The sequence below is a fragment of the Neochlamydia sp. EPS4 genome (assembly GCF_000813665.1).
GTDB lineage: Bacteria > Chlamydiota > Chlamydiia > Chlamydiales > Parachlamydiaceae > Neochlamydia.
In genome coordinates, this window is sequence record NZ_JSDQ01000048.1 from 1 (window position 1) to 115,343 (window position 115,343).

The following is a 115,343-nucleotide window of genomic DNA, read 5'->3' on the forward strand; positions in this document are numbered from 1 at the left end:
TTATTCCTTCAGCCATCGGGCAGCTTTCTCGGCTACTCTGCCTTGGTTTACAAAACAACCAGCTGAACGCTCTTCCTGCAGAGATAGGGCAGTTATCCCAACTGCGAGGGCTTAGCTTAAGTAACAACCAGTTAACTGCGGTGCCGGTAGAGATATTCCAGCTTGCTAAGCTGCAAAAGCTTTGGTTAAGCGATAATCAGCTAACAACTCTTTCTGCTCAGATAGGGAAGCTTTCTCAGCTGCAAGAGTTTGGCTTAAGCTATAACCAGCTAGCCGCTCTTCCTGCACAGCTAGGGCAGCTTTCTCAGCTGAGAAAGCTTTTCCTACATAACAACCATCTAACCGCTCTGCCTACAGAGATATGGCAGCTATCGCAGCTGGAAACTCTTGACTTAAGTAATAATCAGCTAGCGGCTATTCCTGCAGAGATAAGGCAGCTTTCTCAGCTACATTTGCTTGGCTTAAGGAACAACCATTTAACCGTTATTCCTCACCTTCCAGGGGTAATTCTTACTATTGAGGGCAATCCTCTTTAGACGGTATTATGAAGAAAGGATTATCTTTCGTGCAGTTCTTTGCTGTGGTAAAGAAACGAGGAACTATCTTCCCTAGCCTTTAAGCTAAGTTTGCAGATTAAGCTTTAGTATGTTATGCGGGCTATAAAATGAAAGATTCGTTAGCAAAAAACTTGAGAAGCTAGCCAAAGAGGTGAAAGAAAATTGGTAAAATAATGAATTTAATTTCAAGAGAGTAAAACTTTTATGCTTTTTCTAGTTTTCAAATTTGAAGAGTGGTAATCATCACGCTTTTGATTTCTAGTAAAGTCGCTTCATTGACTGTAATAACGAAGGGCTCGATATAAATCGATTCTCCCTCTTCAGGCATGTGCCCTAACTTAGAAAGGACTAGTTCTGATAGCTTTAATTTTTTCTCATCAGCTAGCTTTACATCAAATTGTTTATAAAACTCTTCAATCGTCATATCACCTGGCAGAGTTCTATCGATGATTAATTGATTAGGTAAAGCGTCTTGCTTGTGGATAGGGTGAGGGTGAGAGCCGAAGATGGCTTGCATAATGCAGTCAAGGCTAAGGATGCCGGAGGCTTGTCCATTGACATCTAAGACAACGGCTACACTCTGATTATTGCTCTTAAATTGTTTGAGGATCTGCATGATGTTAGTATTTTGGGTGATAAACCAAGGAGGAAGGCAATAGTCACGTAGCCGTTTATTATCGGCAGCGCGAATCAATAGCCGCGGGAAAGCTATTCCTATAATATGATGCATTTCCCCAAGGTGAACGGTTAAGAAACGCTCTTTTGTTTTAGCCATTAAACGTTTAGCATCTAAGATCGTAGCAGTAGCACCTATGGTAGGAATTTGGCCAATAGGGATCATGAGCTGGCGCGCTTCCTTATTGTTCATCTTAAAGATATTGGCAGTAATCGTTTCAAATTCCTTGTTTTCAGAGCTGTGGAGTTTAATGTCATCTTGCTCTTCTAAAAGCTTCTGAAGCTCTTTTTGACTAAGATAGAAGTTGGCATTAGATTCTCGTCCTCCAATTAAATAATTGGCTAGTTTTGAAAGTCCGCTAATCACCCATAAAATGGGAGCCATCAATTTGGCAGTAAAATAAACAATCGGTACTCCCATCATAGCAATATGCTCAGGATAGCGCCTAGCTGCCAAGATAGGAGCTAACTCGCCAAAAATTACGACTAGGATAACCTGCGATAAAGGGGCAAGATCAGGATCAAGGCCTATACTTTGATGGAAAACTCGAGCACATTCCGATCCAATTACCATGGCTAAATTAACGATAATTAAGGTAGTCCCAAATAATCGTGAAGGGTTATGAAGAAGATCATTAAGCCAAATTGCTCGTGTATGACCTTTGCTATAGTAATACTGCAGTCTTATCTTATTAAAAGAGACACAAGCCATTTCTGCCATAGAGAAAAAAGCTAAAACGAAAATAGAAAAAATATTAAAAAATAGCCACCAGCCTGCCGAAAGATTCATTTAATGCTACCTACTTTTAAGCCTTCGAACGTATATTCTTCTTATCCTGTTTGGATCAGCCGATAAAACTTGAAAGAGAAAGGTGTGGTTTTCAAATTTAGTGCCACTTTTAGGGATATCTCCCAGCTGTTCTGTTAGCCATCCCCCTAAGGTAACCATACTTTCACTTTGTAAATTCGTATCAAAGTAATTATTAAATTCATCCAATTCCATTTTCCCACTTGCAATAATCTCGTCTTTTCCTGCTTGGGTAAAAATAACTTTTTGATCGCGTAAATCTTTAATTTTACCTACGACTACTTCGACGATATCTTCATAGGTAACTAAGCCAGAAATAGAGCCATATTCATCTACCACCAGAGCTATTTCTTGGCCACTTTCCTCAAATCGCCTTAATAAGGTACGCGAAGGGGTGGTCTCTGGAATGTAATAGGGGCGCCATAAGAAGTTTTTTAAATCTTGGGAGGTATGGATGGCTTGCCGATGGAGAAAATATTGTTTAGCATCAATGATCCCCAAAACATTTTCAATGCCATTTTCACAGACGGGGAGACGAGTGCATTGCTTATCCACGAAAAGATGAATTAATTTTGTTAAAGGATCTTCTTTATTATAAAATAGAATTTCTTGGCGCGGACGCATGATTTCTCTTACATTTGTATCCTGCAGATTTAAATATCCTCCAATTAATTCTCGTTCCTCATGGTTAAGAATCCCCGCTTCCTCAGATTTTTTTAGCACGTGATGAAGTTCTTCGCGCGATATAACGGCATCTTTTTTTAGAAAGAAAAAAAATACACGCGAAATGGGAGAGAGAATGTAGATGATAAATGTTTTGATCGGGTATAGCAGGCGTTGTAGAGAAGCCAAAGCAGGTGCGGTATGCTTAGAAAGTTTAACATTGTTTTGTATCCCCAGGTACTTAGGTACAATCTCGCCAAAAACTAATAAAAGTACAAAAGGTAAGCCTACGGCCATTAGCCACCCACCAGCGTTTGTAAAAGCATGTGAGATAACGTTTTGCAGGAGAATATTGACGATCGTATTAAGAAGAAAAACGGTAATTAGCAACTCACGCGGCTGCGCAAGCAGCCTAGAGATCAGGCGTTCGCGTGAATCTTCACTGTTTTTAAAGCTTTTAATTCTTGTAGAAGAAAGAGAAAAAAGCGCTGCTTCTGAAGCAGAGCACCAACCAGAAGCAAGTGTGAGCAATAAGATAACTACAATTAAAATTAAACTACTTATCATGGCTTGCTTGCCATTGATTTATCAAAAAAGACTTTAATTTGTCCCTCGGGCACAAGACCTAAACCTTTCATAAGAACTTGCTCGACCCATGCCGGATCGCTTTGGCTATTAATTTCAATTAAAAGCTTTTCTTGCAAAGCATACGCTTCTTTCTTTTGTTTTTCTAGCTCTTGGTAATGCTCTTGAAGGGTAGCATACTCTTTATCCCGTACTTTCATACCCTGTTCCAATAGCATATAGATAAAAAGGCCAAACAGAATGACCCACCAAGCTTGAAAAAAAAACTGTTCTACGTATCGATTAATTTTAAGAAGAAAGAGCTGCATACATCAAATTTATATTCTTTTACTGTTTTTCTATCCAGCGTTTTAACACAAGTTAACCATCTAGCAGCTTATCAATCTGAGGGAGCATGAAAAATATCTAGATAGATGGACGAACACCTGTTTCTTATTTGATAAGAAAAAGCACAAGAACGATTTTTTATTGGATTTTTCAAGGGCACAATCTTAGATGAAAGTCTTCTTTGTTTTTTAGAATCTATTTGGCTTAAGCTAAGCCTAACTCTTTCAGATTAAAATTCAACCCTTAGGCCATTTTCTGCCTAATCGCAGAGCTTTTATAACTCATTCTAAGTAGCAAATATATTTACTAAAACTTTTTTAAAGGCCCTTTAATTTTTTTCTATAGAGGAGAGCCTAGCTTTCATTTCTAAGAAAAAATGCTTAAAAATAAAAGTGGTAAATCTTAAAAAAGATCTAAATAAATAAATCGCTATTTAAGTGGAAGCAGGATAGGCTTTTACTGCCGCCCTGCAGCCAGCTTTTTTGTCTATAGATAAGGTTTTTTACCTCTTTCTATTTTCTTTATTTATTACAGAAATTAGGCTTTAGACATGCCCCTTAAGCTTTATAATTTTTTTATCGTTAACAAGGCAAATGCTATATTTTTCTAGCATTTTCTATGCTATTTAAGTAAGCAAGCACTTGTCAAATATTTTTAGATAAGATAAAAGCCTATCCTGCTTATTACTTTGCTAAAACCCATAAATTTTTCTTAAGTTTTCGTTTAACACAACAACACTTAAGGGATGATTAAAAAAAGGAGAATCGATGAAAAAAACTATTCTGATCCAGGGGATAATAGCCTTATTCTGTCATACAGGATCTTTAATGGCACACTGCCAAATGCCTTGTGGAATTTATCATGATGAGCTGGTGTTCAATCAGGTCGATCAATATATCGAAACTATGTATAAAGGGATCACTGAGCTTAATAATAGTAAGTTTTCTACTCCCTTTGAACGCAATAACTTCATCCGATGGGTAAAGCTTAAAGATACAGCTTCAGATGAAATTGCCAATCTTATTACGGAATACTTTCTACAGCAGAAGATAAAGCCGGCCGAAGCTGACACTCCTAAACGTTTAATAAGTGCTCATAAAATGTTATTTGAGCTTACGGCCATTAAGCAGAACGTAAATATAAAGATGATAGAAGCCTTTGCTGACGAGTGGGAAAATTTTAAACAGATGTTTCACGTGATTAATTATGAATGCCAGATTGACCTCATTAAGCGCAGAAAACGAGAGAGAGATTTTCAACTTAAAGATCAGCGGAAACTAAATGATAAGCCTTCCTCTGCAGGAAATCCTCCTTCGGATGAGCAGCATGAGCATTCTTCAGCTGATCATGATCATGAGCATACTCATTAAGTATAAGAGCTTATTTTTTAGAGTTTGGTTTAGGCAGATATAAAGAAAGTGGATGAGTTTGGAAATAATGAATATGAATGTTCTAAACTTCCAACCCTAGAAAAATTTAAATCTGCCTTTCTGCCCTTTTTAAGTTTCTTATCCTTTAGTAAAGTGCCACACCTTTTCTTAAAGGATAAGGAAAATAAGGGGGGCGCTTTTTATTTACTCTTCCGGGTTCTGCTTAAATTTTTTTCTCGAGAGTTTTTATTGAGGAGGATTATTTAAAAGGTACGCAAAAAGGATGGTTAGGCTTAAAAGCAGATTTTATGCAGCTTATTCCTTGTTTTTCATCAAAGTCATTAAAAAGCGTAAAACCCATGTGGGATGCTTAAAAAAATATTTTATTAGATTTATATAGGTTACATGATTTAATGATCGATAAATAACGTGAGGATCGTTTCTAAGTGCATCTTGAAGCCATTCTTTATGTAAGAAAAAAAAGTGGCTAGGGAGTTGCTGAAGGGGAAAAAAATCGATCTCTCTTGTTTCGGCGCCTTTTTGTAGTTCTCCCTTTAAAGGGGAACATTCATATATTTCAGTAAAGCGCGAGAGTTTATTGATAGGAGTATATTCGGCTACTTTCCTTAGGACTTTTACGGTGAGACCCGTTTCTTCTAGCACTTCTCTAATAACAGCTTGACAAGAGTTTTCATTCTCTTCAACGCCCCCACCAGGTAGGACCCAAAGAGGAATATCTTGACGTTTGACTAGCAAAACCTGAGATTTATTGGAGTTAAAAATCACACCTATAGCAGCATTTTTTCTCATATAAATAGAGGTCCCAGAGGCAGTTAAACGAATAGTGTAAAGCATAGAATCATAAGAAGCAAATGAAGTATTTTTAACAGTTATAACTAGCTTATTCTTTATATTTTGCTGCCATTATTGTTAATTGACATAGAATAGCGTTTTCTATATAATTAGTCTGCTAAGCTCTCTTTGAGGCTTGATATTGAACAGATAATTAATTAGCTAAAGTTTTTTTTAAGCATTCTTTGTAGGAACTCTTAAAGGAATGCTTGAAGAAAAAAACAAGGAAGGGAGTGTCGTTCACTATTTTTCTCTTTAACTCATCAATTTTTTCTTTTTTAGTTCATCTTATCCTTTTGAATCTCTAAGGCTCTTAGCGCACACGCCTTTTGAAAAAGTTTATTGCCTTTTTGAAGAGTTTAATTGTATTATTTGTAGCTTTGCTTATTATTTGAATGGAGAAAAATATGTCTCTTAAAAAGTCATCCAGTGTAATGGCAGCAGGGTTAGCATTATTTTCCATGTTTTTCGGTGCCGGAGATCTCATTTGGCCCTTAATCTTAGGAGGAAACGCTGGCGATAAAAACTTTTTTGCTATGCTGGGCTTACTAGTAACAGGTGTAAGCCTACCTTTACTAGGCTTGATAGCGATGATGATGTTTCGAGGCGACTATCGACAATTTTTTGGCCAAACAGGTAAATGGCCAGGTCTTATTCTAGTATTTATCATACAGGCAATTTTGGGCCCCATTGGCTCTATTCCGCGCTTAATTACACTTTCCTTTGCTACTTTAAAGCCTTATATGCCTGGAAATGTGACTCTTTTTACCTTTAGCATTTTATCCTCTCTACTCGTTTTGGGCTTTACTCTAAGAAAAAATAAAGTGATTAATTTTTTGGGATTAGTTTTGACTCCTCTTCTATTACTTTGTCTAGGATGTATTCTTGTTGTAGGTTTTATTAATCCACCTGAAGCCCATCTAGTTTCCTGGGCACCCGTAGAAGCATTCAATCAGGGCTTACATGTGGGTTATAATACTTTAGATTTAATTGCAGCTTTCATTTTTGCCCCTTTAGTTTTAAGCCATTTTATGACTGATCAAGAAGAGGCTAGCAGCGGGGAGAAACGACATGAGATTTTTAATAAAATGCTTAAAGCAAGCCTTTTAGCTGCAGGCCTGCTCTCTGCAATGTATATTGGCCTGACCTCGGTGGCTTCCTTTTATACTCATGTATTGCCTGCCAACCATTTACCTGAGGAGCGCTTGTCAGCTATTGCGATGCATTTATTAGGCCCTCAAGGCGCTTTTGTGGCATGTCTAGCGGTAGCCATGGCTTGCTTGACCACAGCAATTCCGCTGGTAAGTATCTGCGCCGATTACATCCAGAATGACCTTTTGCCTGTCGACAAAGGTCCTTTATTACCTTTGGGCATTACATTAGGTATCTCATTAGGAATTGCTAATTTAGGCTTTAGTGGAATTGCAAGCATGCTTGCCCCTTTGCTTAATATCTTATGTCCTAGCCTAATCGTGTTAAGCATTTCAAATATCATCAATAAGCTATACGAGATTAGAACACGAAAAGCACCTATTTTCATTACTTTTGCTTTGTCTACTATGAATTATTTTATTTAAAAAGATAAGGTTTGCCTCATCCTCTGCATTCTAAAAACTTTTTGGAAAAGAACGTTTGATCACCTTTAGAAAAAGACATTAAGTTTTTTGGAAGCCATTAAAATAAATAGTCTTTCTTCAAGCATTTCTATGCTGATTTTGTAAGAAAGCTAGTTTGGATTTTCCTAGATAGAAGCAGATATGTTTTTAAGAAAGGCAAAGTAAAACTGCCGTGTTTTTTCTATCCGCGCAACTATTGCGCCCTAACATAAATCACTTCTTGTTTTAAGCTTGAAGAGACTCTCTGAGGGGATTAGTGGCTTTCTGGATAGCTAAACGAAAAGGAATTAATAATACAAAATCAAAAAGTATTTTAATACTTAAGTCACTAAGAGCCCAATTCATCAGCGGAACAGGCTCTCCCCAAAACGCTAGACTCCAAAAGATGCAAGTATCTACAAAAGATGCTCCTATTGAAGCAAATAAAGGGGCAAACCACCATGTCCTTTTTCGCATAGAAGCAAAAATGCTGATATCTAATAGCTGAGAGATCAAAAAAGCTAGCCCTGAAGCACAAGCTATCTTAGGTGTAGACAACCAAATAGATAATAAAAATGCCAGCATAAAACCTACATAGACGACGCGTTTAGCAACTCTAGGGCCATGCAGGCAATTATTAACTTCAGTGACCAAAAATGATAGTGGATAAGTAAAAGATCCCCATGTAAGCCAATCATTAATAGGAAATTGAACCAAAAAATTGCAGCTGGTGACGATAGCAATCATGGCAAGGTAAGCGAATTGAATACTGAACATACAACCCTCTGATTAAAAGCGTTATCTTACATAAAATGAGAATTATATGCCTACATTTTGTGTGTTTTCTTTGCTGATAAATATTTCTTTTTTTCTCTTAATAGAATCTCTTTATGTTTAAATTTAATCTATAAGCTTAAGCAAGTTTTGCTTGATTATTACAAACCTCTTCTCGAAGTTGCTCAATTGAGCCAGTAAATAGGAAAAGACGCCGCCGGACAAAGAAGCTCTATCCTGGTTTTCAGAAAATTTTTACTGGTTATTATTTTGAAATTTTTCCTAGAGCTCATGGATAGGCTTTATAGCCATCCTCTCTTTATGATTGATCTTTATTCTCGCGTATGCGAATAAATAATTTTACTGTTTTTTTGCTTGCTTACTAGAAAAATTTGGTACTTATTTTGTTTTTAAGGGTTTTTAATCTTAAAGAAATTGGGGAAGATATGTCAGAAGAGTTAAAGATTATCTGGATTTTAGCTATAGGGTTTGGGCTAGCGTGCCTTTTGGGATATTCGGCTCATCGCATGAAATTATCGCCTATCCTAGGGTATGTAATTGCTGGATATTTGATTGGACCTAATTTTCCCGGTTTTGTTGCCGATCCTCGTTTATCAGAACAATTAGCTAACATCGGGGTAACTCTGCTGATGTTCGCCGTAGGCCTTAATTTTAAGTGGAATGATTTGGCAGCTGTAAAGAAGATTGTTTTGCCCGGGGCCCTGATTCTTTCCCTCCTCTCTATTGGAGCTGGCATATTTTTAAGCGTTTATCTGGGTCAAACCATGCAAGCTGGATTTGTGATTGGCTTGGCCATTTGTGTCTCTAGTACAGTAGTTATTGTACGGGGCCTAGTGGATCAAAATTTACTTCAGACCCCTCAAGGTCACACAGTATTAGGATGGACGATCGTAGAAGATATCATTTCCGTCTTAGGACTTATTTTATTGCCTACGTTGGTGCAATCTAATTTAGGTGGCGAAAATTCTGGTGTAGAATTTATGTATTCACTAGGAACTTTAATTTTAAAAATCATCGCCTTAGGGGTCATCATTTATTATGTAGGAGAAAAGCTGGTCAAAGAAGTTTTAACTGTTGTCGCTCGGACCCGCTCGCATGAATTGTTTACTTTAGCAATTTTGTCTTGCGTCTTTTTTATTGCTATTGGTAGTGCTTATCTATTCGGAGTGTCTTTAGCATTGGGCGCTTTTATTGCCGGAACTGTCGTAGGAAAAACAGAAGTGAGCCATCAAGCTGCTGCTAATGCCTTACCTATGCGCGATGCTTTTGCCGTTATTTTCTTTCTATCCGTAGGAATGCTCTTTAATCCTACGGTAGTTAAAAATAATTTGCCTCTTTTTTTCGGCTTGCTTTTTATCATTCTGGCTTTAAGACCGATGATGGCATTTTTAATCATTAAGTTAGCCAAGTATCCGCAAAGTATAGCGATTTCAGTAGCAGTGGCCATCAGCCAAATAGGTGAATATTCCTTTATCTTAGCCGAAGAGGGAAACCAGCTGAAGATATTGTCAGACAACGCCTATGATATTTTAGTAGCCTGCGCCTTTATTAGTATTATGTTAAATCCTCTTTTATTTCAGCTATTTAGACCTTTAGCTTCCCAGAAAACAAAAAAACTTTTTCCTGAAAATAAGGAGGCTGATCAATCCTTAGAAGCCTTATATAAAAATGTGGATCTTCAACAATCTTTTCTGCCCCGAGCTTTAGTCATCGGCTATGGTCCTGTCGGCCGGGCCGTCACCCATTATCTTAAGGAAAGCAACTTCCATCCTCTCGTGATAGATCGGAATATCGATACTGTAGCTGCCATGAAAGAAAAGGGGATTGAAGCCATATTTGGTGATGCCACCCAGTTTCAGATCATGGAAAAAGCTGATCTTACTAACCTTCAGCTAATGGTAGTCACTACACCCGATTTGCATATAACCCAATCAATTATTCAAGTGGCCTATCATATTAACCCCTATATTAAAATTATTGCACGCTCCCACTATAAAGTAGATCATCAATTTCTTAAATTTGCAGAAGTACCCATGGTGTGGGATGAGGAAGCTGCTGCCGAAAAGATGGTTTCTCTTCTTCGCACTCAATTAGCTTAAGTTTCCCCTAACATTTGAACGATAAAAAATTGAAGGGGGATGTGTTTAACAAAATTAAGTAAGTAAAACTTAGAATTAATTTTGAATCACGCAGAAGATGTCTAAAGTAGTGTGAGCTGATTTATAGCACTTTTTCTTGCTAACGGAAGATTGTAAGGATGGAACTTATTAAGATTGCTATATTTCTGGGGAGCAGCTTATTACTCTGTCATGATAGGGATGCAAACAAGCTTGGGCTTGATACGAGCACCCTCAAAGCAAACATTTCCCTTAGACTATCCCAAGACTGTTAATGAAGCTTATAATACCTCTTGAAGAAACTTTATTTGTATGGCTAAAAAGAGAATTAACCCTTTAAGTTGGCTTTCTCCTTAAAAACACAGTTTTATTAAGCATAGGCTTGCATAAAGAGCTGCTCAAAAGTGCATAACATAGAAAAGCAAACGCCTAGATTTTTTGAAGGTATGGTTAATGATAGCAATGCCAGTTCTTTAATTGCGCTTTAAGTCAGGTTTATAAGGATTCAGCGTACCCTCGTTCCAGAAAATCTTTAACAATCTGAATGGCGTTGGCTTGTTGCTTTTTTGGGTCCCACCCATCGCCTCTATCACGCCGTTTAGCAATATTTGCTTCTTTAGTCCAGCCTTCCCATTTAAATTGGCCGTTTTTTATTCTTTCAAAAATCTTTAAAATATGATCTTTTAAATGGATGGTTGCTTCAAAAGGGGCTAGTGCTCCTTCTACCACTTGGCTTAGTAAATTGAGAGCCAGTGTTCTTCCTTCTACTTCTTCTTCGGCATCTATTTCGTTAATCACTTCATCCACTATGTCCTCCGTTGAGGATAAATATTAGACGGTTGCGAAGGATGCATCTGTGTATGCCAAGGAGGAAAAAGAGGTGGTAGACAGGAAGGGAGGGGTAATATACCTTGAGAGTAATAGTGAGGTTGTGGAGGAGGAGGTAAGGGTAAAGTAGAAAAGACGGCAGCAGATTCTTCGTTTTGCTGATTTTGTAACTCTTGGGAAAGCGTGTGTCTGATTTTCTTTGCACGATTGATTTCTTCCAACCTTACAGCTTGTATTTTTTCTGCATGAGAAGCATGTGGGAAAAGGGAAGCCTGGCTTGATTCTTCGCTCGAAGGGGCTGGCGCTTCTCTTTTTCTTTTCTTGAGTTTTTTTTGAAGATATGAAGTATTAGAGCTAGGACGTGGAGGTGGTATCGGGCTAGATATATATTTTCCAAATAAAATATTATAATAAATAAAATAAATGATAAGGTTGATTATGTTTATAAATGATTCAGATATAAGTAATAATTATAGTCCTCCCTTAGTTAAGGGGCAAGAAGTAAAAAAACACGAGATTAGTTTTGAACTTTCTAGTCTCCTTGAAAAAATTGAGTGGTGCAGTAATAAACGTTTTGTAGAACTTGCGGACGAAAATTCTAAAAAAAATTTAGATTACATTTTAGCAGCAGTGGTAGATGAAAACAATCAGACTACATTTTATGATGGGTGCCAATTTACCCGCTTCATTCAAGAAGTTGATGGAATATATAGCCCATCCACACAAGCAAAAATTAAGGATATTTATTATTATTTTCTCAATCCCAATAAACAAGAGCTGCAGCCTTTGTTTACCAAAAAAGATTTAGAATCTCCTCTTTATTGGAATTACTTATTTGCTAATGATTCTCTTTTAGAAGAAAGTGCTAGGGCAGAATGTTTATTTCAGTTAGGAAATTGTTATTATCAGGGAAGCGGTGTAGAAGTAAATATGAAATACGCTTTAGAATATTACAGACGAGCTATAAATCTAGCGAACCATGCAAAAGCGGTATTGATGTTGGCTTACTGCTATGAAAATGGAGAAGGAATAGAAAAAAATGAAGAATCAGCTCGCCATTGGTATAGCCAGGCAGTATCTCATTCTTCTGATCCAGTTTTAAAGCAATTGGCAAGTCAAAAGCTTACTTACATTGAAAAAGAAGTTTAGCTTAAAAAATCATACTTTACAGAAAAAAAAGCTAAGTAAGAGATTTTATATATGTTTGACGTAGAAGGAATAGTTATTAAAAAACTAACTGTACAGGTTCTTTTATCTACTTAAGAATTTTGCGATCTTAAAAATACTTTAAGGCTAAAAAAAAATCAATTGCAATTAGAGGGGGTGTTTTTTTACACCCGCTCCTTCAAGAAGTTTAAACGTATATTCAGCTTCTTGAGAGGCAGATAGAGTTACTGATAAGTCCAATTCAAGAGCTGCTGGCAACAACTCAGGAACTTAAGTTCCACTTAAAACGCTTTCTTGTGATGAGAATGTGATCGAGCTTTTCAAACGATTTAAAATCATAGCAGATCGCTTCAGAAATAGACGTAAAAGATTTACACTTGGCTTCAACTTAATCGCAAAATCTATAACTTGGAATTAAATATGTAGGCCTTGCAAGAGGCCTACTCTGTTTTAAGGTAACTGGGTTTTTTATACTACACTATATCGATATTCGATATAATGGAATAAAAATGAGATAAAAAGCTTAATTCAATTGTTTGCTGAAGCCCACCTCAGACATTTTGCACGAGATGAACTCTAAGCGTGCAAGGAAAAGATTAGATTCCTCATTATTATACTCAATTGCTTGTAGAAAGTTAGATATGTTAAATGCCTCGATTAATTGGATGGATTTTAAAAGACAGCCAGCAAATAGGCTGGAGGTTTTAAAAGGAAGCTTTAAAGGTAAGTACAGCATTCGTATTAATGATCAATATCCGGTTGTATTCACTTGGGATATCCGAGGGCCAGAGCAAGTTGAAATTATAGATGATCATTAGGCAAGAAAAGAGGAAATCATGCTTTCAAAAAATAGATCACCCATACATCCTGGAGAGGTATTGCTAGAAGAATTTCTTAAACCTCTTAAAATTTCGCAAGCGCAATTTGCTAGTTACCTGGGAGGGACTTGGACTCAACCTAAAATTAGTGAAATCATCAGCAAAAAACGAGGCGTAACGGAGGCAATAGCTCTAGATTTTGCGGATGCCTTAAGGGCCTCGCCTGAGTTTTGGCTTAATCTTCAAAATGGATATGACCTTTGGTTTGCAAGGCAAAACCATCAGCCGATTCCTCGAATACCTGCACTAAAAGCCGTAGGTTTTTAATTTTAATGCTCCTTTGATATTCAATCGAATAACCGTCAGCGATTTAAAGCTCTCTTCTCTTTAATGCAAGGATGACTTCTTAGGATCATGGGTGTAAGAAGTACACGCTAGGCTCTTATTGCCGATGCCTATGAGCCAACAGATTAGTAGGCTTGTAAATGTATTTAATTAAAAAATTTCAGGAAACCGACAGCAAAGCATTCGTTTGTTTCCTTAACGAACAGTTTGAAGATAATGGATGGAAGAAAGAGAAGGAGGATAAGCTGAGAAAAAGAGTTCTCTCTTGTTTATAAGCCATGAAAGACTACTTTTAGATCTAAAAAAGGTAGAAAGCAACAGCTTAAAAAAAGATTGAAAAGCCAGTCCAACGTCGTTTAAAAGAAGCAGAATTTCTGTGTGAGGAATTGAAAGAGAAAGGAAGACAGTTATGAAAAAAGTGATCAAGTACGAAGAAAGTTCAGGGAATGTATTTGCTGATCTAGGCATTGAAAATCCTGAGGAAGCTTTAGCTAAAGCTGAGCTTGCTCGTCAGATTGCTAAACTTATTAAAAAGAAAAAACTCAAACAAAAGCAAGCTGCCGAAATTTTAGGAATAGACCAACCAAAAATCTCTGCTTTAATTCGCGGAAGATTGCGTAGCTTTTCACTTGAACGACTTATCTGCTTCCTCAATGAATTAGGCCAAGATGTTACCATTATGATTAGTCCTGCCAAATCCGCATCACGCGGTCACACCTGGATGAGTGAATCCCATTCGAATACACCTATTGTTGTCTTAGAAAAATAAGAGGAATGGCTTAAACCATAGATGATTTACAAATTAAAGATATGAATTCTGAGGATATTGCAGTGGTTTCTCGGACCTATGCTGAAGCTTTTCCTAGATAAGCTCTTTTCTGAGCCATGTATCACATGTAACATTAATGCTTACCCTCGAATTAGGCTCTTTGTGGCCGAAATCGAGAATAAAATTGTGGGATATATCCAATACGCTGTCATTTAAAGTGCTCGGGTTGCGGTCGAAACTTCACCGAAAGCCAGTCTTCCGGACACGACAGCAAATAGGTTTGTTATCCACTATCCCAGAGGATGTAGAAGGGAAGTGAGTGCTTTAGAGATTAATGATAAGCTCGATATTTATTTGAAAGGCCTTTGTCCTAATCCAGAAGATGTAGAGCTATATTTAGTCATGATGGAAGCTACCTTTAAAGCTAAAGAAGGTGATAGAGAGCTGCAGCTCAGCAAATTCAAGAGCCAGCTAACTAACCATGAAGCTAGCGTACCTAAATTTGATTAACAAGGATTTATAACAGGCGAGCTGGAAGCTGACTCTTATAACCGTCTCAAACTTCATAATCGGAGTCAAATGGAGAAATTAAAGCTTGATAGGGAAGCACTAAAGGTTTAATGATACAGCCTTTGAAATATAGAGCAGGTATATGGCATTAATCTTTTGACACATATGGATGCCTACTTCCAAATGGTGCCTTGGGATGTGAAACGGAAAATGCTTGTTTTTATGTAGGTGGAAAATTAGTTTTTCAATAGGGAAATTATCGAGCCGAGGGAATGAACCTAAACCTATCTCTTATCTTGCAGAAAAACAACGAGCTACAAAATGAAAAAACCGGAGACATTGTCATTTCTGAAAATTTCTCCGGCAATGTGCCCAAGATAGGACTCGAACCTACACACCTTACGGCACCAGAACCTAAATCTGGCGTGTCTACCAATTTCACCACTTGGGCTCAAATATTACAAATATGCGGCTAGGTTAAGCAATTTCCACCCTTCTTGTCAATGTGTATTACTTAAATCGGCAAAAGGAGAAAAAGTTTCTTTAATATTTCTTAACAATCCCTTGTTATACTCCGAAATAATATTTAATTTTTTAAAAAATAACGATTCATGCTTGGTAAAATTTATCTTTCTTTTCTCTACATCTTGCCTTTCTTTTCTCTTGAGGGCTTAGAAAACGCTAAATCTTTATCTTTCGATGCCGAGAATCTTGTCCAAGAGGTAGTGTTTGATGGAAAGGAAGCTTCTACTCTTCCTATAAGTGAATGGCGCTTGAAGAATGGTATGAAAGTCATATTGAAGCAAACAAATGATGAGGAAAATGAAATCTCTGTGCGTTTGGTGGCCTTAGGGGGTTATGGATCTGTGGAACCTGAAGATCGTGCTTCAGCTGAATTGGCAGCAAGCGTAGCTATGGAATCCGGAATAGGGGAATGGTGCCCTGACAAGTTAGCGGCGCTCTTATATGATCAATCCATAGAATTGAATATTAAAATAGAACCTTTCGTTCGATCCATTGACGCTTCTTTCCCCCCTGAAAGTCTGGAAATATTTTTTACGTTAGTTAAGAAGATTTTTCAACAGCCCAGATGCACTCCTGAAGCTTTCAATCAGGTGTTAAAAAGTAAAAAGGATGAATTGACACGAAGAGGCAGAGAAGTAGATAGCGATAGGCTTTTAAAGGTTATTGCGGTGCAGGAGCAGCATGCTTTGAACCCTTTAAGTTTTACAGATCTTAAAAAAGCTAGGGTGAGTCAGTCTGAAAGTTTTTTTCGTGCAGCTTTTTCTAATCCTGCAGACTTTGTTTGCATTATTGTAGGTAAGATTAATGCCGAAAAAATAAAAAAACTTTGTAGTGACAGTTTTTCTACTTTGAGTGTCCAAAAGATAGACCAGGAATTTATCCTTCCTCATTATAAGAAAGCTCCTAAAGTTAGGATGACTAAAATTCACCATCTTCCCCATAGCCAAGAAAGTCTAGTTTATTTGTCTTTGCCTCTTCATCTCTGTTTGGATCCTATCCGCTTAGAACATTTGGAGCTTGCTTGCCAGATCATAGAAACTCGCTTAAGAAATCATATAAAAAACCATTCTTCGGAGAGTAGGGGAATGGATGTAAGGTATGAGCTGCCCTTATACCCTTCTTTAGAATATCCATGGATAACCGTTCAATTTCATGTGGATGATAAACAGATTAATTCTACTTTAGACTTAGCTCTACAGCAGATAAAAACTATATGTAGAGAAGGTTTTTCTTTAGATGAAGTTACAGCGGCCTCCCAACTTAAGCAAAAAAGGGCAAAGCTGTGGGAGTGTAGTCACGATTATTGGATTATTCTTTTGTCTAATCATTATCTATGGAAATGGAATTCTAAAAAAATTGTAGAAAGATTTCAAATGCCTCAAGTGATAGATCCTAAAGAAATTCATTTTACTCTTTGTCATTCTTTATTAATTGATGAATACACCCCTTTATATTTAGAAGACTAGTATTTTTCTTGTCCATTTTGCTTCAATTTTGATAAATTGGAAAACTTAACAAAGGATTTACATCTTGGGTGAATTTTCTAATATATTAATAATAAATATTGCTACTATTAATAACATTTTTTATACTTGATTTTTAAATTAACATTTAATAAAAGAGGATATATGGAATTAATCGATCAAATTCAGTTTTATAGTACTCGGCTAATCAATGGAGACTGCCTTAACAATTTTCGTTTTAATAACACCTCAGAGATTCGAGAAATATTGATAGCAAAGATAGCTTCTGTGGCACTTATAGCGGGTATAATAACAGCCTTTTTTACTATTACTTGGGCTCCTATGGTATTTATTGTTGCAGGAGTAGCAGCTTTTGCTTACTACACAGCCGAAGGATTAGAGCCGCCTTCTAAGGAGTATGTAACAAACGTCATCGAAAAGATAAGAACAACTTGATAAAATGTTTAGTCAAGAGTTTCTTTTCCCTTCTTTTTGCTTACTTAAAAGGATAGACCTTCTTGAGAATTTTTAAGAGGAAAGTTAAAAAATAAGGGGTTGCTAATAAAACAATTTCTATCCAATTAAATAATTGCTTGTTTGGGGAATAAAAGTTAATCCTAAAAATATTAACGTGAAAGCTTTTGAACCCCCTTCTTTTGATAATTTTTGAGTAGTTCTTAGCGTTGAGGGGTAAGAAATAATTATCTTCTCCCACGTAAAAACTCTCTACCTCTACTTCACTTTCGCGCGACATGCTCCTACCTCTATAATGTGTGAAGAGGTCTAAAGGAAATAATTTCATAAAATTGAGTTTTAAGCTAATGATTTTGACTATATTTAGTTCGACATAATTTAAAGCATTTTCTCCCTGAGACAAGATTTTAGGAGCGTTTTTCTCAAAAAATGCTATATTTTTTTTACAAGTAAATCATTACCAAACCCCCTAATTTCTTGCAAAGTTTACTATGAAACCAAACAAGTCAAATAACCAACAAGGCCGCCTTTTTAAATCCCGCTTTAGCAATGGAATTAACTAGAATCATCCTCTTGTCCAGCTATCCAAGTTGATTGAATGGAAGCAGCTGGAAGAAGAGTTTGATAAGCTATTTGTAGAAAATGTAGGCCAACCAGCTAAGCCTGTAAGGCTAGTTGTAGAGCTTTTTATCTTGCAACACATGTATGGACTTTCGGATGAAAATGTGGTGTATCGATGGGTAGAAAATCCTTATCGGCAATGTTTTTGTGGATATCATCATTTCCAGCATGAACTGCCTATCCACCCTACTTTTTTAATTAAATGGAGGTCTAGGTTAGGAGAAGCTAGATTTAGCAAGATTTTACAAGGAACGATAGCAGCAGCTGTTTTGACAGGCACAGTGAAAAAAAAAGCCTTAAAAAAGTCATTGCCGATACAACAATGATGCCTAAAGCTATCGCTTTTCCTACCGATGCCAAGCTTTACTTTAAGTCTATTCAGGCACTTGTAAAAATGGCTGATAATTACCAAATCACTCTGCGACAAACTCACGAGAAGCTAGCTAAAACAGCTTTGTGCATGCGTGCTGGCTATGCATATGCTCGCCAAATGAAAAGAGCTAAAAGAGAAGAAAAAAGGCTGAATGGCTATTTAGGAAGGTTAATACGCGATTTTGAAAGAAAGACAGAAGAGCAAGCCTTTGAGCCAGAAAGCTCTTTTTTTAGAAACCATCAAACGTATTTTTAACCATAAAAGAAACGATTCATCTAAAGTGTATAGCCTGCATGAGCCCCATGTGGAATGTATTGCTAAAGGTAAAGTTGAGAAAAAATATGAATTTGGCTGCAAAGCTTCGCGAGTGATTACTCATCAAGAAGGGTTAGCGTTAGATATCAGATTCATCCATGGCAATCCGTACGATGGGCACATGCTTGAAGAAGCCATTAAGAAAGCTTTAGCATAATAGCGGCAAGAACATCGAAATAGCTTTTGTAGATAAAGGTTATCGAGGTCATACGGTAGAAGGCAAAACTATATTTATTTCTGGGCAAAGAAAAGGCTTAAATTATTGAATCAAAACTCAAATCAAAAGACGCCAAGCGATAGAACCTCATATCGGCCACATGAAAAATGATGGCAAACTTGGACGCAATTATCTTAAAAGCCGATTGGGAGATTGTTTTAACGCCATTTTATGTGGAATTGGCCATAATATACGTTTAATTTACAACTGGCTAGTCGCTCAAAATTTTCCCAAGCGTCTTTATTCAGGCTACAAAAGTTCATTTTCTCTTTTAATTGCATTAAAACCCTATCTTGAAGGCTACCCCCTGCTCTAAAACTCTTAATTTTTAGTCAATATTCATCTTCAGCAACAAAATTTCTTGAATTTTTGTTTTTTTAGATCAGCACTAACAAATAGTTCGCAATTTTTCTTTCTAAAATGGATACAATAAGGAAGTCTTTTTGCCATGGGTTCGATAGATTTTTTTTTCTCCATCTAATATTAGTCCTGAAATGTATAATCTGCACCAGTGGACTCTTTCTGATCTTCCTAAGTAGACTTTAAAACGTTGATCCATTCATTAAGTTGCTCGCGAATGGAATTTAATTGATCTAGATCCATTGCCCCCTCCTTAATTAACAAAACTTACTTACATTAATATTAGAAACCTACTTAACGAGGTAGTACTATATAATAGGAGATAGTGCTCTTTAGACGCCAGCTACCTTACAAGTCTTTAAAAGAGAACAAAGCTTATTTATCACGCGTGTGCCTATGCAAATCAAAGAGGCTAAAGAACTCATAGGAGTGTAGAGCCACTTGCTGACAGCCAAAACTTTATTGAAACGATTCGCCAAGGATTTAGAGAGATTAACAATCTTTATGCGAACGACAATCCGACATATTCTCTTGGCAACCCCTTAATCACGACTTTGGGTGCAATCCTTGCAGGAGCCAAAACGCTAGTTGAGATCCACGCCTAGCAGAGATTAAATAAAAAATGTTTAAGCGTTTGTGAGGGATAGATAAAGAACCAAGCTATTAGATCCATACCATATCGAGAAGTATTTTGTAAAATGGATGCTATCCTTACCAGAAGATGGAAAAAAGCAAACTGATTACCATTGATGGTAAACATTTTAAAGGATCTGCAAGAAGCAAAAAAATATCCTTAGTTTCTGCTTAGAATAGTCGGCGTAGTTTATTGCTGAGGCTGATAAAAGTAGATGAAAAATCAAATGAGATTATGGCGATCCCTGAATTGCTTGAGGTTATGGATATTAATGTTACGATCACTATGAGAGGGGTAGGGAGGGCTGCGGTAAATTGCTTTATAAGGTAATCAAGAAAAGTTACTGTCTAAAAGCTGAAAGTTTTTTTGAGCAAGTAAGAACAATCGGCTATAAAGAAGCAGAGTACAAAACAGTATTCAATGGCGAGAAAAGGCATGGAAGAATAAAAGAACGTGGAGCGTAGCTACTAATGACTTTGCATGGTTAGATTGCAAAAAAGATTGGAAGGACCTATAGCTTCCTAATAGAAGTGACCTCTACGCTAACAATCTAAGGAAAAACAACGGAAGCAAAAGCTATTATATCTGTAAATATTGTGCTTACGTCAAAAGAGGCAGGAAAGAATGCTAAGAGCTAGTGGACCGTAAAAAATTATTTGCATGGAAATAGTGATGAGAATTTTAAAGAAGATAGTAGCTTGCCAGCCATAGATCCTGCAGCGGAAAATCTAGTCATTCTTAGAAGATTAGCAAGCACCCTGATTAGAATAGGCTTTGGGAGGTATGCGTGGAACTGCCAAGCGAAGAAGACAGGCTGTTCGGGATGATTCTTGGACCCTAAGGTTTTTGTCAATAATAGTTAGGGTGATCTGTAAAAAAATTTAATTAAAATGCCCTGCTACCCACTCAGTTCCAAATATTTACAATTTGCTTGCGAAAAAATAAAGCTTGTATAAAAATTATATCAATTTAATTAGTGCTATTTTGTAAATAATAAAGTTTGCCTATCATATTTTCTAGGCAAAAATTAATAAAAAATTTAGCCGGGGAGTAAACCTTATGGAGCCTATAGTAAACCATTTTTTAAATAAATTTTTTTATGAAAAAGATCAACCTGAAGCATGCAAGAATCGCATGTCTTTTGTCGAAAAAAGGCAAGATAGAAGACCATACGAGAATCTATTCTTAGTCGAGCTTGGCCCCAGGCACTTATGTCAGACAGGCATTGAGGAGAAAAATAGGATTTCTAAAATTCAAATTTTTGCCGATAAAAAAATTCTTCTTATAAAATCAGAAGGCGAGCAAGTAGAACTTTCCTCCTATTTTAGTAATATACCTTCTTTAATGGCAACAAACGGGGCTAAATCGTATGTAGAAAATCATTTTTTCAAACTTCATCAATTAAGTAGCGGAGATTACAAATTGGAATCTTATGCAAGGGGCTTGGGGGGAGGGAAAGCAAGGGCTATCCATAAAGCAGTCAAAAAGGGAAATGTAAAGCAGCTAAAGAAAATTATTGAAATTGAAATTAAAAAAAGAATCGTTATTCCATTGATGTAGTAGATGAAAAAAATAATACCGCTCTAGTCTTAGCCTGTGCTAGCAAAAAAACTAATCTAGAAATAATAAAAATTTTAATTGCAGCAGGGTCTGAATTAGATTTTAGCGGAAGCCATACTCCCTTAACTGCAGCCTGCAGCGTGGGCGATCTTAGCCTTGTTAACTATTTGATAGAGCAAGGGGCGAATGTAAATACAGTAGATCAATCTAATCAATCCCCCCTTTATCATGCCTGTAATGAAGCACAAATTCATTTTGACATCATTCACAGCCTTATAAGTGCAGGGGCTAATCTTCATCAAACTACCGACGATAACCAAACATGCTTGCATACTGCCTCCGAAAAAGGTAATGTGGAAGTTGTAAACCTTCTAATCCAGCAGGGAATAGATGTACATGTTTTGGATAAAACGGGTCGATCTGCACTTCATTACGCCTGCTGCGTTAATGGTAATCAGAGCCTAAAGATTATCGAGTATTTAGTTAACGCTGGTGCTGACCCCAATCAGAAAGATAACGCTAACAAGACTCCTCTAATGTTTGCTTACAAACATTCTAATTTTGCAGCCGTTCATTATCTTATTCCCATAACAAAAGATCTTGATACATATGATGAAGAAGGCTACTCAATCCTGCATAAGGCTTGTATATTGAGGCAGGAATCAATTGTTAGGCTTCTACTTGAATATGGAGCTGATGTAAATCTTGTGGCTTTGAATGAAGGAGGCTCGACTCCCTTAATGGAAGCTTGCTTTTTACATAAGACTGAGAGGAATGCTAATATTGTAGATTTATTGATAGACGCAGGTGCTGATATTAATATAGAAAATGAGGTAAATTCTGACACTGCGCTTATTTTTGCATGTCGAGGTCGAGGAAATGTTGATATGAAAATTGTGCATAGATTAGTTGAAGCAGGCGCCAACCTCAATCATGTTAATCGTGAAGGTGTTACAGCATTAGGAGTAGCTAGGTCATGTAAGGTTTCAGCTTGCGTTGCTTATTTAAGTTCAAATCCTCAACCGGTTCACATGAGCCATAATCGCCCCGCTTTTGTACGTAAAGCCTATAATGAAGCAACTAAAGAATGTGCTGCTCAAGTAGCAAGTAGATCAGTTAGAATGCTTATAACGACGGGCAAAAATATACCAAGCCAAGAACGTAAGGAAATTTTTAACATTATTATTGATCAGTTAGGTTCTAGTGACTTTTTTGCTTCGTTAGTGGGGGATGACTATGAAAAAACTAATTCTAGAAATAAGCTTGCTGAGGAGATTAAGAAAGAATTGGATTTATTATTTAGCAGTGGGTTTGAACTCAGTGAAGTCAAGCAAAGTATAAAATATGCCATCGCTCAATGGAAAGCATTGCAAGCGCCACGTCCATCTGCTTACCTCCCCCAGGAGGGGCCGACCACGACAACACAAGCCACTGACAGTCAATGTAACTTGAGCGACACGGCATCAATAATAAGTGGTGCAGCACAAATTGCTGGTACTGTATTTAGTGTGCTCTAAGCGATAGAATTCTGTTTGCCCTAATCACAACAAATGGATAGCTTTAATTACGATTGCAGATTGAAACGGGCAAACAGTCTAACCCTACTTCTGAATATAAGAGAAAAAATTCCTTTAAATAATCCATTTTCCTATAAGCCCACTTTATGGTGGGAGTAGAGACTTAGCTTACAAGTCGGAGGTGGATGTTGATTTGTCAAGCGAAGAAGGTGAGCGGCTTGGGATAATTCTTAGACCTTAATGGTTTTGCTAGGGATAGGTGTGGGCGAATTATAAAGAATTTTTAGGTAAAAGGCCTTGGCTTTACAGCCTGGAAAATAATCCAAAATGTTTTGATATTGGATTAACTGCCCTCACTTTTGTGGAATAAAAAGGCTTCGCCAGGCAAAGTACTTGATGCTTATTTGATTATAAAGGGAAGAGCAAAAGCATGGATGGGATAAACATTGTTAAGGAATTTGTAGGAAACTAACTTAGCAAGTACTCAATTATAGGCTTAGCCGCTAACCAGCCGAGGCTTGACGAATATAGAATATAACAGCTGCCGTAAGCTTTTAATAGATAAAGATAACCTCTACAATGCTAGGGCAAGCTTAGTTTTAATGGGAGTGGATTTTTTTAGCTCATGGCAATAGGGTAAATATTTACTTTAACTATTCCACAGGATGAGCCATCGTAAGTTTCTTAAAAAATATTTTAAAGTGCTAGTTTAATATTTTAGATCTTCATTCTTTAGGACTTATTATTAAAGGGATATCAAGGTCTAGCGTGCTTGTTCTAACAGTCTTGGTAATAGGACTAGCTTTAAATAATAAAAAGCATTATGCCTAAAGATAGGCCGATTAATCTTTGGGTAAGTAGTATATTTCTCATAAGCCTATTGACGGTTATGCAGCGAGAATGAGTAAGTAGTGAAACTTTTTTTGTTTTCACCTTGATGAATCTGTTTTTAGAAGTAAAATAATCTGTATTATGGGTGACACAAGAGCCGAGTAAAAATCTCTGTATGAATAAAGGCGAACAATTGAAAATTATAAATGATTTTAACGATTATTTGACATTTCTTTTAGTTTTATGTGCTTGATAATAAGCTAAATTTATTGATAAGCTAACAACTTTTTGAAGGGACGATAAGCAGCGAGGGCTGTATACAAAAAAGTTGAGGTAGACATAATAAAGGATCTTGTATATCAATAAGATGGGCCTAAAGAAGGCCCATCTAGGTAAAGATTGTAAATTATCTTAAAAAAGTATAACATTTTATGAATAATAAGATGGTCGTTTATGGATAATGACATTTCAATTTCTAAAAAGCTGCAAGAAATTATAGAAAAAGAAGCTTTCGATTTATTAGATAGCTTCACCGCTTCCTATAACCTTCATTCTTTAGGGAATGAGGAAAAAATTCTTTTAGCTAAATTATTCATTAAAAAAGGTGAGTTAGAACTTAAAAGAGGAAGTGTAAATTTCCACGAGAGTTTTGCCTTGGCTGAAAGCCTCGCCCCTTCTAATGCTACTATTTATTTCCTTAAAGGAAAGGTTTTTGCTTCTCAAAAAGAAAATGCTCGCTGTCTTGCTGCAGCCATAGAAGCTTTTGCCCAAGCTATTGCTAGGGATGCTAACTTTTTCGAAGCCTACTTAATGAGGGCGGAAACTCTAATCTTAAGTGGTTTATTTCATCAAAATCCTTATTATTTTCAAAAAGCTCAGTATAAGTTTCAGGCAGGGTATGCCCTGTTAGAAAACCAGCCCGTAGAAGTTAAATCACATTTTTTTTGGAAATGGGGATTAAGTTGCTACCTTATGGGCCTTTCTTCTGAAGAGCCTATAGACTTTCATCAAGCTATCCAAAGATATCGACAAGCCCAGCAATTAGGCCACCAATGTGCAGATTTTTGGCAGGATATGGCAGAAGCCTTAGTGGAACTCAGCGAGCTTATCAAACAGCATAAATATTGCGAAGAGGCGGTGGAGTACTATCATTTAGCTGTTTGTGAAGAGCCTGAAAGCTCCGATCGATGGCTTAAGCTTGCTCTTTGTTATGAGAAGCTCTACGAACTTAAGGGTGATTTGCAGCATTTTGAGCTCGCTCAAACTGCTTTTGAGGAGGCTTCCAAGGGGCAGGAAGCTAACTTTTTCTTATGGCTGCGTTGGGGGAAACTCTATTTAAATGCTTGTAAGCTACAAAAAAACCCTACTTATAATGTTGCTTGCATTGAGAAATTTACTAAAGCTGCCGAAATTGACCCCGATCATCCCTTACTTCTTGCTTTCGGAGGTGAGGCTGAAATGATTTTCGGCATACATACTGAGTCTCTTGCTCTTTTGCATTCAGCAGAGCACAAGATTACGCGTAGCCTTAAATTAATTCCTAAAAATCCACACATTTGGGCCTTATACGGTGCTTGCTTAAATGAGCTCGGGCGCTACTTTAGTGAGGAAAGCTATTATGTGCAAGCGGTAGATAAATTCCAGCATGGGCTTACTCTTCAGAAGCAAGATCCTGCGTTATGGTATGGCCTGGCCACCTCGTATTTTTATATTGGTGAATATTGGAATGATTCTCAGCAAGTGGAAAATGCTGTTAACTGCTTTCAAAAAGCTTGCGATTTAGGAGGACAATCTTCTTTTCAGTTTTGGAATGATTGGGGCTTAGCTTTAATGAAGCTTTCAGAGCTTACAAATGACAAAAATTATTTGGAAGCAGCCATCCAAAAATTTGAGAAGGTGATTAATCTACAGGAAGAAGTTTTTTATCATCGACATTATGAACCTGAATGGCTTTATAATTATGGCTGTGCACTTGATTTTTTAGGGGATTTTTCAGAAGAGGTTTCTCATTATGAAAAAGCTATCACTGTTTTAAATAAAGCTTTAGAAATGGATCCCAATTTTACGAATGCTCGCTATAATTTAGCCGTAACTTTATCTCATCTAGGGGAAGCGACCTCAGATGTAGATATTTTGCACAGCGCTATTGAACATTTTCGAGTGGTCTTGAATATAGACATCGAAGATGAAATGGCTTGGAATGATTGCGGATTAGCTTTTTTAAATATAGCAGAATTAGTGCATGAAGAAATTCGCCCAGAGCGCAGTAAAACTTATTATCAGGAAGCAGAACAAAAATTTATGCATGCCTTGGCGCTAGGCTGTGCCCACACGTTTTATAATTTAGCTTGTATGCATTCTTTATTACAGAACTATCCTTCGGCTATGCATTATTTAGAGCGAGCCGAGCAGGCGGGAACGCTGCCAGCCTTAGAAGATATGCTTAATGATGAATGGTTAGAAAACCTAATTGACACACCTGCCTTTAGGCAATTTATCTCTCACATTGCCTCTAAACAAAACCATCTAGAAGATTGAGGTACTCAAGGGATAAAGAAACTAAATAAGCTGCAAGATGAATAAAGGTAGGATGCTAGCTAGCCAAAGAGCTGCCTAATTTAGAATTTTTACTTAAGTAAATTCTAAATATTCTCCTTTGCTTGGATACTTAGCTTAACTATTGGCCCATTTAAGGAGAGAAAAAGATAGCTTTAGCAAGGGATTTGCGGTTGGTTAATTCATTTAATTCTTGTTAAGGATCGTGGGTTAGATAAGAAAGCCGTAGATGCCAGCAAAGAAGCTTTTGCACGTTAAATTTATTTACTGGCAAAGGTCTAAATGAAAATTCCCTTAGAAGTGAGACGGGAGGGATTATATTGTTGCCCTGGGCAATTTTATATTGATGCATGGAAGCCCGTGCCCTTATCTATCATTACCCATGCCCATGGAGACCACGCGTATCGCGGCCATCAACATTATATCGCTTCAAAAGATTCTAAAGATTTACTGCTACATAGATTAGGAAGTCATATTTCGTTACAGGTGCTTTCCTATGGTGAAAAGATAAAAATAAAAGATTGTTGGGTATCGCTTCATCCGGCAGGTCATATTCTAGGCTCTTCGCAAATACGTATAGAAACAAGTAGCACCGTTACCGTTATCTCCGGCGATTATAAAAGAGCTTTAGATCCCACTTGTCAGCCCTTTGAAACATTAGAATGCGATATATTTGTCACTGAATCTACCTTTGGCTTGCCTATCTATCGCTGGCAAGATAGTTTGGGAATAGCTAAGGAGATGTTTGAGTGGTGGGAACAAAACAAAGCCAACAATCACCCTTCCATTATTTATTCCTATTCATTAGGAAAAGCCCAACGTATCCTCTCTTTATTAAAGTCTTTTACAGACCAACCCGCCTATTTGCATGGAGCTATGATACCATTGACGAAAATCTATGCAGAAAAGAGGATTGAGATGCTGCCCTTTATCGCCTGTAGTGAACAACCAAAAGGCTATACATTCTCAAAAGATCTGATTTTAGCGCCTCCTTCTGCCGCAGGCTCACCTTGGTTAAAACGTTTTCCTCACTTTCGTGCAGCAGCAGCTTCTGGATGGATGCTGGTAAGGGGAGCCCGTAAAAGGAAAGGCATGGACCAAGGATTTGTGCTATCCGATCATGCGGATTGGGAAGGATTAATACAAACGATTAAGCAGAGCCAAGCTAAAGTTGTGTTAACTACCCATGGGAACACCGATGTATTAGCAAAATATTTGCGTGAGCAGCTGCATGTGGATGCTAGGGAATTAAGAGGATTAGATGTGTTAGAGGAAGAGATCGATTGAAAAATTTTACGGAATTGTTTGATCTGATTGATCAAACTTCATCAACTAATGAAAAGCTACGCTATATGGAAGAATACTTTAAAAAAGTTCCTTCCGAAGATGGCGCCTGGGCATTATTTTTCTTAAGTGGACATAGGTTAAAAAGGTTAATAGGCTCTAAGACTTTGCTCACCTGGTGTGGAGAAATTACCCAGTTGCCAGCCTGGCTGATTGAAGAATCCTATGCTTCAGTAGGGGATACTGCCGAAACAATATCTTTATTATTAGAGCAATCTTACACTAAAAATCATTTGATTGATTTGCCTTTGTCTGCCTGGATGGAAAACCTTATTCTACCTTTAAAGTCCAAGAAAGAGGAAGAACAAAAAAGTGCGGTTGTAGAAATTTGGAAGAGCCTCAGTAAAAAAGAAATTTTTATCTTTAATAAAATTCTTACAGGCGGCTTTCGCATCGGTGTTTCCCAGCTATCGGCTATTAAAGCTGTAAGCCAAGCTCTTCAGGTACCGAAAGAAGTGCTAAGTCAACGCGTCATGGGTCATTGGCAGCCTACTGCCAATTTTTTTGATAACTTAAGGGTTGTTGAAGAAAAAAATAACTATTTAAACCCTTACCCTTTTTACCTAGCTTCGCCTTTGGAAGGTAACTTGGAAGCTTTGGTCCATCCCCATGAATGGCAGGCAGAATGGAAATGGGATGGTATCCGCGCGCAAGTTGTTTTTAGAGAAAAAGCAGCAGCCATTTGGTCGCGTGGTAATGAGCTTATCTCCGATCAATTTCCTGAGATCCTAGAAGGAATCCAAAAATTCCCCCACGGAACAGTGCTAGATGGCGAAATCCTTGCTTATGAGAATGAAAACCCTTTATCCTTCGGGGTATTACAAAAAAGGCTAGGAAGAAAAGCACCTTCCAAAGCTATTCAAAAAGAAGCTCCTGTCGTATTTATGATTTATGATCTTTTAGAATACAACGGTGTAGACCTTCGAAAAGAAGCTTTAATCAATCGGCGTAAGATTTTAGAAGGATTAGCAGAAATTCATCCGAAATTTCTAATCTCTCCTCTCATTGCTTTTAACGCATGGGAACAGATCCATGAAAAACGCTTAATGGCTAAGCATACTTTAACCGAAGGGATTATGCTTAAGCGCTTAAACTCTCCCTATGGTACAGGGAGGCAAAGAGGAAATTGGTGGAAATATAAAATAGATCCTATGACCATCGATGCCGTCCTTCTTTATGCTCAAGCGGGTACGGGTAGAAGAGCAAATTTATATACAGATTATACTTTTGGCGTGTGGCATCAGCAGGAACTGATTCCTATCACTAAAGCCTATTCGGGATTATCTCAGCAAGAAATTGATAAGCTCGATCGATGGATTAGGCGTAACACCGAAGAAAAATTTGGTCCTGTGCGTAAAGTGAAAGCTGAACAAGTTTTTGAAATAGCTTTTGAAGGCATCCAAAGTTCTAAAAGGCATAAATCGGGGATTGCTCTACGTTTCCCTCGCATTGCTCGCTGGAGAAATGATAAACCTTTTACCGAATGCGACACCCTGCAACAAATTAAGCTAGAATTTTTGAATGAGCAATAAAGAATTAGCTTTCATTCTGGATTGGTTAAAAATAAAAGAATGGAGCCCTCTTGCCTTTCAGCAAGAAGCTTGGAAAGCCTTTTTTGAAGCAAAGGATGGGTTAATTTCGGTCCCTACGGGGGCAGGTAAGACCTATGCCGCTTACCTTGCCGCTTTATCCCACCTGCATCATCATCGAGCTAAAGGTGTGCAAATTCTCTATATTACCCCTTTAAGAGCCTTGGCTAGTGACATTCAACTAGCGCTTCAACAACCTATCCTTGATCTTAAGCTTCCCTATCGAGTAGAAAAAAGAACAGGAGACACCACGACAAGCCGAAGAGTTAAACAAGCTAAAAATCCTCCGGAGATTTTGCTGATTACCCCTGAAAGTTTGGCGCTAGTGATAAGCAACGCAGAGGCCAAGCAGCAGTTTGCCCACTTACAGGCCATTATTATCGATGAGTGGCATGAACTTTTGGGAACAAAACGTGGTGTCTTACTAGAACTTTGTATAGCGCATTTAAAAAGCTGGAGCGAAAGTGTAAGGATATGGGGGCTGACAGCGACGCTTGGCAATCTGGAGCAAGCCGCTCAGGTTTGTGTAGGCATAGATCGTAAAGCTTCTTTGATTGTGACTAAGATGCCAAGAGAAGTTATCCTAGATACTTTATTACCGAGTAGCGTAGAAAAGCTGCCGTGGGCAGGAAAGTCGGGTCTAGGCATGCTTCCCTATGTCCTTGCTAAGCTGTCTCCTCACCAATCAACCTTGATATTTACCAATACTCGCTCGCAAGCTGAGCGCTGGTATCAAGCAATAGAGGAGGCTAAACCCGAGTGGAAAAATTTAATAGGCCTGCATCACAGCTCTATCGATAAAAAAGAAAGAGAACTCATTGAACAACGTCTGAAAGAGGGGATCTTGAAATGCGTAGTGTGTACTTCTTCTTTGGATTTAGGAATTGATTTTTCTCCTGTCGAGCAAGTGATTCAAGTTGGATCGCCCAAAAGTATTGCCCGTTTATTGCAAAGAGCAGGTCGTTCCTCCCACCGTCCTCTTACTCCTTGCCGCTTGTTGATTGTTCCTACCCATGCTTTAGAGATTGCTGAATTGAAAAGTTATCGTAAAGCCTTACAGCACCAACTGATTGAAAATCGTCTACCCTTGACGCATACATTTGATGTTCTTATCCAGCACTTAGTGACTTGTGCGATTGGTGGAGGATTTAATAAAAATGAAATGTTTAAAGAGATTAAAACGACCTATGCTTTTAAAGATCTAACCGTAGAAGAGTTCGATAGCTGCCTAGAGTTTTTAATTCATGGAGGGAAAGCTCTAACGGCCTATCCTGAATACAAAAAGCTTATTATAGAAAAAGATCTTTATAAAGTTGTCGATAAAAAAATCATTCAGTTCCATCGTCTAAATATCGGTACGATCACCTCTGAACCTCATATTCCTGTGAAGATGGCTAATGGAAAATCCTTAGGGATCATTGAAGAAAATTTTTTATCCAGCTTGAAAAAAGGCGATCGTTTTTTATTCGGGGGACGTCTTTTAGAACTTATTCAATTTCGTGACCTAACAGCTTATGTACGCCTCAGTAAAGGGGTGCCTAAAACTGCTGCCGTATGGCGCGGTGGCAGGCTTCCCTTTTCAGCTCCTTTAGGAAAAATGCTAAGGGAATCATTAAACCCCTCTCAAGAGATCTATCCGGAAAATGCTTTTTTAGAGCAAATTCTTGCCATACAAAAAAAGCTCTCCTCCATTCCCAACGAAAATGAGATGCTTATCGAGAGTTTAAAATCACGAGAGGGCTGGCATCTTTTTTTTTATCCTTTTGAAGGCAAAGCTGTCCATCAGGGGCTTGCTTATATTATTGCTTCCCGCTTATCTAAAAGTAACCCCGGTACGTTTACCTTAAGTTCTAACGATTACGGCCTTGAAATTCTTAGCTGCGCGCCTTTCCACGAAGAAAGTTTAAATAATGCTTTATTTGCTTTTGATAAGCTTGAAGAAGAGATTACCTCGCTTATCAATCTTCATGAGTTAGCGCGCTCTTCTTTTCGAGACATCGCCCGCATTTCAGGGCTTATTTTTCAAGGGTATCCAGGTAAACATAAAACCCATCGTCAAGTGCAGGTGAGTAGTAGCTTGCTCTATGAAGTTTTTAGTAAATATGACCCCTCGAATTTGTTGATACAACAGGCAAAAAGTGAGGTAATCCATCAGCAATTTGAGTTAAATAGAATTTTGCAAGTGTTGAAAAGATTGTCCGCCTCCCTTATCATTCTTACGCACCCCCCAAAATTAAGCCCCTTTGCTCTGCCTCTCTATATTGAGAGAGTGAGTGGTCATCTTACCAATGAAACTTTAGAAGAGCGTATTGAGAAAATTAAAAGTAGCTGGAAAAGATAATGATAGCGATCAAAATCCGCGAGCAGACTATTCAATTGTTACCACAAAGAGCTGCTTATTGGGAGGAGAATAAAGCTTTGATAGTCGCTGATATTCACCTTGGAAAAGCAGCCACCATGCAAAGAGCAGGAGTTGCTGTACCTGAAGGGGCTATGGATCAAGATTTAATCAACCTTAAAAATATAATCGAGCATACAGGCGCTCAACGCTGTATCGTAGTAGGCGATCTTATTCACGCCCAAAATGGCCTTTCTGAAGGTGTGCAATCAAAATTTGGCGAGTGGCTTTCTACCATCAATTGCTCGGTAGATCTTATCTTGGGCAACCACGATCAAGCGTTAAAGAATTATATGCCGGCAAACTGGAAATTACAGGTCCATCAAGAATACTTGGCGATCAAACCTTTTTACTTTAACCATTTTCCTATAACCCTAGAAAATCACTTTGTTTGGTCAGGACACCTTCACCCCCAGATTTTACTCAAAAGTAGGCACGATCAGCTAAATTTGCGTTGCTTCCAAATTTCTGATTCTCTAGCTGTTTTGCCAGCCTTTAGCGATTTTGTAGGGGGCTCTACTGTCACTAAGAATGCAGACAATCGCATCTTTGCGCTTGCTGGTAAAAAGGTGGTCGAAATATAAGGTATGCAAGCTCATACTCGCATGCTGTCTTAGCATAGTACCTTATCTTTTTTTTGAGCTTCGCGTTAGATTTTTATCTGAGCGGGCAGTTGTCCTAGACAGCACTTGACCTGACAGACATGAGTTACCTGGCAGGTACTATTTCTGTCAGTTGTAACTTATCTAACATCTTTTCTTGCGCAAGATGGTTGGCATCTAAGAATGTTTGTAAAGGCGTCTTGCCAAAACAATACTTTCCTGTATGTGTTCTCTCGTTATTATACTCATTCATCCATTTATCCACATCCTCTTGTAATTCTTCAACATTTTTAAACACTTTCTTCCTAAAAGCTGTGGCATAAAATTCGTTCTGGATGGTCTGATGAAACCTTTCGCAGATTCCATTGGTTTGAGGATGCCTGGCTTTAGTGCGAGAATGGTCAATGTCTTCAATGGCCAGATAAAGTTCATACTCATGATGCTCTCTTGCTCCGCAGTACTCTGTAACACGATCGGTCAATATTCTTAAAACACGAATATCTTGCTCTTCAAACCAGGGAATGACTTGGTCATTCAGCATATCCGCTGCTACCAATGCATTTTTTCTATCGTATAGTTTGACAAAAGCTACCTTAGAATAGGTATCGATCACTGTCTGTTGATAAATGCGTCCCACACCTTTAATAGTGCCTACATAATAGGTATCTTGAGATAATAAATAGCCTGGATGTTCAGTTTCAATTTCGCCATGTGCTTCTTTTTCTTCATTGGCTTTTTCAAGGGCTTTTAGTACTACCTCGTTAAGTGCCTTTCTGATATTAATGTAGGTAAGGTTTATTAATTGAGGAGGGACAATGGATCTAGAGCAACTAAATTCCATTCGCGAGCAACTTAATGAATGGATCAACGTTTTTAAAGCCAACTTAGGAAGATCGGAAAGAGTCCACTGGTGCAGATTATACATTTCAGGACTAATATTAGATGGAGAAAGAAAATCTATCGAACCTATGGCAAAAAGACTTCCTGGAGGAAATGAACAAGCCATTCAACAATTTGTCAATCAAAGCCCTTGGGACCATGCAGCGATGCAACAACAACTGGCACAGCATATGGCTCAAAGCATGGGGGGTAAAAAAGGAGTACTTGTTTTAGACGACACTTCTCTACCCAAAAAGGGAAAATTCTCAGTAGGGGTAGCCAGGCAGTATTGTGGAGCTTTAGGAAAAATTGCCAATTGTCAATCAATCGTCACATGGCATTACTGTGAAAAAGGTAAAGAGCATTTTCCTATCCTAGGTGAATTATTCCTTCCCCAATCTTGGACAAAAAGTAAAAAAAGAATGCAGGTAGCCAAAGTTCCTAAGGCAAGATACAAGTTTTTAAAGAAATGGCAGCTTGCTTTACAACTTTTAGATGATATTCTTAAGAAAGATTTTCCCTATGAAGCGCTTGCTTTTGATGCCGGTTATGGAGAAAAACGAGAGTTATTGGGAGAATTAGATAAAAGACAGCTAACCTTTGTGGCTCAAATTCCTGAAAATCATAGCTTTTGGCCTATCGATATTCCTTTAAATCCTACCAAGAATATTAAAGGTAGGCCAAGAAAATATCCAGAAGTAGCCGATAGAAACTTTAAGCCCCTTTCTGCCAAGAAATGGTTAAAAAAATTGATACTGCAAGGAGGTAAGTGGCAAAAGGTAAAACTTACCCTTCAATCGAAGAAATATAGTGAAGTAATGGCTATACGTGTTAAAGAAACGATCACCAAGGCATTTTATAGACCAGGGGTTGAAAGATGGTTAATCATGGAAAAGTTAGGAAACGATCAATATAAATACTATGTCTCCAATGCCTCAAAAGATACTTCCCTCTCATGTATGGTAGAATGGATTCATGAGAGATGGAAAATCGAGCAAGGCTATCAGCAGATGAAAGAAGAGCTAGGATTAGATCACTTTGAGGGGCGGTCATGGCTAGGACTCCATCATCATCTGACGTTATGTTTTATGGCTTATAACTTCTTAACCTTACTGAAATACCAGGCAAAAGATAAAAAGAAATCTCAATGACTCTGCCTCAAGTAAGAAGATTATTAGTAGGAGTACAAATTAGTTGACACTTACTACCTTTAAAACTATATTTAAAGCATATGAAATATTCAGATGCTCGTTTATTACCACCAGTCATTCAGCAACAGCTTCGGCATAAAGCTGTAGAGTTGTTTTTAAATGGTAAAAATCCTACTGAGATCTCCAAACATTTGGGAGTAAGCCGTCAAGCCGTCTATAACTGGATAAAAAAGCATTCTGAATCAGGTAAACAAGGGTTAATAATTCATAAGCGAGGGCGTCCAAAAGGTACTAAGCTGCAACCATGGCAAAGTGCTCAAATAATGAATTTTATTAAGAATTCTTGCCCAGATCAATTGTCGCTGCCTTTTTTCTTATGGACCCGTGAATCTGTTGGGCTTCTAATATGGAATAAATTTAACATTAAGCTTTCCAAGTGGACTGTGGGAAGATATTTAGCAACTTGGGGGTTTTCCCCTCAAAAGCCTGCACGCCGTGCGATTGAACAGAACCCCAAAGCTATTGAAGACTGGTTTAAAATTGAATATCCATCGATCCAAAAGCTATCTAAAAAAGAAAAGGCAACAATCTATTGGGGTGATGAGATGGATTTAAGATCGGACCACAACGTGGGAAGCACATATGGTTTGAAGGGAAAAACTCCAGTTGTGAAGCGAACAGGAAATCGATTTTCTTGCAATATGATATCCGCTCTTACTAATTTAGGAAAATTAAATTTTATGGTGTTTCACGAGAATTTTACATCTGAAATTTCTCTTAAATTTCTCAAAAGGATAATTCGACAATGTGACAGGAAAGTGTTTTTGATTGTTGACCAGCATCGTGCTCACAAATCAAAAATAGTTAAGGATTGGCTCACAAAAAACAAGGAGCATATTCGCTTGTACTATTTGCCACGTTATTGCCCAGAACTAAATCCCGATGAATTTTTAAATCAAGTTGTAAAATCCCACATTGGGAAGCAATGCCTTCATACTAAAGCACAGATGGTAAGACTGCTAAATAGACACCTTAAAATGAGGCAAAAACGGCCTTATATCATCCAAAACTTTGTCAAGGGCTGCTATCCTAGATATGTTGCTTGAAAAAGTGTAAACTATTAGTGCTTCCCGTAATAATTAACAGCTTATTTTGCATTACTATTTGCCCTTTTTGCCAAGCTATTCATGACTCATCTAAAAGGCTATTTTTTGATACCTCTTAAACCTAACGAAGTAGTACTATTCGTGTTCCTCCATAAGCAAATAAAGCGAAAACATAAAAGATGAAAAAGTATTGTAGCGAGGACTTTCCCCTCGTAGGATTGTTTTTACACTATGCAATGAAATAGAGATAAGGGAATATGATAAATTAATTAATCCATCATAATTCAAAAGCTATTATGACTACTGGATGATTGGTTAACTATTTAATGAGTAGGAACTTATGTTTTGACTCAAGCCTCATTTCAGAAATTATAGGTCAATGGAAATTAACCTGCGGAATGTGGGTTTTAAGGTGCTTTGCCCTTTTTTGACTTCTCGCATCAATTTTAATGAGCCCCCCTTCATTGAGGTGAGGGGGCTCAATTAAAATTGACACTCACAATCTTAAGAGGCAAAAATATTGTTTATCTTTCTTGTTCTCACTATCTCATCTTTAAGTATACTTTATCACTCATCCAATCCTCATGGATTTCCTGAAGCATTACTGTAACCAATCTTTCGCATGATTCTTCATTTGGAAGCACTCTTACTACTCTTGTGCGTCTCTTAATCTCCTGATTTAATCTCTCCATTATATTAGAAGTTCGAATTTCTACGTGATGATGGAAAGAAAATTGAAAAAATGTCAGCCCCTTTTCTACATTGTTTTCAAGCCACTCTACGAACTTAGGAGCCGTTTTTTCATACTTTTCTACTGCCATCCTTAAACAAAAGCTTATTAATCGCGGTTTAGAGCTATTGACAAGCCTATGATCGAATATGAAGCAGAAGTTAATGTCTTTACAAGACAAAATTTTGCTAAGAAAAAGATCCATAATCGAAGCTGTAAACGATCAATTAAAAAATATCTCTCAAATTGAACATACTCGTCATAGAAGCATAGGAGATGCTCTAGCCAATATATTGGCAGGAATAGCAGCTTATTGTTAGTGCCACCATCCAAAAAAGCCTTCTTTGAGATTTTCTGGCCAAGAAAGGAGTTCTTGATTGCAGCTTAAAAAAACTCAAAACTCTGATCATTAAATATCTTTTACCGCGTAAAACTTTGAAGAACATCTTTTCACAGAATCTCTTAAAAGACTAATCACATTTGTTGCAGATTGGCATGTATTAATTTTACAAGTGGATGATGGATGCCATACAACTTGATGGCAATTCTAAGTGCTTCTCGCGTATATTTGACCGCCGATCTTATATCTCTTTTTTGTTGATAGATTGCTCCTAAAGTGTTGTAATTTATTGCAACGGCGTGATGATTTTCACCAAAAAGCTCAAGATTAACAGCGAGGGCTTTCTTGGCATACTTAATTGCCTGTTTTAGATCTCTATGACTTAAATAAATTACTCCCAAGTTATTGTAATCTCTTGCCACATCGGGATGATTTGCACCAAAAAGCTTAAAGTCAATGGCGAGGGCTTTCTTAGCATATTCAGTCGCCTGCTCTAAATTGCCTTGATTTTGATAAATTTGCCCCAGGTTGTTATAATCTTTTGCCACGGCTGGATGATTTTCACCAAAAAGCTTTAGATTGATAGCGAAGGCTTTCTTAGCATATTCAGCGGCCTGCTCTAAATTGCCTTGTTCTTTGTGAATCATTCCCAAGTTGTTATAATCCCTTGCCATAGCTGGATGATTTTCACCAAAAAGCTTTAGATCGATAACGAGGGCTTTCTTGGCATATTCAGCCGCCTGCTCTAAATTGCCTTGATTTTGATAAATTTGCCCCAAGTTGTTATAATCTTTTGCCACCCTGGGATGATTTTCACCATAAAGATTAAGGTCAATGACGAGGGCTTTCTTAGCATATTCAGCCGCCTGCTTTAAATCGCTTTGTTCTTTGTAAATCACTCCCAAGTTGTTATAAGCCCCTGCCATAGCTGGATGATTTTCACCAAAAAGCTTTAGATTGATAGCGAGAGCTTTCCTAGCATATTCAACCGCCTGCTCTAAATTGCCTTGATTTTGATAAATCATTCCTAGATTAGCGTAGCGGATTGCCATTGTGGGATGATTTTCACCAAAAAGCTCAAAGTCAATGGCGAGGGCTTTCTTAGCATATTCAGCCGCCTGCTTTAAATCGCCTTGTTCTTTGTAAATCATTCCCAGGTTGTTATAATCTTTTGCCACGGCTGGATGATTTTCACCAAAAAGCTCAAAGTCAATGGCGAGAGCTTTCCTAGCATATTCAGCCGCCTGCTTTAAATCGCCTTGATTTTGATAAATCATTCCTAGGTTAGCGTAGCGGATTGCCATTGTGGGATGATTTTCACCAAAAAGCTCAAAGTCAATGGCGAGGGCTTTCTTAGCATATTCAGCCGCCTGCTCTAAATTGCCTTGGTCTTGATAAATTATTCCTAGATTAGCGTAGCGGATTGCCACCGTGGGATGATTTTCACCAAAAAGCTTAAAGTCAATGGTGAGGGCTTTCTTAGCATATTCAGCCGCCTGCTCTAAATTGCCTTGTTCTTTGTAAATCATTCCCAAGTTGTTATAATCTTTTGCCACATCGGGATGATTTTCCCCAAAAAGCTTAAGATCGATAGCGAGGGCTTTCTTAGCATATTCAGCCGCCTGCTCTAAATCGCCTTGATTTTGATAAATTATTCCTAGATTAGCGTAGCGGATTGCCACCCTGGGATGATTTTCCCCAAAAAGCTTAAGATCGATAGCGAGGGCTTTCTTAGCATATTCAGCCGCCTGCTCTAAATCGCCTTGATCTTGATAAATTATTCCTAGATTAGCGTAGCGGATTGCCACCGTGGGATGATTTTTCCCAAAAAGCTTAAGATCAATGGTAAGTGCTTTATTGACGTACTCAGCTGCCTTTCCTAAATTGCCTTGTTCTGTATAAATTGTTCCCAAGTTGTTATAATCCCTTGCCACATCGGGATGATTTTCACCAAAAAGCTTTAGATTGATAGCGAGCGCTTTCTTAGCATATTCAGCCGCCTGCTCTGAATTGCCTTGATTTTGATAAATCATTCCCAGATAGTGGTAGTCTCTTGCTACAGAGGAATGATTTTCCCCAATAAGCTTAAGGTCAATGGCAAGCGCTTTATTGCTATACTCTGCCGCCTTTCCTAACTTCCCTTGCCCAAGGTAAATGATTCCAAGAGCATTTAAAACCTCTGAATCTTGTGGATTTGCTTCTATTGCTCGCAGATACCATTTTTCTGCTTTTCTATTTTGAAAAATCCTTCGGAATATATCTCCTCGCGTTTTTGGTGAATTATCCTCCAAATCAGAAGATCTAAGTTGCTCTTCATTGCCTGCTAAAAATTCTTGGAAAGATTGATAAAAAGGAATAAAGATGCGATAGATTTTTTTTATTTTTTTTAAGGCTTGATGATCTAAAGCAAACTGCTTTTCAATAAGATCTGGATCCTCAAATCCAAAGGGCTTAAGGAGAGGATTCATCATCTCCTGTTGCGCCTGATAATGAGAATAAGTTTTAAGACGCATGAATAATGCTAGGCTCATCCATTCCCTTAACCTTTCAGTGGCTCCTTTTGTTATGATCTCTAACTCACTTAGCTTATCAATCCTAGTAAAAGTATCGGAAGCTGAAATTTTTTTGAGAAGAGCTAGCCGGCTCAAAGCAAGATGAGGAAAGCGATAAAAGTCATTTTTTACTTTAAAAAGCATGCCATGCTTGTCTATATCGCCCATTCCTGGGTTAAAAGCTTTCATATCATCTAGCATAAGGTGTTGCTTAGCTAAGTACTGACGAAGATTAGTACCTTTTTTATAAGGAGTGTTAAGTTTTTCTTGAACTTTTTGTTTATACTTCTGAGTTAGTTCATCATTTCCTAGCAAATGAGTAAAGTTTAAAAGTTCCAACGGAAGGTAAGGTTCTTTCTCATGCCACCACTTCCCTTCCTCAGCTTTACCAATATATTGAGCCATTTTTTCAGGAGTTTGAATCAGCTCAAATGTCTGTCGATTGCCAAAAGGAGTTTTGCATGCTTTTCCCATTCCCTCATTATCAAAAGCAAAGCCACGGGGTGTAATACGATCAAAAAAATCTATGGCTTTTAAGCAAGGAATATTTAAAGCAGGAAGGATGGTTTCTCCTAAATTGATAACCCTCAAATGAATTAAAGTAGTCAGACGCTTAAAGTACTTTCTGTTTTTGGCAGTATCTTCGTGTATAAGAATGCCAAATTCTAGATCAGAATAAGGGGTCATTTCATCTCTAGCTAACGAACCGAAGCCTAGCATAGCGTACTCACACGGCGCAGGGCCTAGCACTTCTTGTGCTTGATCTACAAGAGAATTAAAAAAAATTTTTATCTGTTGGGTGATTTCCTTGTAAAGCTCTCTTACTTGTTGAGATAAAGGAGTTTCTGGTAAGGCTTGAATTTTCTCTTCTATCTTTTCTCTAAATTTTTTTAAAGCTCCACGATTGCTTTCAAATTGCTTTATCATTTGTTCAATGCATAAAGGCTTTCCTTCACATAGTTCAGTAAGTAGGGTTTGAACATTGAAAAGTTTTTTCTTAATTGCTTCCTGTTTGCTTTCCGGGCATAGAAGTAGGACATAATTGTAAAGTCCTACAGATAGTAGAAGCGTGTCAGTTGTCTTTTCATCCACATAAATATCACCTAATTTTTCTATATAAAGGGCTTCTCGGATAGAATCTTTTTTTTGAATAGCTAGTTTTAAAGCTAGAGCATAAGCTTTTTCTGATAAAGGATTACTTTCAATAAGTTGCTTCCATTCTTTACAGACTAGTCTGATTTGGCATAGATCTTTTAGCCCTAATTCTTTAAATATTCTTAAACTAATCTCTTTATAGGCACTTCTTGTAGGATACCTAGCATGTTCCTCTTCATTCTCAAAGGCAGGAAATATATAAGAATAAATACACGGATTAATGCTGATCATGTGCTTACCACCTTGTTATCTAAATTTAGCTTTACTTCTTTTTACAATCTACATGCAATGTTAGATTTTGTACTTCCTGCTCTCTAGTTTTTTATAGGGTATATAAAAAAGAGAAATATTATTATTTTATAAGGCCTTGTTGCGTAAATGACCTAATAGTTGGTCTGTTTAAAAGCTTATCAAGTTAGTACCCATTGTCCTTGGGGCATTCCAAGTTCTGTCATCTTGTTCATCACCAAAGATTTAGCATATAATTCTGCTCGCTGATAGTCTAGCTTCCTAGAGCGAAAATCTCCTCCAAAGCTTCTTTTAAAGCGATACATCGCCGTTTCGGCAAGCGATCTTCTATGATTGCCACTAAGCTTTTTCCGAAGCTGCCTAGCCTCATCATCTCCTCCCAAACCTTGAATGACTTTTAAGTTATCATTTCTTTTTTTCATCCAAGGTTTGTCCGTCTCTTGGCTTAGCGTTCCTCTTCTTCTTGGAGGCACTACAGGATCTATCCCCCGAACATAAGACGATCGATAGAAAGCTTGTCTATCATAAGCACCATCTCCATAAGTGGTCTTTACGCTCTTTGGCAGCTTGGGGATCATTTGGCTCGCCACTAAATCATCGGCCTTATTGCTATGTGTTAATTCACTCAAGATAATCTCATGCGAGTCTGGGCAAACGCTTAAGTGAATCTTTCTCCAAGTCCTCCGTTTTGCTTTGCCATGCTGGCGTACTTTCCATTCTCCTTCGCCATAAACTTTCACTCCAGTGGAATCAAAGGCTATGTCTGTCGGACGCTTACGGCTTAGCTTTGTAAGATCTTGCCCAAGCTCTTTAGCACGCCTACAAATGCGGGTATAACAAGGAACAGGCAATCCCAAATCCAGCAAAGTAATCAGCGATGACACAAACCCTCGCACAGCACGGAGGGGTAAATGATAAACCGCTCTAATCATCAACACGCATAGGATAGCGTCAGCAGAGTAAATTCTTGGACGGCCCTTCTTCCCCGTGCTTTTATTTTCCCTCCATCCTTTAATGGTTTCATCCGAAAACCATAAAGTTATGCTTCCTCTTTGTTCTAAAGCTTTGTTATAATCGGACCAGCTACGTATGCGGTAGTTAAGCTTTTTTTCCATAGCCTGCCTATATTTTTGTTTAAGCAAACTAGATTTTATAGCTCTTATGTGCTAAAGGGCAATCTTATCGCATACACTTCTTAGCATTTACGCAACAACGCCATTTTATAACACGATTTATAGGAAAAATTGTATGAAGATTTCATTTATTATTTAGCATTATCATTATATATTCTCGATACCATACAGTTTTTGCTCTCTTATTCTTGATTCTTAGCTTTTGTTTTTGTATCAGCTTTTAGCAGATCCATTGTATGTCTTTTCAAATAGATAGATTGTTGGGACCGTATTCTTTACGGACTTTGCTCTTGTGTTTCCCATAGGAAACATCTAATTGCCAAGACGTCTTATTCTCTATAGGCCAATACGAACGTGTTCTATGCCCAGTCTTTTCTGCGCTAGCCTTTTCACTACTAATATAGTATCTAACCTCTAGTGATGTTTTATTTTTAATAAGCCTGGTGCTGTCCATACAGATCAACGTGTGCAGATCCATCCATTCTTTTTAGGCAGCCAGTCTAACTCGTAAGTACACTAAACCTCTCGCTTTTCAAAACAATCTCTATTTTTTCTTTATTCAAAAAATTACCTCCACTCGCTTCTTTAAGGTATTACTTTTATGGCTTGTATAAAAAATTTTTTAGTTTGTGGATGTAATCCCTTGATTACCCTTTAGTGCCAGTGGATAATGCCCTTTTTCCTTGATTGCAAATTTGTTTAAGCTTATCCTTTTGAAATTCTGCTGCATTTATGGTAATGGTAGCTCCTTTGATATCAAGTATATCCAACAGCAAAAGGATGGCGATTATTTCGTTTGGCTTTTTATCCGTAGCAAGTCGACTAAGTATTAACTGATTCTCTGTTGCAAATGCATTGGCTACGTGAATAGCTTTTCCTTCACTAGCTGCGCCTTGAGAGCCTCTTAACGTTTTGCCATCTATAGCAATCACTCCTTTAATGGATCCAGCAATATTGTGTGGCCATTACACAAAAACATTTTTCAAAATCAGAAGCAGAAACATAGCGGAAAAATCTTTCTAACGTATCTAGCGATAACACGTTTGCTAGGCAAGCTCTATGCCTCTACAGCTAAGGTAGGTTAAAAAATGCCCCTAAATGGATTGTTGCTCAATCAGCTACCCCGTATAGAATCGCTAAGACAATGATGATAGTAATATCAAGCAAATTATAAATTTGATTTCTTTGATTTCTCACATCCTTTAATAGAGCAAAAACACTATTTGGCTTATGATTATCCATCCATCCCTCCTTTGTAGGGGCTAGATAGGGATAATTGTACTTCGTGCTATGTCACCTTAAATTTTCATGCAATTTTCCTGAATAAGCAATGGTTTTGGGGAGGGAGTTAATAGCAAAATTAAGCTTATTAAAAGAAAAGCGTATGGTTTTGTAAATTTTGAAAACATTAGGATAAAAATAATAGATTCTTTTTCTTAAAATAAGCTTTTACCACGCAAAACCCCGAAGAACCAGCAATTTAAAGCTTCGATAATCCATACTAAACTCTATTACCAAATATTATTAGCTACTGCAACTAAAGGTAGATGATCTGAAGGAAATTTATCGCGAAGGCTTTCGCCCGTATGATGATCATATAAAGCTTCTTTTTCTGAGGATACTTCATTTTCCCTATCCTCAAAATATTTTTTAGGATTTACATAGTAGTCAAAGTTAATTTTATTGACAAGCGGAGTAGGAAAGTGTTTATAAAGAATATGATCTAATTGAGCCCCAAAAGTATTAGGTTCAGGTGGGGGATATGGATCATTTGAGAAGCCAATAAATGTGCCTGATACCCTAACCTTCTTCTCTACAGCTTCTTCTGTAGTTTTTAAGTATAGCTCGCTTGAAACTTCTTCATACCCCTGATCCGTAAAATACTTTAGCTCGTCGCTTCCTCCATGTCCATTATCATCCTTATTATCCGGGAAATTATTATAATCTCCGCACACAAATACATGTCCTTTAATTTCTTCTTCTTTTTTTCCACCTTTAACTTCTTGTTTAATCCGCTCTACTGTGTTCTTATTAGCCTGGCATCTTTTTTCAAGCTCTAGGCAATTATGTAGATTAACCACGTAGAGCGGCTCCTTGTTGAAGTTAGGCCACATTACTTTCTTATTTTTTACTTCTTGATAAGTTAAAGGATAAAACTTGGCCATTAAGGTCACTCGGCCCCATCCATCTCCCCAATCATCAGAAAGTTGGTATGGAGTTTTCTCTGATGGCCACCACCTAAATACCTTATCAAGAGACAACACTGACATTTTATAAGCAATAACATTGATAAACGAAGCAGGGGTAGGATTATTTCTAAAAGAGATAATATCATACTCCTTATTACCAAGATTATTCCATAAGTCTGCCATCACGCAAATATTGTCTGCATTGCGAATTTCTTGAAAGCATATAATGTCGGGAGACTCCTCTAAAATTAGCTTAAATATGCGGCCTTTTCTGCTCTCCCAGCAAAGACTGGAGTCTTTTGCAACTTTATCAGAATTACAAACGTTATAAGACATAATTTTAATACTTAAATTTTTTACTTCTTCCTTTCTCTCTTCAGTGCCTTGCTTATCGAAACTAGTAGAATTAACATGATTTTTTGAAGGACTGTTGTTAGTTATGGGTGGATTCATATAAAATTACCTTTCATGATAGTGTACAAATATTACAGGAAAATCTATACCATATCTATAGTTTATTAAATTTTAAAAGGTTTTTTTCACGATTTTTTATTAACTCTGTGATGGGGACTATGTAGTTTTACACGATTTAAGGAGTCTTTCTCACTTAGGCAAGATTTTAAGAGCATCTTTTCTCCAAATTTTATATTCAAGCGCAGAATAGACTAAAAGGCATAGAGTCATTACCATTAAAAGAGCTTCAATTCTTTCTGGCTTTTTTAAAAAGAAAGAAGAGACTAGGAAATCCGAGCTTTTCAAGAATCTAAATCCTCTTTCTACACTTTGCTGTGCTTTATATGTTTTCAACACTTCCTAAGCAGGAAAAGCGGTTACGTCCATATCATTAGTTGCTAAGACGAAAAACCCTTTGCTCCTCTCTAACTCTGCTTTGTTAAGCAAAGAGCAAGCTACTGTACCTTCTAGGCGATAGCTAAGTAGTTCGACCTGAATTAACCTTAAAAATTTCTTCATTGCATCCATTTTAGAAAGAAAAATTATGAATTTTCTTTTAGCCCCAAGTTAAAAAACTGCAAATCCAAGAATTTTTGTTGATGAGTATGAAAATTGGCTAAAAATTAAGAGTTTTAGAGCAGGAGGTAGCCTTCAAGATAGAACGTCCAAGCAATTTAAAGAAGAAAACGAGTTTTTTTAGCCTGAATAAAGATGTTTGGGAGAATTTTGAGCGACTAGCCAGTTGTAAATTAAACGCATGTTATGGCCAATTCCACATAAAATGGCGTTAAAACAATCTCCCAAACGGCCCTTAAGGTAATTGCGTCCCAGTTTGCCATCATTCTTCATGTGGTCGATATGGGGTTCTATCGCTTGGCGTCTTTTGAGTTGAGTTTTAATCCAGTGAGTTAGGCCTTTTCTTTGCCCAGAAATAAATATGCTTTTACCTTCTACCGTATGACCTCGATAACCTTTATCTACAAAAGCTACTTCTATGTTCTTGCCGCTATTATGTTGAGCTTTCTTAATAGCTTCTTCAAGCGTATGCCCATCGTACGGATTGCCATGAATGGCTCTAACATCTAAAGCTAATCCTTCTTGATGGGTAATCACTAGTGAAGCCTTGCAGCCAAATTCATATCTTTTCTCAATTTTACCTTTAGCAATACATTCCACATGGGGCTCATGCAAGCTATACACCCTAGGCGAATCGTTTCTTTTTTGGTTAAAAATACGTTTAATAGTATCTAAAAGAAAGGAGCCTTCTTGATCTAACTTTTGTCCTTCTATCTTTCTTTTAAAATCGCGTATTACTCTTCCCAAGTAAGTATGCAGCCTTTTCTCTTCTCTTTTAGCTCTTTCCATTTGACGAGCATATGCATAACGAGCACGCATGCACAAAGCTGTTTTAGCTAGATTCTTGTAAGTTTGTCGCAAAGTAATTTGGTAATTATCAGCCATTTTTGTAAGCGCCTGAATAGACTTAAAGTAAAGCTTGGCATCGGTAGGAAAAGCGATAGCTTTAGGCATTATGGTTTATCGGCAATGACTTATTTAAGGCTTTTTTTTACCGCGCCTGTCAAAACTGCTACTGCAATCGTTCCTTGTAAGACTTTACTAAGTTCAACTTCTCTAACCTTAAGTCTCCATTTAATTAAAGAAGTAGGGTGGATAGGCAGCTCATACTGGAAATGATCATATCCGCAAAAATATTGCCAATAAGGATTTTTTACCCATCGATACACCACACTCTCATCCGATAATCCATACATGGATTGCAAGATAAAGAACCCTACAACTAGCCTTACAGGCATAGCTGGTTGGCCTACATTTTCTACAAACAGCTTATCAAACTCTTCTTCCAGCTGCTTTCATTCAATCAACTTGGATAGCTGGACAGCAGGATGATCTTGATTAAGTTCATTGCTAAAGAGGAATTTAAAAAGAAGGTCTTGTTGATTGTTTAGCTTATTTGGTTTCCTAGTAAACTTTGCAAGAAATTAAGAGTTTTGGAATGATTTATGCGTAAAGAAATCATAGCAATTTGGGAGGAAAAACGCTCTCAAAATCTTGTTTAAGCAAGAAACACTCCTTAAATCATGCCGAACTAAATATCCTTTAGCTGTAAAGCCATAGGTAGTTTATTGATAAAATGTCGAGAACTTTTTTGATTTTTCCTCCGGCTCTTTGTCATATAATCTGAACTACCGATGCAATAAAATCACTTCCTAAGCAGTTTAAAAAATTACCGAAAGTAAGGCAATTTTTTTCATAACTGAAATGATTTATACAGAATAATTGACAGGTTCACAGGCCATGCAATTTCCCTGCTTGTATTTTCAAAAAGCTATAAATTTTGACTTAAATTCAAAGATTAGCCACTATTCAGTCCGTCCAGCTAGAGGCCTTAAATAAGTTAAAGGCTAGGCTGGAAATATTTCTTTTATTTTAACTTTTTATTTAAAAAATTTTTTAACTTAAATTAGGTTTAACAATATGTCAATTTCGACTTCAAAATCAGCTTCCCCTTTAAGCAGAAGCTTGTATCCTAGGCTTGAAAAAGTTCCATCTATATATACAAGGCATAAACCTAATTCTTCCTCTCTCTTATATCCTAACTCAATATCTACCCTTTTCCATGGCTCCTGTATCAGCCAACAATCAATCAGTACATTTAGGCATATTAGAGTTACTAAAGTTAGTACATTAGAAAGTTCTCCTTGCCGATCTATTTATCCTCTAATAATTAAAAAAAGAGCTTTTTATAGCAAAAAGATTAATAGACAATTTAAAATACAGGAAAGAAGAATTGAGGAAATCTTAAAGAAAACTATTGGTGCATATAGGCTGATCAATGTACAAAAAGGAGTAAGTGGGAAAAGTTTAATAGAAACTAAGGATGGCCTGCAAAAAGTGGATTTAGATACAGTACAGAAAAATAGTAATGCAGATAGAAAAAGTACTGATATCTCTATGTTAGAGAAAATTGGGAAGATCTCAAAAAAACCTTTTTATTATTTAAGCCTCTTGGGAAGTATTATAGGTGTATGGGAATTTTTTGTTCCTAAAGAGGAAATAAATAACATTGATCTCTCTCCAGAAGTTTTATCTTCCTTAAAAGGGTTGATTCAAATACAGAGTTTTAATGGGTTAAATGATGCATTCAAAGCGCAAGAATCTACAATACAAAAAGTAGCAATTATAGGAACAGCAGGTTCTGGAAAAACTACTTTAGCTAAACAATATGTAAAAGATTATGAAAAAAAAATGAAAAGCCAAACGAATACTACCCGCACAGTATTCTTTGGTGACATGAAGAACATAGAAACTTTTCGTTATTCTTATAGGAAATTTGCTGAAAATTTAGTAGGTGACCTTCCTCTTGACGCCCAGGAATCGAAAGTTATTTCAGAGGTCAATAAAAAGCTTGCTAATAGGCCGAATTGGCTTTTTGTCATTGACAATGTAGATCCTATTAACTATGAAAGTTTGCAAACTTTTTTCCCCGACAGTTCAAAAGGAAAAATTTTACTTATCGCTCAGGAAGAGTTAAATGGAATAATGTCTTTTAATATACAAAAAAATTCTATTAGCGAAGAAGAAGCTCTTGAGATTTTCCAACTTAACCTTGGAAAAGATCACTGGGCTTTTAAGCAAGCGAATACCTCAAAACGTGAATTACTACGTCAAGTCTCTTACTTACCATTAGCTATCAAGCAAGCAGCTATTCATTTCAAATACACACAACAGGCTAATTCATTTGATCCTTTGGTAGATTCCTATCTCGCGCAGTTAGAAAGTTTTACAAAAAAACCAGAGAAGACTCATATATTAAATTTTTTTATTGATATGTTGAAATTTGTAAAGGTAGATAAAAAAGATCTTACCGCAATAGATGTTAATCAACTTTTAAAGGGTATATATTCTTTGAACATACAAGAATGCAAGCGAATACAGCCTAAAGGTGAGGATTGTATGTTTGTAATTTCTTTTTTTAATCCTTATTTTATTAATGAATCGATACTACGGCTTTGGTTTAAAGAGAAAGGTAAATCGGATGTATTTAGATCTACCTTAGATTTATTCGAGAATTATTCTTTAATTGTTAGGGATGGACAAGGTGGATGGAAAGTCCATCCATTTTTACAAGAAGTGCTTAGGGAAAAAGCGGAGGAAAAAGGAGAACCCCCCAAAAAAATTTTAACAGAATTCCTTTATTTTCTTAAAAAAAATTATAAATTAGATATGCGTTTTACTAATGGGTATAATCCTAAGCAAGATCTTCTAAATCACCTAGAATCTCTTATAGAGTTTGCAGAAAAGTATAACTTGAAAGATGAGCTAAAGCCTTGCTTTGTCCATCTTTATAATGTCGTAGGTAATTACCATGTGCAATCCAATAACTTTTTTGAAGCTCGGCAAGCATTTAAAAAAAGCTTACAGATTGCTGGAGTTGAATTAGAAGATTTATCATTTGAAAAAATTTGTAAGTTTCCGGAAAGGCATATAGAACTTCCTGCCCTTTGTGCTCAAGCCTTTCATTACTTGGGTAGAGTTCATTTTCACGCTGGAGAATTATCTCAAGCTAAAGAGCATTTTGAAATAGCTCTTGACATTCAGAGAAACTTGCTTGCTGATATTGTTTTAAGAAAAATAGTAGGTGAGATGACTCTGAGAAAAGGAATGGGTAAGATTACTCAGAGAAAGCTAGCAAATGATAGTCTACAGAAAAAAACCTTACTTGATATTATTTTAAAAAAAGAACTAGGAGACCTAGCCCAAAGAAAAGTTTTAGGAGATATTGCTTTAAAAAAAGTATTAAGTAACATTGATTTGGCTAGAAATCCCAATCCTTTCGATATTATAATTTTCCAAAGGCAGGGGTTAGGTTGGCTTCTTCTAGAGGGCAATGAACAACAAGTGTTAGAAGCAGAAAAACTTTATCTTAACCTATTTAAAGAAAAGGAAATCGTAGGCGAGAAAGAAACGCGTGATGAGTTTAATGAAGGATATTGTAACCTCCAACTGGGTAAAGTATATCTTAAGTTGGCACAAATATCCTCAGAAAAATATAAAAAGAATGATTACTATAGAAAAGCTTTAGAGAGACTGGAAGTAGGGAATAAGGAAAATGGCTTTAAAGGAGCTGTTGAGATGGTGCAAAGAGACCATATTAAAGCAGGTGAGATCTTTCTTTCTTTAGGGCAGCTCTATTTAGATATAGGTTGTAATTCTGATGCTCATAAAAAACAACAAGAATGTTTTGAACAAGCAAAGAACTATCTTGAACAAGCTTTAAAATATTCTAAAACTGATTGGAGGATTAGTGCTAAATCTAAACATTATCTTACTAAGCTTTATTTAGAAAAAAACTCTCCTGCTGAAGCATTTGTAGCCATTACTGAATCACTTTATTATTATAACAAATTAGGAAAAGGACTAACTAGGATTCCTCCTAAAGAGGCGCAGGAAGCTAAACAATTAAAAGAAGAAATTGTAAAAAGAATGCTTCAAAATGATAAATTTATCAATTATTTAATTGCGTATGCTTGAGGCCTAATGAAACGTCAGTTTTTATCTCTGGCAACTTTAAACATAAGCCTAGCCCAGCCTTCTACTCTGCTAGAAAGGTCAGCTCAGAAAAGCTAGGCGAAGCTAAAATGCAGGAGAATAGGTAAAAGGGGAGTAGAAAAAGAAAAGGCGCCAACAAATCGCCTGCTTAGCATAGGTAGAGAAAGTATCCATAAGATACTTTCTCTACCTTTCTTTTTATAAGTTTACTTACGTTTACGTTCTTGCTCGGTAAGGAAGCGTTTACGCATGCGAATGGCATCCGGGGTGACTTCGATCAGCTCATCGTCTTGAATATAGTCGATTGCTTGTTCGAGAGTAAATCTACGGGCAGGCACTAAGATAACGTTTTCATCACTGCCGGAGGCACGCATATTCGTTAGCTGTTTGCCTTTAGAAACGTTGACCATCAAGTCATTATCGCGGCTATTTTCGCCGACGATCATGCCCTCATAAATATCATCACCTGGTGAGACAAACATGGTACCTCGATCTTGCAAGTTGAAAAGCGAGTATCCTGTGGCTTTTCCTGGGGCCATAGAGACTAATACTCCACGTAGACGACCAGGAATTACACCTTTCCATGGGGAGAAGTTTTCAAAGATAGAGGTAAGAATCCCTAAGCCACGTGTTTGTGTTAAAAATTCATTACGGTAGCCCATTAATCCCCGTGTAGGCATTAAAAATTCCATACGGGTGATTTTATGCTCATCGGTATCCAGATGCTGCATTTCACCTTTACGGCGGGATAGCTCTTCGATCACTGTGCCGGCATATTCTTCAGGCACTTCAATATGCACACGTTCCATCGGTTCATTCTTTTCACCCTCGATTTCTTTAATCACGACGGTAGGCTTAGAGATACTAAATTCAAAGCTTTCGCGGCGCATTGCTTCAATAAGTACGGCCAAATGCAATTCACCTCTTCCAGCGACAGAAACTTTTTCATCCGTGGCATCGATACGTAAGGAGATATTTGCTTTTTTCTCTTTCTCTAGGCGCTCACGGAGTTTGTTCATGGTTACATGCTTACCACTACGACCTACAAAGGGGCTGTTGTTGACAGTAAAGTCGATAGAGACGGTAGGCTCATCCAGCTTGATAGGAGGAAGGTGAACAATTTTACCTGGATCGGTGAGGGTATCGCCGATCATAATTGAAGGGATCCCGGATAAAATTACAATATCGCCTACGGAAGCTTCTTCGAGCTCAATTCTTTCTAGGCCACGAAAGCCTTCTATGCGGGAAATCGTTGATTTTGTCTGCTTGCCAGAAGCATCAATGTGGATGACCTGTTGGCCTTTCTTAAGGGAGCCTTCTAAAATACGTCCTGAAGCTTGGCGGCCTAAGAAGTCGTCGTAGTAGATAGTAGAGACTTGCATAAGGAAAGGATTTTCAAGGTCCCCTTTAGGTTCAGGAACTGCATCGATAATCAATTCAAAAAGTGGACGCATATCTTCACGAGGATCATTAACATGTTGGGTAGCAAATCCCGATAACCCTGAGGCATAGCAATAGCGGAAGTCTAGTTGCTCGTCAGTGGCCCCTAGCTCATTAAAAAGATCAAAGGTAAGATCTAAAACTTTGTCGGGATTGGCATGCGGACGATCGATCTTGTTAAGAACGACAATAGGTTTTAGACCCATTTTAAGAGATTTAGATAATACAAAACGCGTTTGGGGCATAGGGCCTTCTTGCGCATCGACTAGTAGTAATACCGAGTTGACCATCCCAAGAATTCGTTCTACTTCCCCAGAAAAATCCGCGTGTCCAGGCGTATCGATAATATTGATTTTGAAATCTTCAAATTGGACGGCAGTGTGTTTAGCAAAGATTGTAATTCCCCGCTCTTTCTCTTGATCATAGGAATCCATGATACGTTCGGGTATTTGTTGATTATCTCGGAAAATATTGGACTGCTTAAGTAAGGCATCCAATAGAGTGGTTTTTCCATGGTCAATGTGAGCGATAATAGCTATATTACGAATCTTATTCTTTGATGGCATCATAAAGGTATACTTTTGTGAATTATTAATATGAAACTTATTAATGCTAACACGCTTTAAGTATAGATTTCAATGCTTAAAGTATTTTTTGCAAAACTAGGGAGCGTTTTATGTTGTTTAAATTACTATCTAGCCTTTAAACTGAATAACCCTAAAGCTAATAACTTCTCTCGGAGATTCGATGTGGAGGCGTCTTGGAAGCTACAATTCATAATAAAAAAGAAGATAATGACGAAGAACATGGCTATACTTTTAGCTTATTAGATTCAAAAAGAAGCCATCTCGATGATGTATTAAATGAAAAGCTTGAAGATGCTTTTCATCAGCATACCTCTGATATTGTTTTGCATGATGTAGCTAAAATTGCTAGCCAGCATGATCCTATTGATATGGCCCATGCCGTAACCCGTTTGCCTCCTCAGGCGCGTGTAATTGTCTATGAAAATCTTCCTGATTTGAATGGCAAAATTATTTTTATGATCAATACGAGCAGCTCTACACGCTCGGCAATCTTTCGGCAGATTGATGACAGCGAAATTAAAAGTTTGATAGAAAAAATGCCTCCTGATGAGGCAGTCTGGATCTTAGACGATATGTCTGATCGAAGAATGAGAAGAGTCTTTGATCTTTTAGAACCTAAAAAAGCGCAACGCATTAAAGAGCTTCAAAAGCATGACCGACATAGTGCGGGTCGCTTAATGACAGACGAATTTTTTGCTTTTCATATGAATACTACCATTGGGGAAGTGTCCGCTTATATTCGTGATAATCCGGGGATAGAGTTGACACGCCGTATTTTTGTTTTGAATGATGAGGGCCAGCTGGTGGGTTATGTACCGGGTCGAAATCTTATTGTAAATCCTCATTATCTGCCTTTGCGCCAAATCATGCGTCCAATTTTACAGAAAGTCACTGTAGATGTTTCTCGTGATGAAGTAGTAGATGTCGTCGAGCGTTATAAAATTCCCGCCTTGCCTGTTGTGGATGAAAATGAGCATTTAAGAGGAGTGATTACCTATGAAAGTGTAGTAGAGGCCATGGAAGATATTGCTGATGAAACGATTGCTAATATTGCTGGTACTGCCGAAGATTATAGGGAGTACGAACCTATTTTAAAAAGGTTTTTAGGAAGAGCTCCTTGGCTGATGGTGACTCTATGTGCAGGCTTAGTTTCTACCGGGGTCATGTCTCATTTTTATGATCGTTCTTGGTTTGCTTTACTACCTTTTTTTGTGCCTCTCATTACGGGTATGTCGGGAAATGTAGGGATTCAGTGTAGCACTATCCTCGTACGAGGATTGTCAACAGGGGATATTTCTCCCGGATATAAAAGTGAGGCTATTAGCCGTGAGCTTGCTATAGGCTTACTGATTGGATTAGTATTTGGTTTAATTTGTGGAACTGTAGTCTATCTTCTTAATTACTTTGGAGTGCACCATCTTCAGGCTGATCCTTTATCCCTAGGGATTACAGTTTCTTGCGGAGTGTTTGGGGCCTGCTTAGCGGCAACAATGCTAGGCTCTTTTTCGCCCTTCTTTTTTGTGCGGTTTGGCATCGATCCGGCGGTTGCTTCTGGACCTATCGTCACAGCTTTCAATGATGTATTATCCACTTTGATCTTTTTTCTCTTTGCTCGCTTAGTTTATGCTTTCATTACTTAAAGGAAAAAACAAACTTTAATAAGTGGCCACAGTTTTTAAATTTACCAGCTTAAGAGGCCTTAAGGAAGAGAAATTATGCCTAAAATTGAAGGAAAAGATGTGAAAGAGTATCTTACTTTGCTTAGCGTCAATTTAGTAGTAAAGGTAAAAAATCTTCGAGAATATGTAAAGGTTATCTATCGTTATTACCGCAAGCTTTCTTATGCTGTAGTGGATAGCTCACTTCTTCTTATGTATCTTTTTGATAATCCCTTTACCGTGAGTCGTCGCTATTTTTCTTGCCGCTCAGATAGCGAGGAATACATTTATGGAGAAACACCCTTAACCACATTAGAAAAAATTTCTAAAGAAGCGCGTATTCACCCGCAGGATCTTGTCATTGAACTAGGGTGTGGGCGTGGCCGTACCTGCTTTTGGCTACAAAAGTTTACAGGCTGCCGTGTGGTAGGTTTGGATATGGTTCCAGATTTTATTCTTCGTGCTAAGCGTATTCAGCATAAATTAAAAATTACCCATTTAGAATTTAAGCAAGAAAATTTTTTATTAGCAGATCTTACTAAAGCTTCTGTCATCTATTTGTATGGTACTTGTTTAGAAGATCAAACCATCAAAAGGTTAATTGAACAGCTAAAACAGTTAGCAGCAGGTACACGCATCATCACGGTCAGCTATCCTCTAACTGACTATACCGAGGAGCCTACATTTGAAATTATGAAACGTTTTTCAGCACCTTTTACCTGGGGGAAGGCGGACGTTTATATTCAAATTAAGAAATAGCTGGCAATAAGTCATGAAAGAATAGCAGAAAAATTTCTCTTTGGCGTACGTGAAAGTGATTTAAATTGCTAATTTATAAGAGAAGCTAACCAAAGTTTTCCATCCATACATTTTTTTTTCCATGCATGTATCCTTTAAAGGTCATGTGAAGGCATCTTTTAAACCATAAGCTTTTATGTTAGGGGATCTAATATTCAATCTACACTCTTTCTCCCCCTTCTGCTTGATAATTCTTAAGGTAGGCTTAATCAAGCAGAAAAGTGGAGAAAAAAACTTAAGAAGGTCGAGGGGCAACAAAGCCTTTTATAAAGAGCTATTGGGATTCATGTTTTGCCAATGATAATGATCAATTTGGAAAGTTAGCATCAGTATAAGCAGACGATAATCGATAGCCTGTTCGCGGAACAAAGTAGGATCTAGGATCTCTACCGTCCAATCATCTTTTAAGCTAAAAAAATGCCTCCATAGGTAGGCAAACACTTGATGGGTAGCAGGGTCGATAACGGTATATTTAGTGCCGCAAAGATTTATCTTTGCTGAAGCAGCATGATAGCCATCTGCACGATATAGATCGAAAATGGGGAAAAAGTGAACAATTTTTTCTTCTACTTTTCCTAATAATTGTTCGTCTCCATCATAAATGTCAAGGCTCGCTCCCCAATCAAAAAAACTCATATAAGCTTTTGCTTGTAATTTATTATGGGCATCATAAAACAAATAATGGGAAGCTCCTTCCTTAATATGCTTACGATGCACAGTTCCCATAGGTTGATCTTTAGAAAGAATATCGAAAGTATGGGTAAGAGAAATCCAATGCTGTCTAATAAAAAATTTTGAAGGGATCTCTTCGGCTTGAATGGTTAGCTTGTTAAAAGCTACAAAGAGAAATAGAAGGATGATTAGCTTTTTTTTTAGCATGTAGCCTCCTTAGATAGAATGGTAAATAGCAAGTGGGCTACCAACAATTTAAGTTTATTTCTTTTTAAAAGTCGATGAATTTTAATTACTGGAGTAGGCTTTAAAATTTAATGAGGGTAGAAAAAATTAATTAGAAGCTGTCTATGCAGGCCGCTAAGCTTGCTGCCTGTATTAAAATAATGGTTAGGGGATAGGCTTTTAGGTTGTTTTATAATTAAAAGTCACCTTATAATTAGTTTTTCGAGAAGCGTTTATAGGATCAAGTAGGGAGCGAGTACATGAAATTTATTTTATATTTTATTTTCTTTGGTTTATTGTTTTACGTCATCGCTTTATACTTTCCTGAAGCATTCCAAACATTAGTTTCTTGGGCCGATAAAGTTTTTGCTTTTCTTCAAAATTTATTCATAGCAGCTATAGACAAAGCAAATTTAATGATGTCCACTCCTCCTGCCATTCCTGAACAACCTGTTCATTTTGAGGTTCCTCAAGAGCTAGCATGCCTATGGAATTACCCTTCCCCATCTAGCTTATAGGCCTTTTGATTAATAATTCTATGGATTTATCCAGGCAATATTGAAGATTGGTTATTAATGAGAGATAGCCTCTACGCAAGGGAATCTTAAAAAAGTATCCCTGGCAATTACGTTCTTTGCCCTTGTTGGTTTCGTCATAACTTTAGAGCCTCCTGCTTTCGAATATTTTAACAGAATGGCTATGTCTACAGGTAGCCGTAAAATCAGGGTTTTTTCTGAGTAGCTTCTTCTGAAAGCTTCTTCTTAAATAAAGAGGAAATTTTTCTCAAACAAGGGGAGATATTTCCTCTTATCAATAAATCGTAAATGCTTTCTAAGGAAGAAATCCTTAGGATAGATGGTAGTACCCGTGATAAGCGCTCTCTAACGCTATAAGATAGCTTGTCATCTTTTCGTTTTGTATGTCCAAAAGGATTGACTCCTTTATTGTAAGCGACTTCCCCAGGAACTTTCATAGTTTTTCCATTCAAAAACCTAATGAATGGCTAAAGGGGGTATCTCTTGTGCTTAACCCTCCTTTTCTTCTCTGAATTATCTTAAATAATTTGTTTCATACCAACCTTATAGATCCTTGATAAGACAGGTTAGTAAGACTAACTAAGGGGGAGGTAAGATAGTCTCTCAAGTATATTATTGAAGGTGTCCAAACAGGCTGAGGGCTAGCCCTTGGCTTTAACCTAGCATTTCTAGCAGCAAAAGGTTTTCTAAAGCTATAGAGGTGCTAGTTAAAACAAACAAGGCTTTACTTCCCAAAACAAAAGGGAATCTTAAAATGTGCCGATTGGCTAACTAAAGCATTCAAACTTAGATCCCAGTTTGCAGTCAATTGTTACTGGGTGTGCCTATCCCTATGTAGGGATAATTTTAAAAGGGGTTTCGCTTTTGGGGAGCGCCTCCTGAAGCATGGCAAATAGGCCCTGGTTGAAAGCATGGAGCTAGTGTGAATTTTCCATACTGCGCCCTTTCAATACTTGCATATAGTTTTCTACCATTATAAGGAGTAAATATTCCATATATGGCCGCTAATTCAAGGCCAACCAAAACAACAGGGGGTGTTACAACTCTTAATAAATCTTGCCCAGCATCTTTCAATCTTCCTTTAAAGGAATAGGAGTTTTCTGTTGCTTTACCTGTCCAGAAGTGAGAAAAAGAAGCTAATTTCACAATTCGATAAGCTGTATTTACCAAAGAAGCAAGTGAATGAACGATAGGCGTACCCAGAATAAGTAGGAAACATTTAAATCTAACACTGTTTTTAGGCTCATTCCAATATTTTCTACCTGTACTTGTATCAATTAAATATTTCGGACTCCCATCGCTCCATTTTGCGCTATCAAGGGCTGGTTTCCATCCATTAATTAATTGAAAATTTGCTAAAGTTGTACTAGCCATTTATTGTTTTCCTGTTATTTAAGCGTTAAATTATTGTTTATTAAAAATAATATGATAATTAACCTTTTTAATAAATAATTAATTTATATAAACTATATTCATTATTTTGAAATAAATAAAAAATAGTAGACTACCTTAGGTGTTATTGCGTAAGCGGTCATGGGGGGGGGGGCAAAAATGCTTAAAATATTGATGCTCAGAAAACAATGTAAATCAGGAAGTGTAGTAAATAGGAAACAGCTATTTACAAGCATTTTTTGTTCTGCAGATGCCCGCAGAATCGCGTCTAAAGCTGGGTATACCCCGTGACTGCTTACAAAAAAAACGCCTAAAGATTATTTATCAAGACCATGGCTATAAAGCTTTACAAAGAAGGCTTAAGAATCGTTCCCTGGAGTTTTTTTCAAATTTAATCGGGGAATAATAACATGTGCTTATGATTCCTGGAATCCCTCTGCTTAGCTTATTCGCCAAAAAAATGATGAGTTGACTTGCAAGCTTAGAATAGAATGTGAAGCGGCGTTAGGTTGTCTTCCTATCCAATCACTCCCTTCTATATAGGCTAATCTTTTGCTTGAGCTATACTGAGTGTCTTTCTTGCAAATATCTGTGTTACAATATTATAGACCGTTAAAAGCATAAGAAAAGGATAACAGACCTTTAAAATGGGGATTAGAAAAGCAGAAATGCCTGCAAACTGCAGATTGGCCACAATGAACGTAGCAAGAAGGGTACCTATTAATGCTGTTTTGTAGCTAATTTTGTTTTGGAAAACTGTATGGCTAATAAAGTCTGCAAATACGTTAGAAAGAGCAATGGCGGTAGTCAGGCAAGCCAACGCAATGGTCGAACATACCCAAATGCCTGCTGAAGGGCCTATTATCTCCATCGTAATTGCTCCTAATAGCTGCTCGACGCTTTCTACTTTTAATTTGGCGCTATGAAAAGAGGCAACATAACTAAAGCCTATATAAGTAAGGGCTAAGAGAAAAGCACCTAACGCACAAGATTTTAAGCCGATTTTCACTAGACTTTCTTGAGGGTATAAGGCAAGGGTGTTTTTTAAGGAATTAAAAATGATGGAGGAAAAGAACAAAGCTGCTAATAAATCCATAGTATTATAACCTTCTTTTAGCCCTCCTAAAAACACTATTAAAGAAGGTTGCTGTTGAGGTGAAAAGGAAGATCTTTCGGCTGTTAGCAGTCCTTTAGTAATAATATAGGCTAAAGATCCTAACAATAGAGGCGTTAAAACACATCCCAACCATTCCAAAATATATCTTTTCTGATAGGTAAAGAAGAAGATAAGCCCGCAGGCAAAAGCGTTAAATGCTACCGGGGAGAAATCACCTACAGACATTCTTACTGTAGAGGAGGCTAGAGCGATGCAACGGGGCAGCGAACCTAAGGGTCCTAACAAGGTAATGATAAACAAAGCTATTAAAAACCCTGGAAACTTTCCTAACACCGCAAAATAACGTTTATGATCTCCCTCGAAAAGGAGCATGGCGAATAATCCCCCAAAAGGTACAAGCACAGCCGTAATCAGTAAACCTAAAATGGCGAAAAATGTTTTGTCTTGAGCATAATGTCCGATAGCAAGAGGAAAGATCACATTTCCTGCGCCGAAAAACATGGAAAACATCGCAAGGCCTGTCGCAATAGTTTTAAGATGAAGAGATATTCTCATCGTTTTAGCTTCCTATAAAATTAGTCCCTCTATGAAATAGTTAAAGGGAGGTGATTTTTTATTATTTTTTCGCTCGATAATAAAGATAGATAAGAAACGTTAGATGTGCGCGTAGCGCACCACTAGGACACTCAATAAGAATAGTTTACTGGAAACCAAATAAGGTAAAATAAGATTTTTCATAACAGCAATGATAGTTGTTAATAAGCTATTAAGTCAAGCAATATTTGTTCTCTGTTATTGGCTTTTTTATACTACAACTGTGCTATCTAAAGGATTGTATAAGAGGGTAGTAAAATGTAGGCTCGGATTTTCTTAAGTTTGATTGGGGTGAGAGCCATCGAGAGTGCAAATGCTGGAAGGAAACTAAGGGAAAGAAGGGCTAGCCTGAGAACATGGATGGTGAAAAAGTTAAGGAAAAATAAAACATTATTTATAGTTTATTTGCTAAAAAATCTTAAATAAAAAAACAAGGATAGCTTGCTTCAAACTCAAGGCAAAGAGAGTAATAATATAAAAAAATATTTTATTTCTATTGCACAAAAAGGCTAGCATATGATTTGGCCATCTCTTCTCTTAAATAAGTTGATCAATCTACCTATTAATAAAGGTGGGAGATGTTGTGCTAATTTTAAAGGCACAAAGGGGGCCTCATTTAGCATACAAACGGCTTTTTTAACCTATTTATAGCTAGCATAATATTATTACGTGTTCCAAAAGCTGTAAAACGTATAAATCCTTCTCCTGAGGGGCCAAAACCTGAGCCAGGTGTGGTAATGATGTGATAGTTTTCAAGTAAAGCTTGAAAAACCTCCCAAGATTTGCGATTTTTAAACCGTACCCACAGGTAAGGGGCATTAGTTCCGCCATACACTTCCCAGCCCTGTTGTTCAAGAGCTACTTTGATTAGTTGGGCATTTTCCAGATAGAGCTGGCAGGTTTTTTTCACTTCCTGGAGACCTCTATCTTCAAGAACGGCCATCCCACCTTGTTGAGCTATATTGGAGGCCCCATTAAAAATAGTAGTAGTCAGACGTTGCCAATCTGCATTTACTGGAGTTCCATCTTCATATTTTAAGGCTTGAGGGATGATTGTCCAGCCAAGGCGTACTCCGGTGAAGCCTGCAAGCTTAGAAAAAGAGCTTACTTCGATGGCCACTTCTTTGGCGCCTGGGATTTCAAAAATAGATTTGGGTAAAGAAGGGTCTTGTATGAAGTTGGCATAGGCAGAGTCAAATAAGATAATCGTTTGATTGCTTTTAGCAAAGTCAACTAATCTGGTTAATTGATCTTTTGTAGCTACAGCTCCTGTAGGGTTATTAGGGGAACAAAAGTAAATGATATCTGTGCGAGGTGTTCTTTCTAGATCGGGGAAAAAATTATTTTCAGGAGTACAAGGCATGTAAACAATATTGCTTACTCCTTGAATAATACTGCCATCTACATAAACTGGGTAAGCTGGATCTTGAATAGCTACCGATACATGCTTTCCCAAAAGCATCTGAAGGCGGCCTATATCGCACTTGGCACCATCGGAAACAAATACTTCCGAGGAGGAAATGCGATTAAAATAAAGTTGGGAAGCGATACGCTCGCGAAGCTCATTAAGCCCTTGTTCAGGTCCATAGCCACTATAACCTTGGATGGTTCCCAATTTCATAGCTTCTTGTGACATGGCATGCGCAATAGAAGAAGGAATGGGTTCTGTTGTATCACCAATTCCTAGACTGATCACCTCAGCTTGAGGATGATCAGAAATAAATTTAAGCTTACGCTTATGGATTTCAGGAAATAAATATCCGTCACTAAGCTTTGCTAAATTAGCGTTTCTTTTTATCATATCGTTAGTTTTTTATATAACCTTGTTGATAGACTAGCTCAGCAGTTAAGATCCCACCTCCAGCTGCTCCTCGAATCGTATTATGAGAAAGAGCTGTAAAACGGTAATGAAAAAGAGGGCATTCTCTTAAGCGTCCTGCTACTATAGACATTCCATTACCTTCAAGCCTATCTAAACGAGGCTGAGGCCGATCTTTTTCATCATGATAAACAACTGGGCAAAGGGGAGCAGAGGGTAGATGAAGGTCTTGAGGGACTCCTTTAAAAATCTGCCAGGCTTGCAAAATATCTTCTAAGGAAGGTTTAGTAGCAAATTCTACTGAAACGCATGCCATATGGCCATCTAGTACCGGAACGCGATTACAGGTTACAGAGAGCGAAATACCTGAAGCATTGACAATCCTATCCTCTTGAATGTTTCCCCAGATTTTTAAAGGCTCACTTTCAGATTTTTGTTCTTCGCCCTCAATGTAGGGAATAATATTGTCTTGGATAGCATAAGAGGAAACCCCTGGATATCCAGCTCCGCTTACTGCTTGCAGGGTAGTCACCATTAGTTTTTTAACCTGAAACTTTTGATGCAAAGGTTGTAAAGGAATCATATAGCTTTGAAGGGAGCAATTCGGTTTGACAACAATGCAGCCTTGCGTCCAACCCCGCTTCTTTTGTTGTTCTTTAATCATGCTCAGATGATGAGCATTAATTTCAGGGATCAGGAGGGGAACATCAGCAGTGTTACGGTGATAAGAAGCATTAGACATAACGGGTAAGCCAGCAGCCGCATAACTTTCTTCATATAGCTTAGCAATAGGGGAGTCCACAGCTGAAAAAACGAGGCTACAATCTCGTTTGCATTGCTCAATATTTTCTATGGAATAAACAGGAAGTTTTCCGTGTGTTTCGCTAAGAGTTGTATTAGGAAGCCAGCGGTTCCGAACTGCTTCTGCATAGCTTTTACCAGCTGATTGCTTGGATGAGGCTAGGAAAACCACTTCAAACCAGGGGTGCTTAGACAGTAATTGTAGATATTGCTGGCCAACCATACCTGTTGCACCTAAAATGCCTACAGGAATCTTTTTCATACAAGTTTCCCCAAAGTGAATAGGGGAGATTATAAACAATGAGGCTATTTTTAGAAATATGAGAATAGACTTTTTTGATCGCAAGACTATATTTAAATTAGATCAGTGAAGAAGTAAATTTCAATTAATTTCTCTCCCACCTCTGGGTTTAGTATTTCTTGCCAATTAAAAAAAATAACACGAGCGAGCATTTTCATGTTTTAGGCTTGAAATCAAGAATTAGCTTATCTTTAGGCCAATTTGCTATAAAAAATAGGGTGAAAAAATAAAAATAAGCTGTTGAGTCTTCTTAGAGGGATAATAGACCAGTTTTTCTAGCCTACAAATTCTATCTTATTTTACCTTAAGTGCCAAAACTTATGCTTACGACTAGGATCTGTATGCCGGATATCAGCATGATTGTTGAGAAAAAGTAGTTGACAAGGACCGAAAAGAATAATTAGCCTATTTATTAAAATTTATTACAAACTTAGATTTTAATCTATTAAGGCTGGTAATATGAACTCTCCTATCCATCTTCAAGGCGATGCCTCTACTATTCCACCGGTAGATTTGCCTCATTCTTCTTTAGTTGTGCAAAACGTGGCTGAAGAAAGTAGCCTTACGGATTCATTAGCTAAAAAAAGTGAAGCCGACGAACTCTTAGATTCCCGATTAGTTGTAAATACCGAAGTCTTAATCGATGATGCCCCTATCTCTTTATTTGATCTGCGTATCTTTGAGCAGGCTCAGGGAGAGAAAAGAAGAGAGCTTATCAAGCAATTTGGCGATGGGCTCAAGAATATAGGGTTTGTGGCATTTAAGGTGGAAGCCCTACAGCCTTTAATTGAAGCTGCCTACTTTGAGATGGAAAAATACTTTAATCAGCCTCTAGAAGATAAAATGAAAGATTGCCAGGAAGATCCTTCCATAGGCTTTTCCCCCCAAGGGCGAGAGACAGCCGCAGGAGCTTACCATCCTGATCTTAAAGAGACTTTTTCTATCCCTCCTAATTTTAAGGAGTGGCCTGCAAATCGCTTAAAATTTCAAGAGATAATGTCTCTTTACCATCAGCAATTTACCAAGCTGGCCGCTTTGTTCATGGGATATCTGGCTGAGTATTTAAATGAGCCGCCTGAGAATATCCTTATACCTGCTATGAGTGGGAATCATTTATTGCGGTTAGCTCATTATCCTGCCCCCAAAGCTGAAGATGATCCTCAAGCAGTGTGGGCTAGTGCGCACGAAGACCTAAATGTCCTAACTCTCCTTCCTTCTGCTAAAGTCCCTGGATTACAAGTCATGACCAAAGAAGGGGAATGGAAGTATGTAAATATTCCTAAAGGTTATATCCTTATCAATACGGGTGAACAGTTATACTATAAAAGTGCTGGATTGATTCGCGCCCCTCGCCATCAAGTTATCAATCCAGGAGGTCTATATGCGCGGCAAAGACGTTTTGCTAGCCTCTTTTTTCTCTCATGGCCTGCTAATTTTTCCTTAATACCTTTTGCAGGCTGTTTAAATCAAGTGATGGCTGATATGCCTGAGGGAGAAAAAGAAGAATATATAAAAAATTTTCCTGAGATGACAGTCCAAGAATGTTTGGAAGCACGCTTGATAGAAATGCGTATTATCCTTGAGCCTTCGGAAGAGTTAGTCAAAACTTTAAGCCAAAAAGGGCTGTTAAAAATGCCTCCTCACGAGCTTATTGCTCTTTATCCTTCCATTTTTTCAGAGGAACAAAAAGGGACTTAATCATTCAAGTTTAAAAGATAAAAATAAGAAGGGGTTAAACGCAAGCTTACAAGTAAAAACAGGAAAATAAATTATTTACTTCATCTTATTGCCTTTTAGGTTTTCTTAAAAACTTTGTTTTGATTTGTAAAGCTGCTTCTTTAAGAGTTAGTTAGAAGATGAGCTAAAATAACGCTGTTTAAAAAAATCTAGGCAAATCCATTATTCTTTGGAGGGAAGGCCTTTATTCGACGATACAAAAGCCTTCTTCATAAATAGGGCCAGTTTTACCAATTTTTAGTTTATTCTGAAAAAATTCGCGATAAACTTTCAGTCCTTGTTGGGCATTCTGGATGCAGTAAAAGCAATTAGTAATCCACTCTGAGCCTTTGATCGTTCCAGTGGTGTAGTTTAATTGGAAGCGGCTGGTAATTTTTTGTCTCCAGTAAGCGGGTTCTCCAAATAACAACACAGGATTTGAAGGAACTGAGCCAACTTTCCGGCGCACTTCCTCTAAGGAATATTCAAAATCTGTGCCAATTCCACCTTCTAAAAAGATAGGGAAATCGAGATTAAACTCTGCTTGGCGCTCTACAAGTTTATCTAAGCGATAAGTCATTTTAGCGTCTATATAAGGATTTTGCCTCTGTTCATTGACCACCGTCTGAGGACCTGCTCTAAAATCTACTATATTAGCGCAAGAAAGCATCTGGTATTCTTGTGCGACCCGATTTCCTACCTCCATAGCCCCAGGCCCACCGCCCGTAATTAAAGCAAGAGGTGTATCTTTTTTTAGCAAAGGATGATTCATTTCTTGGCGCATTTCTATTACGCCTTTTAGAAGTTTCCTTAGCTCAGTTTCAAAATTTCCTTTGAATAAGTTAGAGCCATAAATACCGAATACTGTAGAGTTTAGAAAAGTTTCGATTTTTCCAAGAGGAACGAAGAGCCCTGAGTCATAGCCGGGCTTTTGCACAAATTGTAGAATCTTATGGCTAGTCTCATCTACCCAAAACACGGGGATGGCAAACTTATTAAGATCGTGTAAAAGAGCACGATCTTCTGCAGAAAAAAAATCTAGATGGGATTGGGAGGCATATTGAAAATATATTCCTTTAAGACATCTTTGCACTTGATCGCTTAATAACATACGTTTCATGAAAGGAGAGGGAAAATAACGAGTAAGGAGGATACCTTGGCTCGTAATACTTGAATCATCGATAGCTTTTAAAAAGGGATAAGAGGGCTGTTGCTCAATGAAACGTTCGACCATGAGTGCTTGCCTAGCTCCATGGCCCCATTTGGGAAATTCTTGAAAACGTGACGTGCGTGTAATCCAGGCCTCTGGTTTAAGATTGAGAAATTGCTCTCCTTTTACCACAAACACTGCCGCACGATTTTCTATAGGCTTAGGTGCAGTTTTAAAAGCTTCAAAAAGTACATGAGTATCTTCTAGACAAGACTGTAGTTGATCACGATCAGAAAAATACACATGTTCGCGGTAAGGTTCTAAAGTATAAAATTCTAAAGGAATATCGGTAATTTCTCTTTGACTATTGCCATACAATTCATAAACGTCACCTGAAGCATAGGTATCAGGCTGGAGAACCGATGCTGTTGTGTGCTGGACTTCGGTAGAAAGAAGTTCTTGGGCTACATGGCCAAAAACTGTTCTAATATGTAAGGGTAAAGTGCGGACAAGTAAAAGCTCATCTTTGTTTACCTCTCGAGGCTGATCTAGCTCCCATTCTTGGTGAAGCTTTAAGATTTCCCGCATACTAAGAGAGGATTTTAATGCTTTTGCGACGGTAGGAAGGAAACCATGAATGGTCGAGGCATATTCACCCCGCCCTTTTAGTAAGGATAGGTAGGCTACCGTCCGCCCATCCACTTTATCTAGGATTAAATGATCACTTCCATGTAATCCTCCTAATGAAAGTAGAGGCCTTCCCCATCGATCAGAGCGCCCAAACATGCGCAATAAATAATCAGGATCACGCACGCGACGACGCTCATCCGCAGCAAAGAGGCGACCAATGGTTGCTCCCACTTCAATTTGTTTAAGCATTTCCGCGCCTATCTTTCCGAGGGCGGAAAGATGAACTTTAACTTCAGCACATCCATTTTGCTTATCCAATTGATATTCAATGCCTATACCATTTACCCCTAATTGCGCAAGCGTGCTTTTGATATTAAAGAAGATATGATTTAAATCTATCTCGAATCCAACAAAGAGTGAAGGTATTTGATTAATAAAAACTGTTGCCACTCTAGTGTTTTCATGGATAGGCCCTAAATGTGTAATTATACCGTCCGGAGTGACTAAATCTAAATACTTTGTTTCAAGAAATAATTGGCTATTCATACACCTCCTAGCAGAAGGCTGATCATATGAACCTGTCTAAAATTAGTCAATGTCACTGCTTATGTAAAAAAGTGTGAGCAAACACTTAAAAGTTTTATAGAGCAAAAAGGAGGCACAGATTTTTAAGTACGTTCTTTGTACGCCAATTTACATAAATGCTTTACTTTTAGATCCATTTTTTGTGAATATTGTGTTTATAGCCTGTCAATAAAGTGAGAAGCAAAGAGAAAAAAATGCTAGCCTTTTATCTTCAATGGCAGCTTTTTCTTTCTTCTTTTAAATTAAATCTCTCATATTTAATGGATTAAATTTATAAGTACAAGCAGTACTCCAGCGTACAGAAAGCTTTTTCAAAGCAAAAAGACAACTTTAATAGAGAATAGTTTTGTTTATAAGTTATCGTGTCTTTTAAAATAGCGAAAAAAAATCACCCCTAGTTTATTTGAGCTAAAGTTTAAACAAGCCTTCGGATTTTGTTTTAATAAAAATTTTGCTTGTGACATAATTTTTTCCTTACACCAGATCAAGATAGCAAATTTAAATTATGAATAATCAAAAGCTTCCCAGAAGCGTAGGAACTCATAGCGGGACTTTTCATGCTGATGAAGTGACTGCTTGTGCTCTTTTACTTCTCTATAATTTAATCGACCGTGAGCAAATTATACGCACAAGAGATCCTCAGCTTTTAAGTCAATGCGAATACGTATGTGATGTGGGTGGATGCTATGACCCTGAGAATAAATTGTTCGATCATCATCAAGCAGATTATCAAGGAGCCATGAGTAGCGCAGGAATGGTTCTTCTTTATCTTAAAGACCAACATATTATCACTCCTAAAGAGTATGATTGCTTTAATGCAAATCTAGTTTTGGGAGTGGATGCTCATGATAATGGTAGAGATCCGCAAATTTATGGCCTGTGTACTTATTCTAACATCATTTCTAGCTTTACCCCCATTAAGCAGGATGCCGATGATGCCACACAAGATAAAGCTTTTTTTGAGGCTCTTGATTTTGCTTATCAATATCTTAATCGAATACTTAATCGATTTAATTATATTCTCTCCTGCCGAGAAATTGTTTCTAGAGCGATGGAGAAGAAAGACGATTGTCTAATTTTTGAGAAAAATATTCCTTGGTTGGAATTGTTTTTCGAATTAGGGGGAGTTAATCATCCGGCAAAATTTGTGATTATGCCCGCAGGACCGCATTGGAAATTGCGCGGCATTCCTCCTACCTATGAAGATAAAATGAAGGTACGCTCTCCTCTCCCTAGTGAATGGGCGGGGCTTTTAGAAGAGGAATTGAAAGAGGTGAGCGGGATAAAAGGAGCCATTTTTTGCCATAAAGGAAGATTTATCTCTGTGTGGGAAACTTACCACGATGCATTAAAAGCTTTAAATTATGTACTTAAAAAGTAGACAATAAAATTATGACAACCAATGTTTTTGCACAAATTATAGCGGGTAAAATTGCGGTAGACAAAGTATTTGAGAATGAACGCATTCTGGCTTTTAAAGATATTCATCCCGTAGCACCTGTGCATATTTTAATTATTCCAAAAAAGGAAATTGCTGACCTTCAATCCGTCCAAGTAGAGGATTTGCCTTTAATTAGCGAGATTGTACAAGTAGCTCAGCTCTTAGCAAAAGCACACCATATTACTGAGGGTTATCGGTTATTAACTAATAATGGGGCCTTAGCAGGACAAACGGTTTTTCACTTACATTTTCATTTGATAGGAGGACGTAAGCTAGAAACGTTAGGATAGCAATAATTTTTTACTCAATGAAAAAAGTTTTAAAATGAATAAATACATTAAGCTTTTAGCTTACTTGATAGAGCCGCGGGCAGAATATAAACTTTATCACATAAAAGATTGAACAGCCCAGCGATGCTGGAGTTGTCTTCTACTCGTTCGAGGTTATCCTCTGGGAAAAATTAAAATTTTATTAATAGAGAGTACAGAATTTATAGTCATAACGTTGCTTTCTTACTTAAAAGCTATTCTAGTGAAAGAAAAAGCGGTTTTTAAATAAGGCTGTTTGCTTTATTTCTATAGAAATTCACCAGGATATTCTACCTACCCTTAAAAAATTTCTTTGCTATCGTAAAGAAATTATAGTTTGTAATGATTATCTTTAAAATTTATGCCCTTCATGCGCAGTTTTTTAGGCGCTAAAGTGAAAAGTGGTTGCTGTAAAGCAAGCTTTAAGACTACATAGTAATGGCGTTTTAACGCGTATAAAAGATGCCCAAGTGGATGTTTATAAAAATGATTTTTTAATTAAATTATAAAGTAAGTAGCTAGATTTTATTTATGCGAGAAATAATTTTTTGGATAGGATGTACCCTTGCCTTCCTCTGCCCAGCAGCTGGCTATGGAAATGAAGAAACATATGTCCAAGCGGTCCATGCCCATTTACGCATTAAAGACTTTGGATCGGCTAGCCAAGAAGCTAAAGAAGGCCTTTATTTATTTCCTTATAGTAAACCCTTATGGGCTGCCTATATTAAAGCCCTTGCTAAGCAGGGTAACGAAAAAGAGATGCTGGCTATATGGAAAAATTATATAGAAATTTTTCCTGAGGAGAAAAATAATCGAGCTTTAATAGAAACTTTAGCTTGGGGAGTGATCGAGCATGCTACTTTTTCTTCTTTACCTACCATTCGATTCATGTCCATCCTTTCTGCCTTTTTTTCTCAAGATGTAAAAGGTATTAAAATTTTATTAAAAGGACTTAGAGATAAAAATTCTGCTTTGAGGAGTGCTTCTGCTCAAATGAGTGCGCATTGCCGTGACCAAGAGATTAAAGAGGAAATCCTTCGCTTATTCCGTGAAGAAACAGTTTGGAATGTAAGACTGCAAGTGATTCGTACGCTTGGTTTAATGAAAATGAAAGAAGCCAAGCAAGCATTGTTGGCTTTATTACAAAAAACTACCACCACGGCGGAAGAAACCAGAGTAGTTATTGAATCTCTAGTCAATTTATGGGGCGTTGCTACTCGAGAAGATATTTCTCGTTTAGCAAAAAATAAACGTGCGGCTTTGCGCTTGCTAGCCTGCGAAGTGGTCGCGCATTGTAACATGAAAGATGCTATCGATTTAATTATACCTTTAATCAATGATTCTCATGCGCAAGTACGCCAGGCGGCCTTGTGGGTGAGTGGTTATCTACGCATTCAAGAAGTTAAAGGAGAGACATTACTGCTGATAGCAGAAAAAAAATTGGAAGATATTGACCCTCTAGTTGGCATAAAAGCTGCTTGGCTACTGACATTAAATAATTCTCTAAAAGGCCAAGAAGCTTTTACAAAATGTTTAGAAAGCCCTAGTAGAGATGTACGTATTATAGCAGCGGCAAACCTGGCGGCTTGCGGAAAATATGGCTTTCCTTTAATCGAGGAGCAATTTAAGAAATCAACAGATCCTTACGTAAGGATAAACCTAGCTTTAGGGCTAATTAGTCAGCGTGCAGAAATTCAAAAAGCATGCCAGGCTTTATATCAGGGCCTTGCCCATCTTAAAGAAAAATGGTCATGGGATGAAAAAAGTCATGTGCGTGCTCTTATACCTAATCGCCTGAGGCATTCAGATGACCCTGATATTTCTCCTGCTATTATAGATCAAATCACTCGACTTGAGATTCTGAATATTTTGGCTATCATGAGATATCCGCAAGCCCAGCAAGCCATTAAATCTTTTCTGGAAGAAAAAACATGGGGTATTACCGCTATGGCATCAGCAACTTTGCTGTCTGAAGGCGATCAAATGGCCTTAGACCTAGTGCAAGAGCTTTTGAATGACGAGGACGTACAAGTGCGTGTGCAAGCTGCTTTAATAATGGCAAGGTGGGGCAAAAGTGAGACAGCTTTGCAAACTTTATCAAAAGCTTTTCCTGGAGTGGATAGAGAAATGAAAGAGCATATTTTAGAAGGTATCATGCATGTATCTTCGCCCCAGTCAATACCGTTCCTTCTTGATTGCTTACAAGATCCTTATCAATCGTTAAGGGTAATTGCTGCCGCAGGGCTTATTATGTGTTTATATCATTAAAAATTTTAACCTCTGAGGCTTAGTTGAATGGAGTAGCAAGGATCCTAGAAAAATTAAGCTTACTTATAGGATGATAAAAAAGGCTTTTTTTTATTAGCAAAAAATTATGAAAAAAAATTTTCTTGTGGCATGTCTATCTTTTATCATCCTCTGTTGTTTGTGGGAGTTAACGAGCCAGTATTTTATTCAATATCAATTCGTTTTACCTTCCTTATCCTCGATCGTCGTTCAGATGTGGCAAAGCTCAGACCTTCTTATTATGAATAGTAAGGTCACCTTGCGAGAAATGGCAGGGGGCTTTTTATTGGCTTTAATCATGGCCTTTCCTTTAGCTTGGATCATGTATCTTTACAAGTCTGCTAGGACAGTTCTGCAGCCCTTTTTTGTAGGGCTTCAATCAATTCCAATGTTTACTTTAGCTCCTATCATGATCGTATGGTTTGGATGGTCTGATATGTCCATTATCTTACCTACGGCCCTGATGATTTTTTTTCCTCTTACCCTCAATATCTATCAGGGGTTAATGAGCACTCCACAGGATTTACTTGATTACTTTCATATCAATCAGGCTACAAGATGGCAAACATTTTCCAAATTACAGCTACCTTATTCCTTACCCCATATTTTTGCGGGATTTCGGATCGCGGCAGCCGGTGCTGGAATTGGTGCCATAGCAGGGGAATGGGCTGGTGCACAGTCAGGCCTAGGGGTACTCATGCTAAAAAGCCGAAGGGCTACAGAACTTGAAATCACATTTGGAGCCCTTCTTTGCCTGATTATGGTTAGCCTCTGGCTTTATAGTGTCATTGCCTACACGGAATACCGTTATAAAAAACATCAAACGTTGAAGGGATGGGTAATAGGACTACTCTTAACTTTCATAGGGATAATAGGAGCTTTTCCTTCTTCCATGCAAACTGTATTGCCTAAAAAGCAAGTCCTACGTTTATTACTAGACTGGTTTCCCAATAGCAATCATGTGCCTATTTATGCAGGCGTACAAAGAAAAATTTTTGCTAAGCATGGTATTCAATTACAGATCATAGAACTTAATGATCCTTCGGATAGCGTACCCTATATTACCTCTGGAAAAGCAGATTTAGCTCTTTACTATCTACCCGACCTTATTCAGGCTCAGCAAAAAGGTGCTGATGTGAAATTAGCAGGCGTTTTAGTAGGCCAGCCATTGAATAGTTTTATTTTCCGCCAAGGAGAGGGAATAAGCTCTCCTAAGGATTTGTCTGGCAAAATCATAGGTTATAGCTTAGGGGGTAACAATCTAAAAGTATTACAGCGCTTATTGCATGCTAATAATCTACTTCCTAAGAAACTTATCAATGTAAATTTCGATCTTGTCACGCTCTTAGCCAATCGGCAAGTCGATGTCATTTATGGAGCTTTTTGGAATATTGAAGGTGAACATCTAAAAGCGTTAAATATAAAAAACTCTTATTTTCAAGTAACGCAATTGGGTCACCCTGTTTACAGCGAATTGATTTTTATCAGCCGACATGACTTTAATAGGTTGGAGGCTTTTAAGCTAGCTATGCAGGAAAGCATTGATTACTGTAAAGCTTATCCTGAAGAAGCTTTTGAACTGTATGCTCATTGTCACCCCGAAAAAAGCGCTGCGACCTTTAGATGGGAAAAACAGGCGTGGCTAAACACAGTTCCAACCTTGGCAGAATCGCAGCAGATTTCAAGGCAAGAGTGGGCTTATCTAAAAAGATGGATGGAAGAGTTATAATACGCTTTTGAACTACTTCTTATGCAAGTCCCTACTTTATAAAAGTCCTTTTGTTGAAGAGAAAGACAGCTTGCAGAGGGTTAAATATTTAGACTAAGTTTTTTTAAAGCGTATAAAAAAAATTTAATAAAAAGTTTTCAATTAAGCTATCCTTCTTGATACTTCTCCAGCTCATTTATCTAAAAGCGAAGTTTTGTTTATTTAGAAGCCTTTTTTAAGTCCCCCGGCATTCCTAATAAAAAGAATGACCGGACAACTTATGAGCTTTTTTAATGACCAAAATAGCTTTTAATCATTGAAGTTAGCTGGCTTTTATTCACAAATCCAGAAGATCGACCAAGCTCTTTGCCGTCCTTGATAAAAATAAGCGTAGGAAGAGCTTGAACATTGAAATGATCGGATAAATTTTTTTGCTCATCAGCATTGAGTTTAACAAATAGATAACGGTTACCTAATTCCTTGTTCAATTCCTCAAAAATAGGAGCTAGTTGCTTACAGGGACCACACCAATCGGTATAAACATCTAGAATGATAGGCAAAGGATTATTAAGAATTTGGTGAAAATTATCGGCGTTTAAGTAGATAATCGATGAAGCAGGCCTGCTCTGTCTTGCTTGAGATGGTTGGGAGACTCCATGTCTAGCAGAACTAGGAGCCGCGGCTAACAGTGAGCAATTTAAAAATATAGATAGAGACGCTAATATTTTTTTCATGTTTTACCTCCTTGTTTTGTTTATTACTGTAGCAAACTTTCATCATTACAAGCTATTTTAAATTACATATTATCTTTAGTGCCAAACCGATTATCAGCTAATAGCTACTTAAACTTCACTTGATGGGTAGCTACTCGTCGAATAAGTACCTTAAATTGTTGATCTTTAGTGAGGGAAGGCTACCTTTTCTCCTTTTTTAATTTTCAGGTTTTAAGAATGCATGCCTTTTCCGACTTCTTCCCGTTCTATCGGAAAAGTATGGTCCTCATAGCCAATAAGGCTTGAAAGCGAACTAATACTTTTCGTTTGCTCTTCGAGGATATCACTTCCATCTATAGGGAGGCTTTACTTCTATATTTATCATCAATGCTCCCTCTTTGTCTTGTTCTAGATGGCGTGCTTGCTTTATAACAACTTGCTATAGTTCTTTTAATCCCTAAGGGTCGCTATTAAGAAAGCAGGGAGCCGAAACACCTAAAAAGCTAGATAGTGTTCTAGCTGTCGCTTATGAGTTTCAGTTGGTCAAGGCAATCGTTATAAATGTCCAAGATGATTTGGTTCCATTTCTTTATTCTATTTTTCAAAAATAGTAGGTCTACCGGATAATTTTCCAACGCCTCTGCAGGTAAGTTGAGTGATTCGGTGGCCAATCTTATGGCTATTGAGCTAACAAAAAGTGTAAAGACTGCTTATAGAAATGGCGTTTATGATAGATAAGCTTTCTACTGCTCAACTTATATTCGAGGTGTAAATCTTTTAGAATCTCTATTATGAAGAGGAAAGCTAAGCTACGAGATGGGCAAGCGAGAAGAAATGAGTACCTTGAAAGCCATTCAAAGTTTGGGCAAGAGGATCCCTGCCAGGCAGCTTTGGAAGAACTTTGAGGGTACATAGAAGATGCTTACCGAAACGGTAATGTATCGTTTTAAAAAAACTTTGGAAGAGGTTGGCGTTCTATGAAGCTAGCTTTTCAGCGAGCAGAGCTCTAGGTTAAAACTTTTAGCTAGGAAAAGGATGAAGAAGCTCAAAATTCTTAAAAAACAATAGGCATTAACTTAAAGGGTTAAAGCCTGATATAAAACCTATACCTTAACTACACAAAAACTACACAAAATAGTAAATCATTTACACAACAAGATTTGACCTTCTACTAGATAAGGAATCAGAAAAGTAAAGTTTTATAGGAAAATCAAACTAAAAAACATATTTTCTTGTTTTGATTAATAAATATATGGCTTAAAGTTAGCTGCGGATAAATTTCTGAATTAAAGCTTGAAAAGCAAGGATAGCTTATAAACGCTTGCCTATAGCTTCTTGCTAAAAATAAATCATCAATATTTCCTAGGATTAATTAGTTTTTTAAATAATGCAAGCTTTGCTATTAGCATTATAGAACATTAAAGAAAGGGTTTAACCTTATGCAAGTTCAAAATCTCTCTTCCCATCCCCTATCAAATATTTCACCTGAAATTCCTGTAGCTGAGATTTCCCCCGAGGTCCACAAGATGTTACAAAATCCTGAACTTTACGACATGGTACAGGGTACTCTATGTGGCCGATTGATTAAATTGCTTCTAGCACGCTGCAATACCACTTTAGAAAAGCATTTATATGCATACAAAGCTAAGGGAATTATACTTTCAAAAAGACTAGAAACCGTATGGGGAATAGCCCAAGCTACAGATAATCAAGAAGCTCTGGATATACTTTATAAGTATAATCCTAACTTAGCTTCCATCTGCCATATTAAACTTATGGCTCATCGATTTAGTATTGTCGGTAAAAGCCAAATAAATGGGCAGTCTTTTGACTTAGAAGGTTTTGATCACCGCATTACCTTTCAAGCTCTTTATAATTCGCTTAAACAGCATCTAGAGGTTACCGAGCAAGAGATGATTCTTCCTATCATTGAAATGATTTTAAAAGTTGAAAAAGATCCTCATACAAAGGATCAAATTCTTATAGACGCCTATCATCAAGGCAAAACAATTTTTTTACCTTTAATATTTAAGCTAGCCACAGCCGGCCACATCTATGGTTTTCTCATTAAAGGCAACCGGTTAATCAAGCTGAATAAAGGACTTCATGCAGACCTACCAACAGGCTTACATGTTTATATAATAGGCGATCCTTCTAAGATTAATATTGAATACATTCATAGGCTACTGAACACGAATGTATTAAGGAGTTATTTTGAAAAAGGAGTGGATAAAGAACTGGGTCTTGTTCATGACCTCTATATCCCTACTACCCTTCAAAAAGCAGGAGTTTGTTCTTGGTCTATAGCCAAACTAGCTTTACGAGGAGGATTTATTTTAGAAGGGATAAAAAATGAAAAATTAAAATATAAAAAATGGAGCCAAGCCGATCGTTTTGCAACAGTCATTGATTATCTAAAGCAAGAAAATGTAGATCCCCACTTAATCGCTTCTTTGTGGTGTAGAACTAAAGACCAAAAAATTAAAGAAGTATTGGAAGATAGATTAACAACTACGCTTATAGCTAATAAAAATTCTACCTCTCTTCATTTAGCAGCAGAAAGCAATAACTTTTCAGTGGTAGAAAAGCTATTGATGGATGGAGAAAATATCAATAGTGAAGACGCTGAAGGCTGGACACCTTTAATTGCCGCGGCTTGCCAGGGCCATGTTGAAATGGTGGAATACCTGTTGGAAAGAGGAGCCTACGTTAATAAAACGGGCAAAACAGGCCTTAATGCTTATTGCCATCTATTATCTCAACAAGGTGAATGCTCTAAAAACCCTAAAATGGAAAACCGTATTAAAAAGGTCAAGCAATTCTTAATAGAGAAAGGAATTGACACCGATCTTTCCAATGGTTTTAGATTGATGGCCCGACGCCATGCGAAAGGATTTTAAAAATTTTGCTTTTGCATTCTCTGCAGCCTTTCCACCACTTCATCAATTGTTGGCCTTGCTGATGGGCCGAGGTCACACATTTCTATGATGAGCCTTTCTAAATTCACCCCCGCTTCTTGTTTCAGCTCGTTAGGAAAGTACATTGCTGTATTTCCAGGTCTCTTTTTATCATTATATGATTAAGTAAATATGAACTCTAAAATTGTTTTACTTATAAAAAAATAATTGATAATCTCCGTGACCGCTTACAATTAAAGCTTGAAAGGCAAGGATAGCCTATAAATGTTTGCCTATAGCTACTTGCTAACAATAAATCATCGATATTTCCTAGGCTTGATTAGATTGTTAAATAATGCAAGCTTTGCTATTAGCTTTATAAAACATTAAATAAAGGTTTAACCTCATGCAAGTTCAAAATCTCTCCCCCGCTCCTCTATCAAAGATTTCACCTGAAACTTCTATGCCTGAGATTTCCCCCGAGGTCCACAAGATGTTACAAAATCCTGAACTTTACGACATGGTCCAGGGTACTCTATGTGGCCGGCTGATTAAATTGCTTCTAGCACGCAGTAATACCACTTTAGAAAAGCATTTATATGCATACAAAGCTAAAGGAGTTGTACTCTCAAAAAGGCTAGAAACCGTATGGGGAATAGCCCAAGCCACAGATAATCATGAAGCCCTTGATATACTTTATAAGTATAATCCTAACTTAGCTTCTATCTGCCATATTAAACTTATGGCTCATCGATTTGGTATTGTCGGTAAAAGCCAAATAAATGGGCAGTCTTTTGACTTAGAAGGTTCTGATCACCGCATTACCTTTCAAGCTCTTTATACTTCCCTTAAACAGCATTTAGATATTACTGAGCAGGAGATCATTCTTCCTATTATTGAAATGATTTTAAAAGTTGAAAAAGATCCCACTATAATGCCAGCAATTCTTTTAGATGCCTATCATCAAGGCAAAACAATTTTTTTACCTTTGCTATTTAGTTTATCTAGAGCCTGTCACATTTATGGTTTTCTCATTAAAGGCAACCGGCTAATCAAGCTTAACAAAGGATACCATGAAGACCTACCTACTGGTCTACATGTTTATAGAATAGCTGACCCTTCTAGGATTAATATTGAATACATTCATAGATTATTGAACACGAATGCATTAATAACTTATTTTGAAAAAGGTGTGGATAAAGAACTGGGTCTTATTCACGACCGCTATATTCCTACTACCCTTCAAAGAGGAGGATTCTGTTCTTGGTCTTTAGCCAAAATGGCTTTACGCGGAAGCTTTATTTTAGAAGGGATTGAAAATGAAGAAATAAAATATAAAAAATGGAGTCAAGCCGATCGTTTTGCCACAGTCATTGATTATCTAAAGCAAGAAAATGTAGATCCTCACTTAATCGCTTCTCTATGGTGCAGAACTAAAGACCAAAAAATTAAAGAAGTTTTGGAAGATAGATTAACAACCACGCATATAGCCAATGAAAAATCCACGCCCCTTCATTTAGCAGCAGAAAGCAATAACTTTTCGGTGGTGGGAAAGCTATTGATGGATGGAGAAAATATCAATAGCGAAGACGCTGAAGGCTGGACACCCTTAATTGCCGCGGCTTGCCAGGGGCATGTTGAAATGGTGGAATACCTGTTGGAAAGAGGAGCCCACGTTAATAAAACGGGCAAAACAGGCCTTAATGCTTATTGGCATCTATTATCTCAACAAGGTGAATGCTCTAAAAACCCTAAAATGGAAAACCGTATTAAAAAGGTCAAGCAATTATTAATAGAGAAAGGAATTGACACCGACCTTTCCAATGGTTTTAGATTGATGGCTCAACGCCATGCGAAAGGATTTTAAAAATTTTGCTTTTGCATTCTCTGCAGCCTTTCTACCACTTCATCAATCGTTAATAATAATGGGTCAGGGTCGTACCTCTCTATAAAGAGTCTTTCTAAATCCACCTCTGCTTTTTGTTTCAGCTCCTTACGAAAGTAGATTGCTGTATTTCCAGGTCTCTTTTTAACATTTTAAAAGCCAATCCTACTTTAGCTAAATCTTTATGCCAGTTATGCACTTCTTGCTTGCTCACTTCTTCGCAAGTAAAGCCTTCTTTGATCACCTAGCAACCATTTAGCTTAGCATATTCAGCTAGCATTTTTGGATCATTGGTTATTCCACATCCTTTCTGAAATTCTGCTTAAGTTATCCTTTTAGGTTAATAGTCCTCTTTTTCCAGAAGTTTAATTGTCAGTCGCTTCATATAAATAAGAATTATTTAATTTGAATAATCATGCGTTTTAAATCAGCTTATTACGCGAATGCATATTTAAAAAATATTGTTTGTTAACAAATTAAATAATTAATGTGTGATTTTTTTTATTATAATTTATAGGAGTGGTTGTTAATTTTTAATAACTTACAATTATTTACTTTTAATTTTAATAAATAAATTGTTTTAACAATTATATTTATAATTTATAATTAAATTATTAGTAAATTTGTTTGTTTAATAACAATTAATAAAGGATAGTTATGAATAATGACTATGGTAAAGTTTTAAATTTTTGGAAAGAAAAAGAATCTCTACCTGTCACTCCTAGAGAACAAGTATCCAGCGAGAGAAAGATGCCGGGGCAAGTAAAGGTAAGCGAAAAAGTTAAAGAAATCATGGCGAAGACAGATTATCTCTTAAACAGACCCTCCGAGAGAGGTCTCCTTCACAGAACAAAGCCAGAACAGAAATCAAATAAGCCCCCAGAACTCGAAGGAAAGTTTTCCTCGGAAGAAATTACTCCAGCTAGCGAGGAGGTCAAAGGGCGTGAAAGGTCGCTAAAGCTTGAAAAATTGAGAAAAGTTTTTGAAAAAAACCATAAAGGGCAACAATCCCCAGCTGGTAAAGCTGCCCCTGGAAAAATAGCCATTCCTCTAGCCTTTATGACACCTGAAGAAAAAGAAATAAGAAGAAAGATGAAAGGTAAAGAGAAGGAAACAGAAGCTGTAGCTGAAGAATCTATAGCAAATTTAGACCTTACCAAGGAAGCAGCCGCTCTTAGTGAGATTGAGGGGGATTTACATCATTTAAATCAAAGGCTAGATGAAAAGCCCAACTTAGAAGATTTAAATGCAATTAGAGAGAAACATAGCGATCTTAAGAATATACCAGGGAATGGAAATTTTAAATCATTCCCAGAGGGGAGAGAGCTACATTTACAAGTTGGCAGCTTAGGGAAAAAGCTTGATGAGGCTAGAAAGATTACTTCGGAGCTAGACGAAACTCAATCACGCCGGTTAATACCGAAAATAAGCTTGTCTCAAAGCGATTCAGAGCAGATTAGTGAGGAATTAGATAAAATATTAGAAAACCTAGAGATAGGTGCCGATATAGAATTTAACCACCCTGCAGAGCTTGCTACAATAGAAGAGCAAATTAGCCAGCCATTAAAAATGATGGGTGAGAAATCAAAGCAATTTGACTTTAAGGCTATTGAACAAGATATGGCTATATTGAAGGAAATTTTAAAGGGAAGCCTCATAGATCCACTTACGAAAATTAGCGCTAAGAAAGTACCAGGGTTGACGCATTCATATACTGTTTATTCTAATGGAGAGATTGCAGTTCACCTGAAAAAAGAAGAATGGATTCGTATTGGAAATGAAACAAAAACAGGTTTGCTAGGCAAAGGGGGATATAAAAAGGCTAAGTTAATGCAAGATATAGACACTGAAGAAATTAAAGTCAGAGGGGTTTTATTCAAGCCTCTCGATAGGTTACAAAGAAAAGATATAATTCAATTTATAGAGGATGTAAAAGGCCAACCACACATTTGTCAAATGGAGCATGTGGCGTGGGAATCAATGCCTAAAAAATCTGTGTCTACCTGGAGTGCCCAAAAAACAGGGGGACGCAAGGAGGCTTTTATATCTAAGTATTACCCTTTTTCTGGTGAAAAGATGTTCTCTTTTATTAAAAGCAATCAATTTCCCGAGCAATTGCATGTTACAATAGCCCTTCAACTTGCACAAGGAATTCAAATAATGCATGAGAAAGGATGGGTTCATCGGGATCTTAAGCCTGAAAACATCTTCTTGCGATGGGATCCCTCCAATCAGGAAACAGTAGAGGCTGTTGTAGGGGATTTTGATACTGTTCATAAAAATGACGATGTCAACAAGAGAAGAGATTCCTTAGGCACGCCAGGTTATATCCCACCAGAATATTCAGAGGAAGAGCAGGTCGAGGATGCTAAACCTGCAGATGTTTATGCGCTAGGGGTCAGTTTGCTAGAAATGTTTATCAGCCATGGATCTGCTCCCTGGAAGGTGGGTAGGGACCCTATTCCACTTACCTTCTACTTAACGGAGGCAGGTTATAAAGAGGACCTAGAAAAACTAAAACAAAAAGCGAGGGGTGATTTAGAAGAGCTCATCATAGAAATGTGTAACCCCAACCCATCAGCAAGGCCAAAGATTGAGGTGGTGGTGAAAAGGCTGCAGAGCATGCAAAAGTAAAAGTTTTAAAACCTTTCTGCATAGCGCCGTGCCATCCATCTAAAACCATTGGAAAGATCTGTATCAATTCCTTTCTCTATTAAAACCTTTTCAACCTTATTGATACGGCTTTCCATTTTAGGATTTTTAGAGCATTCACCTACCTGAGATAATAGATAACAATAAGCGTTAAGGCCTGCTTTGCCCGTTTTATTAACGTGGGCTCCTCTTTCCAGCAGATATTCCACCATTTCAACATGGCCCTGACAAGCCGCGGCAATTAAGGGCGTCCAGCCTTCAGCGTCTTCACTATTGATATTTTCTCCATCCAGCAATAACTTTTCTACCACTGAAAAGTTATTGCTTTCTGCTGCTAAATGTAGGGATGTGGAGTTTTCATTAGCTATATGCGTAGTTGTTAATCTATCTTCCAAAGCTTCTTTAATTTTTTGGTCTTTAGTTCTACACCACAAAGAAGCGATTAAGTGGGGATCTACATTTTCTTGCTTTAGATAATCAATGACTGTTGCAAAACGATCGGCTTGGCTCCATTTTTTATATTTTAATTTTTCATTTTCTATCCCTTCTAAAATAAATCCTCCGCGTAAAGCTAGTTTGGCTATAGACCAAGAACAAACTCCTGCTTTTTGAAGGGTAGTAGGAATATAGTGGTCGTGAACAAGGCCAAGTTCTTTATCCACACCTTTTTCAAAATATGTCCTCAATACATTCGTGTTCAGTAATCTATGAATGTATTCAATATTAATCTTAGAAGGATCAGCTATTTTATAAATATGCAAACCGGTGGGTAGGTCTGCATGAAGTCCTTTATTAAGCTTGATTAGCCGGTTGCCTTTAATGAGAAAACCATAGACGTGACTGGCTGTAACTAGCTTAAATAGCAAAGGCAAAAAAATTGTTTTGCCTTGATGATAGGCGTCTATAAGAATTTGATCCTTTGTATGAGGATCTTTTTCAACTTTTAAGATCATTTCAATAATAGGAAGAATAATTTCTTGTTCAGGAAGAGCTAGATGAAGTTTAAGCGAAGTATAAAGAGCTTGAAAGGTAATGCGATGATCAGAACCTTCTAACTCAAAAGACTGCCCATTTATTTGGCTTTTACCGACAATACTAAATCGATGAGCCATAAGTTTAATATGGCAGATGGAATCTAAGTTAGGATTATACTTATAAAGTATATCAAGGGCTTCTTGATTATCTGTGGCTTGGGCTATTCCCAATATAATCTGTAAACTTTCTGAGAGCACAACTCCTTTAGCTTTGTATGCATATAAATGTTTTTCTAAAGTGGCATTACAGCGTGCTAGGAGCAATTTAACCAGCCGGCCACATAGAGTACCCTCTACCCTAGCGTAAAGTTCAGGATTTTGTAACATCTTGTGGACCTCGGGGGAAATCTCAGCTACAGGAATTTCAGGTGAAATCTTTGATAGCGGATGGGGGGAGAGATTTTGAGGTTGCATGTAAAACCCTTTCTTTAATGTTTTATAAGTCTAATAGCAAACCGTGCATTATTTAAAAATCTAATTAATCCTAGAAAATATTAATGAGTTATTTTTAGCAAGGGGCTAACCTATTCTAGGGGTATGGCAGTTATAGGCTATAGAAAGGTAAAGGCGGTTAGAATTTATTCTCCTATATCGCTATCCATATTTCTTAGCTTCTATTCAAGTAGGTAAGCGTTTATAGGCTATCCTTGCTTTTCAAGCTTTAATTCAAAAATTTATCCGCAGTTAAACATAAGCTATAACTTCATTAATCAAAATAGGAAAATATATTTTTAGTTTAAGTTTTGGATGGGATTTAGCTTTTTAATTCATTATCAAGTAGAAGGTTTAAATACTTTTAATGTTTAATGAAGTTAGCAGATGTCTATTCTATGCGGTTAATACTCAAGGCTGCTTACTATTCGTCCATCCTAGTTATATACATATGCATCTGTAGATGCACTAAAGAGCTTGGCAAGAACGTGAAGAAGTTAAGCCATACGCTTCCATAACAGAGATAGCCTTTGATTTTTGTGGGATGAAGCTCTCTAGGGCGAAGGAGAATGCAAAGTTTACTAGCATGGGAATGACAAGCGGAGAATTTGAAGAAAGATTCACTTAAGCATTTGTCCAAATCTATAGGAGATTATTTTGAGGGATTTGACAAAGAGCAATAAAGCGGATGATTTAATAACAAACTCCATGATCCTTTAAGTTGCCAAAGAGCCTAAAAATTCCTTATAGACAGGAAGCTTATGATAGATAATCTTTCTACCCATCATCTTATAGTCGGAGTATAAATCCTTCAGCCCCTCTGCGAGGAGGAACCTTAAGCCAAAGACTGGCAAGACCTGGATGGAGAAAAAAGAAATAATACTTTGAAAGTTATTTAGAGCTTGGCAGGGAATTTTTTCTTTAGGAAAGTGGCCTATCAGCAAGCAGGCCTTATAATTTAAATGCTGCTCTATGAAGTAGATGGAAGAATTGGAATACCTAAAGGACAATAAGTGCTAATTTAGTAGCATAAGGCTGGGCCTTAAAACAAACGACCTACTAGATTATTTATCTAACAAGGCCATTTAGAGGAGGAAAATTAAAAGTTCATACTTATCAAGCTTAATCTATCAAATTAAAGAGGGCCTGCCGGATTTCCTCTGAAAGGGTTGCATAATGAAGCGGATCACGACGCAGGTTATTTTCTATTTTCCATATCTTATGAATACTCCCATCATGCAGCAATAAAATCCGATCTGCCAGATAAATAGCATCACGGAAGTCGTGGGTATTCATTAAAATCGTACAATTTAATTTTTCTTTGATTTTGCGTAATAGTTCATAAATCTGCTCACGAAGCACTACATCTAGCTTGTTAAAAGGCTCGTCTAGCAGTAGAAGAGGGCGTTGTTGCAAAAGAGCACGGGCGAGAGAAGCCCTTTGGCGCATTCCTCCAGAAAGTTGCTCAGGATATAGGTTAGCACTTTCTTTGAGGCCCATTTCTGAGAGCAGGCTTAATGCTTTTTGCTGGAGGGATAAGCTAGAAGAAGGCTTTTTCCCTAATTCTGTAGGGAGGAGTAAGTTTTCTAGAATGGTTCTCCAAGGAAGCAATAGATCTTCTTGCGCCATAAAAGCAATGGATTCTGCAGGTTGACCTGTGGCTACGCTAATAACTCCTGTTTCGAGCGGTAATATGCCTGCGAGGAGTTTAAAGAGAGTCGTCTTCCCTGATCCTGACCATCCTACTAAAGAAATAACTTCGTTAGGTGATATATCTAACGAAAGATTTTTTAATATCTTTTTTTCTCCGAAGGAAAAAGAGAGGTTTTGAATTTTTAATAAGAATGTTGGCATATTCACTCGTTGAGTCTTTTTTTATCTTAATAAAAGAGAGGATTGAATGAAACACAAGCTTAAAGATGTATAGACTACCTTTCAAGAACATTGAATGAATAGATGGGTTGCTGGATGAAGTTTGTTATTATAACAATCTCTAGAGGAAAGCTTAGAAAATTTTTTTATCTCCATCTCCTTTGGCGTCTTGAAAGTATGCTCCTGGAAAGGAAAGAAGTAGAGAGTTTGGCTAACTTTTAAGGAGGTAAAAGATAAATTAGATTGTATGGTGCCCTACTATTAGTTCTATAGGTGTTTCCTCTTGATGACTATCACTAAATTATCTATGATCATTTCACTAATTTTAAAATTCATTAAGGAGAGTTGTGGAAAAAAGTCACGTTCCTTCTAAAGGAACCGTTTTGTCAGCTATGTTTCTTGTAGCGGGTTGTTGTATTGGCGGAGGAATGCTTGCTTTGCCTGTGGCCACGGGTGTGAATGGTTTTATACCTTCTTTAGTGGTCATGGTTATCTGTTGGATAATGATGACAATTACAGGTTTACTTTTATTGGAAGTTAGCCTGTGGATGGAAGAAGGTGTCCATGTCGATACCATGACACATCGCCTTTTAGGAAATGTTGGACGTTGGATTAGCTGGATTCTCTATCTCTTTATTTGTTATGCCTCGCTTGTTGCCTATACAGCAGCAGGAGGCCATCAGCTAGCCCTCGCGTTCGGCAGCATTTTTGATATTCCCTTGACTAAAGAACTAGGGTGTATGATCTATATCTTAACTTTTGGACTCGTCCTCTATTTAGGGAGTGCCATTGTAGGTCGAGTCAATGCAATTTTATTTATGGCTATGCTTGCTTCCTATGTAGCCTTAATTAGCATAGGGATGCCTGAAGTGCAAGTTACTTATTTGAAATATAGTCATTGGACCGGTTTTCTATTAGCTATTCCTTTAATGTTGGCCTCTTTCAGCTATCAAACAATGGTCCCAAGTTTGACCCCTTATTTAAAAAAGAATTTAAAAGGCTTACGTTTAGCAATTATTGGAGGGACCTCTATCACCTTTATGATCTATGCTTTATGGCAATGTATGATGCTAGGTATTGTTCCTGTAGAAGGAACCCATGGCTTGGCTCAAGCCTTGATAGATGGCAAGCCTGCCACCCTTTTTTTAAATGAGCATGTGCACGGAAAGTATGTAGCAAGTATCGCCCATTTTTTTGCTTTTTTTGCCGTTGTCACTTCTTTTTTGGGAATTGCTTTAGGGCTATTTGATTTCCTTTCCGATGGATTAAAAATTAAAAAAATAGGAATGGGAAACGTAATATTAGGCATCTTAATCATCATGCCTACCCTTGTTTTTGCTACTCAATTTGAGAGAGTGTTTGTCGTCGCTTTAGATTCTTCGGGCGGTTATGGGGATACAATCTTAAATGGCTTTATTCCTGTTTTAATGGTCTGGGTAGGGCGGTATTCTAAAGGATATCCAGCTTATTTTCGCGTGCCGGGAGGAAAATTACTACTAAGCGTAGTATTTATATTTTTTCTTCTATGTTTATTGCTTGAGATTTTTGTACACACCGGGTATTTATCTTCTGTGTATGAAGCCTATGAACTAATCGAAAAAAGAATCGACATTTAGGAGAAATTGTCATGCGTTTTTTATTAGCTATAAAAGCGTTTATTAAAGCTTGGAAGGAGCCCACTAAGGCTCTAGTTTTTTTAGACGATTCGGTGAAAAATTTAGAAAGTACCAAGCAAGACTATTCACATTTGCGCTTGCTTGCTTTATTGCAACAGTCAGGGCGGCTTATTGATTTTTTAAAAGAAGATATTCATGCTTTTACTGATGCTCAGGTAGGTGCGGCTGTACGTCAAATACATCAAGAATGTAGCAAGAACTTGGAAGAACTGGTAACCATACGTCCTATCATGCTAGAAAAAGAGGGAGCAAGGGTTACAGTACCTAAAGGATATGATACTACAGCTATAAAAGTATCGGGCCAAGTTAAGGGAGAGCCTCCCTACATAGGGACTATTGTTCACCAAGGCTGGAAAGCTCATAAACGATCTCTGCCCATGAAAATGGCAGAACAAGCCTCCGAAATTATTTGCCCTGCAGAAATTGAAGTTAAAGGATAATTAAAGAAACTATTTCTCTCTATATATTGTATATAAGGTATTTTAATCATGGTCTCTTCTAGCCATTATATTATCGGTATTGATCTTGGAACGACTAATTGCACTTTAGCTTATACGCAAGTTGATAATAATAGCCCCGTCATTCATCAATTTTCTATTCCACAGGTCATGGAGGCTACAACCTTAGGTGAGAGCAAAGCTCTTCCCTCTTTTTTATATTTTCCCTTATCAGAGGAGCTTTCTGCAATCCCTCTAGGGCTAGCAGATTTTTTTAGCTCTAATAAGTGTGTAGGATCGTATGCTCGTAATAGAGGGGCTGAGCTGCCTGCTCGGCTCATTTCATCAGCAAAATCCTGGCTTTGTCATCCTGGCATTAATCCCCATGCCCCCCTCCTTCCTATCGACTTGGACGAAGAAGGCTCAAAAATAAGTCCCTTGCAAGCTTGTTCGGAATTATTGCGGCACATGCGCTTAGCATGGGAAAAAAGCATGCCGCAAGTTCCATTTAAAGAGCAGCAGATCTTAATTACGGTTCCTGCCTCTTTTGATCCGCGAGCTCGCCAACTTGTCGAAGAAGCTGCAGCTTTAGCAGAATATCCCGCTATTATTCTTCTGGAAGAACCTCAGGCAGCCTTTTATGCATGGTTGCATAGGCATGCCCAGGATTGGCGTAAAATCCTTAAAGTGGGAGATCATATTTTAGTAGTAGATATTGGGGGAGGAACTACCGATTTTAGTGTCATCTCCGTAATTGACCAAGAAGGAGATGTAGGATTAAACCGCATTGCCGTAGGATCTCATCTATTACTGGGTGGAGACAATATGGATCTAGCGTTAGCTTACCTTGCAAAATCTAAATTAGAAGAGCAAGGCCATTCTATTGATGAGTGGCAGCTTAAAGCTTTAACACATGCTTGCCGGCAAGCAAAGGAACAACTGTTTTCGGCAGAACCCTCTCAGCAAGTGGACATCACTATCATGGGGAGAGGACGTAAACTAATAGCCAATTCTTTAAAAACATTTATAACCTTGCCAGAAGCCCAAGAATTAATTCTGCAAGGTTTTATGCCTATAGTACCTCTCGAAGAGCGTGCTCATCATGAAAAACGTTTAGGCTTGCAGCAGATCGGCTTACCTTATGCGCAAGATGCGCGTATAACCTGTCAATTAGCTAAATTTTTGTCTATGACCGGTGAAAGTGAAAGCTCAAGCATGGATAATTTTCTAATGCCTAACGCTGTCCTCTTTAACGGGGGAACCATGAAAGCAGAAGCGTTTTGCCAAAGAGTGGTAGAGCAACTTAATTATTGGGCTACAAAAATGCATAGAGAAACGGTAAAAGTATTGGCAGACGGTGATCTGGATCATGCTGTGAGCTATGGAGCTGTTAGCTATGGACTTGCTTGCCGAGGGCAGGCCATAAGAATTAAAAGCGGTACAAGTCGCAGTTTTTATGTGGGCGTAGAAGAGGCTACCTTGGCCGTGCCCGGTATTACACCCCCTCTTAAAGCTGTGTGTGTAGTACCTTTTGGCATGGAAGAAGGCTCAGAGCAAGATTTACCGGATCAAGAATTTGCCCTTGTAGTAGGACAGACAGCTACCTTTCGCTTTTTTAGCCATGCAACTAAAACGTTGTCCAGTGGTATAGAACCTTCCGTAGGAACCGTAGTTAAAAATTGGAAGCAGGAGCTGACCGAGTTACCTAGCATGGAAGCTTGCCTAGACCGAATGGAAGGAGATGGAAAAGTGATTAATGTTAAGTTAAAGTCTCGGATGACAGAATTGGGTGTACTGGAGCTATGGTGTGTATCAGCAGATGGACGTCAATGGAAGCTGGAATTTGAAACACGTAAGGAAATAAATCCGTCTTGATGAAGTAGTTAGCTGCCAGCCAGTAAAAAAAATTACGGGACTTTTTCTTTAAGTGACCTGAAGTTTTAGTTTTTTCATCCTGTCTTAAGTGCTTTGCATCTTAATTTTTACGCTTTTCTTCTTGTAGGTAACTTAAAAACTGGCTCTACCTGTAAAATTGCAAAAGCCCTGCAAGAAGCGGGTGGAGGTTTGGGTTAAGAAAATTTAATATTTAGGTTAGCGGGCGATAAGCTATTTACTTAGCTGTGAGTAATCGGAGGGCATCTTGTTTCATGCGTAGATGTACACTGTAGAGGCCGTTGGCACGGCTAGGTGTTAAGCTAGCCCGAATACCCAAGTCTTCTAAGAATGTGGGTGCACAGGTTAAAATAGATTCTGGTGTCTCTCCATTATAGACATACACAAGAAGAGCTGCTAGCCCGGCAGAAATTAAAGCTTCAGACTCCACTTCAAAATAGACGTTTCCCTCTTTTAAAAAAGAGTGTAAATACATGGCACTTTGGCAGCCTTTAACAATATTCTCAGAGGTTTTATGAGGGGGTTCCAGCTTCGTTAGTGTTCGACCCATTTCAATGATCTTTTTGTATTTAGACTCTTCATTAGGACAAGCTGCAAAAAGAGCTTTTAATTCGTTTTGCTTTCTTTCAAAGGTTGGTGACATAAGGGAACAACATCTTATCTAGTTTAATATATAGCTCTAATATCTACTTTACCTTAAAGCTAAAAAATTTAAGGAATAGCAAACTTAACGCAAGTTTAAATAAACTCTAGCTAGCAAGTGTTTGCAAAAAATAAAAGCTTTTAATTTATCGCCCCTTATTCTTTAATAAAGAGCCTGCGTGAAGTGATTGACTATCCTAAGGAAATAATAGCTCTCCTATCGTTTATTTACCATATTAAATTTTTCTCTAGCTTCGTAGGTTTCATAGGTCAGCCTTTAATCCTCTAGAGTAATGTTTAACTTCTGTTCTCCTAAACTGAAAAATTAAAAAGAGGAGTGTTTTTTTATCCATATTCACAAAGGGAAATAGGCATAGCTTAAAGGGACTAGCGAAGATAAAAGTACTGGTAAGTTACCTGCAGAAAGAGCTTGCAGAAGCCTGGTTTTAAATATTCATTAGGTCATGTAAGGATGTTAGGCAAAGAGAAGTGCAATCAAAAATTCTTAACAAAAGGTAGGCGTTGAGTCCTTAAGCCTTAAGATAAATATAAAAAACGTCCTTACAAGAGGGTGTTTGCAATATAGCAGAAAAGCTAGAAGGAGATTAGCCAAGTGATGTCCTCTAAGAGTAAAATAATTTTCATGGATTTTACATTTATGCTTGACATTTAACAAATTTGTGTTAATTTATTCTACACTAAATAAATCGTTTCTATTTCTTCAAAGACATAAACCCAAATATAGCATGGCAAAAGAAGATACTATTAAATTGGACGGCACTGTAGAAGAGCTGCTTCCAAATATGACCTTTAGAGTGTCCTTACAAAATGGCTTAAAGGTTATAGCCCATCTATGTGGAAAAATGCGAATGAAAAATATTCGTGTTTTAGTAGGAGATGTGGTGACTGTAGAGATGTCTCCTTATGATTTAACGAAAGCTCGGATAATTTTCCGCCAACGTTAAGAATAGGAAAGATCCTGATAATTGTTGATCTTTTATATAAAAAAAGCTAAACTTTTATGCTTTTGAGTTTGCAGACAAAAATTGCTTGCCCAGATAGCTCAGTGGTAGAGCACTTGCATGGTAAGCAAGCGGTCGAAGGTTCAATTCCTTTTCTGGGCAAAAAAGAAAAAAATAAATATATTAACGTCCTTACTGGAGTTTAACGGAGGATATAATGGCAAAACAATCATTTCAACGTAATAAGCCTCACGTAAACGTGGGCACTATTGGCCACGTCGACCATGGCAAAACAACCTTAACAGCCGCTATAACAAAAACATTGGCTGAAGCAGGCGGAGCAACTTTTAGAGACTATGCTTCAATTGATAATACACCTGAAGAAAAAGCACGTGGTATCACTATCAACTCCACTCACGTGGAATATGAAACTGATGCTCGTCACTATGCGCACGTTGACTGCCCAGGTCACGCTGATTATGTAAAAAACATGATTACTGGTGCTGCACAAATGGATGGTGCTATACTTGTGGTAGCTGCCACAGATGGTGCTATGCCTCAAACGCGCGAGCATATCTTATTGGCTCGTCAGATGCAAGTTCCTGCGATTGTTGTCTTTCTTAACAAAGTAGATATGCTAGGTGAAAGCGATCAAGAGTTGCTTGACTTGGTGGAATTAGAATTGCATGAGCTACTCGAATCAAAAGGCTATAAAGATGTGCCTATTGTTAGAGGATCTGCCTTAAAAGCTCTCGAAGGGGATGAAAAATATGTGGAAGCAGTTAGGCAGTTAATGCGTACTGTTGATCAGCAAATTCCTACACCTACACGAGAAATTGATAAGCCTTTCTTAATGCCTGTTGAAGATGTGTTCTCAATTTCTGGACGTGGTACAGTAGCTACTGGTCGTGTAGAGCGAGGAATAGTCAAATTAAACGATAAGTTACAGTTGGTTGGGCTAGGTGTAACACGCGATACTGTAGCGACAGGGGTAGAGATGTTTAACAAGTCTATGGATGAAGCACGTGCCGGTGAAAACGTCGGTCTTCTTCTTCGCGGTCTTGAAAAGACGGATATCGAGCGTGGAATGGTGTTAGCAGCTCCGGGTACTTGCACTCCTCATACTGAGTTCAAAGCGCCTGTATACGTGTTGACTAAAGAAGAAGGTGGCCGTAAGAAACCTTTCTTTACAGGTTATCGCCCTCAATTTTACTTCCGTACGACAGACGTAACCGGTACCATTGAATTGCCAGCAGGTGTAGAAATGGTGATGCCTGGTGATAACGTGGAAATTATCGTTAAATTAATTGCTCCAGTGGCTATGGAAAAAGGTATGCGCTTTGCTATTCGTGAAGGCGGACATACTATCGGTGCTGGTACAGTATCAGAGATTATCAAGTAAGTGTTAGTGTGAGTGTGTAGAGAAATAGGTGGGTAGCCTACAATTTTCTACACACTTACCTTAATGATGAGGGTGTGTAGCTCAGCTGGTAGAGCAGCGGTCTCCAAAGCCGCCGGTCGGGGGTTCGAATCCCTCCGCACTCGTAGTGAAGTAATCACAATGAGAGTATATTGGAGGTAAAATGGTAGTCGAAGTCAAATCAATAGAAGCAAAGAAAAAACAACAACCTGCCCTTAATACCTCTAAAAATAAAGAAACTGTGGCGGCTCACAAAAAAATACAAGTAGCCGACTTTATTAGTGAAATTAAAGCTGAACTTAAACGTATTAACTGGACGAATCCGGAAGAATTAAAAACTTATACTCTTATTGTGGTCGGTGCCACTTTTTTTTGTGGGATGGGTATATATTTTATGGATTTACTCATTCAAGCGTGCCTTTGGTTTTTAGAGTCGGCTCTGCGTTTAGTAGTTTAAGATTAATAACGGCGGTGGTAAATGCACAAATGGTATGTCGTACAGGTTTTCTCTACACATGAAAAAAAAGTCAAGAAAGCATTAGAGGAGCACCGAGACCTCAAAGGCATGAGCGAGCTTATCGAAAAAATATTGCTGCCCATTGAAAATGTTTCTGAGGTCAAAAAAGGACAACAGAAAATTATTGAAAGACGTTTATGGCCGGGTTATCTCCTTGTAAAAATGACTCTAACGGATGAGTCTTGGCATTATGTTAAGCAGACTGCAGGAGTCATTGAGTTTTTAGGTGGAGACAAACCTACAGCTTTATCTGATGCAGAGGTTGAAGAAATTCTTAGAGATTTGGAAGATAAAAAACAAAAAGTTACTCAGCGCCACAAGTTTGAAATAGGCGACAAAGTTAAAATTATCGATGGCGTATTCGTTAACTTTATTGGAACCGTCTCTGAAGTCTTCCATGATAAAGGCCGCTTGAGCGTATTAGTTTCTATTTTCGGGCGTGATACACGTGTGGATGATCTAGAATTTGTACAAGTGGAAGAAATTAACGAAGAAGCAGAATCAAGCTAGAGATCATAAAGGGATAGGGTTTTAAATAGCACTATCATGAAGATGTCAATAAGATAATATAAAATGAGTGTGACAGAAAACTCAGCTTTGATGCTTTAGCTGCTTCAGTTCCCTGCCTCGGGGTGTCACATGTTAAGATGAATGGTGGATAGAAGGAAATTATGGCAAAAAAAGTTGTTAAAATTATTAAGTTGCAAATTCCAGCAGGGAAAGCTAATCCAGCTCCACCTATTGGTCCAGCACTCGGTTCTGCCGGTGTGAATATTATGGCATTTTGCAAGGAATATAATGCTAAAACTCAGGCGATGGCAGGAGATATTTTGCCCGTCGTCATCACTGTGTATGCTGATAAAAGCTTCACATTTATTACAAAAAAGCCCCCTGTAGCAGAACTATTGAAAAAAGCAACAGGCGTAGCAAAAGGGTCGGCTGTACCTAATCGAGACAAAGTGGGCAAAATTACTAAGGCGCAAGCGTTAAAAGTGGCTGAAGAAAAAATTCAAGACATGAATGCGCGCGATTTAGAAGCTGCTACACATATCGTTCTAGGAACAGCACGTTCCATGGGCTTAGAGTTAGTCGCTGAATAAACTTATAAACAAAAAGAGAATATGGGTCGCCAAAGCAAAAGAATTCGGGAGGCAGCAAAACAAGTGGATGTGACTAAGACATACACTGTTAAAGAAGCTGTCGAAATTTTAAAGAAATGTCCGCCTGTTAAATTTGATCAGACGCTTGACGTGGCTTTAAAAATGGGCGTGGACCCTCGTAGAACGGATCAACATGTCCGCGGAACTGTATCACTACCGAATGGTACAGGAAAAACGATTTCAATACTCGTTTTTGCCAGAGGTGAAAAGGTTAAAGAAGCCTTAGCAGCTGGAGCCGACTACGCAGGTGACGATGAACTTTTAGAAAAAGTTAGCGGGGGATGGAGCGGCTTTGATGCCGTTATTGCCACCCCAGATATGATGCGTGAAGTAGGTAAGTTAGGTAAAGTTCTTGGCCCTCGAGGACTCATGCCAACACCCAAAGCTGGAACCGTAACCACTGATATCGTTAAAGCTATTCATGAGCTCAAAGCCGGTAAAATTGAGTTCAAAGTGGATCGCCATGGTATGATTAACAATGGATTGGGTAAGCTGTCTTTTGCGCATGATAAACTTGAAGAAAACATAATGGCATTTTTGCATGCTGTGCAAAAGTCCAAACCAGCTGCAGCGAAGGGACAATTTATGAAGTCTGCGTACCTCTCCTCTACGATGGGGCCCGGCTTAAAAATCGACCTGCGTGCAATTGAGCAAGCTTAAAGGAGTTATTTTATGAGAGAAGAAAAGCAGCTCCTTTTAGATGAAGTACAAGATCATCTTCAGAAAAATGATTCTTTTTTGATCATGCGCTACAGAGGCTTTACAGCTAATAAAGCTAACGAATTTCGTGGCGACCTAGCTAAGCAGGGTGGCTTCATTGAAGTTGTGCGTAAGCGTATTTTAGTGAAAGCAGCTAAAGCAGCAGGGCTTGATATAGATGTAGACTCACTAGAAGGGCATATAGGAATTGTTTTGGCAGGGCATGAGCCGCTTGATACAGCAAAGTATGTATATAAGTTTAGCCAGGACAATGGTAAAGTTGTTGAAGTGATTGGTGGCCGTTTTGAAGGCCAACTGTACAATGCAGCTGAAATGGAGGCCTTAGCTAAGCTGCCCAATAAAGATGAAATGCGTGCGCAGCTACTTGGCGTTCTTCAAGCACCGATGTCTGAGACATTGGCAGTCATGGATGCAGTGTTGTCAAGCGTGGTTTACTGTTTGGACAATAAATGTAAGCAAGCCGGCGAAGATAATAATTAACCCATTAACATAAAGTTTTTAGAAATTAAAGAGGTAGTACTGTGAGTAAAAAAACAGAAGATTTAGTCAATACCCTCAGCGAATTGAGCGTATTAGAGATGTCTGAGTTGAAAACTATGCTTGAAGACAAGTGGGGCGTTAAGGCCGCTGCTGCTGCTGTGGCAGTTGCTGCACCTGCAGCTGCTGCGCCTGCTGCTCCAGAAGCAACTGATTTTCAAGTGACTTTGGTTGAATCCCCAGCTGATAAAAAAATCGGTGTCATTAAGGTTGTACGCGAGATTACAGGTCTTGGCTTAAAAGAAGCTAAAGAACTAGTAGACGGTGCGCCAAAAGTGGTCAAAGAAACAGCCCCAAAGGCAGAAGCTGAAGATATTAAGAAGAAGCTAGAAACTGCAGGTGCTAAGGTTACACTCAAAGGACTCTAAGAAAGTTTTTTTGAGTTTTATCACCCAGGTAGGGGAATTAATATTCCCCTACCTGGGCTCATCTATTTTTAAGTTTGGCTTTTTGGTATAGAATTAAAACTGTAAATTAGGAATTGATATTTTGGTTCTTGAAAAATATAGTCGATATATCCGTCCTTTATGGCTAGTGGTAGATACTATGAGTAAATATCAGTCTATCTTTAATTCCATACCTATCATCCAAACAATTAAGTTAAGTTACACAGGGAGACCTTCAGAATGTTGAAAAGGCCGCCGCAACGCATGAGTTTTATCAATAAAAAAGAAATTATTGATCTTCCGAACCTTATTGAAATCCAAATAAAATCTTACAATCAGTTCCTTCAAGCTAATAAGTTCGCGGATGAGCGCGAAAATATCGGTTTGCAGGAGGTGTTTAGCGAGCTGTTTCCTATTAAGTCTTATGACGAAAAGACTATTTTAGAATACATCTCTTATAGCCTTGGTGTTCCTAAGTATACTCCCGAGGAGTGTATTCGCCGAGGAATTTCTTATAACGTCACGCTAAAGGTTAAGTTTCGTTTAACAGACGAGACAGGGATCAAGGAAGAAGAAGTGTACATGGGCACTATCCCTGTAATGACGGATAAAGGTACCTTTATTATTAATGGTGCTGAGCGCGTAGTTGTTTCTCAGTTGCATCGCTCTCCTGGAATTAGCTTTGAGCAGGAGCGGCATACAAGAGGAAATGTTATCTATTCTTTCCGCATTATTCCTTACAGGGGAAGTTGGCTAGAAGGCGCATTCGATAGCAATGATCTTATCCATATCTACATCGATCGTAAGAAAAGACGTCGTAAGATTTTGGCCACAACTTTTATTCGTGCTTTGGGATACTCGACCAATACAGATATTATTGAAGAATTTTTTAGTACCCGCAAAGTTAAGATTAAAAACGAAAAAGAATTTGTTAAATATGTAGGGAAAATCCTTGCGCAAGACGTTATCGATGAAGATAGTGGTTTAATATTTGGTAAAGCAGCAGAAAAATTAACTACAGCCATGTTAAAGCGAATGATAGACTCAGGTATTGAAGTTATTCGTATTGCTGAAGATGCGGATGAAACAAGCCCTATCATTAAAATGTTAGCAAAGGATTCTACAGATTCCTATGAATCGGCTTTGAAAGATTTTTATCGCAAAATTCGTCCTGGTGAACCTGCTACTTTGTCGAACGCCCGTTCTGCTATTATGCGTTTATTCTTTGATCCCAAGCGCTATAATTTAGGCCGTGTAGGTCGTTATAAGCTTAACTCAAAATTGGGCCTGGAGCTTACTGATGAACAACTCCAAACAGTCACTTTGACGAAAGAAGATGTGATTGGTGCTTTAAAATATCTAATTCGTCTTAAGCAAGGTCGCGATGATGTTAATATTGATGATATTGACCATTTAGGTAATCGTCGTGTGCGTTCTGTGGGCGAATTAATTCAAAACCAATGTCGTATTGGCTTGGCTCGTATGGAGAAAATTATTCGAGAAAGAATGAATCTTTTTGATCTGTCTTCGGATACCTTGACTCCTGGCAAAATTGTTTCCGCAAAAGGCCTTTCGGGTGTGCTTAAAGACTTCTTTGGTCGCTCACAATTGTCTCAGTTTATGGACCAAACTAACCCCATTGCTGAGCTTACTCACAAACGTCGTCTTTCTTCGCTTGGACCTGGCGGCCTGAATCGAGACCGCGCTGGCTTTGAAGTGCGCGATGTGCATACAAGCCACTATGGAAGAATTTGCCCCATTGAAACTCCTGAAGGCCCGAATATTGGTCTAATTACCTCTTTATCTTCTTTTGCTAAGATTAATGAGTTTGGTTTTATTGAAACCCCTTACCTAATTGTGCGAAATGGCATAGTCACAGAAGAGATCGAGTACATGACTGCAGATCAAGAAGAGCGCTGTGTAATTGCCCAGGCTTCTGCTACTCTGGATGAACATAATATGTTTGCTGATTCAATCGTATGGGCACGTTATCGCAGTGAACCGCTAGAAATTGAATCATCCCGAGTTACTCATATGGATGTTTCCCCCAAACAGTTAGTCTCTATTGTGACAGGACTAATTCCTTTTCTTGAACATGACGATGCTAACCGGGCTTTGATGGGCTCTAACATGCAACGTCAAGGTGTACCTTTGTTAAAACCTGAAGCGCCTTTGGTAGGAACAGGATTAGAAGCAAGAGCTGCAAGGGATTCTGGCGCCGTAGTAATAGCGCAAGAAGAAGGGGTTGTGGAGTATGTGGATGGTACAAAAATTGTCATTTCTCCTTTGGATAATCGGATGGAGAAAAAAGTTTATCTGTTGAAGAAATTTTTACGTTCTAACTCCGGTACCTGTATTAATCAGCAACCGCTTGTAGAAGTAGGAGATAAAATAAAAGCCGGCGATGTAATTGCCGACGGACCTGCCACAGACAAAGGTGAAGCTGCACTTGGACGTAACGTACTGGTAGCCTTTATGCCTTGGTTTGGCTATAACTTTGAAGATGCCATTATCATTTCTGAAAAATTATTACGTGAAGATGCTTTCACTTCAATTTATATCGAAGAGTTTGAATTAACAGCTCGCGATACGAAATTGGGTAAGGAAGAGATTACACGCGACATTCCTAACGTATCAGAAGAGGCTTTACTTAATTTAGGAGATGATGGTATTATACGCATAGGTGCTGAGGTAAAGCCAGGCGATATTCTCGTTGGTAAAATTACACCTAAGTCTGAAACTGAACTTGCTCCCGAAGAAAGATTATTACGCGCGATTTTTGGCGAGAAAGCGGCTGATGTAAAAGACGCTTCATTGACAGTGCCTCCCGGCACTGAAGGCGTAGTCATGGATGTAAAAGTCTTCAGCAGGCGAGATCGTTTATCTAAAACCGATGATGAATTAGTTGAAGAAGCTTCTCGTTTGAAAGATATTCAAAAAGAATACAAAGCTAAGCTTAATGAAATTCGTATAGAAAGGCGCGAACGTTTAGGTGCCTTGCTATTAAATGAAATGTCTCCAGGTACTATTGTTCATCGCAAGACTGCGGAAGTTGTTCTCGAAGAAGGTTCTTTAATTAATCAAGAGATGATTGAAGCAATTGAAAAAGAGAACATTGAAGATCTTCTGACGCCTGATAATGAACTTTTCCAAACGCTTAAGCAAATTCTGCATGATTACACGATCGCCATGCAAACCTTGGACACTCAGTATAAAACTGAAGTAGAGCATATGAGGAAGGGGGATACTGATTTAGACCCCGGTATTATACGCCAAGTTAAAGTTTACGTAGCTTCTAAGCGTAAATTACAAGTGGGAGATAAAATGGCAGGCCGCCACGGTAACAAAGGGGTGGTCTCAAGAATTGTGCGGGAAGCTGATATGCCTTATATGGAAGATGGCCGGCCCATTGAAGTCATCCTCAATCCTCTTGGAGTGCCTTCTCGTATGAACATGGGTCAGCTTTTTGAAACTCACTTAGGTTTTGCGGCTCGTGCTGCAGGAATCTGGGTGCAAAGTCCTGTTTTCGAAGGTTTTCCAGAAGAAAAAATCTGGGAAATGATGAGAGCACAAGGAATGCCAGGAGATGGGAAATTTTATCTCTACGATGGATGTACAGGCGAACGTTTTGATAACTCTGTAGTAGTAGGTTACATTTACATCTTAAAGCTCTCTCACTTAGTGGCTGATAAAATTCACGCACGCGCCGTAGGACCTTATTCGCTGGTTACACAACAGCCGTTGGGTGGTAAGGCGCAAATGGGAGGGCAGCGCTTTGGTGAGATGGAAGTTTGGGCGGCTGAAGCTTACGGTGCAGCACATGTGTTGCAAGAGTTACTTACGGTTAAATCGGATGACGTGTCGGGACGTACAAGTATATACGAATCGATTGTTAAAGGTGATAATTTGCTTAAAGCAGGAACACCCGAATCCTTTAACGTTTTGATAAAAGAGATGCAAGGCTTAGGCCTTGATGTTCGCACAGAATCCGTGATAACTGAATAGATTTATTAAGAGGATACAAGCATGACAGACAATCAAAGAGATGAGCAGCAATTTGATAAGCTCACGATCAAAATTGCATCTGATGATATCATCAGAAATCAATGGTCGCGTGGAGAAATTAAAAAGCCTGAGACGATTAATTATCGAACTTTTAAGCCTGAAAAAGGTGGTTTGTTTTGTGAAAAGATTTTCGGTCCTACACGCGATTGGGAATGCGCTTGCGGAAAATATAAAAAAATCAAGCATAAGGGTATTGTTTGCGATCGGTGTGGTGTCGAGGTTACTCTCTCCAAAGTACGCCGCGAAAGAATGGCCCATATTGAATTAGCTGTACCAGTCGTGCATATTTGGTTTTTCAAAACTATGCCTTCGCGTATTGGAAATGTTTTAGGTATGTCTTCCACCGATTTAGAAAGAGTCATTTATTATGAAGAGTATGTAGTTACAGATCCAGGTAATACAGACCTTGAGAAAAAACAATTGCTCAACGATGTCGAATACCGAGAAGCTCAAGAACAATATGGCCGAGATTCTTTTAAAGCTAAAATGGGTGCTGAAGCTGTTGCCGATTTGCTGGCTACAGAGGATTTACAATCTGTTTTAGTTGAGTTGAAAGAAAAACTACGTAAAACTAAATCCATGCAAGCGCGCATGAAGTTAGCTAAGCGTCTTAAAATTGTAGAAAGCTTTGTTTCCTCTACTAATAAACCTGAATGGATGGTCATGGCATGTGTACCTGTCATTCCACCTGATTTAAGACCCCTTGTTCCTTTAGATGGTGGTAGATTTGCGACCTCTGATCTTAACGATCTTTACCGTCGCGTAATCAATCGCAATAATCGTCTTAAAGCTATTCTTAAGCTAAAGACCCCTGAAGTGATTATCCGTAACGAAAAACGTATGCTGCAAGAAGCTGTAGATGCTTTGTTTGATAATGGCCGTCACGGACATCCAGTGATGGGAGCTGGTAACCGCCCTCTCAAATCCTTATCAGAAATGCTTAAAGGTAAACAAGGACGTTTCCGCCAAAATCTTTTGGGTAAAAGGGTAGACTACTCGGGACGTTCAGTGATTATTGTGGGCCCTGAGCTAAAGTTTAACCAATGCGGTTTACCCAAGCTAATGGCTCTTGAATTATTCGAGCCCTTTATTGTTAAACGCTTGAAAGATTTAGGCTATGTTTATACCATACGCTCTGCTAAAAAGATGATTCAACGTCATGCACCCGAGGTGTGGGACGTCTTGGAAGATATCATCAAAGGGCATCCTGTTCTACTCAACCGGGCACCTACCTTGCACCGCCTAGGTATTCAAGCTTTCGAACCGGTACTCATAGAAGGAAAAGCTATCCGCATCCATCCTCTAGTTTGCGCTGCATTTAATGCTGACTTTGATGGAGACCAAATGGCCGTTTATGTGCCTTTATCCATTGAAGCACAATTGGAAGCTAAGCTTTTGATGATGGCTCCGGATAATATCTTCTTGCCTTCCTCGGGTAAACCCGTAGCTGTCCCTTCGCAAGATATGACCCTCGGCCTTTATTATTTAATGCATGATCCTCTTTATTTTCCTGAAGAGCATGGACAGAAAATACGTATCTTCCGAGACGCTCAGGAAGTGTTAATGGCTTTAAATGCAAGCGGAAGTTATAACTGGTATGAAGACGAAAAAGGTGGCAAGCGTATTGATAATGAAGCCACTAATAAAGTGCATTACAGCCGTGGCGTTCGTATTCATGAGTTAATCAAAGTTAGAACAGAAGCAGGTATTATTGAAACTACACCTGGACGGGTACTTTTCAATATGATTGTACCTAAAGAAATGGGTTTTCAAAATTATAGCTTGCCTAAGAAAAAGATGTCAGAGCTAGTCATGGATTGTTATAAAAAAGCTGGGTTGGAAGCCACAGTACGTTTTCTTGACAATCTAAAATCCTTAGGTTTTTCTGAAGCCACCAAAGCTGCTTTATCGATGGGAGTATGCGATGTACGCATTCCTGAGATTAAAGGTAAAATTTTACAAGAAGCTCATGAGCGTGTAGCCCAAGTTAAAAAGCAGTATGAAGAAGGGATTATCACCGATGGAGAGCGACACTCTAAAACTATCAGTATTTGGACAGAAGTCTCTGAACAAGTTTCTGAAGAATTATTTAAACTTGTCGGAGAAGTCAAAGAATCCAAACGTAATCCTTTGTATATGATGTTAGATTCCGGCGCACGTGGTAACAAGTCACAGATTAGGCAGTTAGGTGCATTGCGTGGTTTGATGGCAAAGCCATCAGGCGCAATTATCGAATCGCCTATTACCTCAAACTTCCGCGAAGGGTTAACTGTTCTTGAATATTCGATCTCTTCTCACGGTGCCCGTAAAGGTCTGGCAGATACAGCTTTGAAAACTGCTGACTCCGGCTATCTTACTCGTCGTTTAGTTGATGTGGCCCAAGATGTGATCATCACCGAAGAGGATTGCGGAACTTTAAATGGTATTGAAGTATCGGCTATTAAGCAAGGGCAGGAGGAGTTATTGCCTTTAAAAGATCGTATTTTTGGCCGTACTGTCTCTGATGAAATTTATCTGCCCGGTGATAGCACAAAATTATTGGCTAGAGCAGGCGATATTTTGACTATTCTGCAAGCCGAGGCTATTGATGACTCAGGTATTGAGCATATTAGAATTCGTTCGGTGTTAACCTGCGAAACGCGCCGGGGAGTATGTTCAAAGTGCTACGGCCTTAACTTGGCAAATGGGCGAACTGTTGGGCAGGGTGAAGCAGTAGGCATTATTGCCGCACAGTCTATTGGTGAGCCTGGTACACAGCTGACCATGCGTACTTTCCACTTAGGTGGTATCGCCTCAGCAAGTGTAAGCCCTGAGATTATTACCGAACAAGAAGGAATAGTCATCTATACGGATCTTCGCGTCGTACAAAATGATGAAGGATTGTGGATTGCCTTGAACAAAAATGGGTCTTTAAACATTGTACGAGATGAAGGACGCACGATTGAAGAATATAAAAAATTGCTTAGCACAAAATCAATTGAAGCTCTTCAAACTTTCACGGTAGAATTAGGTACAAAAATTTTAGTGCCCGATGGATCAAAAGTGAAACTAGGTAAGAAAATTGCTGAGTGGGAGCAACATAATATTCCAATTATTTGCGATCGCCCGGGCTACGTTAAATATGAAGATCTTGTGGAAGGTATCTCTACCGAACGAGATGTTAATAAGCAAACGGGTCAGACGGAATTGGTTGTCAAGCAGCACCGTGGTGAGCTTCATCCTCAAATTGTAATCTACGCCGATAAGGAATGTACAGAGCTTGTAGGTACTTATCCTATTCCTTCTGGAGCTATTATTTCAGTAGCTGAAGGGCAATATTCGAGTGGTGGTAAGCTTCTTGCTAGATTGCCTCGTGGAGCCTTGAAAACGAAAGATATTACAGGGGGTCTTCCTCGTGTGGCTGAGCTCTTTGAAGCTCGCAAGCCGAAAGATTCTGCAGAAATAGCTAAAATTGACGGGGTGGTAGATTTTCGTGGTGTACAAAAGAACAAGCGAATAGTCGTAGTACGAGATGAAGTATCAGGAATGGAAGAAGAACATCTCATTTCTCACACTAAGCACTTAATCGTTCAGCGTGGCGACCATGTTATTAAGGGCCAACAGCTGACTGATGGCATAGTCATCCCTCATGAAATTCTTGAAGTGTGTGGGGTACGGGAACTGCAGAAATATCTTGTTAATCAAGTACAAGAGGTTTACCGTCTTCAAGGTGTGGATATCAATGATAAACATATTGAGATTATTGTACGCCAGATGCTCAAAAAAGTGCGTGTGCTGGATCCAGGCGATACAAGTATGTTGTTTGGTGAAGAGGTAGACAAGCGAGAATTTGAGCAAGAAAATAATAAGGTGATTAAAGAGGGCGGTAAAGCCGGGCAAGGAGTTCCTGTCCTGTTGGGTATTACAAAAGCTTCATTGAGCACCGAATCCTTTATTTCAGCTGCTTCTTTCCAAGATACTACCCGTGTATTGACAGAAGCTGCTTGTGCAGGCAAGACTGACTATTTGATGGGCTTTAAAGAAAACGTCATTATGGGACACATTATCCCGGGCGGAACAGGCTTTGCCTATCATAAGCGAGTTAAAAAGTTTGTCGACAAAGAGCACGAGGAAGAGTTGTTGTTTGACTTTGAAGATGAACCTGTAGAAGTTTCTGTGTAAAATAATAAAGCTTCTACCTTCACTGCCTTTAAAAAGAGGGAGTGATTCTCTACCCTTTGCCAAGCGTATTAACTATCCATCAAGAGTCTATACTTGATGGATAGTTTTTTTATTTAGCAAGAAGCTAAAAAGCTTATCTTTCTTTCTAGTCGCCTTAATACTAGGGCAGCCTAGATAACTCCATTTTTTAAAGTCATGGCTACTAGGTCTAATTTAAAGTGTGTATTTCAAAGAGGATTCGTGTTATCCTCAGTAGCTTAAAGCTTATCCCAAACTATTCTTAATCATAAACTTTTAAATAGCTTATACGCTGCTATAGAGTTTGGAAAGTTGCCGTTAATAGGAATGAGAAATAAAAAGGACTGATTTTTGTAGTAGAGGGATGGGTTTTTTTATGGCACCATTCTATTTTTAATTTTGCAAATGTAAACAAATATTTCCAAGCTTTTTAAGCAAAATTTTTTTGCTGCTCCTTTGCCTTGTAGGTCCTAACTAGGCTTATCGTTTTGCGACTGCTCTTTTAATCCAGGAAAGTTGTGCGGAAAGATAGACAAAAAAGATAGACACTAAAGAGAAAAACAAGCTTTACCCACCTATGAAAAGCTTATAGGTAAAAAGTTTATAAAGTTTTTAATAGAATCTGAAAAAGACTTTAAACTTCCTACCTCGATTGACTAGTGTGAGTAGCTACCTTAGAAAGATAAGCTATAGCTATCAGCCATATATTGCTCGAGTTTAACCAAATCTTCAGCAAATTTGCGTATACCCTCAGCTAATTTTTCTGTAGCCATTGCATTGTCATTTAACATTAAACGAAAACTTTTCTCATCCAGATTAATTTTTTCTAAGTTCAAATGACGAGCTTGATCAGCATTAAGCTTACGAGGAACAGGGCCTTGAGTATTTTTAAGCTTTTCTAAAAGAGAAGGGGCTATTGTTAGTAAATCGCAGCCGGCAAGTTCAAGAATTTCATCGACATTGCGGAAGCTTGCACCCATCACTTGCGTTTTGTATCCAAATTTCTTCAAGTAATTGTAAATTTGGGTAACGGATTGAACACCTGGATCTTCTGAAGGTGCATAACTACTTGCATTTTCATTCTTTTTATACCAGTCTAAAATGCGCCCTACAAAAGGAGAGATAAGGGTAGCTTTGACGTCCGCACAAGCTATTGCTTGTGGTAAGCTGAATAATAGAGTCATATTACAATGAATGCCTTCATTTTCAAGTTCTTGTGCTGCTCGTGTGCTTTCCCAGGTAGAAGCTAATTTGATAAGCACGCGTTCCTTTTTGATCCCTGCTTCTTCATATAATTTTATAAGAGTATGTGCTCTACGAATGCTCTCATCCCTATCAAATGAAAGACGGGCATCCACTTCCGTTGAAACTCGTCCGGGAACAAGTCGTAAAATTTCTACCCCAAAGTTAACGAATAACTTGTCCATCATTAAAGTACGCATTTCTTTAGAATTGGCAGCTTTCTTTTTAGCGTATTGGACAGCGTCATCAAGCAAATGTTTATACTGCGATTGTTGGGTAGCAGCCAAAATTAAGGAGGGATTAGTTGTAGCATCTGTAGGGGTAAACTTTTTTATAGTCTCAATGTCGCCCGTATCTACCACAATAGTAGTTATTTGTTTAAGCTGTTCAAGTTGACTAGACATGATGAATTTCCTTTTCTAAGGGAGTATCTTTAAGAGGTTCTATACGAAACCGGATGCTAACAGGTTGATCACCTATTAGCAAGTCTAAACTAGAAGTAAAGCGCGTGAGTAGCAATTTATAAGGAATTTTGACATGTTTATCTAAAAGATCAATCCCTACTACCGTATTGCCTAAAATCTCTTCTGAATCGATAATTTGGCGGCACAGTAAAGCAAATTTTTTAAGTTGCCTAATCAGTGTTTCATCTTGGAAAACATATTTTTTATGGCAGCTAGGGCATTGGATGCTATGACTAAGCTGATCAAGTTCAAAAATCGAGAATGAGACTTGTTGCTGACATTGTTGGCAATCAAACTGAAGAATATGTCCTTTTTGCATAATTGTTCCTTTTTTTTCACAATTTTACAGCTTACCTAGGAATAGAGCAAACTTTTTTAGTCATTTTGAGAGGCTAAACTAGAAATACTTGCTAGGATTATCTAAATTAGCTAGTTAGAGTTTGAAAGAGAGCAAATTTACAGAAATTGTGAAACTTTTGTTATAATAATTTATGGAAAGAAAAATTGTCTAAATACTATTTGTGCTCTTGGTAGAATTAGAGGTCTCATGCAAGAAAGCGTACTCTGTAGATCCTTCGTATTTCCCTGGGAAGCCTCAGAGTTTTAAATGTATGGAGTAAAAAATATAGAAAGTGTTCTCTTTTGAAAGAAAATTGCTAAATGAACTTTTACTTGGATCAACTACGACACTAGCTAGATGAAAAAAGTGAACAAGGAAAATTGAAGGATTTATTTAATTGTTTCTAAAGCAAAGCAAAAAATAGATTTCTGATCAAAGAAGAGTTGCCGTTGTTGTTCTGAGCTTTTTTAATGGCTTCTTCAAGGGAGTGCCCATTGTATGGGTTGCCATGGATGGTTCTAACATCTAAAGCTAGCCCTTCTTGATGAGTAATGACTAGCAAAGCTTTGCAGCTAAATTCATATTTTTTTCCACTTTGCCTTTAGCAATACACTCTTCATGGGGCTCATGCAGGCTGTACACTTTACGAAAATCATTTCTTTGTTGAGCATAAATACGCTTGATAGTTTCTAAAAAAAACTTTCTGGCTCAAAGGTTTGCTCTTCTGTCTTTCTTTCAAAATCGCGTATTAGCCTTCCTAAATAGTTATTCAGCCTTTTTTCTTCTCTTTTAGCTGCTTCCATCCAATCAATTTGGATAGCTGGATAAGAGGATGATCTGGATTAAGTTCATCACTAAAGCGGGATTTAAAAAGACGGCCTTGTTGGTTATCTAGCTTGATTGGTTGCATAGCAAACTGTGCAAGAAATTAACAGCTTTGAAGTGATTTATGCGTAAAGAAGTCATAGTAACTAGGAGAAAAAAGGCTCTCAAAATCTAGTTTAAGCAAGAAACACTCTTTAAATCATGTCGAACTAAGTTAGCTTGCTGTAATGGGCTATAAAATGCTCGTTGGTAAGTACGGTCGATCGATTGGATACAAATATTGTTACTTTTTTATGATCAAGAAGTGAGGAGATGATTAATAAACACGCCTTTTCTGGTAATAATATACGCTGGTTACCTTGGAGAAGAAAGGCCGAATAGCAGTGCTCTTGATCATCCACATGAATAGCGACGGGAAGAATAGCGTGTCCAGACGAGTCTTTTTGCTCAGCTTGAAATTCTAAACCTTTAGCATTAAGGTAGATTAACTTTTCCCGAGAGGTTTTAATGATATCTACCTCTACTTCAGAAAATTCATTCTCAGGAGGAAGGTATAAACGTGATCCTGTAAATTCGCAAGAGGAGGCTTTATTGCATTTAAGCTTCCACTGCCTCATAGATGTTGAACAGGAGGAGAGTAAAACGAGCAAGAAAAGGGCTAGACGGGCCCCTTTCTTTGTAATCTTTTTGCATGGTCGTATTATTTCATGCATTATGATGTAAATTAATGCGCGTGGCCGTGTCCATGTCCGTGGCTTCTATTCTGTACTGCTACAGCAATAATAGCAACAGCTGCAATGGTTCCAAGTGCAATCGCTGGAGCTAAGCTATGGGCTTGGCGAGATTCTTCATAGCAAATTCCACCTACGTTGCTAACATATTCTTGAGCATTGATATCTACAGTGGAACCACATATCGCTAACAGAGTTGTCAAGGCAATCATCTTTTTGAATTTTTTCATGTTTACGTACTCCTTTGGTACCTGGTGTTGGTGTTAAAAATTATAAATATATGCGTCAATGCTGTTATGGCATATAAAATCATTTTCTGCAATTTTTTTTCTTTCCTTTAATATTAGCTTTTGAGGAAAAATTTTTTTTCTCCTTGTGTATCAGAGAGATATAAAGTTAAAAATCTTCTTTTTCTTTTGCTGTTTTCCTTCTAATTCAGTAGCTTAGTGTAATAGTTTGCAATTAAAGCGTTTTGTTCTTCATTGCTGAGCTCATTATAATTGCTTTTTAGCATGGTTTTAAATGGGCTCCAATGATTGCTCTGAAACTCAGGGTTGTGAAAAATTTGCTCTTTCCAGTTAGCTTGAGAGAGAAAAGAGGGTGTAGCCTGTGCCTTAGCTAAAGCCGCTTCGAAAGCCTTTTGAATTTTTGCAAAAGTACTTTCAAGATGGGCTTTTTTCATAGGATCTTTTACAACATCTAAAATGTCATCATAGATCTGTAAGGAGCGTAAGGCTTTGTAAAACTCCTGATAAAACCTGCCGAATTCATTTTTAGCTGCAGTCGCAGTCAGGACATAAGCGCACTTGTTTCTGACAATAATAGCATGCATAAGTTTTTCTCCGCCCCATTTTGAGCGCATTTCGACTTGCGATAAACTAGCCTCGCCTGCTTTTGTTTTTAACATCCCCAAGTCTTTCCAACTATCTCCATGCGCCTCATTAATTCTCTTTACACTTTTCAAGTAATCCTTAAGTGTGCCATTATAAGGTTCAATCATTAAATTCATGGTTGGAGGCATTTCATTTTGCACTTTAGGCCCAACTACCATATATTTGATATGCGAAGATAAAGCCTCTTGGTCCGCTGCCAGCCATCCCTTGGGTGGAATGAAAATAGCTATACTAGGGGAGTCAGAACTGCGGCCTATTCTTGAAGAGACCAATTCTTCAACGGCCTCTAATCGGCTAAGTAAAGTTAGACTCAAACCTATTAAAGAAATAGAGTGTAAAAATTTATATAATTTTTTCATAGGTCCTTAAGTAGGAGAAACTAGATAATTTATTACCATGGGAGATATATTTTTAGCGAGCAAAATGTCTTGAAAAAATCTAAGTAAGCAAAATAACATTCCGAATAACAATGGCTCTTTTCCCCTTTGGCATCTTTATTTTTTAAAGCTGTCAGATTTATATAATGAGAGATAACACCGCTAGAGGATGAGTACAATGAAGACACTAGAAAAAGGTCAAGATAAAATAAAAAAAATTTCCGAGCAATTAAGAAGCGAGATTTTAGAACCTGCAAAAGAAGAAGCTAAAAAAATCATCCAAGAAGCTGAGCAAAAAGCTGATCATATCATTGGAGAAGCCGAAAAACATGTGGAAACTTTAATTCAGGCTGGACGTAAAACTCTTGAACAAGAACGCCATGTATTCCATTCATCTCTACAACAAGCCTCTAAGCAATCTTTAGAAGCCCTCAAGCAAGCAATCGAGCATAATCTTTTTAATGATCAACTCCATACGCTACTTAATCAGTCAACGATTAACCCCCGAGTGATCGCTGATCTAATTGCTGCTTTGATAAAAGCCATAGAGAAGGAAGGACTAGCCGGAGATTTGTCGGTCGTTGTGCCGCATACTGTCTCTACTCAAGAAGTCAATGATTTACTAGCTGATGGTATCCTTAAGCGCTTGAAAGATCAAAGTGTGGTGGTAGGAGACTTTAAAGGCGGAGTAAGAATAAAATTCATTGACAAAAGCTTAACAATCGATATGAGTGATGAAACTTTGAAAGATTTAATCTCACGTTATGTACGTAAAGACTTTCGCAAATTCTTTTTTGGTAGTTAAGCGCTATGAATCGTCAATATTATTTTGTAGGAACCTTATTACCTCCTCTTCATTTAGGTGAAAAGCCTGACATAAGTTGGAGAGATTTGCAAAGATTGCTAGTGGATAATCTGTCTGAAGCTGACTATGCCCAAACCCAAGTTTTAAGGCGTTATTATGATCTCCTTAATATTCGTTCTTATCTAAAAAAAGAACCTATCGATAAATATGGTAACCTAGACTTGAACGAGCTAGAAGAAACCCTAGTAGATGAGGCGGCTTTATTTCCTTCTTATATGATGGAATATCTAGAGCGCTATGAGAGCAAAGAAGCTCGTATTGATCATTTTCCGCAGCTTATGGCAGCTTTTTTCAGAGAAGAGGTGGCAAGCACTCAAGGCTTTCTAAAAAGTTACCTTAGTTTTGAGAGAAACTTACGACTCATTCTAACCGCCTATAGAGCAAAAAGATTAGAACGCGATATGGCTAAAGAGCTTCAATTTGAAAATTTCGAGGAAGATATAGTGGTGCAATTAATTTCTCAAAAAGATTCTAAAACATTTGAGCCTCCAGCAGGTTTTGAGGAATTAAAAGCCATTCTGGATGAGAAATATAATACTCCTTTAGCTTTACAAAAAGCATTAAATGAATATCGTTTAAAAGCCCTTGAAAAGATAAGAAGCTTAAATGTCTTTTCCTTTGATAGCATATTAGCTTATCTAGCTAGCTTTATTCTCGTTGAGAAGTGGAGTGCTTTAGACAAAGAACAGGGATTACAAATTGTGGATACTATCATTAAAGGAAAACTATGACCGCTAATACAACAGTAGAACAAGAAAAAATAAGCTCGAGTAAAGGAAAAGTTGTTAAAGCATTTGGCAACTTACTGCAGGTGCAATTTGAAGGTCATATTCGTCAGGGCGAGATAGCTATGGTTCAGGTGCAGGGCATTGAGCTTAAGGCAGAGGTAATTGAAATTATTGGAAACGAAGCTAAAGTTCAAGTGTATGAAGATACAATGGGGATTGAATATGGCACTCCCGTTAGATTCATGGGAGAGCTGCTTGAAGCTGAGTTGGGCCCTGGCCTGTTAACCTCTATTTTAGATGGTCTTCAAAATCCTTTGGAAAATGTGGCGGATGTAGCAGGCTTTTTTTTATCAAGGGGGGTCTATCTTCCTGCCTTGGATAGGCAACGCCATTGGGAATATCTACCTGTAGCTAAGATAGGCGATGTTCTAACAAGAGGAGATACCCTAGGCACCACTATTGAAGAGCGCTTCAAGCATCATATCATGTTACCTTTTTCCCATTTTGGAAAATATAAAATCACTTGGGTCATTAAGCCAGGGACTTACTGTATTGATACTGTAGTAGCTAAGGCAACGGATGAAAACGGCCATGAGCATCAGTTTACAATGGTACAAAAATGGCCGATTAAAAATTCACTATTTGAGGGTGAAAAAATTAAACCTTCTAAAATGATGGACACGGGCTTAAGAATTATTGATACACAATTTCCTTTGATGAAAGGAGGCACTTTTTGCAGCCCAGGGCCATTTGGAGCAGGTAAGACAGTACTTCAACATCACCTTTCAAAATTTTCTTCCGTAGACATCGTTGTTCTGGTAGCCTGCGGGGAACGTGCAGGCGAAGTGGTAGAAATTTTGCGAGAGTTTCCTCATTTAATCGATCCCCATACCGATCAAACTTTAATGACTCGTACAGTAATTATATGTAATACTTCTTCCATGCCTGTTGCGGCACGCGAATCATCAATCTATATGGGTATTACCATTGCTGAATATTATCGTCAAATGGGCTTAGATATTCTTCTGTTAGCTGATTCTACTTCTCGCTGGGCGCAAGCTCTAAGAGAGATGTCTGGACGGCTTGAAGAGATTCCTGGCGAAGAGGCCTTCCCTGCCTATCTAGCCTCTCGTATTGCTGATTTTTATGAGCGCTCAGGAGCTGTTTCTTTAAAAAATGGAAAGCAAGGTTCAGTCACTATTGGAGGAGCTGTATCACCCGCAGGAGGTAACTTTGAAGAACCTGTAACCCAAGCAACTTTAGCGGTTGTAGGAGCGTTTTTAGGTCTTTCAAGGGAACGTTCTGATTCTCGAAGATATCCAGCGATTGATCCTTTGATCTCTTGGTCTAAGTATATCGATCAAGTAAGTCAGGAACTTGACGAGGAATGTGAAGGGTGGGGAGAGATGGTCCAGACAGCGGAAATGATCTTACGCAAAGGCTATGAAATTGGTAAGCGTATGGAAGTAGTCGGCGAGGAGGGCACCGCGATTGAAGACATGGTGATCTTCCTGAAGGCCGAACTTTATGATTTTGCTTATTTACAACAAAATGCTTTTGATAAAGAAGATGCTTATTCTCCTCTCAAAAGGCAGATTGCTACTTTTAAATTAATCAACAAAATTTTTGGCAAGCCCTTTAGATTTACTACTCATCATGAGGCACGCCAATATTTTCTCAGCCTTCAGAACCAGATAAAAAATATGAATTTTATGTCGACAACTTCAAGCCACTATCGTGAAACATTTGCCCGTATTGAGCAACTTATTGAAAAAGCAAACTAAAAGGTCAGCTGAGATGAAAAAAGTCTATGAAAGAATTAATGACATGCGGGGAAATCTGATTACTCTTATCGCGACGGATGTCAGCTTAGGAGAGTTAGCCCGAATTGACTTGCAAGATGGGCGCAGCGTCTATGCTTCCGTCTTAAGGATTGAGGGAGAGCGGGTGACCTTACAAGTCTTCCAAAATACGCGCGGTATCTCTACTCAGGATAAAGTGATTTTTTTAAAGCGCCAGATGCAAGCTGCTTTTGGTGATGCTCTTTTAGGACGTCGATTAGGTGGTTCTGGCCTTCCCATTGATGGAGGTCCAGAAATTTTTGGCGAAAGTATCAACATTGGTACTCCCTCATTTAATCCTGTCAAGAGAATCGTCCCTCGTCAAATGGTACGTACTAACATCCCCATGATCGACGTCTTTAACTGCTTAGTTAAATCCCAAAAAATACCCATTTTTTCAGTGGCAGGCGAACCTTATAATCCTCTTTTAATGCGCATTGCTAATCAAACCGATGCAGACGTCGTGATTTTAGGGGGCATGGGGCTTACATTTAAAGATTATCAAGCCTTTATTGATAATGCTGAGGCTTCAGGTTCATTAAATAAAACCGTTATGTTTATCCATCGGGCTACAGATCCGGCGGTAGAGTGTTTGCTTGTACCAGATATGGCTCTCGCTTGCGCTGAAAGATTTGCTATTGAGGGCAAACATGTTCTAGTTTTGCTAACAGACATGACTTCTTTTGCAGATTCGATTAAAGAAATAGCCATCACCATGGACCAAGTTCCTTCAAATAGAGGCTACCCAGGCTCCTTATATTCTGATTTAGCTTCTCGATATGAAAAAGCTGTCTTAATTGAAGGGAGTGGCTCTATCACTATTGTAGGAGTTACCACGATGCCTGGAGATGATGTGACTCATCCAGTACCTGACAATACGGGCTATATTACTGAAGGCCAGTTTTATCTTCATAATCGTCAAATTGATCCCTTTGGCTCACTCTCTCGCTTAAAGCAGCTAGTGATTGGCCATGTGACTCGAGAAGATCATGGGGATCTAGCCAATGGCATGATTCGGCTTTACGCAGAATCTAAGAAAGCTAAAGAGCGTCAAGGCATGGGTTTTAAGCTCTCTCATTGGGATGAGCAGCTGATTCATTATGCGCAGTTATTTGAAGAGCGTATGATGAAATTAGAAGTAAATCTTACTATCGAAGAAGCTTTGGACTTAGGATGGCGTATTCTAGCTGAATGTTTCAAATCCGAGGAAATCGGTATTAAACAAGCTTTAGTGACCAAATATTGGCCTTCTAATGTAGGGACAGAGGTAGGATAAAGGCAGAAAGAAGGGAGTAAAATTAGCTGGCAAAATTATTTACAACAATACAACTTAAACGGTTAAAAATGTTGTGACCTTCTTTTTTTGCTCGTTAATTTTTTAACGTGTTTGGATTGTGGGCTATCGAATCTGCTGGGATAGATGCTTAAATAATGTAGGAGTGAAAGTTGGCCGAATTTAAGTTAACGAAAAACGAACTTAGAATGCAGCAAAATAAGCTAGCGCAGTTACAAAAATACTTGCCTACGCTCCAGCTTAAAAAAGCCATGCTACAAATTGAAGTCAATGAAGCGCGTTCTGAAATTTTGAAATTAGAACATCACTATCATTCATTGCGCCTCGAAGTTAAAAGCTATGCAGAGCTCTTGTCTGATAAGTCAGAAATTGACCCAATGGGTGCTGCAAATATACTGGCCATCCATAAGCATTATGAAAATATTGCTGGAGTGGAAGTCCCTTATTTTGAAGGGATTGATTTTGCTGATTTTCATTACTCTTTATTTGACACCCCACCTTGGTTAGATGGAGTAGTGCTCGGTGTGCGCGGCTTAGCAGAGGCTCAGGTAAAAATTGATATTGCCCAGGAAAAGAAAGCCGCCTTAGAAAATGAATTACGTGAAGTCGCTATTCGCGTAAACCTTTTTGAAAAAATCCTTATCCCGCGAGCTCTTAGTAATATCAAAAAAATCAAAGTATTTCTGGGAGATCAACTGCTTGCTGCCGTATCGCGTGCTAAAGTGGCTAAATCTAAAATTGAGGGCCATAAAAAGCATTTATTAGAACAAAGAGCTCTTCAAGCAGGAGAACAGCTATGAGAGTTGACCTAGAAAAGTTTCTTATTGTCGGTCTAGAAGAGCAGCGGGCTTATTTTTTTGAGGAAGCTCAAAAAGCTGGGCTTATTCATTTTATTAATCCCCATCCTTCAGGCACACAAGAGCTTCCCTCTTCTATTCAAGAGACGCTAGCTGCTATAAAGATCTTACGTGGCTTGCCTTTAATGGAACAGGAGGAAGTAGAAGAATATGAGCTTGCTGATAATTGGGTTAACGAGATCATTCAGTTAAATCAGGAATTAATTAAGCTTACTGAAGAGGAAAGGCTGACCCATCTTGAAATTATACGTGTTGAAGCGTTTGGGGATTTTTCCCATGAGGATATAGCTTTTATTGAAAGGGAAGGAAAACGAACTATACAATTTTTCGCTGCTAAAACTGGAACCGCAGAACGCGAGGATCTTCCGCAAGAGCTGATTGTTATTAATAGTAATCATCATGGCCTAGATTACTTTATCTCTATCAGCAAAGAGTCGCTTCAGTATGACGGTTTGAGTGAGATGCAGATTCCTCATACGGCAAGCCAATTAAAAAAACGTTTAGTTTTCCTTAAAAAAGAGATCCGCAACGTTGAACATCGCCTCAAGGATTATGCTAAATATAACAGTTTTTTACATCGCGTTCTACTATTCAGATTTAATAGCTATCATCTCCAGGCGGCGGCAAGCTATTCCTCGGAGCCTTTGGAAGGCTTTTTATTTGCTGTTACAGGATGGATTCCTGTAGATAAAAGAGCTGATTTAAGGCTATTGGCCGAAACAACGGATGTGCATATCGAACAAGTCGCTATAGAGCCAGGCGAAATTGTTCCCACCTACCTTGAGAATACAGGGTATGAGAAGATTGGAGAAGATCTAGTTGATATTTATGACACACCTTCCTCTACTGATAAAGATCCCTCCTGGTGGGTTTTAACATCATTTACCGTCTTTTTTGCGATGATCGTGGGTGATGCGGGGTATGGTTTGATCTTTTTACTGATGGCCCTATTCATCCGTTATAAATATGCCAATTTGAAAGGCTTAGGGCATCGCATATGGAAGCTTGCTCTCATCCTAAGTGTAGCATGTATGGCTTGGGGTGCCTTGACGGCTTCATATTTTGGCATTCATCTAGATATTCACAGTCCTATCAGAAAGATATCTTTAATCCATCGGCTGGTAGAAAAAAAAGGGGAGTATCATTTTTATCATAAAGATGATGTATATGAAGAATTTGTCCAAGAAATTCCTAAATTAAAAGAATCTAAAACACCCACAGAATTTTTTGATAATGCCACGGTAATCAAGAAAGGAAAAGTTGAGCACCCGATGTATTTTAGATTCTACGATAATATTCTTTTCGAGATGGCTTTAATGGTCGGAGTCATTCATATCATTCTTTCCCTCCTTAGATATCTCGATCGTAATTGGAGTGCTATAGGATGGGTAATATTTATGCTTGGCGCTTATCTGTATATTCCTCATTACCTGAATGCTACCTCAATTATTCATTTTGCATTTGGCGTGCCCAAATCAGTGGGGGAAGGTGGAGCCTATCTTGTCGGCGGAGGAATATTGGTAGCCTTTATTTTAGGCCTATGCCAACATCGTTGGAAAGGTTTTCTTGAGCCTATGACCGTTATCCAGATTTTTGCCGATGCGATGTCTTATTTACGTATTTACGCTCTTGGCTTAGCAGGAGCAATGGTTAGCTCTACCATTAATGAATTTGCCAGTGCTACTTTCTTTGCCATAGGTGCAGTTCTCTTTATACTCGGACATGCGACTAATATTGTTTTAAGCATTATGGGAGGTGTCATTCATGGCTTACGTCTTAATTTTCTTGAGTGGTATCACTATTCATTCGAGGGTGGCGGCAAAAAATTCAATCCTTTACGCCTTATAAGCAAAGATAAAGATTAACATTTTCAATCATCAATTAGGAGAATTATCATGGATTTTAGCATGGCAGGACCTGCAATAGCTCTTGGACTTAGTTTGATTGGCAGTTGTATTGGCTGTTATATTGCAGGCGCTGCTTCTCATGCGGCGATGAGCCGAACAGAAGAAGGACACGGTAAGTTTATTGGTATGTCTGCTGCTCCTTCCTCTCAATGTATCTACGGTTTTTTGGAGATGCTGCTAATGAGCAGAGCTATTCAAGAAGGGACACTTTCTCCCTTATCAGCGATATTTATTGGACTAAGTGCTGGTGGTGCCATCATGCTTTCCGCTATTTATCAAGGTAAAGTTTGCGCGACAGGCATTCAAGCTACTTTAAAAGAGCCTTCCTTATTTGGTAAATGCTTTGCCGCTATCGGTATTATCGAATCAGTTTCTCTTTTTGCTTTTGTCTTTTCCTTATTAATCATGTAGAACTCAAATTCAGATCGTGAATAAACCTAGGCGCCGGGACTTTTTAAGCACCGTGCGCCTCTTTTTCAAAGATTCTGCTTTATTTAAAAAGTCTTTTTATACTATGGGTGTGACCGCAATTCCACATTCGGCAGGTTGTAGCGATTCCCTGATATTATACGTTTTAAAAAAACTATGTCCGCATACCCAGCCCTCTGAAAGTTGCCTCTCTACTTAATGAGAGGAATTTTATAAAGTACGGGATTACATAAGAAGTAGCTTGAAAGAGTATTATTTTATTGAGACTGGAAATTGCTTTAAGTTTTTTTAGAAAAGGCTAATTTTGTTCCTTTCAAAGCAAAGAAAGTAAGAACAGACACGATGGAAAAGTATAGTAGCACGGGTTTTGATCGCCTTGAAATTGTTTTTGCAATAGGTAACAAAATTACATGAAGGATGATGATAGTCCATATGGTCTCTTCAAATCCCAGAGCGATTATGATCAGAGGAAAAACGTCAAGTTAATGATAATTAATGGATTGGCTTTTACCTTAGGTCTTTTACATGAAAGCATACAAGAATTAATCCTTAGTTTAGACCCTACCATGAGACATGTTTTACTTGTTTTAGTTCTCTTTGGCAGAAATTAGATGACAAGGGAAATTAACTTGCGGAATGTGGTTAAAAAACAATAAAGACTTTTTTGTCCTTAACTTTCTCTATCCATTTGATATCCAGTCAAATATAAATAGCCATATAAGACAGTAAGAAAAATTATGGTTGATTATATATTATAAAGAAGGTATTATCTATCATTTAATTTTAAAAATAAATCAAATTTTAAAGTTAAGCAGAAAAATATAGCGATTTAATTAAATTACATCATTTCTTCTTCTTTTCTTAAAAGTTTAGATCTAAAAAAGAAAGTTACAAGGGTAGTTTTCAACTAATAATTTTAAAGGCGTAAAATACAAATGAATACAGTTTCTTTTCCTAGTCATTATCCAATTCGCTCATTAAGCAGTCGAGCTTTACCGTTAAGTTTAATAAAGCCTGATTCATTAAAAAAAGGGAATAT

Annotated in this window: 90 protein-coding genes, 3 tRNA genes and 5 pseudogenes; 61 read left to right on the forward strand and 37 right to left on the reverse strand. The window is 38.0% G+C overall.

Features of this window, described 5'->3' with window-relative positions:
• Positions 1–536: leucine-rich repeat domain-containing protein (locus DB42_RS04525; protein WP_044881934.1), on the forward strand; the 536-nt coding region annotated here is incomplete at its 5' end.
• A 241-nt stretch (positions 537–777) separates the two neighbouring features.
• Here DB42_RS04525 and DB42_RS04530 read toward each other — a convergent pair.
• The 3 genes from DB42_RS04530 to DB42_RS04540 are packed head-to-tail and all read right to left on the reverse strand — an operon-like array spanning position 778 to position 3,596.
• On the reverse strand, positions 778–2,022 hold the full coding sequence (locus DB42_RS04530) for a CNNM domain-containing protein (protein WP_044881935.1): 1,245 nt from the start codon (positions 2,020–2,022) through the stop codon (positions 778–780).
• 6 nt (positions 2,023–2,028) lie between these two features.
• A complete protein-coding gene (locus DB42_RS04535) occupies positions 2,029–3,270 on the reverse strand; it encodes a hemolysin family protein (protein WP_044881936.1) in 1,242 nt (413 codons plus the stop codon).
• The gene (locus DB42_RS04540) at positions 3,267–3,596 is read right to left on the reverse strand and encodes a hypothetical protein (RefSeq protein WP_042240136.1); all 330 of its coding nucleotides are present in this window, start codon (positions 3,594–3,596) and stop codon (positions 3,267–3,269) included. Before DB42_RS04540 ends, DB42_RS04535 begins: the two co-directional genes overlap by 4 nt.
• A gap of 786 nt (positions 3,597–4,382) precedes the next feature.
• Between DB42_RS04540 and DB42_RS04545 the strand changes: the two genes are divergently transcribed.
• The gene (locus tag DB42_RS04545) at positions 4,383–4,985 is read left to right on the forward strand and encodes a superoxide dismutase [Ni] (protein ID WP_044881937.1); all 603 of its coding nucleotides are present in this window, start codon (positions 4,383–4,385) and stop codon (positions 4,983–4,985) included.
• 315 nt (positions 4,986–5,300) lie between these two features.
• On the opposite strand, the gene DB42_RS04550 is transcribed toward DB42_RS04545, so the two are convergent.
• Positions 5,301–5,840: an NUDIX hydrolase gene (locus tag DB42_RS04550; protein WP_238578992.1), complete on the reverse strand. Its 540-nt coding sequence runs from the start codon at positions 5,838–5,840 to the stop codon at positions 5,301–5,303.
• Between the two features lie 404 nt (positions 5,841–6,244).
• On the opposite strand from DB42_RS04550, the gene DB42_RS04555 reads away from it, so the two are divergent.
• Positions 6,245–7,414: a branched-chain amino acid transport system II carrier protein gene (locus DB42_RS04555; protein WP_044881938.1), complete on the forward strand. Its 1,170-nt coding sequence runs from the start codon at positions 6,245–6,247 to the stop codon at positions 7,412–7,414.
• A gap of 264 nt (positions 7,415–7,678) precedes the next feature.
• On the opposite strand, the gene DB42_RS04560 is transcribed toward DB42_RS04555, so the two are convergent.
• Complete coding sequence (locus DB42_RS04560; RefSeq protein ID WP_039385714.1) at positions 7,679–8,209, reverse strand: VUT family protein; 531 nt, start codon at positions 8,207–8,209, stop codon at positions 7,679–7,681.
• 443 nt (positions 8,210–8,652) lie between these two features.
• Between DB42_RS04560 and DB42_RS04565 the strand changes: the two genes are divergently transcribed.
• Positions 8,653–10,326 carry a cation:proton antiporter gene (locus DB42_RS04565; RefSeq protein WP_044881989.1) on the forward strand — a complete coding sequence of 558 codons (1,674 nt, stop codon included), beginning with the start codon at positions 8,653–8,655 and terminating at the stop codon, positions 10,324–10,326.
• A gap of 513 nt (positions 10,327–10,839) precedes the next feature.
• Here DB42_RS04565 and DB42_RS04570 read toward each other — a convergent pair.
• Positions 10,840–11,151: a hypothetical protein gene (locus tag DB42_RS04570; protein WP_044881939.1), complete on the reverse strand. Its 312-nt coding sequence runs from the start codon at positions 11,149–11,151 to the stop codon at positions 10,840–10,842.
• The gene (locus tag DB42_RS04575) at positions 11,151–11,393 is read right to left on the reverse strand and encodes a hypothetical protein (protein ID WP_044881940.1); all 243 of its coding nucleotides are present in this window, start codon (positions 11,391–11,393) and stop codon (positions 11,151–11,153) included. Before DB42_RS04575 ends, DB42_RS04570 begins: the two co-directional genes overlap by 1 nt.
• Before the next feature lie 217 nt (positions 11,394–11,610).
• On the opposite strand from DB42_RS04575, the gene DB42_RS04580 reads away from it, so the two are divergent.
• The 6 genes and pseudogenes from DB42_RS04580 (at position 11,611) to DB42_RS04600 (ending at position 14,781) form a co-directional block, all read left to right on the forward strand.
• Positions 11,611–12,321 carry a tetratricopeptide repeat protein gene (locus tag DB42_RS04580; protein ID WP_044881941.1) on the forward strand — a complete coding sequence of 237 codons (711 nt, stop codon included), beginning with the start codon at positions 11,611–11,613 and terminating at the stop codon, positions 12,319–12,321.
• A gap of 316 nt (positions 12,322–12,637) precedes the next feature.
• A pseudogene (locus DB42_RS11180) lies at positions 12,638–12,765 on the forward strand (IS5/IS1182 family transposase); the annotation flags it as partial.
• A gap of 143 nt (positions 12,766–12,908) precedes the next feature.
• Positions 12,909–13,157: a type II toxin-antitoxin system RelE/ParE family toxin gene (locus DB42_RS04585; RefSeq protein ID WP_044881990.1), complete on the forward strand. Its 249-nt coding sequence runs from the start codon at positions 12,909–12,911 to the stop codon at positions 13,155–13,157.
• A gap of 18 nt (positions 13,158–13,175) precedes the next feature.
• Complete coding sequence (locus DB42_RS04590) at positions 13,176–13,484, forward strand: HigA family addiction module antitoxin (protein WP_044881942.1); 309 nt, start codon at positions 13,176–13,178, stop codon at positions 13,482–13,484.
• A 427-nt stretch (positions 13,485–13,911) separates the two neighbouring features.
• Positions 13,912–14,271, forward strand: a complete 360-nt coding sequence (locus DB42_RS04595; protein WP_044881943.1) for a helix-turn-helix domain-containing protein — start codon at positions 13,912–13,914, stop codon at positions 14,269–14,271.
• A gap of 315 nt (positions 14,272–14,586) precedes the next feature.
• Entirely contained in the window at positions 14,587–14,781 is a 195-nt protein-coding gene (locus DB42_RS04600; RefSeq protein ID WP_039385705.1) for a hypothetical protein, read from the forward strand.
• 369 nt (positions 14,782–15,150) lie between these two features.
• On the opposite strand, the gene DB42_RS04605 is transcribed toward DB42_RS04600, so the two are convergent.
• A tRNA-Leu gene (locus tag DB42_RS04605) sits at positions 15,151–15,232 on the reverse strand.
• Between the two features lie 160 nt (positions 15,233–15,392).
• Between DB42_RS04605 and DB42_RS04610 the strand changes: the two genes are divergently transcribed.
• The 13 genes from DB42_RS04610 (at position 15,393) to pdeM (ending at position 32,142) form a co-directional block, all read left to right on the forward strand.
• A complete protein-coding gene (locus tag DB42_RS04610; RefSeq protein ID WP_044881944.1) occupies positions 15,393–16,772 on the forward strand; it encodes an insulinase family protein in 1,380 nt (459 codons plus the stop codon).
• Positions 16,773–16,934: 162 nt separating this feature from the next.
• Positions 16,935–17,225, forward strand: a complete 291-nt coding sequence (locus DB42_RS04615) for a hypothetical protein (RefSeq protein ID WP_044881945.1) — start codon at positions 16,935–16,937, stop codon at positions 17,223–17,225.
• A 608-nt stretch (positions 17,226–17,833) separates the two neighbouring features.
• Positions 17,834–18,190: a transposase gene (locus tag DB42_RS04625; protein ID WP_052435985.1), complete on the forward strand. Its 357-nt coding sequence runs from the start codon at positions 17,834–17,836 to the stop codon at positions 18,188–18,190.
• Positions 18,187–18,492: a hypothetical protein gene (locus DB42_RS10395; RefSeq protein ID WP_052435986.1), complete on the forward strand. Its 306-nt coding sequence runs from the start codon at positions 18,187–18,189 to the stop codon at positions 18,490–18,492. The genes DB42_RS04625 and DB42_RS10395 overlap by 4 nt, the downstream gene beginning before the upstream one ends.
• Positions 18,493–18,517: 25 nt before the next feature.
• Positions 18,518–18,709 carry a hypothetical protein gene (locus DB42_RS04630; RefSeq protein WP_155117423.1) on the forward strand — a complete coding sequence of 64 codons (192 nt, stop codon included), beginning with the start codon at positions 18,518–18,520 and terminating at the stop codon, positions 18,707–18,709.
• A gap of 1,710 nt (positions 18,710–20,419) precedes the next feature.
• Positions 20,420–20,590 (forward strand): hypothetical protein, encoded by a 171-nt coding sequence (locus tag DB42_RS11185; protein ID WP_155117424.1) that lies wholly within the window; start codon positions 20,420–20,422, stop codon positions 20,588–20,590.
• 232 nt (positions 20,591–20,822) lie between these two features.
• Entirely contained in the window at positions 20,823–21,323 is a 501-nt protein-coding gene (locus DB42_RS04640; RefSeq protein WP_044881948.1) for a hypothetical protein, read from the forward strand.
• Positions 21,314–22,840 (forward strand): ankyrin repeat domain-containing protein, encoded by a 1,527-nt coding sequence (locus tag DB42_RS04645; protein WP_255359355.1) that lies wholly within the window; start codon positions 21,314–21,316, stop codon positions 22,838–22,840. The genes DB42_RS04640 and DB42_RS04645 overlap by 10 nt, the downstream gene beginning before the upstream one ends.
• Before the next feature lie 1,284 nt (positions 22,841–24,124).
• Positions 24,125–26,209 (forward strand): tetratricopeptide repeat protein, encoded by a 2,085-nt coding sequence (locus DB42_RS04650; protein ID WP_044881950.1) that lies wholly within the window; start codon positions 24,125–24,127, stop codon positions 26,207–26,209.
• Between the two features lie 300 nt (positions 26,210–26,509).
• Positions 26,510–27,514, forward strand: a complete 1,005-nt coding sequence (locus tag DB42_RS04655) for a ligase-associated DNA damage response exonuclease (protein WP_044881951.1) — start codon at positions 26,510–26,512, stop codon at positions 27,512–27,514.
• Positions 27,511–29,103, forward strand: coding sequence for an ATP-dependent DNA ligase (locus tag DB42_RS04660; protein ID WP_044881952.1), 1,593 nt, complete (start codon positions 27,511–27,513; stop codon positions 29,101–29,103). The genes DB42_RS04655 and DB42_RS04660 overlap by 4 nt, the downstream gene beginning before the upstream one ends.
• A complete protein-coding gene (locus tag DB42_RS04665) occupies positions 29,093–31,501 on the forward strand; it encodes a ligase-associated DNA damage response DEXH box helicase (RefSeq protein WP_044881953.1) in 2,409 nt (802 codons plus the stop codon). Before DB42_RS04660 ends, DB42_RS04665 begins: the two co-directional genes overlap by 11 nt.
• A complete protein-coding gene (pdeM, locus tag DB42_RS04670) occupies positions 31,501–32,142 on the forward strand; it encodes a ligase-associated DNA damage response endonuclease PdeM (protein ID WP_044881954.1) in 642 nt (213 codons plus the stop codon). Before DB42_RS04665 ends, pdeM begins: the two co-directional genes overlap by 1 nt.
• A gap of 124 nt (positions 32,143–32,266) precedes the next feature.
• Here pdeM and DB42_RS04675 read toward each other — a convergent pair.
• A pseudogene (locus DB42_RS04675) lies at positions 32,267–32,911 on the reverse strand (integrase core domain-containing protein); the annotation flags it as partial.
• 64 nt (positions 32,912–32,975) lie between these two features.
• Between DB42_RS04675 and DB42_RS04680 the strand changes: the two are divergent.
• Complete coding sequence (locus DB42_RS04680) at positions 32,976–34,190, forward strand: IS701 family transposase (RefSeq protein WP_044881955.1); 1,215 nt, start codon at positions 32,976–32,978, stop codon at positions 34,188–34,190.
• 80 nt (positions 34,191–34,270) lie between these two features.
• Positions 34,271–35,296 (forward strand): IS630 family transposase, encoded by a 1,026-nt coding sequence (locus DB42_RS04685; protein ID WP_044881956.1) that lies wholly within the window; start codon positions 34,271–34,273, stop codon positions 35,294–35,296.
• Positions 35,297–35,838: 542 nt separating this feature from the next.
• Here the strand turns inward: DB42_RS04685 and DB42_RS10865 are convergent.
• Positions 35,839–36,117: a transposase gene (locus tag DB42_RS10865; protein WP_080502737.1), complete on the reverse strand. Its 279-nt coding sequence runs from the start codon at positions 36,115–36,117 to the stop codon at positions 35,839–35,841.
• A 1-nt stretch (position 36,118) separates the two neighbouring features.
• Between DB42_RS10865 and DB42_RS04690 the strand changes: the two are divergent.
• Positions 36,119–36,346, forward strand: a pseudogene (locus DB42_RS04690) (transposase); the annotation flags it as partial.
• A 154-nt stretch (positions 36,347–36,500) separates the two neighbouring features.
• Here the strand turns inward: DB42_RS04690 and DB42_RS10405 are convergent.
• From DB42_RS10405 to DB42_RS04710, 4 genes are all read right to left on the reverse strand, one after another.
• Positions 36,501–40,304: a tetratricopeptide repeat protein gene (locus tag DB42_RS10405; protein ID WP_052435989.1), complete on the reverse strand. Its 3,804-nt coding sequence runs from the start codon at positions 40,302–40,304 to the stop codon at positions 36,501–36,503.
• 179 nt (positions 40,305–40,483) lie between these two features.
• A complete protein-coding gene (locus DB42_RS04700) occupies positions 40,484–41,437 on the reverse strand; it encodes an IS5 family transposase (RefSeq protein ID WP_044881957.1) in 954 nt (317 codons plus the stop codon).
• Between the two features lie 262 nt (positions 41,438–41,699).
• On the reverse strand, positions 41,700–41,933 hold the full coding sequence (locus DB42_RS11845; protein WP_052435990.1) for a DDE transposase family protein: 234 nt from the start codon (positions 41,931–41,933) through the stop codon (positions 41,700–41,702).
• A 169-nt stretch (positions 41,934–42,102) separates the two neighbouring features.
• On the reverse strand, positions 42,103–42,387 hold the full coding sequence (locus tag DB42_RS04710; RefSeq protein WP_052435991.1) for an ISAs1 family transposase: 285 nt from the start codon (positions 42,385–42,387) through the stop codon (positions 42,103–42,105).
• A 394-nt stretch (positions 42,388–42,781) separates the two neighbouring features.
• Between DB42_RS04710 and DB42_RS10870 the strand changes: the two are divergent.
• Positions 42,782–42,895: pseudogene (locus DB42_RS10870) on the forward strand (transposase); the annotation flags it as partial.
• A 71-nt stretch (positions 42,896–42,966) separates the two neighbouring features.
• On the opposite strand, the gene DB42_RS04715 reads toward DB42_RS10870, so the two are convergent.
• The 4 genes and pseudogenes from DB42_RS04715 to DB42_RS10410 form a co-directional block, all read right to left on the reverse strand.
• A complete protein-coding gene (locus DB42_RS04715) occupies positions 42,967–44,097 on the reverse strand; it encodes an endonuclease/exonuclease/phosphatase family protein (RefSeq protein WP_044881958.1) in 1,131 nt (376 codons plus the stop codon).
• Positions 44,098–44,283: 186 nt separating this feature from the next.
• A pseudogene (locus DB42_RS11595) lies at positions 44,284–44,511 on the reverse strand (IS1634 family transposase); the annotation flags it as partial.
• Between the two features lie 282 nt (positions 44,512–44,793).
• A complete protein-coding gene (locus DB42_RS04725) occupies positions 44,794–45,627 on the reverse strand; it encodes an IS5 family transposase (protein WP_052435993.1) in 834 nt (277 codons plus the stop codon).
• A 20-nt stretch (positions 45,628–45,647) separates the two neighbouring features.
• Entirely contained in the window at positions 45,648–45,911 is a 264-nt protein-coding gene (locus tag DB42_RS10410) for a transposase (RefSeq protein ID WP_080502738.1), read from the reverse strand.
• A gap of 682 nt (positions 45,912–46,593) precedes the next feature.
• On the opposite strand from DB42_RS10410, the gene DB42_RS04730 reads away from it, so the two are divergent.
• Positions 46,594–49,650, forward strand: coding sequence for a tetratricopeptide repeat protein (locus DB42_RS04730; protein ID WP_044881959.1), 3,057 nt, complete (start codon positions 46,594–46,596; stop codon positions 49,648–49,650).
• Positions 49,651–49,874: 224 nt separating this feature from the next.
• Here the strand turns inward: DB42_RS04730 and typA are convergent, their stop codons facing one another.
• Complete coding sequence (gene typA / locus DB42_RS04735; protein ID WP_044881993.1) at positions 49,875–51,674, reverse strand: translational GTPase TypA; 1,800 nt, start codon at positions 51,672–51,674, stop codon at positions 49,875–49,877.
• 206 nt (positions 51,675–51,880) lie between these two features.
• On the opposite strand from typA, the gene mgtE reads away from it, so the two are divergent.
• Both mgtE and DB42_RS04745 read left to right on the forward strand, forming a co-directional pair.
• Positions 51,881–53,335, forward strand: a complete 1,455-nt coding sequence (gene mgtE / locus DB42_RS04740) for a magnesium transporter (RefSeq protein ID WP_044881994.1) — start codon at positions 51,881–51,883, stop codon at positions 53,333–53,335.
• Between the two features lie 75 nt (positions 53,336–53,410).
• A complete protein-coding gene (locus DB42_RS04745) occupies positions 53,411–54,112 on the forward strand; it encodes a class I SAM-dependent methyltransferase (protein WP_044881960.1) in 702 nt (233 codons plus the stop codon).
• 303 nt (positions 54,113–54,415) lie between these two features.
• On the opposite strand, the gene DB42_RS04750 is transcribed toward DB42_RS04745, so the two are convergent.
• The gene (locus DB42_RS04750) at positions 54,416–55,030 is read right to left on the reverse strand and encodes a hypothetical protein (RefSeq protein WP_052435995.1); all 615 of its coding nucleotides are present in this window, start codon (positions 55,028–55,030) and stop codon (positions 54,416–54,418) included.
• A gap of 278 nt (positions 55,031–55,308) precedes the next feature.
• Here DB42_RS04750 and DB42_RS04755 point away from each other — a divergent pair, with 278 nt between their 5' ends.
• Positions 55,309–55,566 (forward strand): hypothetical protein, encoded by a 258-nt coding sequence (locus tag DB42_RS04755; protein ID WP_155117426.1) that lies wholly within the window; start codon positions 55,309–55,311, stop codon positions 55,564–55,566.
• Positions 55,567–55,769: 203 nt separating this feature from the next.
• On the opposite strand, the gene DB42_RS04760 is transcribed toward DB42_RS04755, so the two are convergent.
• The 5 genes from DB42_RS04760 to asd form a co-directional block, all read right to left on the reverse strand.
• Positions 55,770–56,021, reverse strand: coding sequence for a hypothetical protein (locus tag DB42_RS04760; RefSeq protein WP_044881961.1), 252 nt, complete (start codon positions 56,019–56,021; stop codon positions 55,770–55,772).
• Between the two features lie 409 nt (positions 56,022–56,430).
• The gene (locus DB42_RS04765; RefSeq protein ID WP_044881962.1) at positions 56,431–56,958 is read right to left on the reverse strand and encodes a hypothetical protein; all 528 of its coding nucleotides are present in this window, start codon (positions 56,956–56,958) and stop codon (positions 56,431–56,433) included.
• A 562-nt stretch (positions 56,959–57,520) separates the two neighbouring features.
• Positions 57,521–58,648: a branched-chain amino acid transport system II carrier protein gene (locus DB42_RS04770; RefSeq protein ID WP_044881963.1), complete on the reverse strand. Its 1,128-nt coding sequence runs from the start codon at positions 58,646–58,648 to the stop codon at positions 57,521–57,523.
• A 655-nt stretch (positions 58,649–59,303) separates the two neighbouring features.
• On the reverse strand, positions 59,304–60,488 hold the full coding sequence (locus tag DB42_RS04775) for an LL-diaminopimelate aminotransferase (protein WP_044881964.1): 1,185 nt from the start codon (positions 60,486–60,488) through the stop codon (positions 59,304–59,306).
• Between the two features lie 4 nt (positions 60,489–60,492).
• Positions 60,493–61,569, reverse strand: coding sequence for an aspartate-semialdehyde dehydrogenase (asd, locus tag DB42_RS04780; protein WP_044881965.1), 1,077 nt, complete (start codon positions 61,567–61,569; stop codon positions 60,493–60,495).
• A gap of 498 nt (positions 61,570–62,067) precedes the next feature.
• On the opposite strand from asd, the gene DB42_RS04785 reads away from it, so the two are divergent.
• On the forward strand, positions 62,068–63,306 hold the full coding sequence (locus DB42_RS04785) for a 2-oxoglutarate and iron-dependent oxygenase domain-containing protein (protein ID WP_052435996.1): 1,239 nt from the start codon (positions 62,068–62,070) through the stop codon (positions 63,304–63,306).
• Between the two features lie 223 nt (positions 63,307–63,529).
• On the opposite strand, the gene DB42_RS04790 is transcribed toward DB42_RS04785, so the two are convergent.
• Positions 63,530–65,650 (reverse strand): LOG family protein, encoded by a 2,121-nt coding sequence (locus DB42_RS04790; RefSeq protein WP_044881966.1) that lies wholly within the window; start codon positions 65,648–65,650, stop codon positions 63,530–63,532.
• A 544-nt stretch (positions 65,651–66,194) separates the two neighbouring features.
• Between DB42_RS04790 and DB42_RS04795 the strand changes: the two genes are divergently transcribed.
• The 4 genes from DB42_RS04795 to DB42_RS04810 all read left to right on the forward strand — a co-directional run bounded on the left by DB42_RS04795 (position 66,195) and on the right by DB42_RS04810 (position 71,453).
• Positions 66,195–67,070 carry an MYG1 family protein gene (locus tag DB42_RS04795; RefSeq protein ID WP_044881967.1) on the forward strand — a complete coding sequence of 292 codons (876 nt, stop codon included), beginning with the start codon at positions 66,195–66,197 and terminating at the stop codon, positions 67,068–67,070.
• Positions 67,071–67,081: 11 nt separating this feature from the next.
• Complete coding sequence (locus DB42_RS04800; protein ID WP_044881968.1) at positions 67,082–67,420, forward strand: HIT domain-containing protein; 339 nt, start codon at positions 67,082–67,084, stop codon at positions 67,418–67,420.
• Between the two features lie 549 nt (positions 67,421–67,969).
• Complete coding sequence (locus DB42_RS04805; protein ID WP_044881969.1) at positions 67,970–69,706, forward strand: HEAT repeat domain-containing protein; 1,737 nt, start codon at positions 67,970–67,972, stop codon at positions 69,704–69,706.
• A gap of 106 nt (positions 69,707–69,812) precedes the next feature.
• Complete coding sequence (locus DB42_RS04810) at positions 69,813–71,453, forward strand: ABC transporter substrate-binding protein (RefSeq protein ID WP_155117427.1); 1,641 nt, start codon at positions 69,813–69,815, stop codon at positions 71,451–71,453.
• A 269-nt stretch (positions 71,454–71,722) separates the two neighbouring features.
• On the opposite strand, the gene trxA is transcribed toward DB42_RS04810, so the two are convergent.
• Entirely contained in the window at positions 71,723–72,166 is a 444-nt protein-coding gene (gene trxA / locus DB42_RS04815) for a thioredoxin (protein ID WP_052243961.1), read from the reverse strand.
• Between the two features lie 1,418 nt (positions 72,167–73,584).
• On the opposite strand from trxA, the gene DB42_RS10415 reads away from it, so the two are divergent.
• The 3 genes from DB42_RS10415 (at position 73,585) to DB42_RS04830 (ending at position 79,561) form a co-directional block, all read left to right on the forward strand.
• Complete coding sequence (locus tag DB42_RS10415) at positions 73,585–75,045, forward strand: ankyrin repeat domain-containing protein (protein WP_052435997.1); 1,461 nt, start codon at positions 73,585–73,587, stop codon at positions 75,043–75,045.
• Between the two features lie 403 nt (positions 75,046–75,448).
• Complete coding sequence (locus tag DB42_RS10420) at positions 75,449–76,909, forward strand: ankyrin repeat domain-containing protein (protein ID WP_052435998.1); 1,461 nt, start codon at positions 75,449–75,451, stop codon at positions 76,907–76,909.
• 675 nt (positions 76,910–77,584) lie between these two features.
• Complete coding sequence (locus DB42_RS04830) at positions 77,585–79,561, forward strand: protein kinase (protein WP_044881971.1); 1,977 nt, start codon at positions 77,585–77,587, stop codon at positions 79,559–79,561.
• 5 nt (positions 79,562–79,566) lie between these two features.
• On the opposite strand, the gene DB42_RS10425 is transcribed toward DB42_RS04830, so the two are convergent.
• Together DB42_RS10425 and DB42_RS04845 are read right to left on the reverse strand one after the other, a co-directional pair.
• The gene (locus DB42_RS10425; protein WP_052435999.1) at positions 79,567–81,027 is read right to left on the reverse strand and encodes an ankyrin repeat domain-containing protein; all 1,461 of its coding nucleotides are present in this window, start codon (positions 81,025–81,027) and stop codon (positions 79,567–79,569) included.
• A 1,140-nt stretch (positions 81,028–82,167) separates the two neighbouring features.
• Positions 82,168–82,899 carry an ABC transporter ATP-binding protein gene (locus DB42_RS04845; RefSeq protein ID WP_044881973.1) on the reverse strand — a complete coding sequence of 244 codons (732 nt, stop codon included), beginning with the start codon at positions 82,897–82,899 and terminating at the stop codon, positions 82,168–82,170.
• Between the two features lie 365 nt (positions 82,900–83,264).
• On the opposite strand from DB42_RS04845, the gene DB42_RS04850 reads away from it, so the two are divergent.
• The 3 genes from DB42_RS04850 to DB42_RS04860 are packed head-to-tail and all read left to right on the forward strand — an operon-like array spanning position 83,265 to position 86,905.
• The gene (locus DB42_RS04850; RefSeq protein WP_052436000.1) at positions 83,265–84,533 is read left to right on the forward strand and encodes an amino acid permease; all 1,269 of its coding nucleotides are present in this window, start codon (positions 83,265–83,267) and stop codon (positions 84,531–84,533) included.
• A gap of 11 nt (positions 84,534–84,544) precedes the next feature.
• Entirely contained in the window at positions 84,545–85,033 is a 489-nt protein-coding gene (locus DB42_RS04855) for a DUF2760 domain-containing protein (protein WP_044881974.1), read from the forward strand.
• Positions 85,034–85,081: 48 nt separating this feature from the next.
• The gene (locus DB42_RS04860; RefSeq protein ID WP_044881975.1) at positions 85,082–86,905 is read left to right on the forward strand and encodes an Hsp70 family protein; all 1,824 of its coding nucleotides are present in this window, start codon (positions 85,082–85,084) and stop codon (positions 86,903–86,905) included.
• 235 nt (positions 86,906–87,140) lie between these two features.
• On the opposite strand, the gene DB42_RS04865 is transcribed toward DB42_RS04860, so the two are convergent.
• Positions 87,141–87,566 (reverse strand): SufE family protein, encoded by a 426-nt coding sequence (locus tag DB42_RS04865; protein ID WP_044881976.1) that lies wholly within the window; start codon positions 87,564–87,566, stop codon positions 87,141–87,143.
• Positions 87,567–88,311: 745 nt separating this feature from the next.
• Between DB42_RS04865 and infA the strand changes: the two genes are divergently transcribed.
• The 12 genes from infA (at position 88,312) to rpoC (ending at position 101,493) form a co-directional block, all read left to right on the forward strand.
• On the forward strand, positions 88,312–88,530 hold the full coding sequence (gene infA, locus DB42_RS04870; RefSeq protein WP_039385545.1) for a translation initiation factor IF-1: 219 nt from the start codon (positions 88,312–88,314) through the stop codon (positions 88,528–88,530).
• A gap of 87 nt (positions 88,531–88,617) precedes the next feature.
• Positions 88,618–88,689, forward strand: a tRNA-Thr gene (locus tag DB42_RS04875).
• A 55-nt stretch (positions 88,690–88,744) separates the two neighbouring features.
• Positions 88,745–89,929, forward strand: coding sequence for an elongation factor Tu (tuf, locus tag DB42_RS04880; protein WP_044881977.1), 1,185 nt, complete (start codon positions 88,745–88,747; stop codon positions 89,927–89,929).
• A gap of 70 nt (positions 89,930–89,999) precedes the next feature.
• Positions 90,000–90,072 (forward strand) — tRNA-Trp (locus tag DB42_RS04885).
• Between the two features lie 38 nt (positions 90,073–90,110).
• Complete coding sequence (secE, locus tag DB42_RS04890; protein ID WP_052436001.1) at positions 90,111–90,404, forward strand: preprotein translocase subunit SecE; 294 nt, start codon at positions 90,111–90,113, stop codon at positions 90,402–90,404.
• A 21-nt stretch (positions 90,405–90,425) separates the two neighbouring features.
• A complete protein-coding gene (nusG, locus tag DB42_RS04895) occupies positions 90,426–90,974 on the forward strand; it encodes a transcription termination/antitermination protein NusG (protein WP_039385542.1) in 549 nt (182 codons plus the stop codon).
• 161 nt (positions 90,975–91,135) lie between these two features.
• Positions 91,136–91,564 (forward strand): 50S ribosomal protein L11, encoded by a 429-nt coding sequence (gene rplK / locus DB42_RS04900; protein WP_039385540.1) that lies wholly within the window; start codon positions 91,136–91,138, stop codon positions 91,562–91,564.
• Positions 91,565–91,585: 21 nt separating this feature from the next.
• On the forward strand, positions 91,586–92,284 hold the full coding sequence (rplA, locus tag DB42_RS04905; RefSeq protein WP_039385539.1) for a 50S ribosomal protein L1: 699 nt from the start codon (positions 91,586–91,588) through the stop codon (positions 92,282–92,284).
• 12 nt (positions 92,285–92,296) lie between these two features.
• Positions 92,297–92,824, forward strand: coding sequence for a 50S ribosomal protein L10 (gene rplJ, locus DB42_RS04910; RefSeq protein ID WP_044881978.1), 528 nt, complete (start codon positions 92,297–92,299; stop codon positions 92,822–92,824).
• A 41-nt stretch (positions 92,825–92,865) separates the two neighbouring features.
• The gene (rplL, locus tag DB42_RS04915) at positions 92,866–93,249 is read left to right on the forward strand and encodes a 50S ribosomal protein L7/L12 (RefSeq protein WP_039385535.1); all 384 of its coding nucleotides are present in this window, start codon (positions 92,866–92,868) and stop codon (positions 93,247–93,249) included.
• Between the two features lie 261 nt (positions 93,250–93,510).
• On the forward strand, positions 93,511–97,272 hold the full coding sequence (rpoB, locus tag DB42_RS04920; RefSeq protein WP_042244108.1) for a DNA-directed RNA polymerase subunit beta: 3,762 nt from the start codon (positions 93,511–93,513) through the stop codon (positions 97,270–97,272).
• Positions 97,273–97,293: 21 nt separating this feature from the next.
• Positions 97,294–101,493 (forward strand): DNA-directed RNA polymerase subunit beta', encoded by a 4,200-nt coding sequence (gene rpoC, locus DB42_RS04925; protein ID WP_044881979.1) that lies wholly within the window; start codon positions 97,294–97,296, stop codon positions 101,491–101,493.
• A 692-nt stretch (positions 101,494–102,185) separates the two neighbouring features.
• On the opposite strand, the gene tal is transcribed toward rpoC, so the two are convergent.
• The 7 genes from tal to DB42_RS04950 all read right to left on the reverse strand — a co-directional run bounded on the left by tal (position 102,186) and on the right by DB42_RS04950 (position 106,365).
• The gene (tal, locus tag DB42_RS04930) at positions 102,186–103,157 is read right to left on the reverse strand and encodes a transaldolase (protein ID WP_164480474.1); all 972 of its coding nucleotides are present in this window, start codon (positions 103,155–103,157) and stop codon (positions 102,186–102,188) included.
• Positions 103,150–103,536, reverse strand: a complete 387-nt coding sequence (locus DB42_RS04935) for a hypothetical protein (RefSeq protein ID WP_039385528.1) — start codon at positions 103,534–103,536, stop codon at positions 103,150–103,152. The genes tal and DB42_RS04935 overlap by 8 nt, the downstream gene beginning before the upstream one ends.
• A gap of 424 nt (positions 103,537–103,960) precedes the next feature.
• Complete coding sequence (locus tag DB42_RS11190) at positions 103,961–104,119, reverse strand: hypothetical protein (RefSeq protein ID WP_155117428.1); 159 nt, start codon at positions 104,117–104,119, stop codon at positions 103,961–103,963.
• Positions 104,120–104,326: 207 nt separating this feature from the next.
• Positions 104,327–104,467, reverse strand: coding sequence for a hypothetical protein (locus tag DB42_RS11195; protein ID WP_155117429.1), 141 nt, complete (start codon positions 104,465–104,467; stop codon positions 104,327–104,329).
• A gap of 124 nt (positions 104,468–104,591) precedes the next feature.
• On the reverse strand, positions 104,592–105,095 hold the full coding sequence (locus tag DB42_RS04940) for a hypothetical protein (protein WP_155117430.1): 504 nt from the start codon (positions 105,093–105,095) through the stop codon (positions 104,592–104,594).
• 11 nt (positions 105,096–105,106) lie between these two features.
• Complete coding sequence (locus DB42_RS04945) at positions 105,107–105,325, reverse strand: hypothetical protein (RefSeq protein WP_238578995.1); 219 nt, start codon at positions 105,323–105,325, stop codon at positions 105,107–105,109.
• Between the two features lie 218 nt (positions 105,326–105,543).
• Positions 105,544–106,365, reverse strand: a complete 822-nt coding sequence (locus DB42_RS04950; protein ID WP_052436002.1) for a hypothetical protein — start codon at positions 106,363–106,365, stop codon at positions 105,544–105,546.
• 196 nt (positions 106,366–106,561) lie between these two features.
• Between DB42_RS04950 and DB42_RS04955 the strand changes: the two genes are divergently transcribed.
• The 7 genes from DB42_RS04955 (at position 106,562) to DB42_RS04985 (ending at position 114,286) form a co-directional block, all read left to right on the forward strand.
• Positions 106,562–107,188, forward strand: coding sequence for an ATP synthase subunit E (locus tag DB42_RS04955; RefSeq protein WP_044881981.1), 627 nt, complete (start codon positions 106,562–106,564; stop codon positions 107,186–107,188).
• A 5-nt stretch (positions 107,189–107,193) separates the two neighbouring features.
• On the forward strand, positions 107,194–107,979 hold the full coding sequence (locus tag DB42_RS04960) for a DUF2764 family protein (RefSeq protein WP_044881982.1): 786 nt from the start codon (positions 107,194–107,196) through the stop codon (positions 107,977–107,979).
• Positions 107,976–109,760: a V-type ATP synthase subunit A gene (locus tag DB42_RS04965; RefSeq protein ID WP_039385506.1), complete on the forward strand. Its 1,785-nt coding sequence runs from the start codon at positions 107,976–107,978 to the stop codon at positions 109,758–109,760. The genes DB42_RS04960 and DB42_RS04965 overlap by 4 nt, the downstream gene beginning before the upstream one ends.
• A gap of 13 nt (positions 109,761–109,773) precedes the next feature.
• Positions 109,774–111,093: a V-type ATP synthase subunit B gene (locus DB42_RS04970; RefSeq protein ID WP_042244111.1), complete on the forward strand. Its 1,320-nt coding sequence runs from the start codon at positions 109,774–109,776 to the stop codon at positions 111,091–111,093.
• 170 nt (positions 111,094–111,263) lie between these two features.
• The gene (locus DB42_RS04975) at positions 111,264–111,911 is read left to right on the forward strand and encodes a V-type ATP synthase subunit D (protein WP_052436003.1); all 648 of its coding nucleotides are present in this window, start codon (positions 111,264–111,266) and stop codon (positions 111,909–111,911) included.
• Complete coding sequence (locus DB42_RS04980; RefSeq protein WP_044881983.1) at positions 111,908–113,833, forward strand: ATP synthase subunit I; 1,926 nt, start codon at positions 111,908–111,910, stop codon at positions 113,831–113,833. The genes DB42_RS04975 and DB42_RS04980 overlap by 4 nt, the downstream gene beginning before the upstream one ends.
• A gap of 27 nt (positions 113,834–113,860) precedes the next feature.
• Complete coding sequence (locus DB42_RS04985; RefSeq protein ID WP_044881984.1) at positions 113,861–114,286, forward strand: ATP synthase subunit C; 426 nt, start codon at positions 113,861–113,863, stop codon at positions 114,284–114,286.
• Positions 114,287–115,343 lie beyond the last annotated feature (1,057 nt).

What these genes read in the sequence shown, in the direction of transcription:
- DB42_RS04530 (WP_044881935.1), bottom strand. Translation starts at nt 2,022, where the DNA reads ATGAATCTTTCGGCAGGCTGGTGGCTATTTTTTAATATTTTTTCTATT.
- DB42_RS04535 (WP_044881936.1), bottom strand. Translation starts at nt 3,270, where the DNA reads ATGATAAGTAGTTTAATTTTAATTGTAGTTATCTTATTGCTCACACTT.
- DB42_RS04540 (WP_042240136.1), bottom strand. Translation starts at nt 3,596, where the DNA reads ATGCAGCTCTTTCTTCTTAAAATTAATCGATACGTAGAACAGTTTTTT.
- DB42_RS04545 (WP_044881937.1), top strand. Translation starts at nt 4,383, where the DNA reads ATGAAAAAAACTATTCTGATCCAGGGGATAATAGCCTTATTCTGTCAT.
- DB42_RS04550 (WP_238578992.1), bottom strand. Translation starts at nt 5,840, where the DNA reads ATGCTTTACACTATTCGTTTAACTGCCTCTGGGACCTCTATTTATATG.
- DB42_RS04555 (WP_044881938.1), top strand. Translation starts at nt 6,245, where the DNA reads ATGTCTCTTAAAAAGTCATCCAGTGTAATGGCAGCAGGGTTAGCATTA.
- DB42_RS04560 (WP_039385714.1), bottom strand. Translation starts at nt 8,209, where the DNA reads ATGTTCAGTATTCAATTCGCTTACCTTGCCATGATTGCTATCGTCACC.
- DB42_RS04565 (WP_044881989.1), top strand. Translation starts at nt 8,653, where the DNA reads ATGTCAGAAGAGTTAAAGATTATCTGGATTTTAGCTATAGGGTTTGGG.
- DB42_RS04580 (WP_044881941.1), top strand. Translation starts at nt 11,611, where the DNA reads ATGTTTATAAATGATTCAGATATAAGTAATAATTATAGTCCTCCCTTA.
- DB42_RS04585 (WP_044881990.1), top strand. Translation starts at nt 12,909, where the DNA reads ATGAACTCTAAGCGTGCAAGGAAAAGATTAGATTCCTCATTATTATAC.
- DB42_RS04590 (WP_044881942.1), top strand. Translation starts at nt 13,176, where the DNA reads ATGCTTTCAAAAAATAGATCACCCATACATCCTGGAGAGGTATTGCTA.
- DB42_RS04595 (WP_044881943.1), top strand. Translation starts at nt 13,912, where the DNA reads ATGAAAAAAGTGATCAAGTACGAAGAAAGTTCAGGGAATGTATTTGCT.
- DB42_RS04610 (WP_044881944.1), top strand. Translation starts at nt 15,393, where the DNA reads ATGCTTGGTAAAATTTATCTTTCTTTTCTCTACATCTTGCCTTTCTTT.
- DB42_RS04615 (WP_044881945.1), top strand. Translation starts at nt 16,935, where the DNA reads ATGGAATTAATCGATCAAATTCAGTTTTATAGTACTCGGCTAATCAAT.
- DB42_RS10395 (WP_052435986.1), top strand. Translation starts at nt 18,187, where the DNA reads ATGATGCCTAAAGCTATCGCTTTTCCTACCGATGCCAAGCTTTACTTT.
- DB42_RS04640 (WP_044881948.1), top strand. Translation starts at nt 20,823, where the DNA reads ATGGAGCCTATAGTAAACCATTTTTTAAATAAATTTTTTTATGAAAAA.
- DB42_RS04650 (WP_044881950.1), top strand. Translation starts at nt 24,125, where the DNA reads ATGGATAATGACATTTCAATTTCTAAAAAGCTGCAAGAAATTATAGAA.
- DB42_RS04655 (WP_044881951.1), top strand. Translation starts at nt 26,510, where the DNA reads ATGAAAATTCCCTTAGAAGTGAGACGGGAGGGATTATATTGTTGCCCT.
- DB42_RS04665 (WP_044881953.1), top strand. Translation starts at nt 29,093, where the DNA reads ATGAGCAATAAAGAATTAGCTTTCATTCTGGATTGGTTAAAAATAAAA.
- pdeM (WP_044881954.1), top strand. Translation starts at nt 31,501, where the DNA reads ATGATAGCGATCAAAATCCGCGAGCAGACTATTCAATTGTTACCACAA.
- DB42_RS04680 (WP_044881955.1), top strand. Translation starts at nt 32,976, where the DNA reads ATGGATCTAGAGCAACTAAATTCCATTCGCGAGCAACTTAATGAATGG.
- DB42_RS04685 (WP_044881956.1), top strand. Translation starts at nt 34,271, where the DNA reads ATGAAATATTCAGATGCTCGTTTATTACCACCAGTCATTCAGCAACAG.
- DB42_RS10865 (WP_080502737.1), bottom strand. Translation starts at nt 36,117, where the DNA reads ATGGCAGTAGAAAAGTATGAAAAAACGGCTCCTAAGTTCGTAGAGTGG.
- DB42_RS10405 (WP_052435989.1), bottom strand. Translation starts at nt 40,304, where the DNA reads ATGATCAGCATTAATCCGTGTATTTATTCTTATATATTTCCTGCCTTT.
- DB42_RS04700 (WP_044881957.1), bottom strand. Translation starts at nt 41,437, where the DNA reads ATGGAAAAAAAGCTTAACTACCGCATACGTAGCTGGTCCGATTATAAC.
- DB42_RS11845 (WP_052435990.1), bottom strand. Translation starts at nt 41,933, where the DNA reads ATGGATCTGCACACGTTGATCTGTATGGACAGCACCAGGCTTATTAAA.
- DB42_RS04715 (WP_044881958.1), bottom strand. Translation starts at nt 44,097, where the DNA reads ATGAATCCACCCATAACTAACAACAGTCCTTCAAAAAATCATGTTAAT.
- DB42_RS04725 (WP_052435993.1), bottom strand. Translation starts at nt 45,627, where the DNA reads ATGCCTAAAGCTATCGCTTTTCCTACCGATGCCAAGCTTTACTTTAAG.
- DB42_RS10410 (WP_080502738.1), bottom strand. Translation starts at nt 45,911, where the DNA reads ATGCCTGTAAGGCTAGTTGTAGGGTTCTTTATCTTGCAATCCATGTAT.
- DB42_RS04730 (WP_044881959.1), top strand. Translation starts at nt 46,594, where the DNA reads ATGTCAATTTCGACTTCAAAATCAGCTTCCCCTTTAAGCAGAAGCTTG.
- typA (WP_044881993.1), bottom strand. Translation starts at nt 51,674, where the DNA reads ATGCCATCAAAGAATAAGATTCGTAATATAGCTATTATCGCTCACATT.
- DB42_RS04745 (WP_044881960.1), top strand. Translation starts at nt 53,411, where the DNA reads ATGCCTAAAATTGAAGGAAAAGATGTGAAAGAGTATCTTACTTTGCTT.
- DB42_RS04750 (WP_052435995.1), bottom strand. Translation starts at nt 55,030, where the DNA reads ATGCTAAAAAAAAAGCTAATCATCCTTCTATTTCTCTTTGTAGCTTTT.
- DB42_RS04755 (WP_155117426.1), top strand. Translation starts at nt 55,309, where the DNA reads ATGAAATTTATTTTATATTTTATTTTCTTTGGTTTATTGTTTTACGTC.
- DB42_RS04760 (WP_044881961.1), bottom strand. Translation starts at nt 56,021, where the DNA reads ATGAAAGTTCCTGGGGAAGTCGCTTACAATAAAGGAGTCAATCCTTTT.
- DB42_RS04765 (WP_044881962.1), bottom strand. Translation starts at nt 56,958, where the DNA reads ATGGCTAGTACAACTTTAGCAAATTTTCAATTAATTAATGGATGGAAA.
- DB42_RS04770 (WP_044881963.1), bottom strand. Translation starts at nt 58,648, where the DNA reads ATGAGAATATCTCTTCATCTTAAAACTATTGCGACAGGCCTTGCGATG.
- DB42_RS04775 (WP_044881964.1), bottom strand. Translation starts at nt 60,488, where the DNA reads ATGATAAAAAGAAACGCTAATTTAGCAAAGCTTAGTGACGGATATTTA.
- asd (WP_044881965.1), bottom strand. Translation starts at nt 61,569, where the DNA reads ATGAAAAAGATTCCTGTAGGCATTTTAGGTGCAACAGGTATGGTTGGC.
- DB42_RS04785 (WP_052435996.1), top strand. Translation starts at nt 62,068, where the DNA reads ATGAACTCTCCTATCCATCTTCAAGGCGATGCCTCTACTATTCCACCG.
- DB42_RS04790 (WP_044881966.1), bottom strand. Translation starts at nt 65,650, where the DNA reads ATGAATAGCCAATTATTTCTTGAAACAAAGTATTTAGATTTAGTCACT.
- DB42_RS04795 (WP_044881967.1), top strand. Translation starts at nt 66,195, where the DNA reads ATGAATAATCAAAAGCTTCCCAGAAGCGTAGGAACTCATAGCGGGACT.
- DB42_RS04800 (WP_044881968.1), top strand. Translation starts at nt 67,082, where the DNA reads ATGACAACCAATGTTTTTGCACAAATTATAGCGGGTAAAATTGCGGTA.
- DB42_RS04805 (WP_044881969.1), top strand. Translation starts at nt 67,970, where the DNA reads ATGCGAGAAATAATTTTTTGGATAGGATGTACCCTTGCCTTCCTCTGC.
- DB42_RS04810 (WP_155117427.1), top strand. Translation starts at nt 69,813, where the DNA reads ATGAAAAAAAATTTTCTTGTGGCATGTCTATCTTTTATCATCCTCTGT.
- trxA (WP_052243961.1), bottom strand. Translation starts at nt 72,166, where the DNA reads ATGAAAAAAATATTAGCGTCTCTATCTATATTTTTAAATTGCTCACTG.
- DB42_RS10415 (WP_052435997.1), top strand. Translation starts at nt 73,585, where the DNA reads ATGCAAGTTCAAAATCTCTCTTCCCATCCCCTATCAAATATTTCACCT.
- DB42_RS10420 (WP_052435998.1), top strand. Translation starts at nt 75,449, where the DNA reads ATGCAAGTTCAAAATCTCTCCCCCGCTCCTCTATCAAAGATTTCACCT.
- DB42_RS04830 (WP_044881971.1), top strand. Translation starts at nt 77,585, where the DNA reads ATGAATAATGACTATGGTAAAGTTTTAAATTTTTGGAAAGAAAAAGAA.
- DB42_RS10425 (WP_052435999.1), bottom strand. Translation starts at nt 81,027, where the DNA reads ATGCAACCTCAAAATCTCTCCCCCCATCCGCTATCAAAGATTTCACCT.
- DB42_RS04845 (WP_044881973.1), bottom strand. Translation starts at nt 82,899, where the DNA reads ATGCCAACATTCTTATTAAAAATTCAAAACCTCTCTTTTTCCTTCGGA.
- DB42_RS04855 (WP_044881974.1), top strand. Translation starts at nt 84,545, where the DNA reads ATGCGTTTTTTATTAGCTATAAAAGCGTTTATTAAAGCTTGGAAGGAG.
- DB42_RS04860 (WP_044881975.1), top strand. Translation starts at nt 85,082, where the DNA reads ATGGTCTCTTCTAGCCATTATATTATCGGTATTGATCTTGGAACGACT.
- DB42_RS04865 (WP_044881976.1), bottom strand. Translation starts at nt 87,566, where the DNA reads ATGTCACCAACCTTTGAAAGAAAGCAAAACGAATTAAAAGCTCTTTTT.
- infA (WP_039385545.1), top strand. Translation starts at nt 88,312, where the DNA reads ATGGCAAAAGAAGATACTATTAAATTGGACGGCACTGTAGAAGAGCTG.
- tuf (WP_044881977.1), top strand. Translation starts at nt 88,745, where the DNA reads ATGGCAAAACAATCATTTCAACGTAATAAGCCTCACGTAAACGTGGGC.
- secE (WP_052436001.1), top strand. Translation starts at nt 90,111, where the DNA reads ATGGTAGTCGAAGTCAAATCAATAGAAGCAAAGAAAAAACAACAACCT.
- nusG (WP_039385542.1), top strand. Translation starts at nt 90,426, where the DNA reads ATGCACAAATGGTATGTCGTACAGGTTTTCTCTACACATGAAAAAAAA.
- rplK (WP_039385540.1), top strand. Translation starts at nt 91,136, where the DNA reads ATGGCAAAAAAAGTTGTTAAAATTATTAAGTTGCAAATTCCAGCAGGG.
- rplA (WP_039385539.1), top strand. Translation starts at nt 91,586, where the DNA reads ATGGGTCGCCAAAGCAAAAGAATTCGGGAGGCAGCAAAACAAGTGGAT.
- rplJ (WP_044881978.1), top strand. Translation starts at nt 92,297, where the DNA reads ATGAGAGAAGAAAAGCAGCTCCTTTTAGATGAAGTACAAGATCATCTT.
- rpoC (WP_044881979.1), top strand. Translation starts at nt 97,294, where the DNA reads ATGACAGACAATCAAAGAGATGAGCAGCAATTTGATAAGCTCACGATC.
- tal (WP_164480474.1), bottom strand. Translation starts at nt 103,157, where the DNA reads ATGTCTAGTCAACTTGAACAGCTTAAACAAATAACTACTATTGTGGTA.
- DB42_RS04935 (WP_039385528.1), bottom strand. Translation starts at nt 103,536, where the DNA reads ATGCAAAAAGGACATATTCTTCAGTTTGATTGCCAACAATGTCAGCAA.
- DB42_RS11195 (WP_155117429.1), bottom strand. Translation starts at nt 104,467, where the DNA reads ATGCAACCAATCAAGCTAGATAACCAACAAGGCCGTCTTTTTAAATCC.
- DB42_RS04940 (WP_155117430.1), bottom strand. Translation starts at nt 105,095, where the DNA reads ATGCATGAAATAATACGACCATGCAAAAAGATTACAAAGAAAGGGGCC.
- DB42_RS04945 (WP_238578995.1), bottom strand. Translation starts at nt 105,325, where the DNA reads ATGATTGCCTTGACAACTCTGTTAGCGATATGTGGTTCCACTGTAGAT.
- DB42_RS04950 (WP_052436002.1), bottom strand. Translation starts at nt 106,365, where the DNA reads ATGAAAAAATTATATAAATTTTTACACTCTATTTCTTTAATAGGTTTG.
- DB42_RS04955 (WP_044881981.1), top strand. Translation starts at nt 106,562, where the DNA reads ATGAAGACACTAGAAAAAGGTCAAGATAAAATAAAAAAAATTTCCGAG.
- DB42_RS04960 (WP_044881982.1), top strand. Translation starts at nt 107,194, where the DNA reads ATGAATCGTCAATATTATTTTGTAGGAACCTTATTACCTCCTCTTCAT.
- DB42_RS04965 (WP_039385506.1), top strand. Translation starts at nt 107,976, where the DNA reads ATGACCGCTAATACAACAGTAGAACAAGAAAAAATAAGCTCGAGTAAA.
- DB42_RS04970 (WP_042244111.1), top strand. Translation starts at nt 109,774, where the DNA reads ATGAAAAAAGTCTATGAAAGAATTAATGACATGCGGGGAAATCTGATT.
- DB42_RS04980 (WP_044881983.1), top strand. Translation starts at nt 111,908, where the DNA reads ATGAGAGTTGACCTAGAAAAGTTTCTTATTGTCGGTCTAGAAGAGCAG.